This is a genomic window from Kitasatospora sp. NBC_01250 (genome assembly GCF_036226465.1).
GTDB lineage: Bacteria > Actinomycetota > Actinomycetes > Streptomycetales > Streptomycetaceae > Kitasatospora.
Genome location: NZ_CP108476.1, coordinates 8527238 through 8640133, shown reverse-complemented (window position 1 = coordinate 8640133; position 112896 = coordinate 8527238). Strand labels below are relative to the sequence as shown.

The 112896-nt window shown below is 73.5% G+C and carries 95 protein-coding genes, 1 tRNA gene and 7 pseudogenes (1 of these 103 running past the window's edge); 45 read left to right on the top strand and 58 right to left on the bottom strand.

Going from position 1 to position 112896, the window contains the following annotated elements; translation table 11 throughout:
• From OG500_RS36480 to OG500_RS36465, 4 genes are all read right to left on the bottom strand, one after another.
• A protein-coding gene (locus tag OG500_RS36480) for a class I SAM-dependent methyltransferase (protein ID WP_329586789.1) crosses the window boundary here: on the bottom strand, positions 1–622 show its 5' portion. It extends 23 nt beyond the left edge of the window; only the first 622 of its 645 coding nucleotides appear in the window; the start codon lies at positions 620–622; the stop codon falls past the left edge of the window.
• A gap of 37 nt (positions 623–659) precedes the next feature.
• Positions 660–1373 carry a hypothetical protein gene (locus tag OG500_RS36475; RefSeq protein ID WP_327071172.1) on the bottom strand — a complete coding sequence of 238 codons (714 nt, stop codon included), beginning with the start codon at positions 1371–1373 and terminating at the stop codon, positions 660–662.
• Positions 1374–1464: 91 nt separating this feature from the next.
• The gene (locus tag OG500_RS36470; RefSeq protein ID WP_327071171.1) at positions 1465–1845 is read right to left on the bottom strand and encodes a hypothetical protein; all 381 of its coding nucleotides are present in this window, start codon (positions 1843–1845) and stop codon (positions 1465–1467) included.
• A 1-nt stretch (position 1846) separates the two neighbouring features.
• Positions 1847–4222, bottom strand: coding sequence for a glycoside hydrolase domain-containing protein (locus OG500_RS36465; protein WP_327071170.1), 2376 nt, complete (start codon positions 4220–4222; stop codon positions 1847–1849).
• A 322-nt stretch (positions 4223–4544) separates the two neighbouring features.
• Between OG500_RS36465 and OG500_RS36460 the strand changes: the two genes are divergently transcribed.
• A complete protein-coding gene (locus OG500_RS36460) occupies positions 4545–4997 on the top strand; it encodes a hypothetical protein (protein ID WP_327071169.1) in 453 nt (150 codons plus the stop codon).
• A 144-nt stretch (positions 4998–5141) separates the two neighbouring features.
• Here OG500_RS36460 and OG500_RS36455 read toward each other — a convergent pair whose 3' ends face one another.
• Both OG500_RS36455 and OG500_RS36450 read right to left on the bottom strand, forming a co-directional pair.
• A complete protein-coding gene (locus tag OG500_RS36455; protein ID WP_327071168.1) occupies positions 5142–5759 on the bottom strand; it encodes a TMEM175 family protein in 618 nt (205 codons plus the stop codon).
• A 123-nt stretch (positions 5760–5882) separates the two neighbouring features.
• Positions 5883–6101, bottom strand: coding sequence for a hypothetical protein (locus tag OG500_RS36450; protein ID WP_327071167.1), 219 nt, complete (start codon positions 6099–6101; stop codon positions 5883–5885).
• Positions 6102–6519: 418 nt separating this feature from the next.
• On the opposite strand from OG500_RS36450, the gene OG500_RS36445 reads away from it, so the two are divergent.
• Positions 6520–8196: an FAD-dependent oxidoreductase gene (locus OG500_RS36445; protein ID WP_329586784.1), complete on the top strand. Its 1677-nt coding sequence runs from the start codon at positions 6520–6522 to the stop codon at positions 8194–8196.
• Positions 8193–9656 carry an ATP-binding protein gene (locus OG500_RS36440; RefSeq protein ID WP_329586780.1) on the top strand — a complete coding sequence of 488 codons (1464 nt, stop codon included), beginning with the start codon at positions 8193–8195 and terminating at the stop codon, positions 9654–9656. Before OG500_RS36445 ends, OG500_RS36440 begins: the two co-directional genes overlap by 4 nt.
• Positions 9657–9729: 73 nt before the next feature.
• On the opposite strand, the gene OG500_RS36435 is transcribed toward OG500_RS36440, so the two are convergent.
• The 3 genes and pseudogenes from OG500_RS36435 to OG500_RS36425 form a co-directional block, all read right to left on the bottom strand.
• Positions 9730–9972: a hypothetical protein gene (locus OG500_RS36435; RefSeq protein WP_329586777.1), complete on the bottom strand. Its 243-nt coding sequence runs from the start codon at positions 9970–9972 to the stop codon at positions 9730–9732.
• 119 nt (positions 9973–10091) lie between these two features.
• A pseudogene (locus OG500_RS36430) lies at positions 10092–11605 on the bottom strand (aldehyde dehydrogenase).
• 71 nt (positions 11606–11676) lie between these two features.
• Positions 11677–12261 (bottom strand): flavodoxin family protein, encoded by a 585-nt coding sequence (locus tag OG500_RS36425; RefSeq protein WP_329586774.1) that lies wholly within the window; start codon positions 12259–12261, stop codon positions 11677–11679.
• Positions 12262–12546: 285 nt separating this feature from the next.
• Between OG500_RS36425 and OG500_RS36420 the strand changes: the two genes are divergently transcribed.
• The 5 genes and pseudogenes from OG500_RS36420 (at position 12547) to OG500_RS36400 (ending at position 17231) form a co-directional block, all read left to right on the top strand.
• On the top strand, positions 12547–13251 hold the full coding sequence (locus tag OG500_RS36420) for a TetR/AcrR family transcriptional regulator (protein ID WP_329586771.1): 705 nt from the start codon (positions 12547–12549) through the stop codon (positions 13249–13251).
• A 778-nt stretch (positions 13252–14029) separates the two neighbouring features.
• On the top strand, positions 14030–15085 hold the full coding sequence (locus OG500_RS36415) for an NAD-dependent epimerase/dehydratase family protein (RefSeq protein WP_327071154.1): 1056 nt from the start codon (positions 14030–14032) through the stop codon (positions 15083–15085).
• A 134-nt stretch (positions 15086–15219) separates the two neighbouring features.
• Positions 15220–15933: pseudogene (locus OG500_RS36410) on the top strand (glycosyltransferase family 2 protein); the annotation flags it as partial.
• On the top strand, positions 15913–16563 hold the full coding sequence (locus OG500_RS36405; RefSeq protein WP_442789389.1) for a TIGR04282 family arsenosugar biosynthesis glycosyltransferase: 651 nt from the start codon (positions 15913–15915) through the stop codon (positions 16561–16563). The pseudogene OG500_RS36410 and the gene OG500_RS36405, both read left to right, overlap by 21 nt.
• Positions 16560–17231, top strand: coding sequence for a class I SAM-dependent methyltransferase (locus OG500_RS36400; protein WP_327071153.1), 672 nt, complete (start codon positions 16560–16562; stop codon positions 17229–17231). Before OG500_RS36405 ends, OG500_RS36400 begins: the two co-directional genes overlap by 4 nt.
• A 15-nt stretch (positions 17232–17246) precedes the next feature.
• Here the strand turns inward: OG500_RS36400 and OG500_RS36395 are convergent, their stop codons facing one another.
• The gene (locus OG500_RS36395) at positions 17247–18707 is read right to left on the bottom strand and encodes a hypothetical protein (RefSeq protein WP_327071152.1); all 1461 of its coding nucleotides are present in this window, start codon (positions 18705–18707) and stop codon (positions 17247–17249) included.
• Between the two features lie 209 nt (positions 18708–18916).
• Positions 18917–19798: an S-methyl-5'-thioadenosine phosphorylase gene (locus OG500_RS36390; RefSeq protein ID WP_327071804.1), complete on the bottom strand. Its 882-nt coding sequence runs from the start codon at positions 19796–19798 to the stop codon at positions 18917–18919.
• A 184-nt stretch (positions 19799–19982) separates the two neighbouring features.
• Here OG500_RS36390 and OG500_RS36385 point away from each other — a divergent pair, with 184 nt between their 5' ends.
• Positions 19983–21488 (top strand): molybdopterin-dependent oxidoreductase, encoded by a 1506-nt coding sequence (locus OG500_RS36385; protein ID WP_327071151.1) that lies wholly within the window; start codon positions 19983–19985, stop codon positions 21486–21488.
• A gap of 32 nt (positions 21489–21520) precedes the next feature.
• A complete protein-coding gene (locus OG500_RS36380; RefSeq protein WP_327071150.1) occupies positions 21521–22018 on the top strand; it encodes a hypothetical protein in 498 nt (165 codons plus the stop codon).
• Between the two features lie 265 nt (positions 22019–22283).
• Here the strand turns inward: OG500_RS36380 and OG500_RS36375 are convergent, their stop codons facing one another.
• The 3 genes from OG500_RS36375 to OG500_RS36365 form a co-directional block, all read right to left on the bottom strand.
• Complete coding sequence (locus tag OG500_RS36375; protein WP_327071149.1) at positions 22284–23042, bottom strand: AraC family transcriptional regulator; 759 nt, start codon at positions 23040–23042, stop codon at positions 22284–22286.
• A gap of 311 nt (positions 23043–23353) precedes the next feature.
• Positions 23354–24319, bottom strand: coding sequence for an SMP-30/gluconolactonase/LRE family protein (locus tag OG500_RS36370; RefSeq protein WP_329586765.1), 966 nt, complete (start codon positions 24317–24319; stop codon positions 23354–23356).
• A gap of 189 nt (positions 24320–24508) precedes the next feature.
• Positions 24509–25408, bottom strand: a complete 900-nt coding sequence (locus OG500_RS36365) for a helix-turn-helix domain-containing protein (protein WP_329586760.1) — start codon at positions 25406–25408, stop codon at positions 24509–24511.
• Between the two features lie 143 nt (positions 25409–25551).
• Here OG500_RS36365 and OG500_RS36360 point away from each other — a divergent pair, with 143 nt between their 5' ends.
• Positions 25552–26052 (top strand): SRPBCC family protein, encoded by a 501-nt coding sequence (locus OG500_RS36360; protein ID WP_329586757.1) that lies wholly within the window; start codon positions 25552–25554, stop codon positions 26050–26052.
• Between the two features lie 50 nt (positions 26053–26102).
• Here OG500_RS36360 and OG500_RS36355 read toward each other — a convergent pair whose 3' ends face one another.
• Together OG500_RS36355 and OG500_RS36350 are read right to left on the bottom strand one after the other, a co-directional pair.
• Entirely contained in the window at positions 26103–26825 is a 723-nt protein-coding gene (locus OG500_RS36355) for a flavodoxin family protein (protein WP_327071145.1), read from the bottom strand.
• 122 nt (positions 26826–26947) lie between these two features.
• Positions 26948–27862: a LysR family transcriptional regulator gene (locus tag OG500_RS36350; protein ID WP_329586752.1), complete on the bottom strand. Its 915-nt coding sequence runs from the start codon at positions 27860–27862 to the stop codon at positions 26948–26950.
• A 68-nt stretch (positions 27863–27930) separates the two neighbouring features.
• Here OG500_RS36350 and OG500_RS36345 point away from each other — a divergent pair, with 68 nt between their 5' ends.
• The 4 genes from OG500_RS36345 to OG500_RS36330 all read left to right on the top strand — a co-directional run bounded on the left by OG500_RS36345 (position 27931) and on the right by OG500_RS36330 (position 30823).
• The gene (locus OG500_RS36345; protein WP_442907111.1) at positions 27931–28650 is read left to right on the top strand and encodes a CTP synthase C-terminal region-related (seleno)protein; all 720 of its coding nucleotides are present in this window, start codon (positions 27931–27933) and stop codon (positions 28648–28650) included.
• Positions 28647–28844, top strand: coding sequence for a hypothetical protein (locus tag OG500_RS36340; protein ID WP_327071142.1), 198 nt, complete (start codon positions 28647–28649; stop codon positions 28842–28844). The genes OG500_RS36345 and OG500_RS36340 overlap by 4 nt, the downstream gene beginning before the upstream one ends.
• A 117-nt stretch (positions 28845–28961) precedes the next feature.
• Positions 28962–29810, top strand: a complete 849-nt coding sequence (locus OG500_RS36335) for a phytanoyl-CoA dioxygenase family protein (RefSeq protein WP_329586747.1) — start codon at positions 28962–28964, stop codon at positions 29808–29810.
• Positions 29807–30823 (top strand): AraC family transcriptional regulator, encoded by a 1017-nt coding sequence (locus OG500_RS36330; RefSeq protein WP_329586745.1) that lies wholly within the window; start codon positions 29807–29809, stop codon positions 30821–30823. The genes OG500_RS36335 and OG500_RS36330 overlap by 4 nt, the downstream gene beginning before the upstream one ends.
• 300 nt (positions 30824–31123) lie before the next feature.
• On the opposite strand, the pseudogene OG500_RS36325 reads toward OG500_RS36330, so the two are convergent.
• Positions 31124–31366, bottom strand: a pseudogene (locus tag OG500_RS36325) (MmyB family transcriptional regulator); the annotation flags it as partial.
• A 67-nt stretch (positions 31367–31433) separates the two neighbouring features.
• Between OG500_RS36325 and OG500_RS36320 the strand changes: the two are divergent.
• Positions 31434–31886: pseudogene (locus OG500_RS36320) on the top strand (ester cyclase); the annotation flags it as partial.
• Here the strand turns inward: OG500_RS36320 and OG500_RS36315 are convergent.
• The 8 genes from OG500_RS36315 to OG500_RS36280 form a co-directional block, all read right to left on the bottom strand.
• Positions 31887–32924, bottom strand: coding sequence for an SDR family oxidoreductase (locus tag OG500_RS36315; protein ID WP_329586743.1), 1038 nt, complete (start codon positions 32922–32924; stop codon positions 31887–31889).
• A gap of 107 nt (positions 32925–33031) precedes the next feature.
• Positions 33032–34279, bottom strand: coding sequence for a beta-ketoacyl-[acyl-carrier-protein] synthase family protein (locus OG500_RS36310; protein WP_329586740.1), 1248 nt, complete (start codon positions 34277–34279; stop codon positions 33032–33034).
• On the bottom strand, positions 34276–34530 hold the full coding sequence (locus tag OG500_RS36305; RefSeq protein ID WP_327071137.1) for an acyl carrier protein: 255 nt from the start codon (positions 34528–34530) through the stop codon (positions 34276–34278). Before OG500_RS36305 ends, OG500_RS36310 begins: the two co-directional genes overlap by 4 nt.
• 48 nt (positions 34531–34578) lie before the next feature.
• Positions 34579–35850: an aspartate aminotransferase family protein gene (locus tag OG500_RS36300; protein WP_329586737.1), complete on the bottom strand. Its 1272-nt coding sequence runs from the start codon at positions 35848–35850 to the stop codon at positions 34579–34581.
• Entirely contained in the window at positions 35847–36359 is a 513-nt protein-coding gene (locus OG500_RS36295) for a type II toxin-antitoxin system RatA family toxin (RefSeq protein ID WP_329586735.1), read from the bottom strand. The genes OG500_RS36300 and OG500_RS36295 overlap by 4 nt, the downstream gene beginning before the upstream one ends.
• Complete coding sequence (locus OG500_RS36290) at positions 36346–37587, bottom strand: GNAT family N-acetyltransferase (RefSeq protein WP_329586732.1); 1242 nt, start codon at positions 37585–37587, stop codon at positions 36346–36348. Before OG500_RS36290 ends, OG500_RS36295 begins: the two co-directional genes overlap by 14 nt.
• 4 nt (positions 37588–37591) lie before the next feature.
• Positions 37592–38722: an acyl-CoA dehydrogenase family protein gene (locus OG500_RS36285; protein ID WP_327071133.1), complete on the bottom strand. Its 1131-nt coding sequence runs from the start codon at positions 38720–38722 to the stop codon at positions 37592–37594.
• A gap of 112 nt (positions 38723–38834) precedes the next feature.
• Entirely contained in the window at positions 38835–40097 is a 1263-nt protein-coding gene (locus OG500_RS36280) for a cytochrome P450 (protein ID WP_329586724.1), read from the bottom strand.
• 392 nt (positions 40098–40489) lie between these two features.
• Here OG500_RS36280 and OG500_RS36275 point away from each other — a divergent pair.
• Positions 40490–40563: transfer RNA gene (locus OG500_RS36275), tRNA-Met, on the top strand.
• 70 nt (positions 40564–40633) lie between these two features.
• On the opposite strand, the gene OG500_RS36270 is transcribed toward OG500_RS36275, so the two are convergent.
• The 4 genes from OG500_RS36270 to OG500_RS36255 all read right to left on the bottom strand — a co-directional run bounded on the left by OG500_RS36270 (position 40634) and on the right by OG500_RS36255 (position 44898).
• On the bottom strand, positions 40634–40954 hold the full coding sequence (locus OG500_RS36270; RefSeq protein ID WP_329586721.1) for a hypothetical protein: 321 nt from the start codon (positions 40952–40954) through the stop codon (positions 40634–40636).
• A gap of 89 nt (positions 40955–41043) precedes the next feature.
• The gene (locus OG500_RS36265) at positions 41044–42675 is read right to left on the bottom strand and encodes a phosphodiester glycosidase family protein (protein WP_329586718.1); all 1632 of its coding nucleotides are present in this window, start codon (positions 42673–42675) and stop codon (positions 41044–41046) included.
• Positions 42676–42938: 263 nt separating this feature from the next.
• Positions 42939–43604 (bottom strand): hypothetical protein, encoded by a 666-nt coding sequence (locus OG500_RS36260; protein WP_329586715.1) that lies wholly within the window; start codon positions 43602–43604, stop codon positions 42939–42941.
• A complete protein-coding gene (locus OG500_RS36255) occupies positions 43591–44898 on the bottom strand; it encodes a 2-isopropylmalate synthase (protein WP_329586712.1) in 1308 nt (435 codons plus the stop codon). Before OG500_RS36255 ends, OG500_RS36260 begins: the two co-directional genes overlap by 14 nt.
• 406 nt (positions 44899–45304) lie before the next feature.
• Here OG500_RS36255 and OG500_RS36250 point away from each other — a divergent pair, with 406 nt between their 5' ends.
• The 4 genes from OG500_RS36250 to OG500_RS36235 all read left to right on the top strand — a co-directional run bounded on the left by OG500_RS36250 (position 45305) and on the right by OG500_RS36235 (position 51841).
• Positions 45305–46612, top strand: a complete 1308-nt coding sequence (locus OG500_RS36250) for a hypothetical protein (protein WP_329586709.1) — start codon at positions 45305–45307, stop codon at positions 46610–46612.
• A gap of 371 nt (positions 46613–46983) precedes the next feature.
• A complete protein-coding gene (locus tag OG500_RS36245) occupies positions 46984–49356 on the top strand; it encodes a SpoIIE family protein phosphatase (protein ID WP_329586706.1) in 2373 nt (790 codons plus the stop codon).
• A 168-nt stretch (positions 49357–49524) separates the two neighbouring features.
• Entirely contained in the window at positions 49525–50457 is a 933-nt protein-coding gene (locus OG500_RS36240; RefSeq protein WP_329586703.1) for a LysR family transcriptional regulator, read from the top strand.
• A 172-nt stretch (positions 50458–50629) separates the two neighbouring features.
• A complete protein-coding gene (locus tag OG500_RS36235) occupies positions 50630–51841 on the top strand; it encodes a sensor histidine kinase (RefSeq protein WP_329586700.1) in 1212 nt (403 codons plus the stop codon).
• 192 nt (positions 51842–52033) lie between these two features.
• On the opposite strand, the pseudogene OG500_RS36230 reads toward OG500_RS36235, so the two are convergent.
• From OG500_RS36230 to OG500_RS36195, 8 genes and pseudogenes are all read right to left on the bottom strand, one after another.
• Positions 52034–52798, bottom strand: a pseudogene (locus tag OG500_RS36230) (biotin carboxylase N-terminal domain-containing protein); the annotation flags it as partial.
• Between the two features lie 170 nt (positions 52799–52968).
• Complete coding sequence (locus OG500_RS36225; protein ID WP_329586697.1) at positions 52969–53712, bottom strand: GntR family transcriptional regulator; 744 nt, start codon at positions 53710–53712, stop codon at positions 52969–52971.
• Positions 53713–53770: 58 nt separating this feature from the next.
• Entirely contained in the window at positions 53771–55042 is a 1272-nt protein-coding gene (locus OG500_RS36220; RefSeq protein ID WP_329586694.1) for an amidohydrolase family protein, read from the bottom strand.
• Positions 55043–55231: 189 nt separating this feature from the next.
• Complete coding sequence (locus tag OG500_RS36215; protein WP_329586691.1) at positions 55232–56587, bottom strand: D-alanyl-D-alanine carboxypeptidase family protein; 1356 nt, start codon at positions 56585–56587, stop codon at positions 55232–55234.
• 307 nt (positions 56588–56894) lie between these two features.
• On the bottom strand, positions 56895–58277 hold the full coding sequence (locus OG500_RS36210; RefSeq protein WP_329586688.1) for an LCP family glycopolymer transferase: 1383 nt from the start codon (positions 58275–58277) through the stop codon (positions 56895–56897).
• A 120-nt stretch (positions 58278–58397) separates the two neighbouring features.
• Positions 58398–59408, bottom strand: coding sequence for an SDR family NAD(P)-dependent oxidoreductase (locus OG500_RS36205; RefSeq protein ID WP_329586685.1), 1011 nt, complete (start codon positions 59406–59408; stop codon positions 58398–58400).
• Between the two features lie 35 nt (positions 59409–59443).
• Complete coding sequence (locus OG500_RS36200; RefSeq protein ID WP_329586682.1) at positions 59444–60643, bottom strand: UDP-N-acetylglucosamine--N-acetylmuramyl-(pentapeptide) pyrophosphoryl-undecaprenol N-acetylglucosamine transferase; 1200 nt, start codon at positions 60641–60643, stop codon at positions 59444–59446.
• A 547-nt stretch (positions 60644–61190) separates the two neighbouring features.
• A pseudogene (locus tag OG500_RS36195) lies at positions 61191–61436 on the bottom strand (GMC oxidoreductase); the annotation flags it as partial.
• Between the two features lie 538 nt (positions 61437–61974).
• Between OG500_RS36195 and OG500_RS36190 the strand changes: the two are divergent.
• The gene (locus OG500_RS36190) at positions 61975–63051 is read left to right on the top strand and encodes an IPT/TIG domain-containing protein (RefSeq protein ID WP_329586677.1); all 1077 of its coding nucleotides are present in this window, start codon (positions 61975–61977) and stop codon (positions 63049–63051) included.
• 201 nt (positions 63052–63252) lie between these two features.
• Here the strand turns inward: OG500_RS36190 and OG500_RS36185 are convergent, their stop codons facing one another.
• Positions 63253–64437 (bottom strand): M20 metallopeptidase family protein, encoded by a 1185-nt coding sequence (locus tag OG500_RS36185; protein ID WP_329586674.1) that lies wholly within the window; start codon positions 64435–64437, stop codon positions 63253–63255.
• Positions 64438–64587: 150 nt separating this feature from the next.
• Between OG500_RS36185 and OG500_RS36180 the strand changes: the two genes are divergently transcribed.
• Complete coding sequence (locus tag OG500_RS36180; RefSeq protein ID WP_327071088.1) at positions 64588–65634, top strand: Lrp/AsnC family transcriptional regulator; 1047 nt, start codon at positions 64588–64590, stop codon at positions 65632–65634.
• 286 nt (positions 65635–65920) lie between these two features.
• Here OG500_RS36180 and OG500_RS36175 read toward each other — a convergent pair whose 3' ends face one another.
• Positions 65921–67201 carry an urea ABC transporter substrate-binding protein gene (locus OG500_RS36175; protein ID WP_329586671.1) on the bottom strand — a complete coding sequence of 427 codons (1281 nt, stop codon included), beginning with the start codon at positions 67199–67201 and terminating at the stop codon, positions 65921–65923.
• A gap of 103 nt (positions 67202–67304) precedes the next feature.
• A complete protein-coding gene (locus OG500_RS36170) occupies positions 67305–68147 on the bottom strand; it encodes a bestrophin-like domain (RefSeq protein ID WP_327071086.1) in 843 nt (280 codons plus the stop codon).
• A gap of 437 nt (positions 68148–68584) precedes the next feature.
• Here OG500_RS36170 and OG500_RS36160 point away from each other — a divergent pair, with 437 nt between their 5' ends.
• On the top strand, positions 68585–69085 hold the full coding sequence (locus OG500_RS36160; protein WP_329586667.1) for a universal stress protein: 501 nt from the start codon (positions 68585–68587) through the stop codon (positions 69083–69085).
• A gap of 1 nt (position 69086) precedes the next feature.
• Here the strand turns inward: OG500_RS36160 and OG500_RS36155 are convergent, their stop codons facing one another.
• The 5 genes from OG500_RS36155 to OG500_RS36135 form a co-directional block, all read right to left on the bottom strand.
• A complete protein-coding gene (locus OG500_RS36155; RefSeq protein WP_329586664.1) occupies positions 69087–71282 on the bottom strand; it encodes an FUSC family protein in 2196 nt (731 codons plus the stop codon).
• A 253-nt stretch (positions 71283–71535) separates the two neighbouring features.
• Entirely contained in the window at positions 71536–72009 is a 474-nt protein-coding gene (locus OG500_RS36150; protein WP_329586661.1) for a TIGR00725 family protein, read from the bottom strand.
• A 9-nt stretch (positions 72010–72018) separates the two neighbouring features.
• Positions 72019–73491, bottom strand: a complete 1473-nt coding sequence (gene zwf / locus OG500_RS36145) for a glucose-6-phosphate dehydrogenase (RefSeq protein WP_329586659.1) — start codon at positions 73489–73491, stop codon at positions 72019–72021.
• Positions 73488–74642 carry a glycerophosphodiester phosphodiesterase family protein gene (locus OG500_RS36140; RefSeq protein ID WP_329586656.1) on the bottom strand — a complete coding sequence of 385 codons (1155 nt, stop codon included), beginning with the start codon at positions 74640–74642 and terminating at the stop codon, positions 73488–73490. The genes zwf and OG500_RS36140 overlap by 4 nt, the downstream gene beginning before the upstream one ends.
• Positions 74626–75192 (bottom strand): universal stress protein, encoded by a 567-nt coding sequence (locus OG500_RS36135; protein ID WP_327071080.1) that lies wholly within the window; start codon positions 75190–75192, stop codon positions 74626–74628. Before OG500_RS36135 ends, OG500_RS36140 begins: the two co-directional genes overlap by 17 nt.
• 313 nt (positions 75193–75505) lie before the next feature.
• Here OG500_RS36135 and OG500_RS36130 point away from each other — a divergent pair, with 313 nt between their 5' ends.
• From OG500_RS36130 to OG500_RS36120, 3 genes are all read left to right on the top strand, one after another.
• Entirely contained in the window at positions 75506–76282 is a 777-nt protein-coding gene (locus tag OG500_RS36130) for an MgtC/SapB family protein (protein WP_327071079.1), read from the top strand.
• Between the two features lie 255 nt (positions 76283–76537).
• Complete coding sequence (locus tag OG500_RS36125) at positions 76538–77674, top strand: PP2C family protein-serine/threonine phosphatase (RefSeq protein ID WP_329586651.1); 1137 nt, start codon at positions 76538–76540, stop codon at positions 77672–77674.
• A 6-nt stretch (positions 77675–77680) separates the two neighbouring features.
• A complete protein-coding gene (locus tag OG500_RS36120) occupies positions 77681–78598 on the top strand; it encodes a dihydrodipicolinate synthase family protein (RefSeq protein WP_327071077.1) in 918 nt (305 codons plus the stop codon).
• Positions 78599–78634: 36 nt separating this feature from the next.
• On the opposite strand, the gene OG500_RS36115 is transcribed toward OG500_RS36120, so the two are convergent.
• Complete coding sequence (locus OG500_RS36115) at positions 78635–79090, bottom strand: universal stress protein (RefSeq protein WP_327071076.1); 456 nt, start codon at positions 79088–79090, stop codon at positions 78635–78637.
• Between the two features lie 209 nt (positions 79091–79299).
• Between OG500_RS36115 and OG500_RS36110 the strand changes: the two genes are divergently transcribed.
• The 3 genes from OG500_RS36110 to OG500_RS36100 are packed head-to-tail and all read left to right on the top strand — an operon-like array spanning position 79300 to position 82482.
• Positions 79300–80340, top strand: a complete 1041-nt coding sequence (locus OG500_RS36110) for an NAD(P)-dependent alcohol dehydrogenase (protein WP_327071075.1) — start codon at positions 79300–79302, stop codon at positions 80338–80340.
• Between the two features lie 55 nt (positions 80341–80395).
• Positions 80396–81085, top strand: coding sequence for a response regulator transcription factor (locus tag OG500_RS36105; protein ID WP_327071074.1), 690 nt, complete (start codon positions 80396–80398; stop codon positions 81083–81085).
• Positions 81082–82482: a sensor histidine kinase gene (locus OG500_RS36100; protein WP_327071073.1), complete on the top strand. Its 1401-nt coding sequence runs from the start codon at positions 81082–81084 to the stop codon at positions 82480–82482. Before OG500_RS36105 ends, OG500_RS36100 begins: the two co-directional genes overlap by 4 nt.
• Positions 82483–82517: 35 nt before the next feature.
• Here OG500_RS36100 and OG500_RS36095 read toward each other — a convergent pair whose 3' ends face one another.
• Positions 82518–83168, bottom strand: a complete 651-nt coding sequence (locus tag OG500_RS36095) for a histidine phosphatase family protein (protein WP_327071072.1) — start codon at positions 83166–83168, stop codon at positions 82518–82520.
• 175 nt (positions 83169–83343) lie between these two features.
• Between OG500_RS36095 and OG500_RS36090 the strand changes: the two genes are divergently transcribed.
• On the top strand, positions 83344–84357 hold the full coding sequence (locus tag OG500_RS36090; RefSeq protein WP_327071071.1) for a GNAT family N-acetyltransferase: 1014 nt from the start codon (positions 83344–83346) through the stop codon (positions 84355–84357).
• A gap of 122 nt (positions 84358–84479) precedes the next feature.
• A complete protein-coding gene (locus OG500_RS36085; protein WP_327071070.1) occupies positions 84480–85106 on the top strand; it encodes a TetR/AcrR family transcriptional regulator in 627 nt (208 codons plus the stop codon).
• A 7-nt stretch (positions 85107–85113) separates the two neighbouring features.
• Here OG500_RS36085 and OG500_RS36080 read toward each other — a convergent pair whose 3' ends face one another.
• Both OG500_RS36080 and OG500_RS36075 read right to left on the bottom strand, forming a co-directional pair.
• Complete coding sequence (locus tag OG500_RS36080) at positions 85114–86658, bottom strand: MFS transporter (protein WP_327071069.1); 1545 nt, start codon at positions 86656–86658, stop codon at positions 85114–85116.
• An 11-nt stretch (positions 86659–86669) separates the two neighbouring features.
• The gene (locus OG500_RS36075; RefSeq protein WP_329586643.1) at positions 86670–87476 is read right to left on the bottom strand and encodes a YoaK family protein; all 807 of its coding nucleotides are present in this window, start codon (positions 87474–87476) and stop codon (positions 86670–86672) included.
• Between the two features lie 327 nt (positions 87477–87803).
• On the opposite strand from OG500_RS36075, the gene OG500_RS36070 reads away from it, so the two are divergent.
• Complete coding sequence (locus tag OG500_RS36070; RefSeq protein ID WP_329586640.1) at positions 87804–88265, top strand: hypothetical protein; 462 nt, start codon at positions 87804–87806, stop codon at positions 88263–88265.
• 198 nt (positions 88266–88463) lie between these two features.
• Positions 88464–90599, top strand: coding sequence for an FUSC family protein (locus tag OG500_RS36065; RefSeq protein WP_329586637.1), 2136 nt, complete (start codon positions 88464–88466; stop codon positions 90597–90599).
• Between the two features lie 82 nt (positions 90600–90681).
• Here the strand turns inward: OG500_RS36065 and OG500_RS36060 are convergent, their stop codons facing one another.
• Both OG500_RS36060 and OG500_RS36055 read right to left on the bottom strand, forming a co-directional pair.
• Positions 90682–92235: an MFS transporter gene (locus OG500_RS36060; RefSeq protein WP_329586634.1), complete on the bottom strand. Its 1554-nt coding sequence runs from the start codon at positions 92233–92235 to the stop codon at positions 90682–90684.
• A 33-nt stretch (positions 92236–92268) separates the two neighbouring features.
• Positions 92269–93351, bottom strand: a complete 1083-nt coding sequence (locus OG500_RS36055; protein ID WP_329586632.1) for a trypsin-like serine peptidase — start codon at positions 93349–93351, stop codon at positions 92269–92271.
• A 269-nt stretch (positions 93352–93620) separates the two neighbouring features.
• Between OG500_RS36055 and OG500_RS36050 the strand changes: the two genes are divergently transcribed.
• Positions 93621–94400, top strand: coding sequence for a hypothetical protein (locus OG500_RS36050; protein WP_327071063.1), 780 nt, complete (start codon positions 93621–93623; stop codon positions 94398–94400).
• A 56-nt stretch (positions 94401–94456) separates the two neighbouring features.
• Here the strand turns inward: OG500_RS36050 and OG500_RS36045 are convergent, their stop codons facing one another.
• The gene (locus OG500_RS36045; RefSeq protein WP_329586626.1) at positions 94457–95920 is read right to left on the bottom strand and encodes an MFS transporter; all 1464 of its coding nucleotides are present in this window, start codon (positions 95918–95920) and stop codon (positions 94457–94459) included.
• A gap of 390 nt (positions 95921–96310) precedes the next feature.
• Here OG500_RS36045 and OG500_RS36040 point away from each other — a divergent pair, with 390 nt between their 5' ends.
• The 3 genes from OG500_RS36040 (at position 96311) to OG500_RS36030 (ending at position 101034) form a co-directional block, all read left to right on the top strand.
• Positions 96311–97564, top strand: coding sequence for an MFS transporter (locus tag OG500_RS36040; protein ID WP_329586623.1), 1254 nt, complete (start codon positions 96311–96313; stop codon positions 97562–97564).
• A 308-nt stretch (positions 97565–97872) separates the two neighbouring features.
• Complete coding sequence (locus OG500_RS36035; RefSeq protein WP_442907163.1) at positions 97873–99321, top strand: MFS transporter; 1449 nt, start codon at positions 97873–97875, stop codon at positions 99319–99321.
• 51 nt (positions 99322–99372) lie between these two features.
• A complete protein-coding gene (locus OG500_RS36030) occupies positions 99373–101034 on the top strand; it encodes a SpoIIE family protein phosphatase (RefSeq protein WP_329586617.1) in 1662 nt (553 codons plus the stop codon).
• Here OG500_RS36030 and OG500_RS36025 read toward each other — a convergent pair.
• Positions 101024–101467 carry a PPOX class F420-dependent oxidoreductase gene (locus OG500_RS36025; protein ID WP_442907110.1) on the bottom strand — a complete coding sequence of 148 codons (444 nt, stop codon included), beginning with the start codon at positions 101465–101467 and terminating at the stop codon, positions 101024–101026. The two genes, OG500_RS36030 and OG500_RS36025, sit on opposite strands and share 11 nt — an antisense overlap.
• A 236-nt stretch (positions 101468–101703) precedes the next feature.
• Here OG500_RS36025 and OG500_RS36020 point away from each other — a divergent pair, with 236 nt between their 5' ends.
• On the top strand, positions 101704–102168 hold the full coding sequence (locus OG500_RS36020; protein ID WP_327071058.1) for an SPW repeat protein: 465 nt from the start codon (positions 101704–101706) through the stop codon (positions 102166–102168).
• 265 nt (positions 102169–102433) lie between these two features.
• Here the strand turns inward: OG500_RS36020 and OG500_RS36015 are convergent, their stop codons facing one another.
• The 4 genes from OG500_RS36015 to OG500_RS36000 all read right to left on the bottom strand — a co-directional run bounded on the left by OG500_RS36015 (position 102434) and on the right by OG500_RS36000 (position 105821).
• Entirely contained in the window at positions 102434–102898 is a 465-nt protein-coding gene (locus OG500_RS36015; RefSeq protein ID WP_329586614.1) for a universal stress protein, read from the bottom strand.
• Positions 102888–103358 (bottom strand): universal stress protein, encoded by a 471-nt coding sequence (locus OG500_RS36010; RefSeq protein ID WP_327071056.1) that lies wholly within the window; start codon positions 103356–103358, stop codon positions 102888–102890. Before OG500_RS36010 ends, OG500_RS36015 begins: the two co-directional genes overlap by 11 nt.
• Before the next feature lie 318 nt (positions 103359–103676).
• On the bottom strand, positions 103677–105188 hold the full coding sequence (locus OG500_RS36005) for an MFS transporter (protein WP_329586611.1): 1512 nt from the start codon (positions 105186–105188) through the stop codon (positions 103677–103679).
• Positions 105189–105221: 33 nt separating this feature from the next.
• Complete coding sequence (locus tag OG500_RS36000) at positions 105222–105821, bottom strand: TetR/AcrR family transcriptional regulator (protein ID WP_327071054.1); 600 nt, start codon at positions 105819–105821, stop codon at positions 105222–105224.
• A gap of 236 nt (positions 105822–106057) precedes the next feature.
• Here OG500_RS36000 and OG500_RS35995 point away from each other — a divergent pair, with 236 nt between their 5' ends.
• The 6 genes and pseudogenes from OG500_RS35995 to OG500_RS35970 form a co-directional block, all read left to right on the top strand.
• Positions 106058–106624 carry a universal stress protein gene (locus OG500_RS35995; protein ID WP_327071053.1) on the top strand — a complete coding sequence of 189 codons (567 nt, stop codon included), beginning with the start codon at positions 106058–106060 and terminating at the stop codon, positions 106622–106624.
• A gap of 57 nt (positions 106625–106681) precedes the next feature.
• Positions 106682–107173 (top strand): universal stress protein, encoded by a 492-nt coding sequence (locus tag OG500_RS35990; protein ID WP_327071052.1) that lies wholly within the window; start codon positions 106682–106684, stop codon positions 107171–107173.
• Positions 107174–107302: 129 nt separating this feature from the next.
• Positions 107303–107731, top strand: coding sequence for a nuclear transport factor 2 family protein (locus OG500_RS35985; protein WP_327071051.1), 429 nt, complete (start codon positions 107303–107305; stop codon positions 107729–107731).
• A 183-nt stretch (positions 107732–107914) separates the two neighbouring features.
• Positions 107915–109993: a SpoIIE family protein phosphatase gene (locus OG500_RS35980; RefSeq protein ID WP_329586605.1), complete on the top strand. Its 2079-nt coding sequence runs from the start codon at positions 107915–107917 to the stop codon at positions 109991–109993.
• A gap of 63 nt (positions 109994–110056) precedes the next feature.
• On the top strand, positions 110057–110704 hold the full coding sequence (locus tag OG500_RS35975) for a response regulator transcription factor (protein WP_327071049.1): 648 nt from the start codon (positions 110057–110059) through the stop codon (positions 110702–110704).
• A gap of 76 nt (positions 110705–110780) precedes the next feature.
• Positions 110781–112070, top strand: a pseudogene (locus OG500_RS35970) (glycoside hydrolase family 10 protein); the annotation flags it as partial.
• Between the two features lie 371 nt (positions 112071–112441).
• On the opposite strand, the gene OG500_RS35965 reads toward OG500_RS35970, so the two are convergent.
• Positions 112442–112852, bottom strand: coding sequence for a VOC family protein (locus OG500_RS35965; RefSeq protein WP_329586599.1), 411 nt, complete (start codon positions 112850–112852; stop codon positions 112442–112444).
• Positions 112853–112896 lie beyond the last annotated feature (44 nt).

Below are 112896 nucleotides of genomic sequence, written 5' to 3'. Positions count from 1 at the left end.
GGTAGCCACGCCGGGTGGGCGCCTCCTGCGGGTGGTTCGTCCGCTCGATCGTCGCCTCCACCGTGAAGCCGGCGTCCGCCAGCCGGCCCGCGACCGTCGCGATCTCCAGGTGGCGGAAGTCCACGTCGACCTCGTGCCCCCACCACTGGGCCAAGTGGCGTGTCCCGGTGCCGAGATGGAACGCGACCAGGAGCAGGCCGCCGGGCCGCAGCACGCGCCGCATCTCCTCGAACGCCCCGTGCAGCTCGGACGGTTCGAGGTGGATGACCGAGTACAGCGCCACGGCCGCCGCGAACTCGCCGTCCTCGGCGGGCAGCCGCAGCAGGTCGCCCACCCGGAACTCCGCCGCGGGGTGTTCCCGGCGGGCGATCTCCACCATCGCCGGTGACAGGTCGATCCCCACCGGCCTGGCGCCGTGCCCGGCGAGCCAGCCGGCCACGTGTCCGGGCCCGCAGCCCAGGTCGGCCACCGGCCCGCGGCCGTCGGTCTGCTCCACGAGCGAGGCGAGCAGCGCCCGGTCGAGCGGCTTGTGCGCGAGCTCGTCGCCGATCCGCTCCCAGTACTCCGCGGCCACGGTGTCGTAGCTGCGGCGCACCCTGGCGTGATCATCGTCTCCGATCATCGGCCCAGCATCACACGGCAGGAGAATTCACCTGGCTTCACGCGGCCTTCTGCTCTCCCTCCAGGGTGCGCGAGGCGGCGAGGCGGGGGCGGGCCAGCGGGTCGACCGGGGTGCCGGCGCCCTGGTCGGGGGTCTGCTGCCAGCCGCGGATCTTCGCCGCCACCTTGGTCAGGCGGGAGTCACCCGGCGGGACGTCGATCTGGAAGTGGCCCTCCTTGGGCTGCTCCTGGTCGTCCCCGCCCCAGCGGACCACGCCCTCGCAGTCGGCGAGGATGTCGCGCAGGACCAGCACCTGCGGAGCGAACAGATTGCCCGCCGAGCCGACCGGGTAGAGGTCGGGGCGGATCGCGAAGGCCGTGCCCGAGCGGTAGTTGGACTCGTACGGCGCCAGGTCGCCGGTGGCGGTGGTGTGGCCGTGCAGGTCGCCCCGGTTCAGGGTGTCGATCTCGTAGTTGAAGCGGCGGGCGACGTGCAGCAGCACGGTCTCCACCTCGCCGCCGCGCAGCGCGACCACGGCGTCGCTGCCCTCTATCCGGCTCTCGGCGACAGCGGACCCGGCGCCCAGCACCGGCCAGCCGTTCGCCGTGGTGGCGGTGGCACCCGTGGTGGCGGTGGCACCCGCGTCAGCCGCGGCGCTCGGCGCGGCCTGCGCCCGGCCCGCCGGGCCGGCCACCACGACCGCCAGGCCGGCCGTCGCACCACCGATCACGGTCAGCAGACTCCGGCGGGATATCAGCGTGTTCTCGCTCATCGAGCAAGTCCCCCTCTTCTGGCTCAGCTTCTTCGGTCTTCGACGGCGGTCTTCACCGGCCGTCTTCAGCGGTCGTCTTCGGCGGCCGTCTTCAGCGGGCGGTGCCAGCGGCGGCCGTGTCAGCGGCGGAGCCGGCCGGAGCCGTCGCACCGGCCCGGCGGTGCGCCACCTGCGCGAGCACCAGCAGCACGACCATGGCGACCAGGCAGCCGACGACCACCGGATTGACGTAGCCGGGCACCAGCTCGGTCGCGCTCCCGTCGCGCCACCGGCACTGGTGGCTCAGCGGCACCCAGCCCTGGAACTCCGGGCGGCCGGCCGGCTCCCCCGGTCCGCAGTAGGACGTCCGGCCGCGCAGGTCCAGGACGTGGCCCGACCACAGCCCGTGCAGGTAGGTGGCGACGGCGGCCAGCGGCGCGAGCACCGCACCGATCACGTAGTACCGCGCCGACCGTGCCTGACGCCTGACCACCTCAGCCCGCCGAATTCGCGCGCAGCATCCGGGCCTTGGCGTTCTCGTCGCCCACCCGCTGCAGCAGCATGTCGGCGAAGCCCTGGCAGAACTCGTCGAGCTTGCCGTCGGGCAGCATGGACGGCGTCAGGGTCGGAAAGCCGCCGGTGCTCTCGATCAGGTAGGTCCGGCCGGCGTCGATCACCGCGTCGTCGCTGCTGGTGAGCGCCTCCCGGGCGATGGCCTTGGCGCCGCCCGCCGAGCCGAAGCGCCCCTCGAAGAACCGCTTGAAGCGCGAAAGGTAGCCGCCACCGAGGTAGTTGAACCGCATCTCCTCGACGATGGTGCCGTTCTGCAGCATCCGCATGGCGATGTTGTAGGAGTCGGCGTCCTCGATCAGGTCGCGCAGCTTGAAGGTGCCGTTGCCGTCGAGCTTGGCGAGCTTCTCCCGGCAGTAGGTCAGGCCGGAGGAGTAGCTGTCGCTGTCGCGGCGCCACTCGCCGTAGAAGGTCATCCAGTCACCGGCCCAGCCGGCCACGTCGCCGCGCTTGACGGCGGTTCCGCCCGCCGCCCCGCGCAGGTACTCGCCGTTGATGGAGGCCGCCAGGTGGGAGACCTTGAGGTCGATCCCGTAGAACGGGTCGCGCAACTGGCGGATCATCTGCACGCCGGACTTGTCGACGTAGTCGACGAAGTCCCAGTCCAGGTCGCCGATCAGCAGCTGCCACTGGGTGTTCTGGTACTCCTCGTGGCGCATGAACTCCAGCACCAGCGTGTTGGGGCTGCGCTTGCCGCCGCCCGCCGCGTACGCGGTCGCCAGCGCGTAGAGCTTCTCGACGTACTCGATGAAGGCGTCGACGGGCGCGACCGGGTTGTTGACCGAGCCGACGGCCGGGTCGCTGCCGGTCTTGTAGACGTCGTTGTCGATCTCGACGGCGCCGCCGCCGGAGCCCACGGTCAGCGTCCGGATCTGGTTGAAGGACCAGTTCTCCGGCAGCGCGAAGCCCATGTTCCCGGAGAACCCGGTGGACATGCCGGAGACGAACGACCAACGCGCGTACGTGGACTTGGTCACCTGCGTGCAGACGTTGCGCGATCCGTAGACGCCGTGGACGTAGCGCTTGCCCTGGGAGGCCAGACCGGCCACCACCCCGCGGAAGTACGGAATGATGTTGTTGTCGATGTCGGTCTGGGTGGCGTCGTAGTCGACCCCGAAGTAGATCACGGTGCCGATGTCGAAGCCGTAGCCGAAGGCCGCGGCGTGCGCGTTGAGCGCGTCGTCGAAGCCCTGGGGGTAGTTGAAGTACTTGACCTCGCCGCCGTAGTACTGCGAGATCGGGAAGACCCGCAGCCCGTTGCGGAAGATGGTGTCCAACTCACCGGGCTGGATCCGCTTGTTGAGCTTGCCACCGGGCTTCTCGTCCAGGTAGCGCCCGACGAAGCGGTAGCCGGCCGCCCTCAGGGTCTGCGCGCGGGCGTCGGTGATGGTGGTGATGCAGTCGCAGCCGGCCCCGGGGCGGGTCGGATCGCCGGTGGAGACCAGCAGCTGGCACCAGGTCGCGAAGTCCGCGCTCCCGGTCTCCGGCAGCTCCGAGAACTTCTGGAAGCTCTTCACCGCGCTGGTCAGTTCGGCGCCGAAGCTGCCGGTGAACCCACCGTAGAAGCCGCCCTGGGAGAGCCGGACCCGGTTGAAGACCATGGCGGCGCTGAAGATGTTGACGAAGATACCGCTGGCACCCTCCGCGAGCGTGTGCGCCTTGAGCCCGGCCTGGGTGCCGGGCCCGAAGGCACCGGTCGCCTGGTCGTCGGTCATCCCCAACTCGTACTGGATCGCGAGGTAGAGGGCCTTCTGCACGTCGCGCGAGAAGATGCCGTCGCAGGGTATGACGAAGAAGTTCTTCCGGCTGGCGACGTAACGCCCGTTCAGCCACTGCTGGATGGAGCGGACCGGGTCCGTCCCGCCGGCCACCACCACGTAGGCGTCCATGGTCAGCAGCGCCTTCATCACCTTGGACGACACCGTGCCCCGGAGCTGGTCACCGAGGCCGGCGTTGCTCATCAGCGAGGTGACGGCGAACTGCGTCGGCAGCCCGAAGTTGCCGTTGATGCCGCCGGGTTCGTAGCCCTTGCAGTAGCAGGCGCACTGGACGATCCGGACCAGGTTCTTGTTCGACTCGTCCAGCTTGATGCCGCCGCGCTCGTCCAGCTTCCCGATCGTGGTGGGCCCGAAGCTGCTCGACAGCGAGGCGATGCCCAACTCGTACTGGAGCGCGCGGGTGAGCGCGAACATGGTCGACCAACCGGTCTTCCCGTCCTCCGGCGTCGCCACGTACCCGGCCACGCCCGCATAGGTGGCATTGACCCACTTCTGGGCCTCAAGGACCTTGGCATCCGCCATCAGTACGCCTCCCCGTGTTGCTGTTCCGCCCGGCTTCCGGCAGCGGCCCAGCGCCTGTGGGCGGCACCCCCGCCCCGAACCGCTCGAACAGTACCCCAGAGGTCATCAGCAGCAAAAACTTTGACAAAGCATTGGCAAATTGCCACCCCACCCTCGCTGCCCGACTCGTAGGCTGCACAGCCCGCACGTACAGAAAGCGTCAAGATCGACGGCAGCGGAAACCCGGTGAGCCGGACGGCCGTCACCATCATGGAGATCACTGATCCGGCATCAGGAGCTCCGGCGGCACCCGCCCGACCGGCCATCACCTGGGGGAACGTCCATGGCACAGCTGCTCGTCGAAGAGAACTTCCAGCACCTGGACGGCCAGGACGTGGAGTTGCTGATCGAGGCCCTCGCCGAGCTCGGCCTCACCGCGGAGCCCACCCAGCCCCGCACCGCGACCCGAGGCGACGACTGGGCGCTCATCCTGCACTGGCTCAGGGACGACACCGAGCCGATCACCGGCGATGCCGTGGCAGCGGCGCTGGTCACCAGCGTCGCCCGGGAGCTGTGCCAGGCGCACGCGGCCGGGCCCGGCGGCACCAGCGTGCGGGGCCGCACCCTGCCGGTCCGCATCGACATCCGCGGGCGCTCGGGGGAACTGCTCAAGTCCCTCGCCATGCCGGGCGCCCAGGCGAAGCCGACGGCCGCCCGGTGGTGGCGCGGCCAGCACCCGACGACCACCGACGGCGCGGCACGCCGCCCGGCCTCTCCACTGCCGTCCACCCCGTGACGGCCGGCTCGCTTCAGCCGGCCCCTCGCCTCAGGCCGGTTCCAGCCTCAGCGGTCCCGAACCGCCGACCAGGGGGCCGCCGGGCGGGCACACCGTCAACGCCGTCCCTTCACGGGCCGCCCCGCAGCGCTGCCCGAACGCCGCTCACCGACGTCCACGGGCAGCTTCACGCCGTCCGAGCACCATCCTGACGGGGAGCAGGGACACCCAGGTCCAGATCGCCGCCGAAGGCGAGGCAAAGGCGATCGGCACCGTCGCACCGAAGACCACGATGTTCGTCCCCAGGTCCATGACGATCTTCCGGCCCACCCGCTCGTCCGAGGGACGGGCTCGCTCCGGACCGCGCCGGATCGACAGGAGCAGCGCGAGTTGCAGCAGGTCGATGACGATGATGGTGCCCGCGTAGACGACGACGGCCAGGGACTGCGAGGCGTACTCGGACAGCATCGTGGTGGGAAAGGGAAGCAGCGCGATGACGCCCAGCCCGGCAAGCGCGAGCCGCATGGACAGCGTGCCCAGTGGCCCGGCGAGCTGGAGGATCCGGCGGTGGTCGCGCCAGACGCCGGCGAGGATGGCGAAGCTCAGCCCGTAGGCGCCGATGTTCGGCAGCAGCCCGTGCACCATCCGGCGGAAGGCGACCGCCTCCAGCCCGGGAGTCACGTGGATGTCGAGCACCAGCAGCGTCATGGCGATGGCGAAGATGCCGTCCGACAGAGTGGCCAGCCGCTCCAAGCCGCCCTCGTCCGCTTCGCCACTGTTCACGACCGACAGGATGACCGATGACTGCGGCGACGACCTTCATTAGGCCCATAGCGGGCACGCCGGGCAGTACCCGATGACACGAGGCCCGGGTGCCAGGGGCGCCGACGCGGTTCGGCCGCCTGCTCAGCGCCTCGCCGAGGAGGTGTAGTCCGCACGCAGTGCGACCAGCGCGCGAAGCAAGTCGTCGGTGCGCAGCAGGGCGCGCCCGTCCGGCGCGTGGATGTCCCACAGGACGCTCCCCAGGGGGACCGCCCTGCCCAGCGGCAGGGGGCGGGTGATGTCGGTGACGTCGCTGACCGCGACATGGTCGCCGGTGGCCACGATGGCGTAGGTGCGGCCCATGCACTTGACGCGCAGGACTGGTCCGGGGGCGCTGCGCCCGCCGTCAGCGGCCGGTGGGACGGAATTCGGGGAGGCTTCACCGGTCAGGCAGGTCAGGGAATCAGGCATGACCTGTCGCTCTAGGCAATCGTTCAGAAACACACCGTTAACTGTGACACAGTCGCACCCTCGCTCAAAACGCCCCGCGGTGCTGAGGAGCAAGGAGCAGAGCCGCACAGGGGGCGCAGCCGACCGCACACGCGCCCCGGGCGCGGACGTCGATGCGCTGCGGGCCTCCGCGCGACTGAACAGCGCGCCGATCTGGCCGCGGCGACGTCGTCACTGCAGCACCGGCCGGTGGTGGGCCGGAGCACGGCTCGGCGAGCACACTGGAAGGGCTGTTCCCCCTGGAGCCGGCGACAGTCCTGGATGGTGGGCCATGCCTGAGGTCACTGATGCGGCGCGGACCGTGCTGATGACCGTGGACGACGATCCCGCGGTGTCCCGTGCGGTTGCCCGGGACCTGCGCCGTCGCTACGGGAGCGACCACCGGGTGGTCCGCGCGGAGTCCGGTGCGTCGGCCCTGGAGGCGCTGCGCGAGCTGAAGCTGCGGGGCACGCCGGTGGCGGTGATCCTGGCGGACTACCGGATGCCCCGGATGAACGGCATCGAGTTCCTCGAAGAGGCGCTCGATCTCTATCCGGGGGCCAGACGGGTGCTGCTGACCGCCTACGCCGACACCGATGCCGCGATCGACGCGATCAACGTCGTCGACCTCGACCACTACCTGCTCAAGCCGTGGGAGCCGCCCGAGGAGAAGCTGTACCCGGTGGTGGACGACCTGCTGGAGTCGTGGCGGGCCACCGACGGCGTGGCCGTGGACACCACGAAGGTCGTCGGGCACCGCTGGTCGGCCCGGTCCTCGCAGATCCGCGAGTTCCTGGCCCGCAACCAGGTGCCGTACCGGTGGTACTCCAGCGAGGAGCCGGAGGGCATCCGCCTGCTGGCCGCCGCAGGGCTGGACCCGCGGCGGCTGCCGCTCGTGGTGCCACCGGACGGCGCGGTGCTCGTCGAGCCCGAGGAACGCGACCTGGCCGCCCACGTCGGGCTGTCGACCACCCCGGCGGCGGACTTCTACGACCTCGTCATCGTCGGCGGCGGCCCCGCCGGGCTCGGCTCGGCCGTCTACGGGGCCTCGGAGGGCCTGCGCACCGTCCTGGTGGAACGGGAGGCGACCGGGGGCCAGGCGGGCCAGAGCTCGCGCATCGAGAACTACCTGGGCTTCCCCGACGGGGTCTCCGGCGCGCAGCTCACCGGCCGGGCGCGCCGCCAGGCCACGAAGTTCGGCGCGGAGCTGCTCACGGCGTGCAAGGTCACCGGGCTGGAGGTGAACGGGGCGGCCCGCACGCTGCGCTTCGCCGACGGCTCCGCCGTCTCGGCCCAGGCCGTGATCCTGGCGACGGGCGTGTCGTACCGGCAGTTGGACGTGCCGGGAGTCGCCGAGCTGACCGGGCGCGGGGTCTACTACGGCTCGGCGCTGACCGAGGCGGCCGCCTGCCAGGGGCAGGAGGTGTTCATCGTGGGCGGGGCGAACTCCGCCGGCCAGGCCGCGATGTTCCTCGCCCGCCACGCCCGGAAGGTCACCCTGCTGGTGCGGGCGCCGGAGCTGGCCGCCTCGATGTCCTTCTACCTGCTCCAGCGGGTCGAGAACGCCCCCAACATCTGCGTGCGCACGGACACGGTCGTCGAGGCGGCCCACGGCGGGGAGCACCTGGAAGGGCTGACCCTGCGCAACCGGGTGACCGGGCGCTCCGAGGCCGTCGACGCCCAGTGGATGTACGTCTTCATCGGCGCGGAGCCGCTGACCGACTGGCTGGACGGCACGCTGCTCAGGGACCCGCACGGCTTCGTGCTGACCGGCCCCGATCTGCGCGCCGACGGGCGCCCGCCGGCCGGCTGGGTGCTCGACCGGCCCCCTTATCACCTGGAGACCAGCGTGCCGGGGGTGTTCGCGGCCGGAGACGTGCGCGCGGAGTCCGCCAAACGGGTCGCCTCCGCGGTCGGCGAGGGCGCCATGGCAGTCATGCTCGCGCACCGGTACCTGGAGCAGTCATGACCGGTGCCCGCCCGCCGGGCTGCGACGAGCAGGAGCTCCGGTCGCTCTTCCTGTTCGAGAAGCTGACGTCCGAGCAACTCGCCCAGCTGTGCCGGGACGGCCATGTGGAGTGCTTCGGCCCGGGCCCCGTGTACCGGGAGGGCGATCCGGCCGAGAACTTCTACGTGCTGTTCCACGGCACCGTGGTGCTCTCGCGCCAGGTCGGCGGCCAGGACGTGGACGTCAGCCGCACCTCCGCGCCCGGGGTGTACGCCGGGGCCTTCCAGGCGTACCTGGGCGACCAGGTGCCCCAGGTGTACAACAACTCGCTGCGGGTCACCGAGCAGTCCCGGTTCTTCGTGCTGCCCGCGGAGGCCTTCGCGCAGATCATGCACGACTGGTTCCCGATGGCCGTCCACCTGCTCGAGGGCCTGTTCTTCGGATTCAAGACCACCCAGGAGGCGGTTGGGCAGCGGGAACGGCTGCTGGCCCTCGGGACGGTGACGGCCGGACTCACCCACGAGCTCAACAACCCCGCGGCCGCCGCCGTGCGCGCCACCTCCGCGCTGCGCGAGCGCATCGCCAGCGCACGCCGGGAGTTCGCCGCCCTCACCGCCGAGCCGGGCCGGGGCGCGGACCTGGCGCAGCTGAGCGGCCTTCAGGAGCTGACCGTCGGCCGGATGCGGCAGGCCCCGCAGCTCAGCCCGCTCCAGGCCACCGACCGGGAGGACGAGGTCGGGGACTGGCTGGAGGAGTACGAGGTCGCCGACGGCTGGGAGCTCGCACCGGTCCTCGTCCAGGCCGGTCTGGGCACCGACTGGCTGGACCCGATCGCGGCTGCGCTGCCCGCCGAGGTGCTCGGCAGCGCACTGAACTGGCTGACCTGCACGGTCGAGGCCGAACTGCTGCTCAACGAGATCGAGGACGCGACCCACCGCGTCTCCGCACTGGTCGGTGCGGCCAAGCAGTACACCCAGCTGGACCGGGCCCCGTACCAGAGCACGGATGTCCACGAGCTGCTGGACAGCACGCTGTTGCTGCTCGCGGCGAAGATCGGCCCGGACATCACGGTCGTGCGCGAGTACGACCGCACGCTGCCCCGTGTCCCCGGCTACCCCGCCGAGCTCAACCAGGTCTGGACGAACCTCATCGACAACGCCGCCTGGGCCATGCACCACGCCGGAGCCGGCGGCGGCACCCTCACCGTCCGGACCGCACGGGACGGGGAGCAGGTGCTGGTCGAGTTCCGCGACACCGGCCCCGGCGTGCCCGCCGATGTGCAGAGCCGGGTCTTCGACCCGTTCTTCACCACCAAACCCGTCGGCGAGGGCACCGGCCTGGGCCTGGACGTCTCCTGGCGCATCGTCGTCAACCGGCACGGCGGCGACCTGCGCCTCGACTCCGCGCCGGGCGACACCCGCTTCCAGGTCCGCCTCCCGATCCACCCCGCGACGGCCGACGCCCCGCCGGAGCGTGCATGACTCGATCGGGTCGCTCTCCAGGACGGGGCCGATCTCGTCGGGCATGACCACACGTGCCGCCGGGCGGAGCCGGCTACTCGGAGCGGACACCGCGGATCACCACCAGCTCTTCGTGTCGGACGCCGGGAGCGACGAGCCCGCGCTCCTCGAACCAGTCGGCGCGCGCCGACACGAGGGGGCCGAACGGGATCCGCCGCCGGACGGCCACCTCGGTGCGGAGCCCGGCCTGCCGCACGGCCTGACAGCTCTCCTCGATTCCGCACCGGGAGGAGTGCACCAGCAACAGGACGCCGCCCGGCGCCAGTTGGGCACGCACGCACGCGCCCGCCCTCCTTTCCCACCGCTGCCGGCCCGGTGCCATGGGGTGTCCTTCAGGAGCGGAGTTCACCGTTGGTCTGCTGCGGCCGACAAGAGATTGCCGGTCACCTGGAGTTGTCAGCCGGTCCTCGTACCGGCGGGGGCGTGGGCCCATTCGGTGATGGGGTAGCGCGGTGCCTGCGGGCCTTCGATGGTGATCCACTGGAGTTCGGTGAATTCCTCCAGTCCGGCCCGTCCGCCGGACTTGCCGTAGCCGCTGTTCTTCACCCCGCCGAAGGGGATCTGCGGTTCGTCGTCGAGGGTGGTTCCGTTGATGTGGCACATGCCTGTGTTGATGCGCTTGGCCAGGTCGAGGGCGAGGGGGATGTCGCGGGTGAAGACGGCCGAAGTGAGGCCGTAGTCATTGTCGTTGGCTACGCGCAGGGCCTCTTCGGGGCCGTCGACGGTGACGAGGGTGACCAAGGGGCCGAAGGACTCCTCGCGGTAGACGCGCATGCCCGGCGCGACGTCGGCCAGCACGGTCGGGGCGAAGCACGGGCCCTCGCCCTCTCCTCCGGCCAGCAGGCGTGCGCCTGCTGCGACGGCGTCCAGGACCAGGTCGGTCAGGCGGGAGACGGTGTGCCGGCCGACGACCGGGCCGAGCACGGTCTGCGGGTCACGGGATCGCCGCAGGTGACGGTGCGGGCCAGGGCGGCAAGACGCCGGGTGAACTCGTCCGCGATGGCGCGGTCGACGATGACGCGTTCGGTGGACAGGCAGCCCTGGCCCGAGTTGGCGAACGCGCCGAAGCCCACTGCGCTGACCGCGTGGTCGAGGTCGGCGTCGGCGAGGACGATGACCGGCGCCTTGCCGCCGAGTTCGAGGATCGCCGGCTTCAGGTGCGAGGCGGCCTTCTCACCGATGATGCGGCCGACTCGGGTGGACCCGGTGAAGTGGACGCGCCGTACGGCCGGGTGGGCGATGAGCGCGTCGACGACGTCGGGGGCGTCCTCGGGGGCGTTGGTGACCAGGTTGAGCACACCGTCAGGCAGTCCGGCCTCGGTGAAGCACTCGGCAACCAGGCCGTGGGTGCGCGGTGTCTGCTCCGACGCCTTCATCACGACGGTGTTGCCCAGGGTCAGTGCCGCCGGGATCGAGGCGCCCACCAGCAGCGCCGGGGCGTTCCAGGGAATGATGCTCGCGACCACGCCGACCGGTTTGCGGATCGCGATCGAGGTGCGCCCCGCGGTCTCGGAGGGGATGACCTGGCCGGTCAGCCCTTCGTGGGCGGCGCTCGCCGCGTATCGGACCTTCTCGGCGAGGACCTTGACGTTGTAGGCGCCCCAGGCGGCGGGGCCGCCCATCTCGGCGGTGATCGCCCCGGTCAGTTCCTGGGCCCGCGCTTCCAGCTTCTCGGCTGCTGCCCACAGGATGTGGCGCCGCTCGCTCGGTGCCAGCGCCGCCCAGGCGCCGAAGGCCTGCTCGGCTGCGTCGGCGGCGCGCACGACGTCCGCGGCACGGGCGGCGGCGGCGCGGGAGGCCACATTGCCGGTGAACGGGTCGTGCGCCGCGTAGGTCCGGCCGTCCGCTGCCTGCTGCCAGGTGCCGCCGATCAGCAGCCACTGGACGGGGGTCTCGGTGGTGGGGTTCATGTGTTCTCCCGTCCCGCTCGCCCCGCCCGCGGGGGGGCGGGGCGAGCGGTGGTGGTGTGCCGATGGCGAGGTCACCGCCGGGCGGCCAGGCCGTCGCGGTGGATGCGGGTCTGCTCGGCGACGCGGCGGCCGAGGTGGCGGGCGGTGCTCAGGTCGGCGTCGTGCACGGCGGCGGTGTCGTTGAAGCTCTGCGCGCCGGCGCCGAGGTAGAAGCCGAGCCGGTTGTCGTCCTCGGGGCTGGAGGTCGTGGTGTTCCAGCCCGGCAGCAGGCCCAGGCTCACCCAGAGCATCCCGTGCTGGGCGGCCAGCAGCGAGAGGTACTGCAGAGTGTGCATCTTGTCGCCGCTCATGGAGCCGGAGTTGGTGAATCCGGCGGCGAGCTTGTCGCTCCAGGTGCGGGTCATCCATCGCTTGCTGGTGGCTTCGGCGAAGGCGTGGAAGGCTCCGGAGGCGGTTCCCATGTAGGTGGGTGAGCCGAAGATGATGGCGTCGGCGCCGTCCAGCACCTCCCAGTCGGCGTCGCCGAGGGAGGCGACGTCCACGCGGTGGACCTGCGTCCCGGAAACGGAGTGCGCGCCGTCGGCTACGGCCGCGGCGATCTGCGCCGTGTGGCCGTAGCCGGAGCACGAGGCGATGGTGACCGAGATGTCGGACATGACTGTTTCCTCTCATGGCGCCGGCGAGCGCCGGCGCGGCGTCTTCGAATCCCGACCAGGTCACGCCGACAGTCCGCTCGGGGCGGCGAAGGGTGGGGGGAGGGGCTCGTTCGGCACGCGTGCGGGATGGGGCACACGTGCCGGAACGGGAGGCCCCGTGGGCCCCCGTGTCGGCGTGGACCGGTACAGGTGCGGCAGTTGATCGACGATCACCTTGATCAGTGATCCGGCATTTAGCGTAACACCGTTAGCGCAGCGATACGCAAGAAGGCGTATCGTTGTTCCATGGATGAGGAGAAGCGCGCCGCCAGGTACCGGGTTCTGCAGGTCGCGGCCGAGTTGCTGGAGCAAGGGGGCAGCGAGGCGGTTTCCACGCGGGCGCTCGCCACTGCCGCAGGGATCACGGCGCCGGCCCTGTACCGGATGTTCGGGGACAAGGACGGTCTGCTCGTCGAGCTGGCCGCCCACGGATTCGAGATGTACCTGGCCGAGAAACACGAGGCGCTCTCCCGGTCCGAGGACCCGGTGGCCGATCTCCACCGGGGCTGGGACCTGCACGTCGACTTCGGTCTGCGGCACCCCGCCTTCTACCTGCTCATGTACGGAACGGCCAGCCCCGGCCACAAGCCCCCGGCCGCCGACGAGGCCCACGCCCTACTGGTCAGCCTGCTGGACCGGGCCGCCGCCGACGGGCGCCTCCGGGTGCCGGTGGAGGAGGCAACGCAGGTGGTCCACGCCGCGACAACCGGCGCCACCCTGGCGCTGATCGGCGAGCAGGCGCCACAGCGGAACCTGTCGGCCTCGACACGATTGCGGAACATCGTCATCGGGTCCATCACCACCGACCCGCCCGTCGCGACCGGCACGGACCTGGCATCCCGAGCGCTTGCGCTCGATGCCGCACTCACGCTCGAAGACGGCGCCGCGCCCCCCTTGCGTGCTACCGAGACGGCGCTGCTGCGCGACTGGCTGCGCCGCCTCGCCGAGTAGACGACCGTGCCAGGCAGCCGGCCCGGCCGCCCCGGACCGCCCTGCGCCGGTCCGAGTACCTCATGCGAGCCGACTGTCCAGCGGGCGGTCAGTGGTGCGAGTCGGCCGCAGGCCTTCCGAACGGGCGCCCGCAGCCGAGCTCGGCACGCGGGACTCCGGGCGCGGTGGATCGGGTTTCGGCCGGAGCGTGTCCGATTCGCTGTTGTCTGCCGCACCGAGACATCCCCGCGCTGCTGGAAGCCGGTGCCGGCCGGCTCGACCTGATGGCCTTCGACCTCTTCGCCTCGCCCTCGTCACCGAACCTGGGCCACCAGGCCAGCCTGTACGGCAACCCGGACATGAAGCCCTTCTACCTCACCGGCGTGAACCAGTAGGAGCCCCGGCCCTGCCATTGCCGTGACCCCGGCCCCAAGCTCCGCTCGCGGGCCGGGGGTTCGGCTCCCACCGACCAGGCACGACCGCGGGCGGGCAGCGCCCGGGAGGCCCCAACTCTCGTGCGCCCCATGGGACACGGCGCGATGCTCCGCACACGGGTGAAGGTCACGTGTGCGGAGCAAGTAATCGGTCTGAGCAGGAATGAGGCCAGGAGGCTGATGAGCTGATGACGTTGACTGTCGAAGAGTTGCGGCAGCGGATCAAGGAGAGTGCGGGCAGTACGTTCCAGGACGGGTGCGGAGATCGGCGCCGTGGACTCGTTTCGGGGCCGGACGGATTACAGGAGGCTGACGTCGCACCGCAGCGCACCGGTGACCGGGGCGGGCGGCGATAGCGTCGCCGTATGGAGATTCTGGTCACCGGCGGTGCCGGGTTCATCGGTTCGGCCGTGGTGCGCGAGTTGGTCGCGGCCGGGCACGGGGTGCGGGTGCTGGATGCGCTGCTGCCTGCGGTGCACCCGTCGGGGCGGTTGCCGGACCTGCCCGAGGGGTGCTCGGCGGTGCGGGGGGACGTGCGCGATGCCGAAGTGGTGGCAGGGGCGCTGGCGGGGGTGGACGCGGTCTGCCACCAGGCCGCGATGGTCGGTCTGGGGCTGGACCTCGACGACGCGCCCGCATACGTCGGCTGCAACGAGCTGGGGACGGCCGTCCTGCTCGCCGGGATGGCCCGGGCGGGTGTGCGGCGGCTGGTGCTGGCCGGTTCGATGGTGGTGTACGGCGAAGGCCGGTACCACTGCCCGGAGCACGGCGACGTCGCCCCCGGACCGCGCCGCCCCGCCGACCTGGCCGCGGGGCGGTTCGAGCCGCCGTGCCCGCGCTGCGGCACCGCGCTGCGGCCCGGGCTGGTGGACGAGGAGGCACCGGGCGATCCCCGGAACGTGTACGCCGTGACGAAGCTGGCCCAGGAACACCTGGCAGCCGCCTGGGCCCGGGCGTGCCAGGGAACAGTCCTGACGCTCCGCTACCACAACGTCTACGGGCCGGGGATGCCACGCGACACCCCGTACGCCGGGGTCGCCTCGCTGTTCCGCTCGGCGCTGGCCCGGGGCGAAGCCCCCCGGGTGTTCGAAGACGGTTGCCAGCGGCGTGACTTCGTCCATGTGACGGACGTGGCCGCGGCCAACCTGGCGGCGCTGGTGGAGGTGGGCGGGCGGGCGCCGGGCAGCATCAGGGCGTACAACGTCGGCAGCGGCAGCGTCCACACGGTGGGCGAGATGGCCGAGGCCCTGGCTGCCGCCCATGGCGGCCCGGCTCCGGTGGTCACGGGCGAGTACCGGCTGGGCGACGTCCGGCACATCACCGCCGACTCGGGTCGGCTGCGTGCCGAACTCGGCTGGCGGCCACGGGTGTCGTTCGAGGAGGGCATGGCCGAGTTCGCCGGCGCACCGCTGCGGTGCTGAGCCGGCGAGCAGCCGAACGGGGTGGGGCGCTGAACGGGTGGCGGCCGAACGGCGCATCCCGGGCCGGTGGCCACCGCGACGTCCCACTTCCGTAAGGCGTCGCTGCGGCCACGGGGACCCCTGCCGCCCTTAGCGTGGTCGACGTGATCTCTCCCCCCTCACTCTCCGTCGATGTCGTGCTGCCGTGCCTTGACGAGGCCACGGCCCTGCCCTGGGTCCTGGGGCGGATCCCGCCCGGCTGGCGGGCGATCGTCGTGGACAACGGCTCCCGGGACGGCTCGGCCGACCTGGCCCGCTCGCTGGGCGCGACCGTCGTCGAGGAGCCCCGGCGCGGCTTCGGCGCCGCCTGCCACGCGGGTCTGCTCGCGGCGAGGGCCGAACTGGTCTGCTTCCTCGACTGTGACGGCTCGCTGGATCCCGCCCAGCTCCCGCGCGTCACCGATCCTGTGGCCGCCGGTACGGCCGACCTGGTGCTCGCCCGCCGACGGCCCGTCAGCGCCCGGGCCTGGCCAGTGCACGCGCGGCTGGCCAACGCCGTGCTGGCCCGCCGACTGCGGGCCAGGACCGGGGCGCCGCTGCACGACCTCGGCCCGATGCGCGCGGCGCGCCGCGAGCGCCTGCTGGCACTCGGGCTGGGCGACCGGCGCTCGGGATATCCGCTGGAGATGGTGCTCGCCGCCGCTGCGGCCGGGATGCGGATCGCCGAGACGTCCGTCGACTACCTGCCGCGCTCGGGACGTTCCAAGGTCACCGGCACCCTGCGTGGCACCCGGCAGGCGGTGCGCGACATGCGCGCCGTGCTCGCCGCTCCCCCGCCCACCCTGCTGGTGATCGCCAAGGCGCCGGTGCCCGGGCGGGTGAAGACCCGGCTGACCCCGCCCTGCACACCCGAGCAGGCCGCCGCCCTGGCCGAGGCCGCCCTCGTGGACACCCTGCACACACTCGCCACCGTCCCCGCCGGGCAGCGGCTGCTGGTCCTGGACGGCGAGCCGGGGAACTGGCTGCCGCCCGGGTGGCGGGTGGTCCCGCAGACCACCGGCGGACTGGACCGGAGACTCGCGGCTGCCTTCGCGCACGCCGCCCGCTCGGCCCCCACCGCACCCGCGCTGCTGGTCGGCATGGACACCCCGCAACTGACCGCGCCGATGCTGGCCGAGCCCCTCTCCCCGGCCGCCCGGGCCGGGGCCGACGCCTGGTACGGCCCCGCGACGGACGGCGGCTTCTGGGCCCTCGGACTGGCCCGGCCCACCGCGGAGTTGGCCCGGCACCTGCTGGTGGACCTGCCGATGTCCACCGCAGGCACCGGTCCCGCCCTGCTCGGCCGGCTCGCCGACGCCGGTCTGGCGGTCGTCCGGCTGCCCGAGCTCACCGACGTCGACACCCCGCCCGACGCGCACCAGGTCGCGGCGGCCGCACCGGACAGCCGCTTCGCCGACTGCCTGCGCTCACTCGCTCTCGCGCCGGAGGCGGCGGGGTGACGGCCACCGCTGCGTGGGTCGACGACCCGTTCGTCGAGGCCGTTGTCACCGGGCGGGGCCCGCTGTGGCTGCGCCGCGCCGACGGCGGCCGGATCCACCTCGACATCGAGCGCTGGTGCGGGCCGGCCGCGGGCGCGGACCACAGCCTGCTGCGGCGCTGCGCCCGCCTGGCCGCACCGGTCCTGGACCTGGGCTGCGGCCCCGGGCGCCTGGTGGCCGCACTGCTCGCGCTCGGCGTACCGGCCCTCGGCGTCGACCTCACCGGTGCCGCGGTGGAGCGCACCCGGGGGCTCGGTGCCGCGGCGATCTGCCGTTCGGTCTTCGACCGGCTGCCCGCCGAGGGCCGTTGGGGCGCCGCGCTGCTGGCCGACGGGAACCTGGGGATCGGCGGCGACCCGGACGCGCTGCTGCGGCGCGGCGCCGAGCTGATCGCCCCGGGCGGGCTGCTGCTGGTCGAGGTGGAGCCCCGGGAGATCGACGAGCGCGTCGAGGTCCGGGTCGAGGGGCCGGACGGGCGGGTCGGTCCGCCGTTCGCCTGGGCGCGGCTGGGTGCGGACGCCGCGGCCCGGCGTGCCCGGCCGGCCGGACTCGCCGAGGCCGAGCGGTGGACCTCGCACGGCCGGTGTTTCGTCGCCCTGCGGAAGAGGACGCCGGCCCGGCCGAGGTGACGACCAGTCAGGAGCTCAGCGGGTCACGGGCAGCGCGGCATCCCCTGCCGCGCCTGCCCCAGCCGTGGTCGCGTCGGCGTCACCGCGTGTCGCCACCGGCGCGAACCGCCGCCGCAGCAGCGCGCCGATCAGCACGCAGAGCAGGGCGGCACCGTAGGCGGCCTGCTGCACCGGCAGGGCCCCCTCTGCCAGATAGAGCACCTGGCCGGCGGCGGGCACCGCCAACCACTCCCAGCGTCCGTCGAGCGCGACCAGGGCCACCACGAGCAGCCCGTACCAGGGGTAGTTCGGCGCCACCAGCAGCAACGCCGAACCGGTCACCAGCAGCGCGCCGCTCCACGGGCGGGCCGGGTCGCCGCGCCGCAGCACCCCGAGGGCCACGGCGGCCAGGAGCAGGAACGCCGCTCCTGGTGCCAGGGAGTCGGGCAGCACCAGCCGCAGCAGGCCGAACCGCTCGATGTGGCCCTCGTCGTAGCCTTCCTCGCGCAGATAGCCCGGCAGGTAGCCCAGTACCCCGGTCCCGGAGGCGGCCAGGTAGGGCAGGTAGGAGACGGCGAAGGCGCCGAACGCCGCCGCCAGGACGACCAGGTCCCGCCGGGCCGGCCGGCGGGCCAGCACGCCGGACAACGCACCGGGCAGCGCCAGAGCCGGAAGCAGCTTGGTGGCGATGGCCCCGCCGAGCAGTGCGCCGCCGGCCCCGGCCCGCCGCCACCCCGGCCTGCGCCACCCGTCGCGGGGCCGGTCCGGCGCGCGCCGCTCCCCTTGGCGCCACGCGGCGCAGCCCAGGCCCGCGGCCATCAGCAGCGCGCCGAGGGTGTCGATGTGCGCGTCGTTGACCGACCACACGCTCACCCCCGGGCACCAGCCCCACAGCGCGGCCCGCCGGTCCCCGCCGCCGACCAGCAGCAGCACCGCCGTGGTGGCCACCGCCAGCAGGGCACCGGCCGCCTGCACCCCGCGGACGCCGCCGCCGAAGGGGTGCACGCCGAGGAACCACGCCTCCGCGACGGGCGGGTAGATGGTGTGCACGGCGGGCCGGTTGATCCGGGTGCAGTCGCCGGCCGCCGTCCTTCGCTCGTCCCACCCGGTGCAGCTGCCGGTCACCGGGAACAGTCCCGGATCCCGCAGCCGGGCGAGGACCGGAGCATCCGGCGCGTACGCGTACGGAGAGACACCGGCCGCCTGCACCCGGCCGTCCCAGACGTAGCGGTAGGCGTCATCACTGGTGCGCGGCGGCGCCAGCAGGCCCACCGCGGCGACGGCCGCGCTGCCCGCAAGCACCAGCGGCACGACGTGCCGGCCCGGCACCCGCCGCAGCACCAGCACGCTGATCGCGAACAGGGCGGCGTCCAGGGCGTACCAGGCGTACAGCGGGCTGCGGTCGGCGAGCGTGCCACCTCCCGCGACGGTCGCCGCCAAGGCGGCGACCAGGGCGGCGAGCGCGAGCAGGCAGGTCAGGACGCTACGGGTCGGCATCCGCCCACCCTGCCACCGGATCGGAGCCACCGACCGGATCAACAGGGCGACGTTCGAATTCCGTAAGGGGGCCCGCCGGCAGCGGGCCTGCGGACCCCCGGGCGGTCCGGGCCGGAGCCGTCAGCGCAACGGCGGTGACGGCCGGCTGCCCGGCCCCGTCCCGCGGGCCGAGCGGGAGCACGGGAACCCGGGCCCGGCGCCGCGTCGGCTCACCTCGCGCCGGACCCGGGCCGGGCCTCCGGTACGCCCGGCAGCCCGGTGGCGAGCCCGTCCAGAGCATGCGAGCAGACGCAGTCGCGGACGGCCGGCAGCCCCTCCAGGGCTTTGAACAGGACGCCGCGCAGCCGGTCGACGTTGCGGGCGAACTCCCGCAGCACCTCGGTGTGCGTGACGCCCTCGCCGCTCTCCACCCCGGCGTCCAGGTCGGTGACCAGCGCCAGCGAGGTGTAGCAGAGGCCCAGTTCGCGGGCGAGCACCGCCTCCGGGTGGCCGGTCATGCCGACCACCGACCAGCCGTTGGCCGTGAACCAGCGCGACTCCGCCCGGGTCGAGAAGCGCGGGCCCTCGATCACCACCAGGGTCCCGCCGTCCACCGGCTGCCAGTCGGCCGAGCGGGCGGCCTCGGCCACCGCCCGGCGCCCGGCCGGGCAGTACGGATCCGCCATCGACACGTGGACCACCTCCGGGACCGAACCGTCCGCCAGCGGCAGGCCGTCGTAGTAGGTCTGAGGCCGCCCCGAAGTCCGGTCGACGAACTGGTCGGGGACCACCAGCGTGCCGGGTCCGTACTCCGGCCGCAGCCCGCCGACCGCACACGGCGCCACCACCTGGCGCACCCCCAGCGCGTGCAGCGCCCAGAGGTTGGCCCGGTAGTTGATCCGATGCGGCGGCAGCCGGTGTCCCCGCCCGTGCCGGGGCAGGAACGCCACCTCGCGCCCCGCCAGCCGGCCCAGGAAGAGCGAATCGCTGGGCGGACCGTACGGCGTGTCGACCACCACCTCGCTGACCTCGTCCATCAGCGCGTACAACCCGGAGCCGCCGATCACCCCGACCTCCGCCTGTGCGTCCACGCCGTCCACCACCTGATTCATCGTCATGTCCTGACCCATTCGCCGGAGATGTCCCCTCACAGCTTAGGAGCGGCACACCCTTCGCCGGCGGTGGTCGACCTTACGATTCCCGAACGTCCACGCCCTGCCTACCGTCCTCCGCCTCCTGTCGCGTCCTATCGTCGTGCCGACGTGGCCGCCCCTGTGCACGAACGAAGGACGCCCCATGGATACCGATGACGGCGACGCCCGCCGACCGACCCCCCGCGACCTGCCGCAGCCCGCGCCGCAACCGGGACCGGAGCGGGAGCCCGCCGGCACTCCCGGGCTCGATGCTCACCAGGGCCGCGGCGGGGCGACCGCAGCAGACGGGCCGGCCGACGGCCGCCCCGGGCCCGCCGAGCCCACCCTCCCGAAGGAGAGCACGAGGACCGGGCGGCTTCGGACGGCGCTCGCCGCGGGCCCGCCGCCCGGCCCCGCGCGACCGGAGTTCTGGCGCAGTCCGCTGCGCGGGCCGTGGCTGACCGCGGTCCTCGGCCTGGTCCTGCTGGTCGGCATCACGGTGATGTTCGTGACCGGACTGCTCTCCTACGCCGCCTACAACCCGGACCTCGCGGCGGTCAACGACCAGACTCCGGACAAGGGCTGGCTGGGCTTCTACCTCTTCGCCTGGCCGACCGGCCCCAGCTGGCTCTACCGGCTCAACCAGGGTGTGCACGTCACCCTCGGCGTGGTGCTCGTCCCGGTGCTGCTGGCCAAGCTCTGGTCCGTCATCCCCAAGCTCTTCTCCTGGCCACCGGTCCGTTCACCCGCCCAGGGGCTGGAGCGGCTCTCGCTGCTGCTCCTGGTCGGCGGCGCGCTCTTCGAGTTCATCACCGGCCTGCTCAACATCCAGCTGCACTACATCTTCCCCGGATCCTTCTACACCCTGCACTTCTACGGCGCCTGGGTCTTCATCGGCGCCTTCGTCGTCCACGTCACCTTCCGCCTCGGACGGATGACCCGCGCCCTGCGCAGCCGCCGCCTGCGCACCGAACTGCGCACCCCCACCGCCGCCACCGTGCCCGAACCCCTCGACGACACCGGCCTGGTCTCCCCCCGACCGGCGAAGGCCACCCTCTCCCGGCGCGGCGCTCTGGGCATGGTCGGCGCGGGCTCCCTGGCACTCTTCGTGGTGACGGCCGGTCAGAGCATCGGCGGCGCGCTGCGCAGGACGGCCCTGCTCGCTCCACACGGGCAGAACCCGGGCACCGGGCCGAACGGCTTCCAGATCAACAAGACGGCCGCCTCGGTCGGCATCCGGTCTGCCGACATCGGCCCCGGCTGGCGCCTGACCGTCCGCGCACCCGGGCAGGAGCGCATCCTGACGCTGGACCAGGTGAGGCAGTTGCCGCAGAGCACCGCCGCCCTGCCGATCGCCTGCGTGGAAGGCTGGTCCACGCCCGACCAGCACTGGAGTGGCGTGCGCCTGAGCGACTTGGCGGCCCTGGTCGGACTGCACGACGACCTGCCCGAGGTCTTCGTCGAGTCCGTGGAGCGCGGCGGGTCCTTCAGCTCGACCGTCCTGCGCGACAACCAGGTCCGTCACCCGCACTCCCTGCTGGCCCTGCGCGTCAACGGCGCCGACCTCTCGCCCGACCACGGCTACCCGGCCCGGATCATCGTCCCCGCCAACCCCGGCGTCCACAACACCAAGTGGGTCACCCGCCTCACCTTCGGAGCCGACTCGTGACACGCCGCCGACCCTCCGACTCTCCGCCCCGCGTGCGGCCGAGCCGCGACGGCTCGCACCGCCGATACGGAGCCTCCCCCCTGCACCTGCTCCTCGTGCTCTGCTCCTTCGCCCTGGCCGGCTACGCCGGGATCCGGCTCCTGAAGGGCGAACCGGTCAAGGTCGCCCTGTGGTTCGTCGGCGCAGCCCTCGCCCACGACCTCCTGCTGCTTCCGCTCTACGCCTTCACCGACCGCGCCGTCCAAGCCCTCGCCAACCGCCTCGGCCGCCCTGGACGGCACTCGGGACTCCCGCAGGTCAACTACGTCCGCGTACCGGCGTTCCTCGCGCTGCTCCTGCTCGCCGTCTGGTACCCGCTCGTCCTGCGCCGCGTCCCCGATTACCACAACACCACCGGCCTCGATCCGGGCCCGTTCCTCGGGCACTGGCTCCTGATCACCGCCGTGCTGTTCGCGCTCTCGGCCCTGTGTCTGCTCATCGCGACGATCCGGCGCCGACCACCGGCACCGCGCCCCGTCAAGGCTTCCTGACCGCATACCACTGCTCGGTTCAGCGGGTGGGAAAGCCTTCGAGGAGGCCGTCCGGTCGACTGGGAGCCGCTCGCGAACGTCAGGCCGCTGGTCCGCGTCGCGGTGCCTTCCGACCTCGGCGCTTCAAGGTGACTGGCCTGTCCGTGCGGCTGACCGACGGTCCGCACGTCCGCCGGTGGCAGTCACGCTCTCGGCCGCGAGCGCGCCGCTGTCGCCGAACACACCCGCACCCTCGCCGCCGAACCCGCTGTCCGGTGAAGGGCCCTCAGGCGCCCGCGAGGTAGCGCTGCGGCGAGGTGCCGACGGTGCGGCGGAACGCCGCGAGGAAGGCGCTGGGTGTGGCGTAGCCGACCGCACGGGCGACCCTGGCGACGGGGTGCCCCTCGGCCAGCATCGGCAGCGCCGCCCGCAACCGCAGCTGGGTGCGCCAGTGGTCGAACGTCATGCCGGTGTCCTGGACGAAGATCCTGCTCAGCGTGCGACGACTGGTGCCGGTGGCGCGGGCGAAGCCGTCCAGGGTACGGGAGTCGGCGGGATCGGCGAGCAGGATCGCGGCCACCGCCCGGGCCCGGTCGTCGGTCGGGTCGGGCACCCGGATCGGGGTGCTGGGCAGCGGGTGGAGCAGGTCGAAAACGACCGCCTCGGCGCGTCGGCGGGCAGCCTCGGTCAGGTCCGACCGGCCGAGGTGCCGCAGGAGTTGGGCGAGCAGGTCGTCGACGGCCACCGCGACCGGTGCGTCCCACGTCAACGGGCAGTCGGCCGGCTCCAGATAGAGGCTGTGGAACACCGCGTCGCGGGTGGCCCCCGTGCGGTGCGGTACCCCGCTGGGTATCCAGAGCGCGCGTGTCGGTGGCAGCACCCAGGAGTCCTCGCCCACCTTCACCCCCAGCACGCCCTGCGCCGCCCAGGCGAGTTGGTGCCGCGAGTGCCGGTGCTCGTCGAGCCAGCGGGCGGTGGGAAGCGCGGAGGAGTTGACGACGATGGCGCCGACCGCCGGCGAGTCGCGCAAGGGAGAGAGCACCATGGTCGTCCTCGACGCGGCGACGCTCAACGCCCGCCTGGAACGGGCCGGCTTCGAGCGGGTCGAGTCGGATCACCAGCCCGGCGTCCGGATCACCTTCCTGGGCCACCGCCCGGCCTGAACCGGCGTCGGCTTCCCCGAACACCCCCGAACGTGCCGCCCCGCAACCGTCGAGGGCGCCACCGCACTCCCGCGCTGATGCCGACCGGCAGCGCGGCACCAGCGGATCCACTGACAACACCGTCTTCCGGAGGAACACCTTCGAGGGCCCGGGGCGGTGTGCTCCGCCCCGGGCCGGTGGCCGTACCCGGGTGCTACTCGTCGAGGTGGGCGAGGAGCAGGTTGGGGTCCTTGGCGGTGACGTAGGCGGCGCTCAGCACGTAGACGGTGTCGCCGCGCAGGGCGATGGAGGTGGGGTTCTGCAGGCCGTCGGCCGGGGTCAGCACGATGGAGTGGCTGCCGTCGCCCTGGACGAGCGCGACCTCGCTGGGGCCGTTGAGGGCGGCCAGCAGCTGGTCGCCGTGGCCGGTGAAGGCGAAGTCGTCGATCCCCGGCAGCCCAGTGGCCTCGGTGCGGACCTCGCCGGCCTGTCCGCCGGGCAGGATGGGGATGCGCAGCACGGTGCCCTTGTCGAGGTTGGTGGCCCAGAGCGCGCCGTTGTGGATCTTCAGGCCGTTGGCACCGAGGAATCCTGTGGAGGCCAGTTCGGGGGCGGTGGACCAGGCGGTGGGGGTGCCGCCGGCGGTGGGCACGCTCCAGATGGTGCCGAGTACGGAGTCGGTGGCGTAGAGGGTGCGGGTGTGCGGGTCCAGTGCCAGGCCGTTGGGCAGGCCGTCGGCGGGCAGTGCGGCGATCCGCTGCGGCTGGCCGCCGGGGCGCAGGCGCCACACGCCGGTCAGGTCGGCGGTGCCGGTGGCGTAGAGGAAGTACAGCGTCCCGTCGTGCGCACGGACGAGGCCGACGGTCAGCGGGAAGCCCAGGGCGGGGGTGTGGACACCCCCGTCGGCGGGCACGGGCAGGGTGGCCAGGATCCGGATGGCGCCGGTGCGGGAGACCTCGGCGATCTGGCGGCCCTCGGCGAAGGTGACGTACGCGGCGCCGCCCGGTGCCAGGGCGATGTTCTCCGGTGTCTGCCCCTTGGCCAGGTCGAAGTGCACGGCGATCCGTGCGCCGCTCAGCGGCGCGCAGGCGGCCGACGCCGACGTCGGAGTGAGTGTGGCGGCAGCAGCCGCGACGACAACGGCCGCCGACAGAGCGGACGTGGAAAGCTTCTTGAACATGGTTCCTTCACTGTTTTCGGGCATGCGCCAGCAACGCGCCGACGCACGGGTCGGGAAAGCCTGGATTCTGCTCGGGGGTCATGCGACCCCGGGGCTGTTCGCGGCACCGGCCGGTCGTCGGCCGAAGCCTGAGCAGGACACAGCTGCTCGCAGGTGCCGGCCGAGCGCCCGGTGACGTTCTGTGTGAGGTCAGGCGGCGTCGACCGGCGAACCCGTCCGCGCCGGATCGGCCGCGACGGTGCTCCCGGTGACGGCCTGGGCGAGCAGGGCCAGCGCGGCCCGCGAGGACGAGCCGGCCTCCGTAGTGGCGACCACGACGCTTGGACCCGGTCCATGACTGAGCGTCTGCTGGATCACGCTCAGCGAGCCGACCAGCGGGTGCCGCATCTCGTAGCCGGCGACGGTGCACGCCGTGACCCGGTGGTCGGCCCACATCGAGGCGAACTCGGCGCTCTTCGCGCTCAGTTCACCCAGCAGCGCGTGCAGCGCCGTGTCCTGCGGATACTGCGCCGCCACCAGGCGCAGACTCCCCACCACCGCCCTGGCCTTGCTCGGCCAGTCCGCGTACAGCTCGCGGGTGTGGCGGTCGAGGAAGACCAGCCGGGCCATGTTGGGACGCTGCGCCGAGGTGTCCGGGGCGCCGGGGTCCAGGTGCCCGGCGAACAGCGCGTGGCCCAGGCGGTTCCACGCCAGCACGTCGCTGCGCCGGCCGAGCACGATGGCGGGGACGTCGGCCAGCACGTCCAGCAACTGGCCCGCCGCCTGCGTCACCCGCTCCGGCGCGGGCCGCCGACCCCGAGTGCGGGGCCGGTCCACCCGGACCAGGTCGTGCAGGTACCGCCGCTCGGACTCGTCCAGCCGCAGAGCGCCGGCGATGGCCTCCAGCACCTCGGGCGAGGCGCTCAACGACTGCCCCTGCTCCAGCCGCGTGTAGTAGGAGGCACTCACCCCCGCCAGCAACGCCAACTCCTCACGCCGGAGCCCCGGCACACGCCGACGCTCCCCGTAGGTGGGCACCCCGACATCCTCGGGACGCACCTGGGAGCGCCGCGCCTGCAAGAACTCCCCGAGCTGCGATTTTCCGGTCATGGATCGAGTATGGGTCGGCTCGGCGGACGTAACCTGCCCCAGCTGTGGATAGGCACCAGCCGGTCTGGCTCCCCGGCAGGGCTGGTGGTGTCGTGGGGGTCGCCGAGATCCGGCACCACCCCGCACACACCCAGGAGGTCGCCTTGAGCGCCGCCATCAGTGAACACGATCTCTTCGCGGCTCTGGACGCGTCAGGCTTCGCCTTCACCAGACGCGCATGGGTCGATGCCGGACCCGCCCGGGTCTACGACCTGGTCAGTGACGTCTCCGCGATCGGCCGCTGGAGCCCCGACGCGACCGATGTCACGTTCGACCAGGGCGCCGGGCCCCGGGTCGGCGCCTGGTTCAGCGGACGCAACCACAGGGACGGCAGGCAATGGACCACCCGCTCCCAGGTCGTACGAGCCGACCCGGGCGACGCCTTCGCCTTCGTGGTCGGCGGCGCCGAAGACGGCATCGTGCAGTGGAGCTGGACCTTCCACCCCCAGGGACGCGGAACCCTCGTCGAGCAGTCCTGGCAACTCCTGCGCCTCGACCCCGTGCTGGGCACCACCCGCGGCGACCTCGACGCACTGCGCGACCACATGGCGAACAGCGTCGAAGCCACCCTGATCTCCCTCGCCCAATGGATCGCCGAAGAGTGAGGTTCCGGGTACGGCCTCGGCGAGGGTGCCAGGCGCGAGCGACCGACGGCTCAGCGGTGCTCGGGGTTCTCGAAGTCGAAGCGGCAGCCGGCGTCCCACTCGGAGCGCTGGTTGCCGTGGGCGGGGATGCCGCCGGCGTCCTTGAGGAGTCGGGCCAGGTGGAGGAGGTTCCAGGTCATGAAGGTGGTGTTGCGGTTGGTGAAGTCGTTCTGCGGGCCGCCGGAGCCCTGGTCGAGGTAGGACGGACCGGGGCCGGCCTCGCCGATCCAGCCCGCGTCCGCCTGCGGCGGGATGGTGTAGCCGAGGTGCTGGAGGCTGTAGAGGACGTTCATCGCGCAGTGCTTCACGCCGTCCTCGTTGCCGGTGATCAGGCAGCCGCCGACGCGACCGTAATAGGCGTACTGGCCGGCCTCGTTGAGCAGCGAGGAGCAGGAGTAGAGGCGCTCGACGACCCGCTTCATGACGGAGGAGTTGTCACCCAGCCAGATCGGGCCCGCCAGGATCAGGATGTCGGCGGCCATCACCTGGCTGTAGAGCACCGGCCACTCGTCGCTCTGCCAGCCGTGCTCGGTCATGTCGGGCCAGATGCCGGTGGCGATGTCGTGGTCGACGGCCCGCAGGACGTCGACCGGGACGCCCTGGCGCTCCAGGATGCCGCGGCTGACGTCGATCAGGCCCTGCGTGTGGCTGCGCTCGGGCGAGCGCTTGAGCGTGCAGTTGATGATCAGGGCGCGCAGGTCGGTGTAGCTGGTCGTGCTCTCGGTGTCCGGCATTCGGCTGCGTTCCGTCCTCGGCGGCGGGCATGGGTTCGCCTCCACTCCACCAGCCGGGGCGCGGCGGCGCAGGCCGGGCTGGGCCGGATGCGCGCTGCGGGGAGCGCAGTTCGGCCGTGCGGTCAGCCCCGCCCGGCGTCGCCCTCCCCCGGCTGACGGTCGGTGAGGAGGTCGGCCAGCCGCCGGGCGGTGTCGGTGGGGAGGGTGGGGTGGATGAGCTCCGTGCGGTGGACCAGGCGGGGTGCGGCGACCGGGACGGCCGCGACGGCGGGCAGGGTGGCGGCCAGCGGGAGGGGCAGGGCAGTGAGGCCGTGGCCCGCGGCGGCCAGGGCCGCCAGGCCGTGCAGGTCGGTGCCGCGGTGGCGGATCCGGGGGCGGAAGCCGTCGGCGCGGCAGACGGCGCGCAGTTGGTCGAGCGGGATCGCGGTGTCGGGGGCGTCGATCCACTGGGCCTGGGTGAGGTCGGTCAGGCGCACCGAGCCGCGGTCGGCCAGGGGGTGGCTGCGGGGGAAGAGCACCGCCAGGGTCTCCTCGGCCACGCCCAGCGTGGTGGTGGAGCCCAGGTAGGGCAGCGGGAGCGGGTCGCTGGGGGCGGCGGCGCCGTCCAGCAGGCCGACGTCGGCACCGCCGGTGAGCACCTGCTCGATCACCGCCTCCCGGCCGAGCACCCGTACCTCCAGGTCCAACGGGTGCGTGGCGGTGTGCAGTCGGGCCAGGGCCTGCGCGACGGCGGGGCCGAGCGCGGCGGGCGTGTGGGCGAGGGTCAGCCGGGCGGGGCGGACGTCGTACACCCGCGCGACGTCGGCGCGGGCCGCGTCCAGGAGCAGCAGCAGGGCGGGGGCGTGTTCCATCAGCCTCGCGCCGGCCGGGGTGGGGGCCACCGGCCGGCGCTCGATCAGCCGGGTGCCCAGGTCGCTCTCCAGCGCGGCGATGTGCTGGGAGACGGCCGACTGGGTGTAGCCGAGCGCCGCCGCGGCGGTGGAGAAGGAGCGGTGTTCGAGGACCGCGACGAAGGTCCGCAGCTGATTCGGGTTCATGTGTATCAGCATCCCTTATCCGGAGTGCAGAAATCATCGTTGGACCTGATGCCCGACGGGCCGCCAGGATGGCTGCCATGAACCACACCGCACGTATCGCCCTCGTCGGGGACCGCTCCGACGCCGTCCGCTCGCACGCCCGCGTCCCCGGTCTGCTGGAGGCGCTGCGCGTCCGCGAGGGGCTGGACCTGGACGCCTACTGGATCCCCACCGAGGACGCCCACCAGGGACTCGACGGCTTCGACGCGATCTGGGTACTGCCCGGCAGCCCCTACCGCAGCGAGGAGGGCGCGCTGGCCGCGATCCGCACGGCCCGCGAGAACGGCATCCCGTTCCTGGGCACCTGCGGCGGCTTCCAGCACGCGCTGCTGGAGTTCGCCCGCAACGTCTGCGGCCTCGAGAGGTCCGGCCACGCCGAGAACGACCCGGCGACCGCCGACGAGGACGCCGTGATCGTCCCGCTGCCCTGCTCGCTCGTCGGCCACGAGGGCACCGTCCGGGTCGCCCCCGGCTCCCGGGTCGCCCGGCTGCTCGGCGCGGACCGGATTCAGGCGCGGTACCACTGCAACTACGGGGTCGGCCCGCACCACCTGGACGTGCTGCGCGCGCACGGTCTGGCCTTCCCCGGCAGCGACGAGTCCGGCGAGGTGCGGATCGCCGAACTGCCCAGCCACCCCTTCTTCCTGGCCACCCTCTTCCAGCCCGAGCTGCACGGGGACGGCACCCGGGCCCACCCGCTGATCACCGCGCTGGCCGTGGCCGCCGCCGACCACGCGGGCGCCCGATGAGCGCGCGTCCCGTGCTGGGCCTGGCCGGCGCCGCCGTCCGCGCCTGGCTGCGCGCCTGCACGGTGCCCGAGGCCCACGCCACGAGCCCGCTGGCCACCTTCCCGGAAGCAGCGCTCGGCGCCGCGCGGGCCGGCACCGCGCGGGCCGGCGCCGCGGGCGTCGGCACCCCGGGGTCCGCCACGTACCGGCCGTGACGCGGGGCCGACCACCGCCCGGGCAAGACCCGGGGCGAGGGCCGATGTCCGGAAAACCCACCGGGCCGTCCGCATCGCCCCTCGGCCCGGCCCCCGCCCCGCGCCTACCGTCGAGCTATGACCGAGCCCCTGAGCCCCGAAGACCTGGCCGCCTACCGCGAGAACGGCTTCCTGCTGGTCAGGAACCTGATCAGCAAGCAGGAGGCGCGAGCGCTGCGGGAGGAGTGCCACGCGCTCGCCGCCCGCCTCAGCTCCGACGCCGACCCGACCTGGGCGAGCGCGCGCACCGTCGCGGGCGCGTCCGTCGGCCGCACCACCCTCAAGCACGCCCACGACACCCAGTTCCACTCGGCCGCGTTCGCCCGCCTGCTGGTCGACCCCCGGTTCACCGACGTCGCGGCGGCGCTGCTCGGCGGGCCCAACGTCCAGCTGCACCACACGAAAATGTTCATCAAGCCGCCGGAGACCGGCTCGCCGTTCCCGCTGCACCAGGACCACCCCTTCTTCCCGCACGCCGGGCACTCCGTCGCCGCCGCGGTCTTCCACTTCGACGACGCGCCGGAGGAGAAGGGCTGCATCAGGGTCGTCCCCGGCAGCCACCGGGGCGGACCGCTGCCCCACGTCGAGGAGGGCAGCTGGCACCTGCCGCCGGACAGCTGGCCGCTCCAGGACGCCCGGCCCTGCCCGGCCGAAGCCGGCGACGTGCTGTTCTTCAGCTACCTCACCGTGCACGGTTCGGGGCTGAACACCTCGGACGAGGCCCGCACCACCTGGCTGGTACAGTTCCGCGATCCGGCGGACCGGCCCACCGCGGACGAGCACACCTGGTCCCTGGGCCAGGGCATGATCCTGCGCGGTATCGACCCCACCGCGCGCAGGACGGACGCGTACGCGACGGACGCGCACAGGGCGGACGCGCACAGGGCGGACGCGCGCAGGGCAGAGGGGACGGAGAAGCCGCAGTGACCGGACTGGCCCGGGCGGGTGCCGCCCTCCCCCTGCTGGGCGGTGTGCGGCTGGGCGTCACCCTGGCCGGACGACGGGTCGAGTTCGCCGACTGGGGGTTCTACCCGCCCGAGCCGTGGCGCAACTTCTGGCACAGCCACTCCTACTTCGAGCTCTGCTACGCCTACGCCGGGCACGGCACCTTCCGGACCGGCGGACAGCAGCACCCGGTGCGAAGCGGCGACCTGTTCGTGGCCCGCCCCGGCGACGTCCACGAGATCACCACCGACGCGCGCGACCCGCTCGGCATCGTCTTCTGGTCCTGGACGATGGTCCCCGAGCGAGCCACTCCCGAGCGAACCGCCCCCGAGCGCGGCCCGCGCGGCGCCGATCCCCACTCCCCCGACACGCTCGCCCTGCTGGACGCCTTCGCGACCGGCCCGCGCCGGATCGTCCCGGCCGGTGGGACCCCGCTCCCCCGGCTGCTGGTGACCCTCGCCGAGGAGGCCGCCGCCCCGGGCCCCGGCAGCGCCGAACTGCTGACCGCGCTCGGCTCGGCGCTGGTGCTGGGCTGCGCCCGCGCCCTCACCGACCGGCCCGCCGCCGTCCCCCGCCCGGCCCCCGCGCCCGGCGGGCGGGCGGCGGCGGCCGTGGCGCGGATGACGCGCTACCTCGACGACAACTTCGACCGCCCGGTCCGGGTGCGCGACGTCGCCGCCCAGGTCCACCTGAGCGAACGTCACGCGGCCCGGCTGTTCCACCAGGCGACGGGCCGCACGATCCTCGGCCACCTGACCCGCTACCGGCTCGGCGTCGCCGCGCAGCGGCTGGCCGATCCCACCCTGCGCCCGCTCTCCGTCGCAGCCATCGCCCGCTCCTGCGGCTACCCGGACGCCCGGCACTTCAGCACCGCCTTCCGGCGGCACTGGGGCGTGCTCCCGACCCAGGTGCGGGCCCAGGGCGGCACCAGGCAGCTGGTGCCGCGTCAGGTCGGGGCCATGACGGGGCCGAAGGCTGGGGAAGCCGCGCGCTGATCCGACAAGATCGCCCGGACAGGCCCTGGTACGGCAACGGTGGTCACTGTGACGGGGCTTCAGCTCTCGGACTGTGGCCCCGTCTCCTGTCGTGGCTGGTCCGGGCCTGGTGTTGGCGTCGGCGGTACCGTTGGGACCCGTGCAGGACGTGGTCGATGCTGCGGCGGGCGGGCCGTGTGAGACTGCTGATCAGTCGGCGGGAGGACGCCGGCGCGCAGGGTTCCTGCGCTGATCGTGACGACTGCGCTGACCGCGCCGGCCCTTCTGCCACGCCGAGAACTCGGCCCGAGCGCGGAGCCCTCACTGCCGGACGGGGCACTCCTGCTGCCGGGCATCGACGGCCGGCCGCGGCTGAGTGCGGGCGAGGTCGGCAAGCCGGCGCAGGCGGTCGGCGCTGACCGGCCCCGGTTCGGCGCTCACCGCCACGAGTTGCTGTTCACCCTCGCCGGACAGCCGCAGGGTCTCGTAGTCCACCGTCAGATCGCCCACCACGGGGTGGTGGTAGCGGATCCGGCCGTGTCCGGGTTCAGCCACCTCGTAGCGAGGCCACCAGTGCGGAACTCAGGGCTGCGGCTGGACAGATCGGCCACGAGCCGGTCACTGGCCGCAGTTCGACCTGCACGGCCCCGGCGGCGTCCGGGCCTGGGTCGTCAATTTCCGCCGCGCATTCCCCGACGTGGACGACCGGGTCGTCGAGCAGGTCAGCGAGGGGGACGTCGTGTTCACACGGGTCCGGGTCACGGGCACCCAGCTCGGTCCGTGGCTCGGCACACCACCGAGCGGCCGCCGCGCCGACTTCACCGCGCTGGGAATCGACCGGTTCCGTGGTGACAGAGTCATCGAACGCACAGCCCTGTTCGATGTGACCGACGTGATGCGACAGCTCGGGCACGAGTCCCTCCCCATCCTTCCCTCGGCCCGGCAGTCGGTCACGGTCACCGACCTCGACACCCGACACCAGGGCGAGCCGACACGAGGAGCCAAGCATCTCCGCTGCGAACGCCTCCGAGCCCCGCCGGTTTCCGAGACCGCGCCCGTGCCCGAGGACCCGCCGCGCCCCTGATCAGCCGGGGCCCGCCAGCAGGGTCCACGGCTCGGGGCGGGCCAGCGCGAGACGGGGTTTGCGGGCGGCCCAGTAGCGGACGGAGGCGGCCAGCACCTGGGCCGGGTCGCTGACCGGGCGGGTGGGTTCGAAGGGGCGGGTCATGCTGGTGTAGCTCTGGAACATGGCCAGCAGCTTGACGGCCTGGCTCTGGAAGGGCGAGAGGTACTGGTCGGCCAGTGGGAGGAAGAAGCGGTTCCAGGTGTCGCCGGAGACCAGCGGCGGGCGCTCGATGGGGGCCGCGCCCTGGGCGGTGCGGCACTCGTTGAGGGTGGCGCAGATGACGTCGAGCATCGCGTCCAGGGTCAGGCTCGCGTGGCCGGCGGCGACCACCTCGGTGCGCGGGTGCTGCGGGGGCGGGCCGAGGACGGCGGCGGCGATCACCTCGGCGACCTCGTCCACGGGGCTGATCTCGGCGTAGCCCGCCGGATCGCCGACCACCACGGCGGCCAGCCCGGAGACCAGCGCCTGGAAGATCGTGTAGGGGCCGGAGAACCGGGCGATCTCGCCGCTGCCGCGCCGGCCGACCACCAGCGGCGGGCGGACGAGGGTCAGCGGGCCGGGGTGCTCCTCCCGGGCGATCTGCTCGCACCGCGCCTTGGACCACTCGTAGCCGTTGCGGTAGCCCTCGAACTCGGCGCCGCGCAGGTCCTCGGGGTTGCGCACGCCGCCGACGTAGGCCGTCGAGACGTGGACCAGGTGGGTGTCCCGGCCGGCCAGGGCGAGGACGGCCCGCAGCGGGTCGATGTTCGCGGCGATCGCCTCGGGCCGGGTGAGCGTCCAGCGGGTGCTGGCCGCCGCGTGCACGATCACGTCCCAGTGGCCGCCGAGCGCGGCGGGCGGCGGCTCCTCGCCGATCCGCCAGCGCACCAGCGGGTCGTCCGCCGGGCGCCGGGCCACCCGGACGAGGGTGTGCTCATGGTCGTGGGCGGCGGCGTGCAACCGGTGCACGAGTTCGGTACCGATCACTCCGGTGGCGCCGGTGAGGAGGACTCGCATGGCTTGGCCTGTTCGTCGTCAGGGTCGGGTGGTCGGGATCGAGGGATCGTGGGCGTCGGGGCCGGGGTGGTCGGGGGCGGGGTCGGGGCCGCCGCAAGCGGCGGGCCTCAGGGCGCGGGCGCGAGCACCAGGCAGGCGTTCTGGCCGCCGAACCCGAAGGAGTTGGAGAGCACATGGGCCGGCGCGACGCCGCGCGGAGTCCCGCCGACCAGGTCGACCAGGTCGGCCTCCGGGCTGGCGGTGAGGTTGGCGACCGGCGGCACCAGGCCGCGCGCGGCGCAGCGCAGCGCGAGTGCGGCCTCCAACGCGCCCGAGCCGCCGATCAGATGGCCGGTGACGCCCTTGACGGCGGTGACCGGCGGCGACTGGCCGGCGAAGCAGCGGTGGATCGCCCGCGCCTCGGCCCGGTCGTTGAGCACCGTCGAGGTGCCGTGCGCGTTGACGTGGCCGATGTCCGTCGGGGAGAGCCCGGCGTCGGCGATGGCCAGGCGCATGCAGCGGGCGGCCACCTCGCCCTCCTCGTGCGGGGCGACGATGTGGTAGGCGTCGCAGTTCTCGGCGTACCCGGCGATCTCGCCGTGGATCACGGCGCCGCGCGCCCGCGCCGCGTCCCAGCGTTCGAGGACCAGGACGGTCGCGCCCTCCGCCATCACGAACCCGTCGCGGTCCGCGTCGAAGGGACGGCTGGCCTGCGCGGGGTCGCCGTTCCTGGTGGACATCGCCCGCATCCGGGCGAAGGCGCCCATCACGACGGTGCTGACCGCCGAGTCGACCCCGCCGGCCACCGCCACGTCGAGTTCGCCGTAGCGGATCTTCCGCGCCGCCTCGCCGAGCGCGGTGGTGCCGCTGGCGCAGGCGCTGGCATAGGTGGTGCAGGCGCCCTGGAAGCCGTAGCGCAGGGCCAGTCGGCAGGCGGGCGAGTTGGCCATGGTGCGGGGCACCGTGTGCACCGGCATGTCCCTGGGCCGGTCCGCGTGGCTGATGGTGACGGCCTCCATGCTGGGCAGGCCGCCGATACCGGTGCCGATCTGGACGCCCACCCGGTCGGCCGGCTGGTCGGCGGGCAGCCCGGCCTCGGTGACGGCGTCGGTCGCCGCGCAGAGCAGCAGCTGGGTGGTCCGGTCGATCTGCCGTGACTCGCGCCGGGTCAGGTAGGCGTCGAGGTCGAACGGCGGTACCAGGCAGGCGAAGTGCACCGGCAGGTCGTGCTCGACCAGCCGTTCGACCCGGGCTGCGGTGGACCTGGCGGCCAGCACCGAGGCGAACGCGGTGTCCAGGTCGTTGCCGGCCGGGGACTTCACACCGATGCCGGTGACGGCGACCCGGTGACCGCCGGAGGGGTGGCGGCCGCTCACTGCGGGACCGCCAGCCGGTGCTGCAGCAGATCGATGGCGTGACCGACGTTCTGAGCTGCCGTCAGGTCCTGCAGTTCGATCCGAACCTTCAGGGTGCGTTCCAACCGGGCCCCGATCTCCATGAGTTCCAGGCTGTCGATCCCGTAGTCGTCCAGCAGGCTGGTCCGCTCGTGCACCTCGTCGGGCTCGGTGCCGAGCACGTCCGAGATCACCGTTCTGACCGTCAGGGCCAGTTCCTCGCGAGTGGGCAATGTGGTCGTTCCTTCCGCCGCGTCGTGCGGCAGTTGCGCCCGGTGGCGTCAACCGGCGCTGGTCACCGGCACGGTGCGCTCGGCCACCGCGATCGCGGCGTCGAGGATGCCGGCCGCCTGAGCGACGTCGGCCGGGGTACTGACCAGTGGGGGCAGCAGGCGCACGGTGGTCGGGCTGCTCAGGCAGGGCGAGACCAGCAGCCCCGCGCCCGCCAGCTCGACCACCACCGAGCCGGCGGCCTGCGGCGAGCAGAAGTCGATCCCGCGCAGCAGCCCGCGTCCGCGCACCTCGCGCACCACCGCGGGATACCGTTCGCGCAGGCGCTCCAGCTCCTCGTCCAGCGCTGCGGACAACATCCGCCCGTGCTCGGCCAGTTCCTCGATCACGGGCAGCACGGCGGGGAGCACCGCGCAGGCCAGCGGGTGGCCCCCGAAGGTGGCGGAGTGCAGGAAGGGATCGGCGGCCAGCGGGGCGTACATGCGTTCCGAGCAGAGCAGCGCCGACAGCGGCAGCACACCGCCGCCCAGCGGCTTGCCGAACAGCACCGCGTCCACCGGCAGGCCGTCGGCGAGGGCCACCGAGCGCTCCCCGCACCGGCGCAGTCCGCACTGGATCTCGTCGGCGATCACGAAGCTGCCGTGCCGGGCGGCGTCCTCGCACCACTGGCGCAGCACGCCGGTGGCCAGCGGGACGGCGCCGTTCTCGCCCTGCACCGGTTCGAGGACGACGGCGGCGACCTCGCCGCCGGCCACCTCGCGCAGCACCGCTGCCGGGTCGTCGGCGTCGACGTGGACCACGTCCGCCCGGCAGCCGAGCAGGCCGGCCCGGTAGAGCGGATGGTGGGTCAGCGCGAGTGCGCCGAGCGACTTGCCGTGGAAGCCGCCGCGGACCGCCACCACCCGTCCGCGCCCGGTGGCCAGCCGGGCGAGCTTGACCGCGACCTCCACCACGTCGGCGCCGTTGAGTCCGAAGTAGACCTTGGGCAGCGCGTCGCCCAGGTAGGCCGAGAGGCAGGCGGCGGCCTCGGCCGCGACCGGGTTGGCCAGGCTGCGGGTGGAGGTCGGCATCGCGTCGAGCTGCCGGCGCACCGCCGCGACGGCCGCCGGGTGGCGGTGCCCGAGCAGGGTGACCGCGTAGGAGCCGAAGTCGAGCACGGTGCGGCCGTCGGAGAGCGTCACCCGGCAGCCCTCGGCGTGCTCCTCCACCGCGCCGCGCCCGGCGAAGTTCCCGGTCAGCGCGAGCTTCGGGGACAGGTGGCGGCGCAGCCGGTCGAAGGCCTCGGCGGCGCGGGCCTGGCCGGTCCGCGGGGCGCCGCTCACCGCAGCGCCTCCGAACCGGACAGCGGCCGAGCCGTGGCCTCCTGGACGGACGGATCACCTGCCGGCGGCCCGCCGAGCAGCCGCTGCTCCAGGGCCGCGAGCATCTGCGCCGCGTTCTCCCGCAGTGCGTCCGCCGCCACCGGGTTGAGCATCTGCGCCAGAAGCGGGATGCCGATGTCGAAGTCCACGTGCAGCGAGACGGTGCTGCCGCCGGGCGGCGCGGGCCGCACCGCCCAGTGTCCGGCGAACTCCCCCAGGTCGCCGCTGAGCTGCTCGAAGTCGAAGCGGCGCGCCTGGTGGTCGATCAGCTCGGTCTCGGTCCAGCACAGCACCGATCCCTTGAGCCGCACCGACCAGGCGGTGGTCCGGTGGCTCTCGTCGGGCTGGTCGACGATCTCGACCGAGTCGACGCTCTCCATGCACTCCGGGTAGCCCAGCACGTCCACCACCGCCGCCCAGGCCTGCTCGGGTGGCACGGCGATGCGCAGATCCACTTCAACGCGTGGCATGACGCGACCTTTCCTCGTGGCGTTCGTCTTCCGGGGCCGGCCCGGGGGCGACCGGGGCAGCAGCAGGGGCAGGGGCGTTCGGGCCGAGCGCCTCGGCGAGCGCCGCGCCCAGTGCCCGGGGCAGCAGTCGCCGCAGCACCGCGCGCGGCAGCGGGCGGACGTGGGTCATCGCGTACCACTGCTCGACCAGCTCGCAGCCCAGTTCGAGCTTGGGCTGGTAGGCGGTCTGGGCGAAGCGGATGTGCCGGCAGCCGGCCGCGATCGCCAGGCGGATCGCCGCGTAGTGCACGTTGTGGTAGAGCCGCGCCTCGTGGGCGAGCCGGTAGTCCAGGCCGATCCGGGCGCCGGTGGCCCCCGAGCCCGCGAAGAGGCAGAGCAGGAAGGCGACCGGCCGCTCCCCCTCGAAGCAGACCACCAGGCGGCGGCGCAGCCCCTCCCCGCCCTGCACGGCGGCCCAGAACGCGGTGTCGAGCAGGTCGAGCGTCTGGTCGGCGCGGTCCATCACCTGCCGGTAGAGGCAGTGGAGTTGCGGCAGCAGGTGGCCGAACTCGTCGAGCACCTCGATCCGCAGCTCGGTCCGGGCCTCGAACTTGCGGATCTTGCTGCGGGCGTTGCGCCGCGGCTTGGCCGGCAGTGCGGCCAGGTACTCCTCGAACGAGCCCTGGGCGAGGCGCAGTTCGGTGTCGGGCAGGCTCGGCACGAGGAAGAAGTCGGCGGCTCGCAGCGCGGTGCGCAGCGGGTCCAGGTCCGCCGGGGCGAAGTCCTTGAACACCACCGTGCCCAGCCGCTCGCGCCGCGCGAAGTCGAGCACCGCCGCCACCAGCTTCCGGGCGGCCTCCTCGCCGAGCTCTCCCGGGGCCAGCACGTGCCCCTGGCCCAGCAGGTTGCCGCAGAAGAGCATCGGCACCCGCAGCAGCCGGGGCGCCAGCCTGCGCACCGGGGCGAGCAGTCGCCGCTCGCGCGGCCCGACGACCCGGTCCAGCCGCAGGTCACGGAACAGGCAGAGCGGCAGGACGGCTGTCAGCACACCGTCCTGACGGAGTGTCAGGTAGGCGTAGCCGCTGGGCCCGACGCTGCTGCACTCCAGCGCGGTGAAGACGCCGCGGGCCCACATCGGGTCGTCGGCGGGGGCCAGCCGCTCCCAGTCCCCGGGCGGCAACTCATCGATGCTGTGCAGCAGTTCGATGTGGCAGCCCGGCTCTTCGGCGGTACTCCTGGTCGGCTGCACCGGCTCAGCCGATCCGCAACGGATGACCGTCCAGGAAGTCCCGCAACGGGCGGGCCATCCGGCTGCGGGCGGGCGGGTGGAAGGTCAGTCCGACGGCGGCCGAAGCCAGGTACGAGCCGTCCGGGGAGCCGATGAACGCCATGCCGCCCAGCGCCGCCAGGCAGGTCCTGGTGGTACGCGCGATCGCGTCCTGCGCCGCGTAGCGGGCGGTCAGCGCCTGGACCAGCAGGGCGTCGTTCCACTCCTCGTCCGCCATCGCGCGGGCGACGGCTTCGACCGCGAGCATCGCTGCCTCGATCGCGACCAGATAGGGGGTCGGATCGTCCTGCGTGCCACCCGGGCGCAGCAGGGTCCGCTCCACCAGCGCGCTGGCCACCCCCAGGTAGCCGGCCGTCAGCAGCACCTCGAACCAGAGGAAGCCCGCGACGTTCAGCGCATCCGGCACGGCGTCGGCGGTGACCTCGGTGGGCACCACCATCTGCGGGTCCAACTCGACGTCGGTGAGCACGACTTCGTCGCTCTCGGCACCCGCCAGGATCGGCGTGCCCCAGAACGGGCGCACCGTGATGCCCGGGGTGCCGGCGGGGACCAGGGCGACGCCGAGCCGGTCCACGCCGTCCTCGCCGCGCAGCACGACCGAGCAGGTCAGCAGGTCCATCGACCGGGAGAGGCTGCACGGCATCTTGCTGCCGTTCAGCACGATCACCTCGCCGCGCCGCTCGGCGGTGATGTGCGGGCTCAGGATGTTCTGGCCCGGGCGGCCCTCGGCGAACCCGGAGGCGACCAGCATCCGGTCCTTCGCGATGGCCTCCAGCAGCAGCCCTTCCAGGCCGTTGCCGTAGCGGGCGGCCTCGACCAGCCCGGCGATCGAGAAGTGGTGCATCGTGGTGGCCACCGCGAGCGAGGGGCAGCGGGCGCCCACCGCGCGCTGCACCCGGACGGCCTGCAGCGCGCTCGCCCCCGAGCCGGCGTTGTCCGTGGGCACCAGCAGTCCTGGTCCGCCGGCCTCCCGGAACGCCTGGATCGCCGGGCTCGGCGAGCTCTCCAGTTCGGCCAGCGAGTACCGCGCGAGGTCCTGGTCCAGGCCGGGCATGAGCGCTTCGAGTACGGCACGTTCGCGATGCAGGAAGTTCACGGGCACGTCCTTCGACGGGAGGGCGGTACAGCGGTGGCTCAGGATGCCGAACGGTGGCTCAGATGCCGAACGGTGGCTCAGGGGCCGGGCGCCGGCTCGGGCGCCCGGCGGCCTAGCCGGTGGCGGCCAGCGGCAGCACGTCGAACGAGCGCAGGGCGGCCGACTCGCGCCGCACCGGCGCGCCGGCCAGGGCGAGCGCGGGGAACCTCGCGAAGAGCCGCTCCAGCAGCACGGACCCCTCCAGCCGGGCCAGCCCCGCGCCGAGGCAGTAGTGCGCCCCCGCGCTGAAGCTGAGCACCCGGACGTCCGCACGCCGTACCAGGAACGCGTCCGGGTCCCGATAGCGCGCGGGGTCGCGGTTGGCCGCGCCGAGCACCGTGGTCACGCTGCCGCCCGCCGGGACCTTCGTACCGCCCAGCTCCATCGGGCGGGCGGCCAGCCGCTCGGTCATCAGCACCGGCCCGTCCCAGCGCAGCGACTCCTCGACCGCGCCGGGCAGCAGCGCGGGATCGGCGCGCAGCAGGGCCAGCTGGTCGGGGTGGGTCAGCAGGGCGAACACCGCCGTGCCGAGCAGGCCCACGGTGGTCTCGAAGCCGGCCACGAAGACCAGCAGCAGCAGGTCCACCAGCTCCTGCCCGCCGAGCGGCGGCTCGGCGGGATCCGGGTGGGCCTGCAGGCTGGAGGCCAGGTCCTCGCCCGGGCGGGCCCGCCGCTGCGCCAGCAGGTCGGCGAAGTACGCGCGCAGCTCCAGCACCGCCTGGTCGGCGCGCTGCCAGTCCGCCGCCGTGCGCACCGGCTCCAGCAGCCGTGCGGCCCCACGCCCCAGCCGGTGGAACCGCTCCTGGTCCGCCCGGGGGACGCCGATCACCTCGCCCACCACGGCGACCGCCAGCGGATAGCCCACCAAGGCCTGGAAGTCCGCCGCACCACCGTGCGCGGTGGCATCGGCGAACCGGTCGAGCAGGGCGTCGACGTGCCCGGCCACGGCCGCCGCCAGGGCCGCGACCCTTCTGGCGCTGAACGCCCGCTGCACCGGCCGGCGCAGCCGTTCGTGCCCGGGCCCGTTCGTGCCGAGGAGCGAGGAGTAGAAGAAATCCGCCGCCGGGTGCCCCGTCCAGTCCGGCCGCTCCCGCAGCAGCCAGTCCCGGTCGGGCACGATGAACCCGGGATCGCTCAGCGCGGCCTGGCAGTCGGCGAAGCGGGTCAGGAAACGGGTGTCCAGATTTCCCTGCCGCCAGTGGAAGACCGGAGCGATCTCGCGCAGCACCGCCAGCGACGCATACGGGCCGTGGCCGCTGTCCGGGGCGAGTGCCGCGGCCAGCGCGGCCTCGGCACTCGCCGGACCGTCCAGCAGACCGTTCACGGGGCTGTTCAATGCGCTCGCTCGCCTTCAACTGCGGCTGTGCACGACGAATTCACGGACATTGGTCGTTCACCAACGTCCGGAAATGGAGCCTACACCTGAGGCCGCAGAGCACACCAGGAAACATATGCTCGAAGAGAGAATCCGATGATATATTAGGAAGGCATTTCCGCATCATTCCTATGATCTCATCCGCGACTTTCCTGCACAGCCATCGAACGCATGCGCGGACCACTCGGAAATGCTGTCCGGGAATCCGATTCGCTCGCGCAATCGGGCGGCCGAGGTCCAGCCCCGGCCGCGGCTGAGGCGGGCCAACCGAGGCGGGCCAGGAGCGCCGCCGTGGCCGCGGGACCGGCGCGGTACGGAGCACCCTCCCGGATGCCGTAGAGTTGAGGAACCGACGCGGGGTGGAGCAGCTCGGTAGCTCGCTGGGCTCATAACCCAGAGGTCGCAGGTTCAAATCCTGTCCCCGCTACGAACGTGAGGGCCCGGCAGTCGCCGGGCCCTCACTGCGTTGCCGACCAGGCGACCAGGCGCCCCGGCTGCTACCGGGCGTCCGGCTCGAAGGTCCGCAGCAGCCGCCCGTCCCGGTCGTAGAGGGTCACCGTGCTGGGCAGTTGCTTCCCGGCGCTCTCGAAGTGCTCCCGGATCCGGGCGATCACCCCGGGGAGGGTGGCGTCGAGGCCGGCCGGCACCGGTGTGGCGGGCTGCCAGTGCATCGTCAGTTCCCAGTGGCGGCCTCTGCCACTGCTGCGCGGTGCGGTGGGCTCGGCCTCCAGGGACAACTCGTCGAGCAGGTCGAGGATGAGGTTCATGTCGCCGCCGTCGATGTGCGCGAAGTTCTCTTCCACCAGGATCTCAGCCATGCCCGCTCCGTACCCTGATACCCGCAGGGACCAACCCTGAGGAGCCCAACCCCTGAAGAGCCCAACCCTGATGAGGCCGGCCCTCGGCGTCAGGCGCCCGTCGACGCAGCCGCCGGGACGACCACCACCGCGTCGCCCACCGGGCGCTCGCCGGTGGCGTCGGAGGGCCTGCTGACCAGGCCGCCTGCCACGGACATGGCCGAGGAGCCGCCGCCGTCGAGGTTCATGGCCGCGACCACGCCGAGCGACCGCAGGGCCTTGGCCTCCTCGTCCAGGCTCAGGCCCTGGCTGTAGCCGGGCTCGCGGCCGTCGGCCTCCAGCAGCACCAAGCGGCCCTGACCGTCCTTGCCGATCACCGTGCGCGGGTTGCGCCGGATGCCCCAGCCGTAGAAGTACGACGGGTCGCCCGGGTGCGCCACGCCGTCGGCGACCGGGTCGATGACCTCGTGGCCGCCTTCGAGCAGCTGCGGGCCGCCGTTGACCACCGAGTCGTGCGGGCCGAAGGTGACCGGGCGGCCGTGCTCGTCGGTCACCCGGGTCTGCAGGGTGACCTGCTGACCGACCTGCACGGCGCCGGCCAGCCAGCCGGCCTCGGTGCCGATCGACTGCAGCACCGAGTCGCCGGCCGGTACCGCCGCCCCGTCGCGGGCACCGAGGGAGACCACCCGGCCGCTCGCGTCGAGGACCGCCTGCTCGCCCGGTCCGGTCGGCGGGGCGGCACCGAACTCCGGGGTGAGCAGCACGGATTCGTTCGCGTTGGTGCAGGTGACGTCCATCAGCGGCTTGCCGGTGGGCTGCTCACCGGGGTGGCCGCAGTCCCGGATCAGTCCGGCGGGCCGGTTCAGCCCCTGAATGGTGTGCCGGGTGCCACCGGCCGAGACGCTCAGCCGCGTGGTCAGCTTGGCGAACTGCAGCTGCCTGCCGCCGTCGCGCAGGATGGCCGTGATGCGGCCGTCGGTGCTCTCGCGCAGCACCTTGCCGTTCTCCACCACCATGCCCGCCGACTCGCCGGGCGTTCCGTCGCTCGGGCTGATCACGAAGAAGCCGCCGTTCACCGCCGCCAGCGCGCCCGCGGCGGTGGCCAGTTGGCTGGTGGTGCGGCGCCCGGTCATGGTGCCGCCGTGGGATTCCGCGATCGTGCCCTTGAACTGCTCCGGGTCGATGACCAGTTCGTGCAGCACCCAGGGTCCGTCGGCCTGGGTGCTGTCCATCCCGGTGTTGAGGGTGGAGGTGGCGTAGCCGAGCTTCGCGAGGGTGCCCGCGAGCACCGTGGCCGAGGGCTGGTCGGCGAAGGCCCCGACCCGCACCACGTAGCCCTGCGGACCGCCCGCGAAGTCCTTGAAGGCCGGGCTGTCCTGCTCGCTGACGGTCGGGGCATAGCCGGCGGCGGTCAGCTTGGCGGCGATCGCCTCGGCGTTGGCCCGGCTGCCGAGCACCGACTGCGGGGTGTCGGGGTCCAGGGTGGGCGGCACCACACCGGTGGGGACCGCCACGTCGACCGTCCAGTGGTCGGCCGGCGAGACCCTCCCCCGCACGATGGTGGTCAGGCTCACCCCCGGGGCGATCCGCTGGACGCTGCGGGTCTCCGGCAGACCGGCGGCGCCCAGCGGCAGCCCCCGGTGGCCGGCGGCCCGCTCCGGCGCCGCGGCGACGGTGAACGGTGCGATCAACACCAGCAGACCGGCGAGTACGCCCTGGCGCCGCGACATACCTGTGGACATCGTTCTCCTCTGCCGGCCGGTCCGAGCGGGCTCGGGCCGGGCACTGGTGGTCCCGGGTGCACACCAGCCGTACCGGGCCGGGGTGCTGACGGCCCCGAGTATCGTCCATCCCGGCGAACGCCTCCTGACGGCCGGGCGTGGTCGAACCGTCGGCTGTGTGAGCAGCTGAGGTCACGTCAGGGGGTGCCGGCCGGCGGGCAGGGCACACCGGCCACGGGACGGTGCCGCACCCGGGCCGCCACCGTGAGGCTGATCAAAGCCGATCAGACGCGGCCGACCGACGTGCCGAGATGCTCCAGGTAGCGGGCAGGGTCCGGGCCGTGGGCGCGGTCCTGGGCTCCGGGCCGAACGTGGGTCAGCTGCCCGTCCGGGGCGATCCGCAGCATGGTGGTGGCGGCGTGCGGCGTGTCGGTGGAACGCAGGCGGTCGGCGTCGGTGATCGGGATGCCGGGGCCGAACATCGCCGCGGCCTGGGCGGCGGTGGCGGCCGGTGGCCGTCCGGTGCGGTTGGCGCTGCTGACGTACAGGCGGGGGTGGCGGGCCAGCAGCGGACTCAGGGGCTGCCAGCGGGCGCCGAAGAGGAGCAGGTGGCCGCCGCGCAGGGCCGCACCGGCCCAGTCGGGTGGCGCGGCGTCGGCTCGGACCGGCACGAGCAGCGTGACCAGCTCGTCGCGCAGCAGGGTGAGCGCGGTACGCAGGGCACCGGGTCGCAGTTGCAGGGCGGGCACCAGGTCGTGCCAGGCGGTGTCGTGGTGGGCCCACAGGGCGACTTCCTGGTCGGCGGGCCGTGCCTTGGCGCTGTTCACGGCCCGGGGTGTCGTGGCGGCGACGACGTAGGTCAGCGGGCTGGGGTTGGGCAGGATCACGGCCTGACCGGCGGTCAGCGCACGGTCGGCGGCGGCGGTGTCGAGCGGGTCAGGGGCGGGCATGGGTGTCCGTTCCGGAGGCGTGGGCGCTGGTCAGGCCGTCCAGGTAGGCGGCGAAGTCGCTGTCGGCGACGACGGCCCGGCCGAGCCGGTAGGCGCGGTCCTTGACCCAGGCCAGGGCGGTGCGGGTCTGGGCGGGGTCGAGGTGGTGGCCGAGCCGTTCGGCGACCGCGTGGAGCACCCGCGCGCTGGCCAGGTGGGTCAGGACCACCGTCGCCGGCAGGCCCAGGTGTTGCTCGGGGTCGTAGGGCTGGAAGGTCCGCGGGTGGGTGAAGGGGGTGCCGGTGGAGATGGTGGCGACCCCGGTGCCCACGATCGGGGTGGTGACGGTCAGCGGCACTCCCGTCTCGGCCGACACCATCCGTGCGATCCCGGGCAGCCGGGTCAGGTCCGGGGCCGTCCACCACGGCCGGCAGTCGGCTCCCAGGACCTGTGCGGCCTTGGCCGGGTCGTGGGCCAGCAGGAAGAGCACCTGCTCGGTGGCCACCATGCCGCTGCGCTCGGCCATGCCCAGCCAGGAACAGGCCGCCACCCGGACGCCGGTCTCCAGCGCGGCCAGCGTGTTGGCCAGCCCCAGGCCGAGGTCGTTGTGCAGGTGCGAGACCAGGACCGCGTCCGGGCCCGCGCCCGCCGCGACCCGCGTGAACAGCTCGCGCGTCCGGCCGGGCAGCAGGTCGCCGACCGTGTCGGCCAGCACGATCGTCCCGGCCCCCTGGGCCGTCATCGCCCCCGCGTACTCGGCCACCAGGGCGTGGTCGGCCCGCGGTGCGTCCACCAGGCAGACGTCCACCGCCACACCGTCCGCCAGGTCCACGGCCTCCTTGACCACCTGCAGCCCCTGCGCCAGCGCCGTACGGGCGCCGCAGTGGACCAGGGCCCGCGCGGTCGCCTCCGAAGCCGCCACGATCACCATCACCCGCGCGTGCGCCGCACCGCGCACCGCGCTCAGTGCCAGTCGCACGTCCGCCGTGGTGCCCCGGCAGATCGCGGCCGGGCTCACCGACTCCTGGGCCTCCAGCGCGACCTGACGGGTCGCCTCGAACTCCTGCGCGCAGACCGAGGGGAACCCGGCGGCGAACACCACGTGCCGCGGCCCGTCCGTCCCGAAGACCGCCCCCTGCTCCCGGGCCAGCCGCACCCGGAAGTCCGCGCTCATCAGGGTCTTGGCCTGCGCTCCGTCGCGCGCCGACTCCTCGAAGAACACCATGCGGCCGGCCCGCGCCGACTCCCGTACCGCGTCCATCCCCGAGCCCCCGCCCTCCGTGCGGCGGATGCCCACCGCGCAGCCGAAACGCATTCCTCCAGATCGTAGAAGGCGGGACGCACCGCCGGAGCGCCATCGGGGAATGTCGGTGCCGCAGATCCGCGCACACGTCGCCCGGCGTCGCCCCGGCGGCGGGTGACGCAGGAGCAGGGCGGCGGCCCCGTCACAGCGGATCCGAGTCGTCGGCGGACCCGAACCAGGACCCGAACCAGGACCCGAACCAGGACCCGGACCCGGACCCGGACCCGGACCACGATAGGCAACCGCTATCCGCACCGTGAATGTTTCTCCTTGCCCCGCCCGCACACCGTGGGATTCCCTTCCATCAGGCCCTTGGTCGCCCCATGCCGCATCCGCGCGCTCGTCGGCGACGCCCTCGCCCCCCATCGCCGGGGGCAAGCACCGCCCCGTCGGGCGGCCTCTCCCCGGAAGGATCCCCATGACGTCCCGCCTGCGTCTGCTGTCCGTGCCGCTCGCCCTCACCGTGGTGCTCGTCCCGGTCGCCTCCGCCACGGCCGCCTCCGACGGCTCGGCCGGCCACGTGCCCCCGGTGCTCCAGGTGACCGGACCGCCGGCCGACCCGGACACCGCGACCGTGCTGCGTCCCGGCGCCAACGGCGGCGTCACCCCGGCCCCGGTCGCGCACCTGCGGCTGGCGCGACTGGACGCGGACGGCTCGGCGCTGCTCGTCGGCGGCTCCCCGCCGGGCACGCCGCAGAGCGCCGAGCAGCTGCGCCCCGGCGATGTGATCGCCGGCCCCGCCACCGGTGCGACGCCGCACGGCGCGCTGGTGAAGGTGACCGCCGTCCACCCGGGCACGGACGGCTCGACCGCGGTGGACACCGTCCCGGCCACCCTGGTCGACGCGCTGGGCGACGCCAGCGCCGACCTCACCGTGCCGCTCACCGCCGCCGACCTCAAGGTCAGCCCTTCCTCGGCCGGCGGAAAGGTCAACACCGTGGCGGGGCAGGCCGGTTCGCCGGGCGTCAGCTTCGACGTCGACGTGCCGATGCCGCCGGGTGTCGAACCGACCCCGGGCCACGGCTCGGCGCTCCACGCCCAGCTGGACCTCCACCCGGAGCTGCTCTTCTCCTACCAGCGCGCCCACTGGTACGGCGTCGCCCCGTCGAAGGCCGAGATCGGCCTCGCCGGGGACTACAGCCACAGCGTCGAGGTGCACGCCCAGGGATCCGCGGCCTACGACACCGGGCACCAGCCCCTGCACATCCCCGCGGCCGAGGTGAACGTCGACAAGACCGTGTGGCTCGGACCGGTCCCCATCGTCCTCAACCTGAAGGTCGACTACTTCTACGACGTCTCCGCCGACGGGAAGATCACCGTCGACGCCGAGGAACACACCCAGGGCAGGCTGCAGGTCGGCGCCCGCTACGACGCGAACGGCGGCTGGAGCGCCCTGTCCGGCCCCGCCCCCACCAGCAGCGGCAGCTCCTCGCGGATCAGCGGCACCGCCACGGCCAAGGCGGGCATCGGCAGCCACACCGCCCTCGGTCTCTACGGGTCGGTGGGAGTCGCCGCCGACACCCAGCCCTACCTGAAGGCCACCGTCGGCGCACAGGGCGCAGGGAGTGCGCCGAACGCACAGGCGAACTGGGCGCTCTACGGCGGGCTCGACATCACCGGCTCCTTCTTCACCAAGCTGAAGATCTTCGGCACCACGGTCCTCGACAAGGACTGGCAGCTGCCACCCGTGTCCTGGGAGTGGAAGCTGGCCGAAGGGACCGCCTGACACGATCTCGAACCCTCGGTCTCCCAGCTTGCGCGGGCCCGGCCGTGGCGGAGTCCGCCGGCCGGTCCCCCGACCGGATGACGCGCGCATCCACCGCCGGGTGGAGGGGCGCGACCGGCGCCTCGGGTCGGGCGCACGCGGGCTGTCCGGCCGACGAGTCCGGGGCACGGACGTGGGGCGGCTGCTCCTCCGGCGGTTCGGCCGATCAGGTGAGCCGCGCGGGAGGCCGGCCGCGGCACGGTGGGGACAGTACGGAACCTCCTGTCCGGGCTTCGGCGGCTCCGTCACGCGCCCTTCCTCCGCGCGAGCAACGGTCGGTCCAGGCCATGGTCCGGGAACGACGGCGCGGCCCCCATGAACGGAGTCCCCCCATGACCAGCACGAGCAGCACGAGCACCACCGAAACCCACCCCGCCGCCCCCGAGCAGTCCCGGCCGGCCGCCGTCCTCGACGGCCGCGGCCTGGTCGCGCTCTGGACCCCGGCAGCGCACCGACTGCTCGGCTACACCGCCGAGGAGGTCGTCGACCGCCCCGTCGGCCGGCTGCTCCGCGCACCGCTGCCGGCGCCCGTACGGCGGGCCGTGGCCGAGGGGCACTCCTGGTACGGCCTGCTGTGGGCCCGGCACCGCGACGGCCATTCGATCGAGATCGGCGTCGAGGCCCACCCCTGCCGGACCGGGGACGACCGCTGGCGCTGGGTACTGCTCCTCGAACCCGCCGAGCGCCGGGTCGCCCGCCTGGTCGAACGCGCCTTCACGCAGTCCCCGATCGCCACCTCGCTCTACGACACGCAGGCCCGACTGGTCCGGGCCAACCCGCAGATCGTCGAACTGGCCGGGCAGGACGAGGCGGAGATGCTCGGCCGGCGGATCGACGAGATCCACCCCTTCCCCCCGTTCCTGGAGTTCGCCGAACTCCAGCGCCAGGCCCTGCGCACCGGCAGGCCCACGCACACCAGAATGGTCAGCCCCCCGCCCAGCGGCGGCCGGGAACGCGCCTGGGACGTCTTCATGACCCCGCTGATCGACGAGACCGGCACGGTGAGCGGAGTCAGCGCCTCAACCATCGACGTCTCCCTGGAACACCGGGCCCGGCAACGGCTGTTGCTCGCCACCAGCGCCTGCGACCGGATCGGCAGCACGCTGGACGCCACCCGCACCGCCCAGGAACTGGCCGACACCCTGGTCGGCCGGTTCGCCGACTTCGCCGCCATCGACCTGTACGAGAGCCTGCTGCGGCCCGGCCGACCGGCCGCCGACCAGGCCGACAGCACCCTGCTGCGCTGCGCGCAGGCGTCGGTCCTCGAAGGCTGCCCCGAAAGCCCGGTCCTGCCAGGCCAGTTGGCGCTCCACCCGCCGCTGCCTCCGTTCCTCGCCGCGTTGCGCGGCGCCGGGCCGTCACTGCACCAGCTCGGGCCGGCCGAGGCCGTCATCCTCTCCCCCACCCCGGGCAGTCCCCGGCCGCACTCCCTGCTGCTCGTGCCGGTCACCGCGCGCGGCGTGACCCTGGGCGTGGCCGCCATCCTGCGCCATCAGCGGCCGGAACCGTTCGACCAGGACGACCTGCTGCTCGCCGAGGAGATCGTCACCCGGGCCGGGACCTGCATCGACAACGCCCGCCGCTACGCCCACGAACGCGACATCTCGCTCGCCCTGCAGCGCACCCTGCTGCCGCACCACACCCCCGAACAGGACGCGCTCGACGTCGCCTTCCGCTACCTGCCCGCCCACAACGGACGCGACACCGGCGGCGTCTGGTTCGACGTCATCCCGCTGTCCGGCACCCGCGTCGCACTCGTCGCCGGAGACGTCACCGCACGCGGGATCAACGCCTCCGCCACCACCGGCCGGCTGCGCACCGCGGTGCGCGCCCTGGCCGATCTCGACCTGCCGCCCGACGAACTCCTCGCCCACCTCGACGACCTCGTCACCCAGCTCGACCGCGAGGAGCGCCGCCCGGCCCAGCGGGAGCCCGCGGACACCTCGGCCGGCATCGGCGCGACCTGCCTCTACGCCGTCTACGACCCGGTGGCCCGCCGCTGCACCCTGGCCAGCGCCGGACACCCCGCTCCGGCCCTGCGCCGCCCCGGCGCCCCGGCCGAATCCGTCCCGCTGTCCGCCGGACCGCCGCTGGGCACCGGCGCGATCACCTTCGAGACCACCGAGACCGAACTCCCCGAGGGCTCGGTGCTCGTCCTCCACAGCGGCTACCGCCGCACCCCGCCCGGCGCCGGAGCACAGACCGTGCGGCAGGCGCTGTCCATCGCCCAGGGCAGCCCGGACCAGACCTGCGACCAGGTGCTCCGAGCCCTGCGGTCCGAGGACGACGTCGCGGTGCTGACCGCCCGGACCCGCGGCATCGCCCCCTCCCGGGTGGCGACCTGGCAGCTCCCCGCCGACCCCGCAGTGGTGGCCGAGGCCCGCGCGAAGGTGGGCGCGCTGCTGACCGCGTGGGACCTCGCGGACCTGGCCTTCACCACCGAACTGGTCGTCACGGAACTCGTGACCAACGCCATCCGCTACGGCCGCACTCCCATCGAACTGCGCCTGGTCCACGGGCGCCGGCTCATCTGCGAGGTCTCCGACGCGGCAGCCGCCTCACCGCGCCTGCGCCGGGCCCATCCGGACGACGAGGGCGGGCGCGGCCTGTACCTGGTCGCCCAGCTCACCCAGCGCTGGGGCTCCCGCTTCACCGCCGACGGCAAGACCATCTGGACCGAACAGGACCTCGTGCCGCAGCTCTGACACCCGGACCGAGCGCACTCGGCCGCCACTCCGACACCCGGACCGAGCCCACCCGGCCGCCACTCCGACACCCGGACCAAGCCCACTCGGCCACAGCTCCGACACCCGGACCACGCCCACCCGGCCACCGCTCCGACACCCCGACCGAGCCATCAGGAGGCACCCGCCATGACCACCACACCGAACAGCGCCGGCCTGTCCCTGCGGCAGCTCGAATACCTGGTCACCACGGTCGGCGAAGGCCGGCTGAACCGGGCCGCCCGGCAGCTGCACGTGACCGAGCCGACCCTCTCCCAGCAGCTCAGGGCCCTGGAACGGGCAGTCGGCACACCGCTGCTGGTGCGCGGGGCCGACGGCGTGCGGCCGACCGCGGCCGGCGAGGCGTTCCTGCCGCACGCGCGCTGCGCCCTGCACAGCGCCGAACGCGCGCGGGCCGAGGCACGGGCCGTCCAGCAGGGCCGCGGCCGCACCGTCCGGCTGGCCGTCCTGCCCTCGCTCCTGCCCGGGCTGCTCACCGCGCTGGGCTCCTGGGCACGGGCCAGACCCGGCGTCGACCTCCTCGTGGAGACGCAGCCGACCGGCGAGCGGCTGCGCGAGCAGCTCACCGCCCGTGCCGTCGACCTGGCCCTCGCGCCCCGCCCGCCGGGCTGGAGCGGGGCGGTGTGGCCCGTGCACACCGAGGAACTCGTCCTGCTCTGCCCGGCGGACGACCCGCTGCGCGGCCGCCGCGTGCCACCGACGGACCTGCTCGACCGGCGCTGGATCTGCTACGGCGAAGAACCCTGGCAGCCGCTGCGGTCGACCGGGCGCACAGAGCGCTTCGGCGGCGACCGGGCCGCCTCGGTCCTGCGGGTCCCCTGCGCCCGGGCCGCCGTGGACCTCGCCGCGAGCGGGGCGGGACTCACGGCCATACCGGCGCACATCCTGCCCCCGGAGCTGCGCTCCCGGGTGATCCACACCGATCCGGTCACCCGCCGGGAGATCACCGTGTTCGCCGGCCCACAGGCACCGCCCGAAATCCTGGCGGACGGCGCCCTGCTGGCCGCCGACGCCGCCACGCGGCTGCCGCCCGACGACCCGCACAGCGGACCTGCCACCTGACCCGGGCAGGTGCGATCCGACAGCCATCCGGGCGAGACGCACCGCCGATGCCACCGGCCACCGGTCCGCGCCACGCCCGGGCCGCTACCGTGAGGCCGGTGCCGCGGCACCGGCCGGCTCCGGCGGCGGGCCGCCCCACGGTGCCCGTGCGAACCCGGCCGATTGGTGTGCGATGACGACCCGGTGGCGTGATCACCAGCTCAGCGGGATGGCCGAGCTGACCTACCGCTATGTCGCCTGGCTGCGGCTGCCCTTCCTGGTCCCGCTGCTGCTGGCCGGCTGGGACTGGCCCGGTCATGCGGTGAGCGTCTGGTTCTACGTCACCCTGGCGGCCTACGCCGCGTGGGCCGTGGTGCGACTGGTGACCGTCTACCGGCCGCCACCGGGCGGCCTGCGCGGCGCGGTGGGAGCCGCCGTCGTCGACGTCGTCGCGGCCGGCACGCTCTCGGCGCTCTCCGGCGGCCAGGCCTCCGCGGTGCGCTACGCCTACTACGTGCTGCCGATGGCCAGCGTGCTGTGGCAGCTGCCGCGGGTGACGGCCTGGCTCGGCGGGATCTGCGTCCTGGCCTACGCGGTGCTGGCGATCCCCACCCTGTCCAACGGCCCCTCCTCGGGCCGCTGGACGGTGGTCGTGGACGAGGCCTACCTGCTGTGGGACGTGCTGACCTGCGTCCTGGTCGCCGAACTGCTGCGCCGTCAGGCCGCCTCGGTCGGCCAACTGCTCGACACCCGCGAGTCGCTGCTGCGCGACGCGCTGGCGGCCGAGACCCGCGAACGCACCGAACTGGCCGACGCCCTGCACGACAGCGCCGTGCAGAACCTGCTGGCCTCGCTGCACGACCTGGAGGACGCCCAGGAAGCGTCGCCCTCCCCCGCGCTGGACCGGGTCGAGGCCGAAGTGCGGCGCACCGTCCAGGAGATCCGCGACGTCACCTTCGAACTGCACCCCCAGGTCCTGGCGTCCATCGGGCTCTCGGCGGCGCTGCGCAGCCTCGGCGAACGCTCCGCCCGCCGGGGCGGTTTCACCGTCCACTACGAGCTGACCCCGCGCGGGGAGGTCCCTGACCAGGCGCTGCTCTACTCCGCGGCCCGCGAACTGCTCAACAACACCGTCAAACACGCGGCCGCCGACAACGTCTGGCTCTCCCTCAGGCCCGAGAGCGGCGACACCGTGCTGACGGTGCGCGACGACGGCGCGGGCTTCGACCCGGCGATCATCCAGTCCCGCCTGCGCGACGGCCACATCGGCCTGGCCAGCCACTACATGCGGGTCGAAAGCGCGGGCGGCCGCTTCACCGTGGACAGCACCCCGGGCGGACCCACCACCATCGAGGTCCGCCTCCCGGCCCAGCCCTCGGGCTTGACCCCGGGACGAGGTGACTAGCCGAACGTCAGGGCAGGGCCCCCAAAGCTGGGAGCTGCTCAGGCCGTCACATGGTGCTCCTGACCACCTCAGGGGCCGGCAACGCCGGAGCGAACACCGCAGCTGACCACATCACGGTCATCGACGCGGCCCTCGCGCAGATTCCCGACGCCCACCGCCGCGGCACCCCGATCCTCATCCGCGCCGACAGTTTAGTCGGTCCCTGACGTGGGAGGGGAGGTCCGGTGCCGGGGCTTCCTCCAGGACCTTCTGGTGGCGGCGCTGCAGGGAGCAGTCGCGGTCGCCGAGCACGGCGATCCCGCCGGTGCCGTCGCCGAAGACCTGCACCTCGACGTGGCGGGCGCCGTCGACGTACCGCTCCAGGAAGACCCCACCGTCACCGAAGCTGCCCTGGGCCAGGCGGGCGACCTGGGTGAACGCCTCCCGCAGCTCCCGCGGTCCGGCACAGGCCCGCATGCCGATGCCGCCTCCGCCGCCGGTGGCCTTGAGCATGACCGGGTAGCCGATCGTCTCCGCCGTCCTCAGCGCCTGCGCGTCGTCGGCGAGCAGGCCGCTGCCGGGCAGCAGGGGAACTCCGGCCGCGAGCGCGGCGGCCCGGGCGCTGTGTTTGGCGCCGAAGACCTCCAGCTGGGCCGGGGCGGGGCCGACGAAGACCAGGCCGGCCGCCTCCACCGCGGAGGCGAAGGAGGCGCTCTCGGAGAGGAAGCCGTAGCCGGGGTGGATCGCTCCCGCGCCGGTGGCCAGGGCCGCTTCCAGGACCAGGCCGGCGCGCAGGTAGCTGTCGGCGGCGGGGGCCGGGCCGAGTCGTACGGCCTCGTCGGCCATGCGGACGTGCGGGGCGGTGCGGTCGGCGTCGGAGTACACCGCCACCGTGCGCAACCCCAGGGCGTGTGCGCTGCGCAGGATGCGGCAGGCGATCTCGCCGCGGTTGGCTACGAGCAAGGTGTCGAACACGATGGCGGCTCCTCCGCAGGGGGCGACAGGGCGGCGGTTGACGCGCCGCCGGTGTCTCGGGGTCAGACGGTGATCGGCTGTGCGGGCAGCGGGGTCAGCCGGTGGTCGGCTGTGCGGGCAGCACGTGGTCGCCGGCCTTGTCGGTGCTCAGGCACAGCGAGCAGACGGCCGCTTCATGGGTGGCACAGGCGGTCGGCGTGCACGGCCATCTGGGTCATGGCGCGCTGGGCGCGTTCCAGCACCACGGCCATCGAGTCGCCGACGTGGGCGTGCAGGGCCCGGTAGCCCTCGTCGAGGTGTCCGTCGCGGACGAGCTCCATGATCCCGATGTGCTCGGCAATGGTCGTCCCGACACGGTCGGGGGTGAGGAAGTCGTACATCCGCACCCGGCGGATGCGCTCGCCGACCGCCACCAGGGCGTCGGTGAGCGCGGGGTTGCCGGAGGCGCGGGAGAGTTCGGCGTGGAAGCGCTCGTCCTGCACGACGAACCGCGGGTCGGGCGCCGGGGGGCTCTCCCGCATCGCGTACCAGCGGTCCAACTCGGCCGCGATGACCGCCGGATCGTGCCGGACCGAGGGGTCCTCGATCGCCCGCGCGACGCCGCGCAGTTCCAGGGTGACCCGGAGCTCGTAGAAGTCCTTCAGCCGCGCGAGGTTGGGCACGGTGACGAAGAAGCCGCCGTCTGCCCGCTCGATCAGCCCGTCGGACACCAGCCGCGCCAGTGCCTCGCGCACCGGGGTGCGTGACACCCCGAACCGTGCCGCGAGCCGCACTTCGGCCAGCCTCTCGCGCACGCCGAACTCGCCGTCGAGCACGGCCGTGCGGAGTTTCGCGTAGACCGTCTCACGCAGTGAGGGCGCGGGCAGCACCCCCGCATCCGGCGCGGTGTCCGAAGGCGTATACAGCGTCGCATCCATGAACGGACACGCTAGGAACCGCTTGTTTCCCAAGAGCCCGAGCGGCGTGAACGGTTCGTTACCGGCACCTCACCCGCACCCCACGTGGACGCCGCGGCCCAGGCCCCCCGCCGCACGCGCCCGGTCGCCCGCCGCCGGCCGCCGGCCGAGCCCTGACGGAGTCGGCCTGGTGGCCGATGCGGTAGACGCAGCGCACGTCCCGCAGGGCGGTGAGGTCGTGCAGGGGGTTGCCACCGACGACCAGGAGGTCCGCGTCGGCCCCGGCCTTCAGACAGCCCTTGACGCCGGTCAGCGCGCAGGCCGCGGCGGCGACCGACGTGACGGCGGCCAGCGCCTGGGCCGGGGTCATGCCGATGGGACCCGCGAGATCGGTCACCGCGTACGGGAGGACGTCGTGGGGCTTGTAGCGGCAGATGCCCGCGTCGGTTCCCGCCGTGATCGCAACGCCCGCGCGGTGCAGTCGGGCCCAGGTGGGGCAGAGTCGGCGCAGACATTCGGTCAGCAGGGGAGAGAGCGGCTCGCCCGGCAGCCTCCCGACCGTGAGACTCACCGTCGCACCGCTGCCGATGACCCGTTCCACCAGGGGGGACGTGGGGCGGGGACCGTCCTCGGTGAAGAACGTCAGGTGTTCGAGGGTGTCGAACCCGGCGTCCAGCACCCGGGCGGTCGCTTCGGCGGAGTGCACGTGGGTGGCGGTCCTCATGCCGAGGCGGTGGGCCTCGTCGACCACGGCGCGCAGGTCCTCGGTCGGGTACTGGGGCAGGTGCATGAAGGTGCCAGGCGTCATGTGGCCGCCGCTGGCCATGACCTTGACCACCTCGCAGCCGCGCTCGTGGCGTTCCCGGACCGCGGCGACCAGCGCCTCGCGCCCCCAGGCCTCGCCGCCCAGGAAGTGGCAGTGGCCGCCCGGGCTGGTGATCGGCGGACCCGCCGCGACGATGTGGGGCTGCACGTACGGCCGGGCGGCGGCCTCCTCACGCAGTCTCAGCGCCAGATAGCCGCGGTCCCCCAGATCACGCACCGTCGTGATGCCCGCCGCCAGCGCCCGCGCGGCCGCCCGCCGCATCCCGGCCAGCACGGCGTCGTCGTCGCGCGCCGCGAGATGGTCGACCGGGGCGTCGCCGGCATCGAAGACGAGATGAACATGGGTGTCGATCAGCCCCGGCAGGATCCACGCGTCCGCGCCGTGGTCGATGACCTCGGCACCCTCCGGGGGCCGGGCACCGGTCGTGTCGACGGCCTTGATCCGGCCGTCCTCGACCAGCACCGTGCCGGGCCCCAGCGCCGTCGTTCCGTCGAACAGGCCACCGGCCCGCAGTGCCTTCAGCATCGGCCCGTCCCTTCGTCCGGCTCCGGGAAACGGGCCAGGGATGCGCCGCACGCCTCCCGGGCGATTGACCGTGCCATCCATCGAACCCGCCCACCCCGCAGGCGGCCCTCCCCCGATCGGCCGACCCGGCGCCTGAAGCGACCGTCGGCCGGACGGTTCGGCGGTCCGCGGCCGGGATCAGGGCCGGCGTCAGGCCCGTACGCGCGTCAGTCGTGCCGTGAAGGACGGTGCGGGAAGGTCTTTCACCAGGGCGATCGGTACGGTCGGGGCGTCCGGTCCGCTGCCCACCGTCACCGCACCGACCGTGGTGCCGGCTTTCGCTCCGTGTGGCGGGGGTGTGCCGTGGTCGCCGAGCGTGACGCCCAGCTGTTGGCCGGGAGTCCCGACCGCGTTGAGGTCCTCGGTCGCGGCGACCGGTGTCCGGCCGCCCAGCTTGTCGTCGATGTAGCCGACGACCTGGCCCTTCCTGATGACGGTGGCCGATGTCAGGGCGTTGCGGACAGCGTCGATGATCTTCTTGCTGTTGTCCTGGACCAGGACGAGGCTGTTGGAGCCGTAGGGATCGGCTCCTTGGACGTGCTGGTCCAGCATGGTGCCGAGGATCAGCCGGTCCTTCCCGGCCACCGTCTTGTAGGCCGCCCAGGAGAGGGTTCCGCCGGCCGCGGTGTTGGAGCCGGTCTTGATCCCCCGCACGCTCGAACCGGACAGGAGGAGACGGTCGTTGTTGTTGTTGATCCGCTGGGGAAGGCCCGGAATGTCGGCGTTGGGCATGGCGACGACCTGGCGGAAGGCATCGAACTTCATCACCGCCTCGGCCAGCTTCAACTGGTCGACCGCGGTGCTGACGGTTCCCTGGTCCAGGCCGCTCGGATCGGTGTAGGTCGTGTTCGCCAGTCCCAGCTCCCGCGCGGTGTCGTTCATCTTCGTGACGAAGGCCGTCTCGGAGTCGGAGGCGGTGTCCCAGCGCGCGAGCAGCCGGGCGACGTTGTTGCCCGAGGGGATCATCAGCATCCTGAGCATGTCCTGCTCGCTGAACTGCTGTCCCACCGTGAGTCCCTCGATGCGCGACTCGTCCTTCGCCGTGCCCTCCTGAACCGCCTTCGCGTCGACCGTGATCTGCCGCCCGCTGTCGTCCCTGTCCTTCAGGGGGTGGTCCCGCAGCACTATGTAGGCCGTCATGACCTTGGCCACGCTGGCGGTGGGAACGGGCTTCTGCTCGCCGAAGGCTCCGACGGTGCCCGACCCGGCGACGGTGACCGCGGCCTGCCCGTGCTCCGGCCACGGCGGGGAGAACGCGTCGCCCGGGAACGAGAACGACGACTGCGCGTCATCACCCACCAGGGCCAGGGCCGGGAGGGGCCGCAGCTCCTGGACGACCCAGAGAGCGGTACCCAGTGCCACCACCGGTGCCCCGTAGATCGCGGCCCTCCGCACCAGCCCGCGCCGTGCGGTCCGGCGCGGCGCGTTCGTGCAGCCGGGACTCCCGCTGTCCCTCGACACGGCAGGCTCCGACGAGCCGTGGGCGCCGAAAAGGTCGTTCGCCATGGTTGTCTGCTCCTCCTCAGTACCGGTGTGCGGAGTCGGATCGCTCGGGCGCGAGCACTCCACGGCGGCCCGGAGGCGTATCCATGGTGTGTCTTCTCTCCACTTCTGCAGGCCACCGGCACAGTGGTGCCCTTTTCAGGACATCTGGGTCTGTTCTTCCCTTATCGGGACGCAGCTCCACGCGAATCCGTTCCCGGCTGCCCCAGGTCCGCCCGTCCACACCGCCGATCCACCCACCCCCTGGTGCCCGGTCCGGCCATCGCGGGGCAGGAAACCCCCGGTCGCCGGACGGGAGGCCCAACGCCGATCAGGGCGCCGAGTCGGGCACATCCGGACTCTTCGCGAATGCCTCGGTGGGTGTCATGGGGATGCCGTCCAGGTTGGCGGTTCGGAAGGTGCTGACCTGGGCGCAGCCGCTGGAGTCGTCGGCAGTCGCGGGGTTGGCGCTGCTCAGCGCCGTCCGGGGGTCGACCGGTGCGGGCGCTGAGGGGGTGAAGGGTGCGGACGGTGGCACGGCGGAGGGCTCGGCGGTGGGGGTGGTCGCCGTGGAGGGGGCCTGGGTCGCGGCGGCGGAGTCGTCTCCGCTGCCGGTGGTCAGCGGCTGGTCGTTGATGATCGTGGTGAAGAGGTTCTTCGCGGCCGGGGAGACCAGGACGCGGTTGGGATTCGAGGGGTCGGGCTGGTTCTGCATGGTGGCGAAGGTGATCCGGTCCATGGGCACCTTGTTGAGGTCGTCCGCCAGGCCCACCAACTGCGTGATGCTCTTGAGGCCGTCATCGACCGTCAGCGCCTTGGTGGCGGCGTTCGCCAGCGAGAGGACGGCGGCCGGGTTGGTCATGGTCCCGGCGCTCTTGAGCTGGCGGACCATCGAGCCGAGGAACATGTGCTGGGCCACCGTGCGCTCCAGGTCGCCGCCGTCACCGAAGCCGTGGCGCGTGCGGACGAACTGCAGCGCGGACATGCCCTGGAGGGTGTGGGTGCCCTTCGTCAGCTTGAGGTGCGAGTCGGGATCGTAGACGTTGTCACTCACGCAGACGGGCACGCCGCCGATCGCGTCCGACATCTGCACGACGCCGGTGAAGTCGACCATCATGAAGTGGTCGATGGGTATGCCGGTCACCTGGTGCACGGCGGCCACCGCGCAGCCCGGCCCGTAGTCCAGGGTGCTGTTGATCTGCCCGAACCGCGCCTTCATCGAGGTCTTCTTCTGGCTGTCGGTGCAGGCCGGCAGGTCGGTCATGGTGTCGCGCGGGATGCTCAGCACCGTGGCGTTGCTGCGGTCCGCCGAGACGTGCAGCACCATCTGGACGTCGGCGTTGGCGCCGGGGCCGCAGTCGCCGCCGATCGCACAGTCGGCCGCGTTGTCACGGCTGTCGGAGCCGATCAGCAGGATGTTGATCGGGGTGCGGCCGAAGGCGTCGGGCTTCTCGTGTCCCGCGTCGCCCGAGGTGCCGGCGAAGAGCGGCGCGTGCTTGATGTTGCCGTTCAGCTTCTCGTAGAGGTAGCCGAAGGCCCCAGCGGTCACCAGGACCAGGCCGGCCGTGGTGCAGGCCAGGATCCGCAGGCCCCGGCGCCTGGGTTTCCTCCTGCTCCTGCGCGCCGCCGCCCGGCCACCGCCCGCCTCGGCGCTCTGCGTACCGCGGTGCACACGGTGCCTGCCGCCCGAGGCGCTCGCTGGTGTGTTCGTCATGCCCGCCCATCCTCGTTCGTCGACCGGTCCGGCCTGCACAGCGCGGTGGGCCGGACCGCTCGCCCACCGGCCGAGGGAGCGAGGTGCTGGTGATGGCACCCCGCTCCCCCTGGCGTCGGCTCAGACCTGGTAGCGGCCGGGGGCGAGCAGGTGCAGGTGCTCGGCGACCCAGTCCGAGGTCCGCTGCAGCCCCTCGGCCAGGTCGACCCGGGGCTGCCAGCCGGCCAGGCGGCGGGCCTTGGTGTTGTCGGAGAGCAGGCGTTCGACCTCGCTGCCGCCCGGGCGCAGGCGGCTGGGGTCGACGACGATCTCGGCGTCGCGTCCGGAGGCGGCGATCAGTGCCTTGGCGAGGTCGCCGATGGAGACCTCGCTGCCGGTGCCGAGGTTGACGACCTCGCCGAGGGTGCGGTCGGCGCGGGCGACGGCGAGGAAGCCCTCGGCGGTGTCGGTGGCGTAGGTGAAGTCCCGGGTGGGGGTGAGCGAGCCGAGTCGCACCTCGCGGGCGCCGGAGTGGAGTTGGGCCAGCACGGTGGGGATGACCGCGCGGGCGGACTGGCGCGGGCCGTAGGTGTTGAAGGGCCGGACCACCGAGACCGGCAGCTCGAAGGCGTGCCAGTAGGAGAGCGCCGCCATGTCCGCGCCGATCTTCGAGGCCGAGTAGGGCGACTGCGGCTGCAGCGGATGCTGCTCGCTGATCGGCACGGTGATCGCGCTGCCGTAGACCTCGCTGGTGGAGGTGTGGACCAGGCGGGCACCGTGGCGCAGGCAGGCGGCGGCGATGTTCTGGGTGCCGACCACGTTGGTCTGCACATACGCCTCGGGCGCCTGGTAGCTGTAGGGGATGCCGATGAGCGCGGCCAGGTGGAAGACGGTGTCACAGCCGTCCACCGCGTCCAGCACCCGCCCCGAGTCGCGGACGTCACCGGCAAACAGCTCCACCGGGCTGTCGGGGTCGGCCAGGTAGCGCGCCAGGTAGCCGCGCTCGGCGTACGGCTTGTAGTGCACCAGCGCCCGCACCCGGGCACCGCGCTCGACCAGCAGGTCGACCAGGGTGCTGCCGATGAAGCCCTCGGCACCGGTGACAAGCACCGTGCGCCCGCTCCAGTCGTGCGTGGTGATGGGGTTGTTCATGGGGAACTCCGTACTGTGCGGGTCGGGTTGGCGGTTCACTGGGACCAGGCGGAGGGCAGCCAGGAGGGGTGGCTGTCGGCGGGCACCACCGGGTAGGGCACAGGGGTCTGGCCGATGGTGCGCAGGACCTTGGCGGCGAGCAGGTCGGCTGCCTGGGCGTGGGTGCCGGGGTCGGCGGCGCGGCTCATGGTGAGCAGGCGGGTGGGGTCGGCGAGCAGTGGTTCGATGAGGGTGGCGAGTGCGTCGCCGGTGCAGGCGTGGTCGGGGAGGAGGAGGCCGGCGCCGGCGTCGGAGAGGACGCGGGCGTTGTGTGTCTGGTGGTCGTGGGGTGCGTGGGGGTAGGGCACCAGGACGGCGGGCAGGCCCACGCTTGCGAGTTCGGCGACGGTGGCGGAGCCGGCGCGGCAGATCATCAGGTCGGCGGCCGCGTAGGCGAGGTCCATCCGGTCCAGGTAGGGCACGGCGACGGCCACCGGACTGTCGGCCAGCCGACTCCGGACCTCGTCGAGCGTGGCCGGGCCGGTCTTGATCAGCAGGCGCAGGTCGCTGCGGTGGCGCCAGCGGGCGGCCAGTTCGACGGCGGCCTCGGTCAGGCGGGCGGCCCCCAAACTGCCGCCGTTGAAGACCACCAGCCGCACACCCTCGGGCACCCCGAACCACTGCCGGGCCTGGGCCCGCAGCGCGCCCCGGTCGAGCCCGGCCACCGCGCCCACCAGCGGCATGCCGACCGTCTCCGCCCGCACGCCGGCCGGCAGGTGCGCCCGGGTGCGGTCGAAGGCGAGGGCCACATTCGGAGTCAGCCAAGCCGCAAAGCGGTTCGCCCGCCCGGGCACCGCGTTCGACTCGTGGATCACGCTCGGCAGCCCCGCGAGCCGGGCCCCCACGATCACCGGCGCACTCGGATAACCGCCCATCCCGACCGCCACCTGCGCACCCTGCGCCCGCAGGATCTCCCGGCACTGCCGCCCCGAACTCAACAGCGCCGCAGGCAGCATGAACCGGCGCAGACCGAGCGACGCGTCGAACGGGATCATGTCCACCGTGTGCAACCGGTAGCCCGCCTCCGGGATCAGCCGGGTCTCCAGCCCGCGCTCGGTGCCCACGAACGAGATCACCGCTCTCGGATCGGCCCGCCGCAGCGCCTCGGCCAGGGCCAGGCCCGGATAGATGTGCCCACCGGTGCCACCGGCGCCGATCACCACCGACAGGGGTCGGTCCTCGCGCTCTGTCCTCATGCCCAGCAGCCTGCTGGGACGGTCTAAGAGACTTCTCAGAAGCGTTCAATCCCTGCAGCTGCCCAGTCCGGCGGGCTCTACCGGGCGGGCTACGTCGTCGGGCATCTCACCTGGACGCACGCCCGAATCGCCCAAGTACGGTCCAGTACGAGGACGACTCGGGCGCACGCCCAGCCGCCGGACAGGCCCTGGGCAAGACGGTGCACCACATGCCGGGCGTGCCCGTCGACCTTTGAGGTTGGGGACGGGGATCACGGCAGGTGATGGTCATCACCCGGGTCTGCATGATCGGCCCCATGGCTGGTCAGCTTGACTCTGCATCATCCGCGTCCGCACGCCGCACGCGTGGGGTGCTGTCACGTGATGGGGGCGTGGCGCACCGCACGTCCGGCGCGGTTCGGTGCCGTGGGCGCCGGTGATTCGCCCTGCGATCCTGGGGGTACTGGGTGTTCTTGACCTGCTCGCGCAGACCTCGCTCAGCAGGCTGTCAGCGGGCTGCGGGCCGCCGTCTGCCGGGAGGAGCACCCACCTCTCCGGAGCGCGTCCCTCACCCGGTGGTGGTGGTTTCCCGGATCAGGTCGGCGGCCTTCTCGGCGATCATGATGACGGGGGCGTTGGTGTTGCCCCACACCAGGGTCGGCATCACCGAGGCGTCCACCACGCGCAGTCCGGTGGTGCCGTGCACCCGCAGGTCGGGGTCGAGGACGGGGCCGATCGGGCAGCTGCCGACCGGATGGAAGGGGGTGTGCATGGCCCGTCGGGCGCGTGCCAGCAGGTCCTCGGTGCGGTCCGAGGTCAGCAAGGACACGGACGGCACCATCTACACCCAGAAGGACTCCGAGGCCCGGCCGGTGAGGCGCTGGACCGGTGCTTCGCCGCCCGTGGGTCAGGACGGTGTGTTCTGGTGTCGTCGATGACGACGTTGAGCCAGGCCGCCCGCTTGAGAGACGGCTCCTCTGTACGTATGAGCACGAATCCGGCCACGGGCGGGCCCCCTTGATCCTGGTCGACGAGTAGTCGCGCAGATCATATAGAGCTCCGATGAGGGCACCTGGCAGAGCTCCGCCGAGGCAGCAGGCACACTCCGCGCGGCTGGACCGGCCGCTGGCCACGACCGGTGGCGCTGTCACCGCCGCGGGAGGGCCGGGTCGATCGGCTGCTCGGCCCGGACGGGTGGGGCCGGAGCGCCTGAGGCGACGAGCGGGTCGGCCGGGATCAAGGGCGGCGCCTCAAAGCAGTCTTGATGGTCTGTCAATTTCCTTACAGGCCGTCGAACTGGCGTCCGGGTGCGATATAAGGAGGCTCCGTGAAAGCTTCGAGAGGGGAACCAGATGAAGCTCAAACTCGGCCTGGCCTGTTCGGCACTCGCCATGGCCGGCGCCCTGGCGGGCACCGTGCCGGCCGCCGCCGCTGCGCCGACGGCTCCCACTGCTCCCACTGCTCCCACTGCTCCCACTGCTCCCACTGCAAGCGTCGCTCCCGCCCAGGGGGCTGACGAGGCCGTCGCGGTCTACCCCGAGGTCATCCCGCGCTACGGCGAAGTGGACGTCCATTGGACGGCGGTGGGCACCGCGGACACCACCGGGCCCACCCAGATCACCCTCGACCTGCCGTCCTGGATGACCATCGGCATACCCATGATCACCGACGAACAGACCTTCACCTTCAGCTACAGCATCTCGCCCGACGGCCACCACCTCACCGCCCTGTACACCGGTACCCAGAAGCCCGGTCAGACCGAGTTCCTGCAGGCGCGCGTCTCCTCGGCCCTCACCATCCCGCCCGGCGTGATCACCGCGACCGTGTCCAACCCCGGCGACCGCAATCCGGCCAACAACGTGGCCACCGCGGGCATCGGCGGTGAGACCGCCCCGCCGCCGGTGATCCCCGCGGCGCCGCGCGCCGTCAGCTCGGACATCAGCACCGGCCCCGGGGTCGGCGGGTCCGTGGTGACGATCACGGGCACCTCGCTGGCGAACGGCATGGTGCTCTTCGGCGACACGCCGGCCACCAACGTCTCCTGCACCGAAACCAGTTGCACCGCAACCGCGCCCGGCGGCTGGGGCCTCGTCCCGGTCACGGTGGTCACGCCCGGCGGCACCGCGTACACCCCGTCGGCCTTCCTGTACACGGGCCCGCCGCCGCCCGCGCCCCCGGCCCCCGCGCTGACCGCCTTGGACGTCACGAGCGGGCCGACCGCCGGTGGCAACACGATCTACCTGGCGGGTAGCAATCTGGCCGGCGGCCTGGTCCTCGTCGGCGGCAGGCCGGCCGCCGATTCCTCCTGCGGTACCAACCTGTGCAGCGCCACGGCTCCGGCGGGTACCGGGACGGTCGACGTCCAGGTGCTCACGGCAGGCGGGCTCAGCCCGGCGGTGAGCGGGGACCAGTACACCTACACCGGCTGACCGGTCGGGCCGGGCGATCCGGCTGCTCGGCGCGGGGTGGCCCGGGACCGGGGGTCCGGTGTGAACCGGGCCTCTCCGGCGCGCGATCGCGCGATGATGCCACGGCCCTCACGTCCGTGATCCCCGAGCCGAAAACCCCCGTCATGACCTCCGAACTCGCCTGCGCCGATGGCGCGCTGGATCACGCCCTGGTGCAAGGATTCAGGCCGCGAGGCGGCGGGTGGCGAGTTCGGCGTAGAGCGCGGCGCCGTCCGGGAGCACCGCGTCGTCGAACTCCGCGTAGGGCGAGTGGTTGGCCGGCAGGTCCTCCGGGTCGACCCCCTTCGGGGCGGCGCCGACGTAGGCGAACGAGCCCGGAACGGCGTCGAGGATCCGGGAGAAGTCCTCAGCCGCTGTGGCGGGGTTCGGCAGCGTCCGGTAGCGCTCCTCACCGAAGACCTCCCGGACGGTGTCCGCCAGGAAGTCGGTCTCGGCCCCGTCGTTCACGGTCACCGGGTACCCGGGAACGTACTCGACCTCGGCCCGCAGGCCGTGGGCGGCCGCGATGGCCCGGACCAGCTCCACCGTGGTGTCGGCGACCTTGGACTCGGCCTCGGCGGAGTAGGTGCGCACGGTCGCCTCGAAGTAGGCGGTCTCGGGGATGATGTTGCGCTGGGTGCCGGCCTGGATCAGCCCGACGGTCACCACCACCGGGTCGAACACGTCGAACCGGCGGGTCACCATGGTCTGCAGCGCGGTGACCATCTCGCAGGCCGCGGGGATGGGGTCCTTGGCCCGGTGCGGCACCGAGCCGTGGCCGCCCGCACCGTGGACGGTGACCTTCAGCGAACCGGAAGCCGCGAGGATCGGCCCGCTCCGGGAGCTGAACTCCCCGTGCGGCATGGCCGACACCACGTGCAGGGCGTAGGCGGCGACGGGGTGTCGGCCGGCCGCGTCCAGCACGCCCTCGGCCAGCATGGCGCCGGCGCCGTCCCAACCCTCCTCGCCGGGCTGGAACATGAACACGACGTCGCCGTGCAGTTGCTCGCGCCGTGCGGCCAGCAGCTGTGCGGCGCCCGCGAGCATGGCGGTGTGCAGATCGTGTCCGCAGGCGTGCATGGCGCCGTTGGCGGCGGCGAACGGCACCGGCGCCTTTTCGACGACCGGCAGAGCGTCCATGTCGCCGCGCAGCAGCACCACCGGACCCGGCTTGCCGCCGCGCAGCACCGCGGTGACCGAGCTCAGCGACGCGCCCAGGCTCACCTCCAGCGGCAGGCCGTCGAGGGCCTGCAGCACCCGCTCCTGGGTGCGCGGCAGCACCAGTCCCAGCTCGGGGAAACGGTGCAGGTCGTGCCGGAGCCGGACCAGGTCCGGGGCCAGCGCGAGAGCGTCGTCGTACAAGGACACGGGTACCTCCATCGGACCCGCCCGGGGCGGGAACTTGTGCAGAGCGATCTTGATCCGTGATTCTGGATCTCGCGGCGGGAGTTTCCCGCGATTCCGCAGGATCACGCCAGAGGAAGGCCCTCCGATGAACGAATCCACCGGCACTCGACGGTGACCGGCACCGATGTGACCGTGGACGAGCTGGACCTCGCCCTGGTGAACGCGCTGCAGCTGCGGCCCCGGGCACCCTGGGCGCTGCTCGGCCAGACCCTCGGGATCAGCCCGGTCACCGCCGCCCGCCGCTGGCACCGGCTCTCGCAGGCCGGCATCGCCTGGGTGACCGCCTACGGTCTGCCGCACCCCGAGGACCCCGGGTGCGTCGCCTACCTCGACCTCGACTGCGCGCCCGACCGGCTCCGGCAGATCGCCGACGACCTGGCCGAGGACCCGCACGTGATGACCATCGAGCACCTCTCCCAGGGCTGCGACCTCGTCGTCACCGCGGCCTTCACCGACCTCGCGAGGCTCTCGCGCTACACCACCGGACGGCTCGGCCGCCTGCCCGGGGTCAACGCCGTCCGCGTCCACCTGGCGACCGGCTTCTACGCCGAGGGGATCCGCTGGCGACTGGACTCACTGGACCCCGCCCAGCGCGTGGAACTGCACGACGATCAGCAGGGCGGCACCGGGACCCCGTCCGGAGCACGAGCCGAAGTCCGCGCAGAAGACCGGGAGTTGCTCATCAGACTGGGCGTCGACGGCCGCCTCGACCAGGCGGAGCTGGCCGCCGCCACCGGGCTCAGCCCCTCCACGCTGCGCCGCCGCCTCCACCGGCTGGCCGCCTCCGACGCGATCCGCTTCCGCTGCGAGATCGCCGCCCGCGACGCCGGCCGACCGGTGCTGGCGACCTTCCGGGCCGACCTTCCCCCGGACCGGCTCGACGAGGTCGGCCCGCAGCTCGCCAGACTGCCCGAGATCCGGCTGTGCGTGTCCGTCACCGGCACGCACAACCTCATCCTCTCCGTCTGGCAGCGCTCCCTCGCCGACGTCCAGCGACTGGAAAGCGTCCTCGCCCGCAGGTTCCCCGACCTCCGGGTGGCCGAGCGCCGCGTCTCCCTGCGCACCGTGAAACGGATGGGCCGGATCCTCGACGCCGACGGCCGCGCGGTCCGCGCCGTCCCGATGGACATCTGGCGGGACCCGAACACGGTCTCCTGACGCGCTTTCAGATCAGCTGGTACGCAGGCGAGTTACCGAGTCCTCAGCCCAGCTCGGCCGGCTGGACCTCCTGCGGCGTTCCCTTCAGCACGGTGTCGGGACGGAATTCACCGGGTGCCGCACAACAGCGCTTGGTACTACCTCAATTCGTCTGCCAGAAACCATAGTTGATGACAGACTTTCGCATCGGCGAGAAATTTCCTATCTCCCAGGTGAGGAAAGTGAATTGCGGAAACATCCCCGGCCGTACATTCGAGCCCGATGCGTTCCCCGCCGACGAAAGGTGTCAGGCCCGGGCCCTGGAGGCGGTGTGCGAGCGCCGGCAGCTCGCACGGTTCGGCTTCGGCGGGGCCACCCAGGAGGGGGCCCGCGGCGTGTCGGGCGGTACCGGGCTGGACCAGCTGGCCCCCCAGCCGGCGTGCAGCTCGGCCAGCATCTCGTGCCACTCGCGCCGGGTGCGGTACGGCGAGTAGGGCATCGGCCGGATCAGGTTCTCCGAGGTCCAGACGACGTCGACCTGCCCGTCCGCGCGGATGCGGCCGATCCTGGCCTTGCGCCACAGGTGGAGGTTCTCCTCGTCGACGTAGAGGGTCCCCTCCGCGCCGGCCCTGCGCTGGCCGCGGATCGCCCGGCGCACGTCGGCGGGACGTGTACTGCCGCAGGCCCGGACCGCCTGGGCCCACAGGTGGACGAGGTTGTAGGCGGCGGCCATCGTGTCGCCGACGACGCGCTCCTGGCCGTACCTGGCCCGGAAGGACTCCACGAAGCGGGCGTTCTGCGGGGTGTCGATCGACTGGAAGTAGTTGAACGCGAGGTAGTCGCCGGCCATCTGCGCCCGGTCGAGATGCTGCAGCTCGCACTCCCCGATGACGAACGAGAGGGTCGGGGTGCTCGCGGGCCTGATCCCGGCGGCGCGCAGTTCGCGGAAGAAGGGCATGTTCGTGTCGCCGACGAGCGTGCTCAGGATGACCCCCGGCTTGGCGTCGGCGATGGCCCGCACCAGCGGGGCGACGTCGCTCTGGCCCAGCGGCACGTAGACCTCACCCGCCACGTGGCCGCCGAGCGCGGCGAGCAGGTCCTTGACCACGGCGTTGACCGAGCGCGGGTAGACGTAGTCGGAGCCGATCAGGTAGAAGTCCCGGCCGCGGTTGTCCAGGAACCAGCTGACGGCCGGGATGACGCACTGGTTGGCCGTCGAACCACCGTAGACGACGTGCTCGGAGGACTCGATGCCCTCGTAGAAGGTCGGATAGAGCAGGATCGCGTCATGCGCCTCGATGACCGGGATGACGCTGCGCCGGCTGGCGGAGGTGTAACAGCCGAAGACGGCGCAGACACCGTCGCCGGTGAACAGGCTCTCGGCCGCCTCGGCGAAGGCCAGCCCCTGCGAGCAGCCGTCGGCGATGACGGGCTCCAGGGTCCGGCCGAGGAGTCCGCCGCTCGCGTTGATCTCCTCGATGGCGAGCAGGGTGGCGTCCACGACCGGCAGTTCACTCAGCGCGACCGACCCGGTCAGGGAGTGCAGCACGCCGACGCGCGCGGGCTGCGGAGCGCGGTTGCGCCTCACGGCGGGCTCCCGGGCGCGTGCCGGCGTCTGCGGGTGTGGGCGGGGTCGGGGTCGGGGGCGGGGGTGTGGGCCGGGGCGGGGGCCTTGCGGAACCGGGACACGGTCAGTAGTCCTCCAGGTTCTGCAGGGACGCCAGGACCGTGCTGAACGCCGCGGGACTGACCTTGAGGTCACCGCTGAACGCGGCGTCGAGCTCGCCGATCAGGAAGAGCACCAGGGCGATCGTGCCCACGATGCTGATCATCACGAGGCGGTCGCGCGCCTGACCCGACAGGCCGAACGCCTGGGCCATGGCCACGATGATGACCGAGTCTGCGGCCATCAGCATCCACAACGCGGTCGGGATGCGCTTGGCGGCCAGCAGGAGCCGCTGGCGCCGGCAGTCGTCGAGGTTCGTCAGCAGGGCCATGGAATGGGCGTACAGCGGATCGCCGCGCTCCGGCTGGCCCATCAGTGTGTAGACCTCCCAGAGCTCGGCCAGCGCGGCGCCGGCCCGCTCGCTGGCACCCGCGTGCGCCAGCGCGGGCCACTCGTCGTGGATCACCAGACGCGCGTAGGTGCGCACCGCGCCCTGGACCTGACGGCGGATGCGCACCGGGAACCCCCGCGAGACGCGTTCCAGATCGGCCAGGGCGTTGGCCTCACGGGCCGTCACCGAGTCGGCATCGGACATCGACTGCCAGACCACCACGACGACGAAGGCGACCATCAGACCGAAGAGCGTGCCGACCAGCCCGAGGATCACGGCCATGAGGCCGTTGTCGTTGCTGGCCAGGCTCCTGGGGAAGAGCCAGTGCCCGAGCGGGACCATCAGATCCGCCAGCGCCACGATCCCGATGATCCGCAGCGCGGTGGCGAGCCAGACCGGCCGCGAGGCGGGCAGCAGCCACAGGGCCGCCAGGCAGCTGAGAGTCGTCGCCGCCTCGGCCGTCTGAAGCAGGTGCATCGTGACCGGTCCCGTCGTCCTGTCCGCTCGAAACCCCCTGACAGCGCCGCCTGCCAGGCTCGCACGCCCGCGCCCCGGCCGCCAGCCGTCCGGCAGTCCCACCGCCCTCCCGTCCCTGCAGGCCTTCGCAGCCCCCGGTCACACCCTCTACGGCAGCGACTGGCCCTTGGCCCCGGTCTCCACCGGTTCGTACTTCGCCACCGCCCTGGATGACCAGGTCCGGTTCCCGGCCAGGGGACGCCGGGCACGGACCTGTCCCGCACCAGAGCGAGGCCTTCCCCCTGCCAGGGGGCTGATCGGACGACAGACAGGCCCTGGCCGCAGCGAAACGCTGAAAGCAGTCGCCGTCTCCGTCAGGGGACGTGCGGGACTGTCCGTTCGCCGGGACTGTCCGTTCGCCGGGACCTTTTCGCTACCGGGAACAGGGGATGTCGATCATGATCAACCGTGTCGTTGTCGGAGTCGACGGTTCACCCGCCAGCGTGAGCGCGCTGCGGTACGGAGCCCAGGAGGCGGCGCTGTCCGGCGCGCCCCTGTGGCTGCTGCACGCCCTCCCGCCCGGGGGCGAGGCCGTGTACGTGCGGTGGCCCGCCTCGGTCGCGCTGTGCGAGGCCCGGGGCGACCTGGCCAGGGCCGAGCTGCGCGCCGCGCGTGACCAGGCTCTTGCCGGCTTCACGGACAGCCCCGAAATCGTCACCCGGGTCGTGCGCGGTCGTCCCGGTGCCGTCCTGGTGGCCGGTGCCGACCAGGAGGGTGACCTGCTGGTCCTGGGGTCCGACGCGCGCGGAGTGCTGCGCCGGGGCCTGTCCGGCTCCGTCCACCGGCACTGCCTGGTCCATGCCCGCTGCCCGGTCCTGATCACCTGCCTCCCCGAGAGTGCCGGCCGACGCCAGCGCCGTCCACGCCCGGGTGCGCCGAGCCGCACGCACCAGCAATGATCTACGCAGTCGTCGAACCGGTCACGGCCCGGCGGTACTGGGACAGGTCGTCCGCCACTCCCAGCAGCCAGGCCTCGACGGAGGCCAGGAACAGGTGGGTCTCCGTCACCTCCGGGAGCAGTTGCTCGGCGACCTCCAGGGGGTGCGACCCGCCCGGCAGGCACTCCGGTGTCCGCTCCCCCTGCGCGAGGTCCCCGGTGCCGAAGGCGTCCGCGGTCCGCAGGGCCATCGCCGCCACCCTCTCGGACAGGGCCGAGAGCGCCGCCACCGCGGCCGGGGGCAGCGGTGCGAGCCCCTCGCTCCGATGGCGGACCAGGAGGAAGTCACCGCCGTAGACGATGAAATGGCCGGCTGCCAGGGCCGCCTCCCAGCCGGAGGACGCCGTGTACTGGTGGGTGCGTTCCGACTGGTACTGCGCGGAGGACGCGTCGGCGAGCAGCATCGCGCGGCGCGCGGGGCGCAGCGGGTCCTCGTCCGTCGCCGGGCCGCTCACTTCGGTGACCACGGCTCGGCACGCCGTGGCACCGCGGGCGAGGAAGTCGCCGATGTCCCTGCGCAGCGCGCCGTAGCCGCCCTTGGGCCAGGCGAGCAGGCTGGCGACGCCTCCGACCACCCCGCCGATCAGGACGTCGGTGAGCCGGACCTCCGAGAGGTGCCAGTTGGGGGTGGAGAGCTGACTGAAGATCACGATGAAGGTCAGCGTGAACAGGCCCTGCATCCAGGCCGGGCCGCACACCAGCCCCAGCGTGAAGCCGACGAGCATCAGGACGGGGAGCAGCGCCGCGTAGAAGGCGGGCACGTCGCCGACCAGGAAGAGCATGAGCGCGGCGACCGCGGCTCCGGCGATCGTGCCGAGGAAGGCGGGGCGCAGGGCGGCGCGGGTGTCCGAGGCCGAGGTCCGCATCAGGCTGACGGTCGCCAGCAGCACCCAGAATCCGTGGGAGAGATCGAGCGCACCGACCAGCAGGCGGGCGGCGGCCAGCGCCACCGCGGTGCGCAGGGCGTTCTGCAGGTGGACCGAACGGGGCGTCAGGTGGACTCCCAGCCGGCGCCACCACAGCACGGGCGCGGGTGCGAACGCGTACCAGAACACCTGACGGTACGGTCGGCTCCGCTCCCCGGCCGGGGGCCGCACGCCGAGCGCGATCCGCGTGGCTTCCGTCGCCACCCAGGTGGCTGTGGCCACCTCCCGCACCATCGCGTGGCGCAGCAACCGGGTGGCCGGTGGCGGCGGCCGCTCACCGACGCGACTGGCGTCGAACACGCCGAGAGCCGCGTCGAGGCCGTCGACGCGCAGCGGGGCGGTACCCGTGCACAGCGCTTCGGCGTCAGCGCGCAGGGACGCCGCGACGCGATCCAGCAAGGCCGCCGCGGCCGGGGCGGCGGACTTCCCGTCGCGGCCGTCGAGCAGTCGGTCCAGCCGACCGCGGATGTGCCAGAGCGCCGCACACGCCTGGTTGAGCGCTCGGTCCCGGGCCGAGGGTGAGGTGGGGCGTTCGGTCGACGGCTGACGGACCGGCCGGGCCGCCTCGTACGCCCGTTCGGCCTGCACCTGCCGCTCGAGCGCCGCCGTGGCGGGCGTCGCCGGGCTGCGCAGGTCGTCGGCGAGGGCCCCGCTGTACGCGGCGACGGCGGCCACCGCGTCGGCCAGCACCACCCGGTAGGGCACCGGCGGCGGGCCGGGAAAGACCAGCCGTTCGGCGAGGCCGGCCAGCACGATCCCGATCGTGAGGCCGATGAGCCTGGAGCCCAGTGACCCCGGTGCGTACGGGGGAAAGCAGGGCAGCACGTAGAACAGCTGGAAGGCGATGGCCAGGCCGGCCGGCCGCGGTCCTCCCACCGTCAGGAAGGCGATGATGAAGCCCACCACGAACATGCCGATGGCCGCCGCCCAGGCATGCACCGCCAGCAGGGTGCCCATGGTGACCAGGACCCAGCCGGCGGGCAGCGCCAGCAGCAGGGTCCGGGCCCGCTGCGCCGCGCCACCGGGGATCCGGCAGAACAGGCTCAGGGGAAGCGCGCCGAAGATGGCGTAGAGGGCGATCACCGAGTCGCCGAGGCCGTACCGGCACGGGTAGAAGCCCGCGCACCCGGCGACGGTCACCCGCGCCGCCCGCCGCAGCGCCGCCGGTCCCTCCGGCTGTGCCCGCAGCCACCTGCCGGGTGCCCCGCCGCCGAGGAGCCGCCCGGCCGTCACCGCCGCCCTCCTGGCCGGGGCGCCCCGGGGCGCCCGCGCAGTCCGTCGGCCACTGGAACACCTCGTCCACTCCGCTGGTCCCCGGCGTGTGTCCCGGGCGGGGATCTGATTGACTGCCAGGTCCGTCCGGCAGGACCGGGCCTTGGTCCGGCCAGCCTGTCACATCGCGTTCCACGCCAGGCGGCCCCGCGCCGCGACCGGCCCCGACCGGCTACCAGCCGGCGTCAGGAGCAGGAGCCGGAGCACCGCCGTGTCAGCCCCGGCCTGCCAGGGCGAGCCGGACAGCAGCAGCCGGGCTGTCGGCCGCCACGGGGCCCGGGACGGCTTCGCCCCGCGCGTCGGTGACCCGCCAGCCGCCAAGAGTGACCACCGGCCCGATGCCTCGCCGCATGGCCATCGCCACCTCGGAGAGCGTCCCCCATGACCCGCCGACGACGATGACCGCATCCGCGGAGCCGACCAGGACGCTGTTGCGGGCCTGCCCCATGCCGGTGGCCACCCCGACGGTCAGGCCGGGCGAGGCCCCGGACCGGTCGGCCCCGGACAGGATGCCGACGACGGTTCCGCCCGCACCCGACGCACCCTGCGCCACCGCGGCCATGACCCCGCCGTAACCCCCGCAGAGGACGACCGCGCCCGCGCGCGCCAACAGGGCCCCGACCTCCCGGGCCGCCGCCTCCTCGGCCGCACTGCACTGCGCGGGACCGCAGACCGCCACCTGGACCACCGCTGCTCCCTACTCGTCGTCGGGCAGGTACCAGTGGTGCGGCGCGATGAGCCCGTCGATCGACCCGGGGCCCCAGGAGCCGGGCGCATACGGCTCCACGGGCCGTGGGCGGGCCAGGAGTTCGCCGGAGATCTCCCACAGGCGCTCGATCGAGTCCGAGCGGGTGAACAGCGACTGGTCGCCGAGCATCGCGTCCAGCAGGAGGCGTTCGTAGCCCTCCAGGCCGTGGCGGCGCCGGAAGGAGTCCGCGTAGCGGAAGGTCATCTCCGCGGTGCCGAGCCGCATCGCCGGTCCCGGTTCCTTGGTGAGGAAGCGGGCGCTGATCCAGCCGGGATCGTCGAAGTCGATCACCAGGGCGTTGCCGCGTTCCGCGCCGGGGCCGTCGTGCGCGTCGTCGGGGAACATCCGCCGCGGGGGCTTCTTGAAGTGCAGGGTGACGGTCTGGCGGCGCTTGGCCATCGACTTGCCGGAGCGCAGGAAGAACGGGACACCGGACCACCGCCAGTTGTCCACCTGCGCGCGCAGCGCGATGAACGTCTCGGTCTGCGACTGCGGATCCACTCCCGGCTCGGACCGGTAGCCGTCGTACTGCCCGCGCACCACAGCAGCGGGGTCGAGGGGTTCGAGGGCGTTGAAGACCTTGGCCTTCTCGTCGCGCAGGGGCTGCGCGCTGAGGGAGACGGGTGGCTCCATCGCCACGATGCCGAGCACCTGGAACAGGTGGGTGACGATCATGTCCCGGTAGGTGCCGGTCTCCTCGAAGAAGGCGGCGCGGCCCTCGATCCCGATCGTCTCGGGCACGTCGATCTCGACGTGGCTGATGTGCTCGCGGTTCCAGACGGGTTCGAACAGTCCGTTGGCGAAGCGCAGGGCGAGGATGTTGTCGACGGACTCCTTGCCCAGGAAGTGGTCGATGCGGAACACCTGGGACTCGTCGAAGACGGCGTGCACGGTCTCGTTGAGCGCGCGGGCCGAGGCGAGGTCAGTGCCGAACGGCTTCTCGATGATCACCCGGGTGTCGCGGGCCAGGCCGGTGTCGCCGAGCATGGCGATGACGGAGGTGAACGCGGCCGGTGGGACGGCCAGATGGCACAGCCGGCGCGGGCTGCCGCCGATGGCCTGCTCGGCGGCCCGGACCGCACCCAGCAGCGGCTGCGGATCCTCCGGGTCGGCGGCGCCGAAGCTCAAGCGGTCAGCGAAGGCCTGCCAGCTCGCGCCGGTGGGCTCGGCGAGGCCGAACTCCCGCACCGCGTCCTCGGCGTGCCGGCGGAACTCCTCATCGCTGAGCGCGTACTGGGCCGGTGCCGAGCCGACGATCCGGTAATCCTCGGGGAGCAGACCGGCCTTGGCGAGGTGGAACAGGCCCGGGAGCAGTTTGCGCCGGGCGAGGTCACCGGTCGCGCCGAACAGCACGATGACGTGCTGCTCGGGGCGGTCGGTGGTCATGGGGGCGGTCGGGGCCGCGGGCGTGGTGGTGGTCATGGAGTCTGCTTCTCTGCGTGTCCGCCGAACTCGCCGCGCATCGCGGAGAGGATCCTGTCCGTGAACTCGCCGGGGCCACAGAGGGCGGGAGCGCGACGGGTTCGCCGGGCCAGGGCACCTGCGGTCGGTCCGTCCACAGCACATGGTGCGGCCCTCCCGTCGTCCTCGTCGGCCGGGACACGACGCAGCGGTGTTCTTCCTCCGGATGGGCCATCCGACCCGCTTGAGGCGCCGACGGACTGTTCCGCGGCGAAGGGTGCCGAGGCGCGGCGGCCGGTGACGGCCAGCAGCGCGGCGGGGTGGTCGGTGAGCACGGCGTCGGCGCCCAGCCGGGCGGCCTCGCGGTAGTCGGACGCATTGTCGACCCCGAACACGACGACGGCGACGCCGGCGACGCGGTGGCAGCAGTCCACGGTCCGCCGGTCCCACAGCACCGCGTCGTGCACGGTGCCGCAGGCCCGGCCGAGCATGCAGTCCTCGGCCACGACCAGATCGCGGCGCAGCTCGAAGCCGACCCAGCGCCCGGGCACGGGTGACGGGGGGCAGTTGCCGGTGAGGCGGGCGGCCAGCAGCCGGCCCCTGGTGGTGTCGCGGTCCTCGAAAGTCATCGACCGGGGGTGCGCACGCCGGACGACTCGCAGGGCCGACGGCTCGGTGGAGTAGAACCGGATGCGCTCCCACCCGCGCGTCCCCCGGCGCGTCCGGTCGTCCAGGAGCCGGGTGATCGCGCGGACCAGCCGCACGGGCTGCGGGGATTTGAGGTCGAGGATCAGCGGAGTCTGCGCAGGCACGGCCGCCAGTGCCGCCGCGAGGGTCGGCAGCCGGGCCTTCCGGTGCGGAGCGCGGTAGGGGCGGCTGCCGTCCGCGGCGACGAAGGCGTGCCCGGCGTTGAGTGCGGTCAGCTCGGCGGCGGTGTGCTCACCGACCCGGCCGCAGCCGTCGGTGAGGGCGTGCAGTTCGGCCGGCCGGTAGAGCACCGGGACCCCGTCGCTGCTGACCTGGACGCTGAGCCACACCAGGTCGGCCGGCGCGGCCACCGCGGCCCGAACCGCCTCCAGGGTGTTCTCCGGCAGGTCGCCGCCCCCGGCGCGGTGGGCGATCACGAGCGGACGACGGCTGCGGTCGGCCCAGCGGTCAGGCTGCGGGTGCATGGCTGCCGCCTCCGGCCCTCCCCACCCCTCGGCCCCGGGCGTCGCCCGCCGGCCCGGGTGGCGCCAACTGGTCGACGCAGCCGCCCTGGACGGCGGAGTACCCGATGAGCACCGGGCACCGGGCGTGCTTGAGGCAGTACCGCCGGGCCGAGCGGCGGCGGAACCGGTGACCCGGGCGGTGGCCACCGACCCCCAGCACGAGGAGGTCGGTGTCGTGCCGCGAGCAGGCGACGAGGGCCGGGCCCGGCTGCCCCCGAAGGACCGCGGGCGAGAGCCGTAGGCCGTCCGGGACGTCCGCGAGGGCGGCATCGCAGGCGGCCGCGAGCCGCTTCTCGGCCGCCTTCTCGCAACGGCGGCACAGGGCGTCGAGGGCCGGGAAGGAGGTCGGCTTCGAGGGGCGCGGCGCGTCGCCGCCGGGCAGCTCCCAGACCAGCACCGGGCAGAGCTCGGCCTGGTGGCGCAGCGCCTCGTACGCGGCCCGCCGCAGTGCCAGCAGGCTTCCCGGGGAGCCGTCCACACCGACCACCACACGCTTCACGAGTACCGACATGCTCCGCTCCTCAGGGTGTCCTGCTGTCCGTGGTGCGGCCCCGCAGTCCGCTGCTGTCGCTGGCCGCGGGGCCGCCTTCCACGCTAGGAGCCGGGCCCGGGCGGACGGGTCGGTCGATCGGGCGACCCGGTGGTGGATCCCGGCCGACCGACCCGACCGGTGGCGCATCAGCATCCGTTTGGGTCACCCGGCCCTCCGGCACGGCCCCGCCCCGCTGCCAGGCTTGATCGCGTGCCGCCGGCCGGCGGCCCCGGGCCACCACGAGCCGCAGCGGGCGCCGCGTCCCTGCCGGCCGCAGGAAGGAGACGGACCGATGTCGGACTACCAGCTGGTGATCAACCTCGCCGTCGCCCTCCTGCTCGGGGCGCTGATCGGCATCGAACGCCAGTGGCGGGCCCGGGAGGCCGGGCTGCGCACCACCGCGCTGGTCGCCGCCGGTTCCGCGCTCTTCGTCCTGCTGAGCAAGTACGGCTTCGTCGACCTGGGCCACGTCCGGAGTCAGACCTACGACGGCTCGCGGGTCGCCGCCCAGATCGTCTCCGGCATCGGCTTCCTGGGGGCGGGCGTGATCATGCGCGGCGGCCGCCGGGTGCACGGCATCAACACCGCTGCGACGCTGTGGTGTTCGGCGGCGATCGGTGCGCTCAGTGGCGCCGGGATGTTCCTGCTGGCCGTGGCGGGCACCGCCGCCGTCCTGCTGACCCACGTGATGCTGCGCCCCGTCGCGCGCCGGCTCGACCGCAGCCCGACGGCCGGCGACGAACTGCCCGGCGCCTACCGCCTGTGGGCGTGCTGCCAGGAGGCGGACGCGCCGCACGTGCGCCGGTTGCTGATCCAACTCCTCGACCGCACCGACTTCGTGCTGCGCACGGTGCGAACCGACCCGGACGAATCCCACGGACAGGCCACCCCCCACGGGCAGGTGGTGGCCGCGGTCGTGACGGCCTCCGGACAGTCGGACGGACCGCTGGAGGCGGTCGTCGCCCGGCTGGGTACGGAGCCGGGCGTCGCCAGCTCCGGCTGGGCCCTGCTCGACGAGGACGGCCCGGCCGCCTGGGGCAGGGACAACGGATCCGGCTCCGAGACCTGACGGGGTTTACGCCATCCGGTGGTATCGCAGGGCCGAGCGGCCCGGACCGGGGCCGGCGCCTTCTACGCTGACCCGGTAGGCGGTGAAGAGCAGTCGTCAGGCCCGGTGGCACAGGACCCGTGCGTCCCTGGACCGTTCGGGGCGGACCGTGACCGAAGGTTGCCCAGCACATGAGGTTCGACGAAGGTCCTGACCCCGTCTCCATGAGACCGTCGAGAATGTCGAGAACGTCGAGAACGTGATGCCGCGGTGAGCATGCCCGATCCTTCGACGCACCCGCCCGCCGTGCCACCGCGCATCGGCGATGCGGCTGCCCTCGCCTGGCTGCTGGGGCTCAGCCTCCTCATCGTGACGCCCGATGTGCTGGCAGGCAGCTCCGTCCACCTCACGTCGATGATCATCGTGCTGTGCGCCCTGGCCGCCGGCCTGTGCTCGCTCCGCATGACCGTGGTCGCCGCGCTGCTGACCGTCACCGTCCGCCCGCTGCTCTACCTCGCCGAACCGCCCGCCTCCGTCGCGGACGGGGTGGTCAGCGCGGTGGTGACGGCGATGATCGCCGCGCTCTGCGTGGTCGGTGCCCGGCTGCGGATCCGCCGCGAGGGCGAGGTGTTCCGCGTGCGCTCCACCGCGGCCGCCCTCCAGCGCCAGATCCTCTCCCCCCTCCCGCTGAGCACAGCGCACGTGGAGGTCCACGGCCTGTACGAACCGGTCGAGGAGGACTCCTTCGTGGGTGGCGACATCTACGAGGCCATGGACACCCCGCACGGCACCCGGGTGCTGATCGGCGACGTGCGCGGCAAGGGGCTGGTCGCGATCGGTGCCGGTTTCGCCGTGCTCACCGCCTTCCGCGAGGCCGCCTGGCACCGCGCCACCCTCGACGAGGTGGTGGACGCCCTGGAGGTCGCGCTCCGACGGCACAACGACACGGCGGCCCGGGCCGGAGCGCCGGAGCGCTTCACGACCGCGCTGGTGCTGGCCTTCGACGGGTCGCCGACCGTGCGGATCGTGAACTGCGGACATATTCCTCCGTACCGGCTGCGCGGGGACGGGTGCGGACCGGTCCCGCTCGGCGCGGCCGGCGTCCCCCTCGGCCTGGCGGATCTCGTACCGGATCCCCGGCCGGTGGAGGAGTTCGAGCTGGGGCCGGAGGACCTGCTGCTGCTGTGCACCGACGGCGTCACCGAGGCCCGCGACCGGGCCGGCGAGTTCTACCCGCTGGAGGACCGCTTGCCGGCGTGGCAAGGACTCGGCCCGGCCGCAACGGCCGAGGCCCTGCGGCGTGAGCTGCACGCCTACGCCCCCGGCCGCGCCCGCGACGACGTGACGGCCCTGGTGCTCCGCCGGGTCGGCGCGACCGGGCCCGAGCCCGCGGCCGAGACCGAAAGGACGTAGGAAAGCGTGACGGATACTCCTCCCCTGCACGGCATCTTCCCGTACCTGCCCTCACCCGTGGACGAATGCGGCCGGGTGGACGAACAGGGCCTGCGGCACCTGATCGAGCACCTGATCGCCTCCGGGGTGCACGGACTGTCGCCGCTCGGATCGACCGGCGAGGTGATGTACCTGGACACCGCCCAGCGCGAGGAGATCGTACGCATCACGGTCGACGCGGCCGCGGGGCGCGTACCCGTCGTTCCCGGGGTCGCGGCACACGCGACGGCCGCCGCCGCGGAGCAGGCTCGCCGGCTGGCCGACCTCGGGGCGAACGGTGTCGTCGCGATCCGGCTCGACTACCTGCCGGTTCCCCACGCCGGGGTGACGTCCTTCTTCGCCGGGATCGCCGCCGCCACCGACCTGCCGGTCGTCCTGTACTCCAACCCCCGGCTCGGCGCGGGCCTGCCCCTGGAATGCCTGGTCGAACTGGCCCGGCACCCGACGGTGCAGTACCTCAAGGACGCGTCCGGCGACACCGGACACCTGCTGTCCGTGCAGAACGCGCTCGGGGACCGGATCAAGATCTTTGCCGCCTCCGCCCACATCCCCGCCCTCGTCCTCCAACTGGGCGGCGTCGGCTGGATGGCCGGGCCCGCGTGCGTGGCCCCGGTGGCCGCCGTGCTCCTCTACCGGCTGCACACCGAGCAGCGACCGCACGAAGCCATGCAGCTCCAGCGGGCCCTGTGGCCGCTGAACGAGCTGTTCGCCCAGTACGGCCTGGCCGCTTTCGTGAAGCTCGCCCTGCGGGACCAGGGATTCGATCTGGGCGACCCCGTCGCACCGCAGTCGCCGTGCCCACCGGAAGCCGCCCGGGCCTTCCGCCGTGCCATGCGGGCGGTGGACGAGACCGTGGCCCGGCTCACCGCCGGGACGGCCCCCTGACGCGGGGAGGGGCGATCACACCGGCCACCAGGACCGTCAGTGGTCCGAACCGAAGTCACGGATCACCACGACCGGGCAGCGCGCGTGCTGGACGCAGTGCTGACTCACCGAGCCCGCCAGCACGTTGACGAAGGCGTGGTGCTCCCGCCGGCCCAGGACCAGCAGGTCGGCGCCCGCCGACCACCCCAGCAGTTCCTCGGCGGCGTTGCCGAGCAGAACGGTCTGCCGGATCTCCACGGGCGGGTCGTCCCCGGCCACGTCGGCCACCGTGCGGGCCAGCGTGTGGCCGGTCTCCTCGCCGAGCCCGGACTCCGGCTTGGCCATCACGACCCCGTACATCGTCGGATAGACCCAGCAGGCCACGGCGTCGACCACCGCGCCGGTGGCCCGGGCCTGGCCGATCGCCCATTCCAGGGCCCGCCGGGAGGAGGGCGAACCGTCCACCCCGACCACGATCCGGCCCTCGACCGTGCTCTCGTTCACGCTGCCCATCACGCACCTCCTGGTGGCTGCCACCAGGAGGGTCCCGGCGGACACGCTCCACGCTAGGCAGCCGCGCCCCGGCCCAGGGCCCACCGACCGGTTGACCGGCGGGTGGAAAGCGCCCCAGGTGAGAGTGGGTCGGCTCGCTCCGACAATGGAGGTAGCCGTCGGCCGGACCAGGACGCCAAGCCGGACCAGGACATCAAGGAGGACCCACCATGACCACGGTTTCCGCCTACGCCGCACCCGCCGCCAAGGCACCGCTGGAGCGCACGACCATCGAGCGCCGTGCCGTCGGGGAGAGCGACGTACTGATCGACATCAAGTTCGTCGGCATCTGCCACTCCGACATCCACCAGGTCCGCGAGGGCTGGGGCGAGGCGCTCTTCCCGATGGTGCCCGGCCACGAGATCGCGGGCGTCGTGGCCGAGGCCGGGCCCGGCGTGACGAAGTTCAGGGTCGGCGACCGGGTGGGGGTCGGCTGCATGGTCGACTCCTGCCGCCGCTGCGACAGCTGCAAGGCCGGCCTGGAGCAGTACTGCGTCGAGGGCCCCGTCTGGACCTACAACGCCGTCGGCAAGGACGGGCAGCCCACCTACGGCGGCTACTCGCAGAAGGTCGTCGTCGACGAGAACTACGTCGTGCGCATCCCGCAGGGCCTGTCCCTGGACGTGGCGGCCCCGCTGCTGTGCGCGGGCATCACCACCTACTCACCGCTGCGGCACTGGAACGCCGGCCCCGGCAGGAAGGTCGCCGTCGTCGGCCTCGGCGGTCTGGGCCACGTGGCCGTGAAGATCGCGCACGCGCTCGGTGCCGAGGTCACCGTGCTCTCCCAGTCGCTGCGCAAGAAGGACGACGGTCTGCGGCTGGGCGCCGACCACTACCGCGCCACCAGCGACCCGAAGACCTTCGAGGAGCTCGCGGGCAGCCTCGACCTCATCCTGAACACCGTCTCCGCGCCGCTCGACTTCGCCGCCTACGCCTCGCTCCTGCGCCTGGACGGCACGATGGTCAACCTCGGTCTCCCGGAGGAGCCGGTGCAGATCGTGCTCCAGTCGCTGTTCGGCAACCGCCGCAGCATGAGCAGCTCGGGCATCGGCGGGATCGCCGAGACCCAGGAGATGCTGGACTTCTGCGCCGAGCACGGGGTGGCCGCCGAGATCGAGCTGATCCGCGCGGACGAGATCAACGACGCCTACGAGCGGGTGCTCGCCAGCGACGTCCGCTACCGGTTCGTCATCGACACGGCCACCATCTGACCCTGGGGCACCCCTCTAAGAGAGTTCTAAGAGCCCGGTTTGAGAGGGTTGTCCCATGAGCAGCGAGTGGAAGATCCTCGTCGTGGACGACGACCCGGAGGTCCGCGGCGCCGTCGAGGACGGCCTGGCCGTCGAGGGCTACGCGGTGCGGGGTGTCGCCGACGGCCTCGCGGCCCTCTCCGAGCTCAGCCGCTGGCAGCCCGATGCGATCGTGCTGGACATCCTGATGCCCGTCATGGACGGCCTCGCCGTCTGCCGGCAGTTGCGCGCGCTCGGCGACCGCACCCCGGTCCTGGTGCTCACCGCCCGGGACTCGGTCAGCGACCGGGTGGACGGCCTGGACGCCGGGGCGGACGACTACCTGGTCAAGCCCTTCGCGCTCGACGAACTGGCCGCACGCCTGCGCGCGCTGCTGCGCCGTGCCGTCCCCACCCCCTGTGACGACGACATGATCCGCGTGGGCGACCTGGTGGTCGACCCGGCCGGCCGCAGCGGGCGCCGCGGCGAGCGGCCGCTGGAGTTCTCCCGCACCGAGTTCGCCCTGCTGGAACTGCTGATGCTGCACCCGGGCCAGGTGCTGCCGCGCGAGACGATCGTGGAACGGGTCTGGGGCGTGGACTTCGGTCCGGACTCCAACTCGCTGGCCGTCTACATCGGCTACCTGCGCCGCAAGCTGGAGGCCGGCGGCGAGCCCCGGCTGGTGCACACCGTGCACGGCATCGGCTACCGGCTGGACGCGGCGTGAGGGCGCACGCCCGCTGGCGCCGCCGCCGGCCGCTGCGCACCCGGCTGGCGCTCGCCGGGTCGGCGGCGGTCGCGCTGGTGGCCGTCGGTGTGTCCTGGGCGGCCTTCACCATCGTCCGCTACGAGCTGCGCCACCAGCTCGACCTGCACCTCGTCCAGCAGGCCACCATGCTCCAGCAGCAGGACCGCAACCGTCCGCCGGGCGTCGTCTACGGCGAGTGCGGCTACCTGGCCGCCCCCGCCTGCACCCAGGTCGTCCCGGCCACCGCCGCCCTGGACCCGGCCCAGCCCTACCTGCTACCGGTCACCGCGGAGACCCGCCAGGTCGCGACCGGGCAGCGCCCGGCGTACTACACGGACATCCGGATCAGCGGGCACCCCGCCCGGATGTACACCGCCAGGTTCGGCAGCGCGCAGGCCGCCGTCCAGGTCGCGCTGCGCTCGGACGCGGTGGACCGCGGGGTGCAGCAGGCCGGGGAGCTGATGGCGGCCGTGGCCGGCGCCGGGGTGCTGCTGGCCGGACTGCTCGGCTACGTGCTGGCCCGCACCGGCCTCGCGCCGGTCGCCCGGCTGACCGCCACCGCCGAACGGATCGCGGCCACCCGGGACGCCGGGCTGCGGATCGAGCTGCCGCCGGGCCGGCACGAGGACGAGGTGACCAGGCTCGCGCGCAGCTTCAACACCATGCTCGGCGAGCTGGAGCAGTCGGTCACCGCCCAGCGCCGCCTGGTCGCCGACGCCTCGCACGAGCTGCGCACCCCGCTGACGGCGCTGCGCACCAACGCCGAACTGCTCGCCCGCACCGACCGGTTGACACCGGCGCAGCGGGACCGGGCGGCGGCCGGGCTGAACCGCCAGCTGCGCGAGGTCACCAGCATGGTGAACGACCTGATCGAGCTGGCCCGGGACGAGGAGCCGCAGCCGCTGCTGGAGCGGGTCCGGCCGGCCGCGCTGGTCGAGCACTGCGTGGCCGCGGCCCGCGACCACTGGCCCGCCGTCGCCTTCGACCTGGCCGTCGCACCGGACACCGTCGCGCTCACCCTGCCGGGCGTGCCGGCGCGGCTGGTCCGGCTCTTCTCCAACGTGCTGGACAACGCGGCCAAGTTCAGCCCGCCGGGCGGCCCGGTCGAGGTGACGCTGACCGCCTCGCCGCTGCAGCTGACCGTCCGGGACCACGGGCCGGGCATCGCGCCCGAGGACCTCCCCTACGTCTTCGACCGCTTCTACCGCGCCTCCGCCGCCCGGGCGCTGCCCGGCTCCGGCCTCGGACTGGCGATGGCCCGGCAGATCGCGCAGGCCCACGGCGCCGCGCTCACCGCCGAGTCGGCCCCGGGCGGCGGCGCGCTCTTCCGCCTGCGGTTCGGTCACGGTGCCACGGCCGAGGCGGCGGCGCCGTGACCCGGCCCCGGCGGACGCCCGCCGACGGCACGCGCTCACGCCTGCAGCACCGCGCCCGACGGGGCCTGCTGCGCGACCGCGCGGGTGGGCAGGTTCCAGCCGCGGATCACCGGGCGGCCGTGTTCGGTGCCGAGCCGGCACACCGCGGCGTTGTCGAGCGCGAAGTGCGCGCCGCGGGCGGCCGGGAGCTCCAGGTACCGCGCGGTCAGCACCCGCAGCAGGTGGCCGTGCGACACGAGCACCACGTCGCCGGAGTCCGACGCCTCGGCACCGCCGAGGAACGGCGCGATCCGTGCCAGCACCCGGTCACAGCGCTCGGCGACCTGCGCGAGGCTCTCGCCGGGGTGCTCCCGGTCGCCGGGGACCACGCCGTCGTGCCACAGGTCCCAGCCGGGCCGACGCCGCTGGATCTCGGCGGTGCTCACGCCCTCGTAGCCGCCGTAGTCCCACTCCCGCAGATCGGAGGTGGCCCGCAGGTCCGACAGGCCCGCCTGCACCGCCGTCTCGACCGCCCGCTGCAGCGGACTGACCAGGACGAGGGCCGGCCGGTAGGCGGCCAGCGCACCGCCCAGGGCCTGCGCCTGGGCCCGGCCGCAGTGGGTCAGCGCCACATCCGTGGTTCCGGTGTGCCGCCCGGCGCGGCTCCACTCGGTCTCGCCGTGGCGTATCAGCAGCAGATCACCCATGTCGGGACCTCTCCTCGGTCGTCCACCCGGTCGCGCGGTTCGCGACCGGGTACTCGACCACTCTCCCGCCGCGCCGAGGCTCCCCACCTCGGCCGATCGGCGGAAGCGGCGGACGACAGGCGGTCCGCCGACCGAAGATCGTCGGACCGTAACGACCCACGAAAGGACGGCAGCCATGGAGGAGCAGGACACCACGGGGGACCTGGCGGCCCGGCCGCTGGACAAGGACTCCGTCCCTGCCTGGCTGGAGCTGCAGCAGGCGGTCGAGCACGTCGACCGCAGCGGCTGGCATGCCGACGCCGAGGAGCTCGCCGAAGTCCTGGCGGACCCCAAGCTCGACCTGGAACAGGACAGCCTGGCGCTGTGGGACGGCGCACGGCTGGCCGCGTACGCCGTGCTGTACACCCCGCACGGCGCACTGGACGTCGCGCGCTTCGAGGGTGACGCAGCGGTGCACCCCGACTGGCGGCGGCGCGGCCTCGGGTCCCGGCTCGTCGCCTGGCTGGAGCAGCGTGCCCGGGCCCGGCACGCGGCGGACCCGGAGCTGTCCGCGCTGGGCGGCGAGCTGCTGCTCAACGGCAGGGCCGGGGACGAGGGGCTGCTGAAGCTGACCGAGAGGTGCGGCTTCACACCGTGCCGCTGGTGGTTCGAGATGAAGCAGCCGCTGGACGCGGACCGCCCCCCGGCTCCCCGCCCCGCTCCCGAGGGCACCCGGCTGGTCCCCTTCGAGGCGGCGTACGACGAGGCCACCCGGCTCGCGCACAACGACGCGTTCCGCGACCACTGGGACTTCGCTCCACTCGACCGGACCGACTGGCGCACCTGGGCCACCGGCGCCGGCTCGTTCCGGCCCGCGATGTCACGCCTCCTGCTCGCGGGCGAGAAGGCAGCGGGCACGGAGGAGGTGGCGGCATACCTCCTGGCGGAGGAGAGCCCGGCGAAGACGGCCGTCACCGGCAGCCGGGACTGCCACATCGGCTACCTCGGCACGCGCCGGGCCCACCGCGGCCGGGGCGCGGCACCGGCACTGCTGGCGGCGGCACTGCGCGCGGCGGGCGACGCCGGGTACGACACGGCCTCGCTGACCGTGGACACGGCCAACCCGTCGGGTGCGCTGGGCTTCTACCAGAAGTCCGGGTTCGTGGTGGACCGCGAGTTCGTCACCTATACCCGCCCGCTCGCGTCCTGACGGGGGCTCCGGTCCGCACCGGGCGGCACGGTCCGTGACCGGGGTGATCGTCGTCGCCCGATACGATGCCGCTACGGTCCGGCGCAGCCGCTGAGGACCGCGGCACAGAACAGGACCCCCGGATGAGCGACCATGACCAGCCCGCGTCGGCTCCCGGTGCACCGGGCGGGCGTTCGCGCGGCGCGGGCCACAGCCGCGAACTCCTGCTCCGGGCCGCCCTGGAGCTCTTCGCCGAGCGGGGATTCGACCACACCACCACGCGGGAGATCGGCGAACGGGCGGGCGTCGACGCGGCGCTGATCGCCCGCTACTTCGGCGGCAAGACGCAGCTCTACCTGGCCGCGTTGGAAGCCGAGTCGGGCGAGGGCGCGCCCGCGGGACTGCTCGACGAGGACCGGCTGCGCGCCCTGCTCGGCAGGTCGACCCGGCGCGGCCCCGGCCCCGTGGTCCGGGCCGCGCTGGTCGCGCACACCGACCCCGCGCTCCAGGACGCCGCCCACGCCCAGCTCTACGAGCGCCTGGTCGACCCGACCCGCCACCGCTTCGCCGAGGAGGGCGTGCCCGACCCGGAGCTGCGGGCCGAGCTGGCGGTGGCCGCCCTCGCCGGGATCCTGCTGGCCCGCCACACCGGCGCCCTCGGCACGCTCGCCACGGCCGAGCCGGAGAAGCTGTGCGGGCTGGTCGGCGAGCTGCTCGCAGCCGTCCATCCGGCACCGGCCCCACCGGACGGGCCCCGCTCGACGGAGTGAGCGGCGCTCAGAGCCGACCCCGGGCCCGGTGTCCGGCCTCGTCATCCGCCGCGGGGCCGCCCGCGGGGCCGTCCGTCTGCCCGTCCGCGGGCCCGGCCTCCGGCTGCGGGAGAGCGTCGGTGCGGCGCGAACTCCGCGCGGCCCAGCGGGTGGTGGCGAGCACACCGAGCACAAGGACGGCGACGCCGCAGCCGGTGACGACCCACCAGGCCGAGCAGCTGGCCTCGGCGAACACGGCCAGGCCGACGTGCGTCCGGTGGTGCAGTCCTGCCGACAGCAGGGCACCGGTGACCGCGATCCCCAGGGTCTGGCCGACCAGTCGGCTGGTCATCGCGATGCCCCCGGCGACTCCGGCCTGAGCGCGGGGCATCCCGGAGACGACCATGTGGGTGACGGGGGCGGCGAACATCCCGTAGCCGACACCGATGAGCAGGTATCCGGCCAGAACGAGCGGCCCGGCGGAGGATTCGGCGTGCAGGAGGGTGAAGACCAGGCCGCTGCCCGTGACCGCCGCCCCGGAGATCAGCAGGGGCAGCCGCGGCCCGTGGTTGCCGGTCAGCCGCCCCGCCAGCAGAGCGCACCCGGCGGTCGCGACGGCCATCGGCAGCATCCACAGCCCGGTCCGCAGGGCGCTGAACCCACGGGCGTCCTGGAGGTAGAGGGTGGCGAGGAAGAGGAACGCCGAGCAGGCGGCGGCAGCACCCAGGGCGATGACCACGGCCAGCGAGAACCGCACGCTGTGGAAGAACCGCAGGTCGATCAGCGGCTCGGCCGAGCGGCGTTCCCAGAGCGGCAGCACGGTCACCGAGGCAGCCGCCAGGGCGAGCGCCGCCAGGATCATCGGGTCGCCCCAACCCCGCTGCGGCGCCTCGATGATGGCGTAGCAGAGCGGTGCGAGCAGGGTGAGGACCAGCAGCTGGCCGACGGGGTCGATCCGGCGCGGCCGTGCCGCCTTCGACTCGGGCACGTAGCGGGTGGTGAGGACGAGGGCGCCCAGCGCGACCAGCAGGCTGAGCCAGAAGATCGACCGCCATCCGGTGCTCCCCACCAGCACCCCGCCCAGCAGCGGCCCGGCCACCAGCCCGATACCGGCGACGCCGCTCCACAGCCCGATGGCGCGGGCCCGTTCGCGCTCCCCGGTGAAGGTGTTGCTGATGATCGACAGCGAGACCGGAGCGAGCACCGCGCCGCCGATCGCCTGGAGCACCCGGAACACCACGAGCCACTCCAGCGAGGGCGCCAGCGCGCAGAGCGCCGAGCCGAGCCCGAAGAGCGACAGTCCGGCCTGGAAGGTGCGCCGGCGCCCGATCCGGTCTCCGGTGGACCCGGCGAGCAGCTGCAACGAGGCCAGCACCAGCCCGTAGGCGGTGAGGGTCCACTGCAGTCCCGCGACCGAGGTGTGCAGATCGCGCTGCACGGTCGGCAGGGCCACGTTCATCGCGGTGAAGTCCAGGACGACGATCAGCATGCTCATCGAGCAGGCGGCCAGCACCAGCCGGCGGCGGCGCCGGTCGGGCGCGGCCGCGGCGGTGCGCGGGGAACGGTCGGTCATGGCTTGCTCCTTCAGGCCCGTAGTGCGGACCCCGGCGACACCGGGGCCGGCCGGTTCGGGCCGGTGGTGGCCGGACCGCCCGGATGGACGCGCACGGCGAGGGTGATGGCGGCCAGGACTCCCACGACGGCCAGCAGGGACCAGGTCAGCCCCACGCTCGTCATCAGGAATCCGCCCGCGGTGGCGCCGACGCCCATCGCCAGCACGACGCCCAGTCGGCGCGCCGCCCGGGCCCGTCCGCTGCCCGCCAGCGGGGAGTCATGGACCAGGGCGATCAGCGCGCCGGTGAGGCCGACGGTGATCGGGAAGTCGGGCACGTCCAGCCGGCGCACGGTCGAACAGCGCGCACCCATCGCGAGCGCGAGCAGCGCGATCACCACGTAGCGGGTGCCGGCCGCGGTGAGCGGGGCGAACGCGGCCATGGCGGTGGCGGCGGCCACCAGGGCGACCTCGACGGCCATGGCGTGGAAGAACCAGTGCTGGCGCGCGCGTCGGGTGGCGAGCCGCGCGGTCCGGGCGGCCAGCACGATGCCCAGGGCGAAGCTGACGATGGCCAGCGCGGGGCCCGGGCCGGAGGGTCCGACGGTCTTGCCGAGCGCGAGGCCGAGGAAGATGACGTTGCCCGTCATCATGGCGATGAACACCCGTCCCAGGCCCAGGTAGCTGATGGCGTCCAGCATCCCGGTCACCGCGGTCAGCCCCACCAGGGCGGCGGGCAGCGGATCACACCCGTGCCCGCGCCGGTGCAGCCCCCTGACGGCGCACCGGAACGGGCCGGTGCGCCGGGGGCGGCTGCTGCTGGTCATCGGGTGGGACATCGGACTTCCTCGGATCGGCGGATGGCACGTCGATCTCCAGTAGACCGGGCTCCCATCGGCGCCCGGGTCCTGCGGTCGGCTGGTCACCCGGGGCCGTTCTCCATCACCCCACCTATCCCCCGACCGGCCGATCCCCGGCCGTCGGCGGCGGCGCGAGGCTGGGTGGCAGCGGCCCCGGAGCTGCCCTAGTGCCGCGTCAGGCAGCCTTTGCGCGACGGGGCGAAGGTTGCCTGACGCGGCACTCGCAGCGGCCCGGGTGCCCCCTCCCCCGCACGCACCGGTCCAGCCGGTCCGTGCTGCCGCCAGCGAGAAGGGATGTCGATTCCCATGCGTACCACCACCCTTGCGGCCTGCTCCGCGGTCGCCCTGGGCGGCGCTCTGGCCCTGACCCCCGCCGTGGCCTCGGCGAGCACGGCCAAAGCCGCGCCCAGCGGCGTGGCCACCGTCGCCGTCCAGCCGCGCACCGCCCACCCCGGACAGACCGTCACCGTGCTCGGCTCCTGCGCCAAAGGCCCCGGCGCCACGCTGAAGTCGCTCACCTCCAACGCCGGAAACGTGAAGATCACCGACCGCGATCCGCAGCACATCCGCGGCACCCTGCGCGTCGGCTTCGGCCCCAGCGACTACCACGTGGTCCTCGTCTGCACCAACAGCCAGGGCGGCACCCTGCTGCCCGTCACTCCCGCGCCCGCGCCGAAGCCCGCACCGCAGCAGCCCGGCCACCACCACCGTGGCGACTGCCACTTCGTCTTCCCGTACGGCGTGCACAGCTGGCACTGCAGCCGGTGACCGCCGAGCACCACCCTCACGACCGCTCGGACCGCTCGGCCCCGGTCGGGGTGCCCGGCGCCGGGTTGCGCCGCCCGCCGGGCCCGCTGACGATCACTGTGTGACCCGACCCGCAGCCGTCCACAGCAGCCGGCCGAAGCGCCCCTCGCCGAGATCGAAGCGGCCGGGCCGCGGCCTCCCGGAGGGGACCGGACGCCCGTGACCGGGCCGCTCGGGTGGCTGCTGCGCCAGCCGGAGGGCCCCTCGGCACTGCGCAGCGCGGTCTGGGTGACGGTGGCCGGGTGCACCGGCTTCTACGTCCTGACCTACGGCTTCGACCGGCCGGTCATGGGCCTGTACGCGATGTTCGGTGCGCTGCCGCTGGCCCTCTTCTCCCACCTGCCGGGCTCCGCCAGGGACCGCACCGGCCCCCAGCTCGCGGCCCTGCCGGCCGGGCTGGTCCTGGTCACCGCCGGGACCCTGCTCGCCGCCAGCACCTGGGCCGCGGCCCTTGGCCTGTTCGTGGTGAGCTTCGTGGTCTGCTTCCTGGGGGTCGGCGGCCCCCGCCCGGCGGGTCTGGCCCCCGCGCTGCAGCTCTACTACGTGCTGCCCTGCTTCCCGCCCTACGAGCCGCACACGCTCGGGCAGCGCCTGGCGGGCCTGACCATCGGCATCCTGCTGACCGTCCTCACCGACCGGCTGCTGTGGGCCGGCCCGCGGTCGGCCCCGTACCGGGTGCTGCTCGCCGAGGCGGTCGCCGCGCTGGCCGACTACTGCGAGGCGACCGTGGAGCTGCTGTCCGGCGACGCGTCCCCGGCCGGACACCAGGTGCGGGCGCAGGCGGTGGACCGGACCTTCACGGCGACCGGGATGTCCACGGTGCCCCAGGCCGAGCGCCCCACCTCGGTCTCGGTACGGGACCACGGCCTGCTGCAGACCCGGGCCGCCGCCCGGCACATCCGCTACCAGCTGGACGACCTGGCCGAGGACGCCCTGGAGCTGAACCCCGCGGCCGCGCACCTGCTGGGCCGTACCGCGGCCGGTCTGCGGCGGGCGGCGCAGGGGCTGCGCGCGGGCGTCCCGGAGCCGGCGGACGAGGACCTGCACACCGCCCTCAAGGCCTTCCACGCCGAACGGGTGGGCTCGCTCACCGGGGCCACACCCGTGCGCCTGCGCCAGGACGCGGTCACCCGGGTGGCGGCCGAGAGCGCGCTGGTGGCCGACGAGGCGGCCCGGATCGCGCTCGGTACCGCTCCCGGCGTCCGCCGGCACCGCCCCGACGGCCCGTTCGGCTACGCCGTACTCCCCTGGTACACCTTGTGGTGGCGGCGGCTGCGCCTGCACCTGACCCCGCACTCGGTCCTGCTGCAGAACGCGCTGCGCACCGCGCTGGCCCTGGGCGGCGCGCGGCTGATCGTCGGCCTGCTGGACGTGCCGCACGGCTTCTGGGTGCTGCTGGCAACGCTCAGCCTGATGCGCACCTCGGCCGCCGACACCCGGGCCGCGCTGGTGCCCGCGCTGATCGGGACGGCCGCCGGGGCCGTGCTGGCCACCCTGCTGCTGCTCGCCGTGGGCCAGAACACCGCCTTCTACGCGGCGGCGACACCCGTCGTCCTGCTGGTGGGCTTCACCGTGGGCACGGTGCTCGGCCCGGCCTGGATCCAGGGCGCGATGACGCTGCTCATCGTGCTGCTCTTCACCCAGATCCTGCCGCCCGACGTCCACCTGCCGGCGATCCGGTTCCTCGCGGTGCTGGGCGGCGGCGGCATCGGGGCGCTGGCCGGCCTGCTCGCCTGGCCGCGCGGCGCTCGGGGTCAACTCCGGGACACCATCTCGGACTTCACGGTCCAGGGAGCCCGCACGGCGCGGGCGGTGACCGCCCGGCTCTGCGCCGGCGGCGGCGCGGACGGGGACCCGCTGCGGGCGGGCCACCAGGCCATGGCGCTGGCCCAGGCCGTCTACGTCCAGTACCGCACCGAACGCCCCCGCTCCGCTGCCCCCGAGCCGCACTGGGAGAGCGCGATGATGCCCGGCTACCAGTCCCTCACGGGCGGCGAGCTGGTGCTCCTCGGCGCGAACGGCCGCTGCGGCCCGCTGCCGCCCGAGGCCGTCACGCACCTGACCGCCCTGGCCGACCGGACGGCGGCCGCGTGCCTGCGCGCCGCCGCGGTCCTGCGCGGGGAGGCGGAGCAGAGCGAGCCGGTGGCGACGCACGCCTACCCGGCCCAGACCTCCCCCGTCCTGCGCTGCGCCGTCCAGCAGGCCGCCGGCACACCGGCCCTGGACCTGCTGCTGATCGCCGACACCGAGGCCTGGCTCACCGCGGTCGCCCGCTCGGCCAGGCTGGGGCGCTGAACCGCCCGCCGAGGAGCGCGCGCGATCTCCGCCTCAGCCGGACTGGTCCTGCTCCCCCGGAGTCCTCGTCCCGGCGGCCCGGTCAGTGGCTGTTCTCGGTGGGGCGCAGGTCGGGTGGGATCAGGGTGCGGGCCAGGACCGCGGCGATCAGGGTCAGGGCGGCGGCGGTCAGGCAGGTGGTGACCAGGGCGTGGGTGTAGGCCGTGGCGATCACGGCCAGCAGGTCCTCGCGTGCGGTGCCGGTCAGCGCGTCCGCGGCGTGGACGGCTTCGCCCACCGAGTCGTGCACCGCCTGCTCGGTGGCGGCGTCCAGGTGCAGCAGCGGCAGGTTGTGGCGGTAGAGGGCGGTGGCGAGGCTGCCGAGGATGGCGACCCCCATGGCGGCGCCCAGTTCGTAGCAGGTCTCCTCGATGGCGGCGGCGCTGCCGACCTGGGCGACCGGGGTCGCGGCCATCAGGGTGACGGAGGCGACGGTGGTGGCCACGCCCACGCCGAGCCCGAGGACCGCCAGGGCGACGGCCATCAGCGGGTAGTCGACCTCGGTGAAGCGGCGGAAGATCCACGGCAGGACCAGGCCCACGGTCATCACGCCCAGGCCGCCGCCGAGCACCTGACGGATCGGGAAGCGGTGCATCAGGGTCGGAGCGGCCACCGAGGCGGCGATCAGCGCGAGCGGGGCGGGCAGCAGCCGTACCCCGGCCTCCAGCGGGTCGTAACCCTGCGTGTACTGGAACCACTGGGTGACCAGGAAGAGGACGGCGCCGATGGCGACCATGCCCAGGAAGATCGCGGTGGTGGCGATGCTGAACGAGCGGTCGGCGAAGAGCCGGACCTCCAGCAGCGGGTGGGCCAGCCTCAGCTGACGGCGCACGAAGACGGTCAGCGTGACGGCGGCGACTGCCAACAGGAGCCAGGGCACCCAGTCGGCCGGTCCGCTCTTGCCGAGCTGTTTGATGCCGCCGGCCAGGGCGAGCATCCCGACGATCGACTGGGCGACGCCCCACCAGTCCCAGGCTCCGGCGTGCGGGGCACGGGACTCGGGCAGGAGCCACGCGCCGAAGGCGATCACGAGCAGGGCGGTGGGGATGTTGAGGAGGAACGCGGCGTGCCAGCCGTAGTCCTGGACGAGCAGGCCGCCGATCACCGGACCGAGCGCCATGCCGCCGCCGAAGACCGCGGACCACACCGCGTAGGCGAAGGCGCGCTCGCGCGCGTCGGTGAACACCTCCCGCAGGATCGACAGGGTGGAGGGCATGATCGCCGCGCCGCCCACCCCCAGCAGGGCGCGGGCGGCGATGACGTGCCAGGCGGCGGTGGCGAAGACCGCCAGCAGCGAGGCGAGCGCGAAGACGGCGAAGCCGAGCAGCAGCAGGCGCTTGCGCCCCCAGCGGTCGCCGAGCGCCCCGGCGGTCACCAGCAGGCCGGAGAGGACCAGCGCGTAGACGTCGATGATCCACAGCTGCTCGACCGACCCCGGCTGGAGGTCGGCCACCAGCGAGGGGAACGCGACGTTGAGGATCGTGGTGTCCATCGCGATCAGCAGCAGGCTCCCCGACAGGATCGTCAGGACGATCCACCGGTGCGGATCGGGAGCCGTGTGCCGCGCCACGGACTGCGGGGCGGAGGAGGTGTCCACGCGTTCATCCCGTCCGTGCGTCGAAGGGCGCTGTCACTCCCCGGCGACCGGGGCGTCCTGGGCCTGGTTGTAGAGGTCCTGGATGCGGTCGCCGAAGTAGGGGGCGAGCTGGTAGTCGAGCTTGTCGAAGTTGCCGATGCCGATCGAGTTGACGATCCCGACCCCGGTCTCCTCGTCGAAACCGAGGAACCACGGGCTGCCCCAGACCTTGCCGACTGCTCCCGGGCAGTACAGCGCCTGCGGCAGGTGCGGGGCGGGCGGCGTGTTCGGGTCGTCGACCGAGCGGCCGCTGCAGTAGTAGAGCTCCTCGGGCTTCTGCGACCAGTAGCCGAAGAGGTAGACGTTCGGGTGCGGGTGGATCACCTGGTTGAACGCCACGCCCTGGCCGCCGACCGTGTCCACCAGCAGGCGGCCCGGCGGGATGCTGATCACGGTGGCCGCGCCGACGTCGTAGTTCTCGTCCGCGTCCCGGTGCCACTCGGGCAGCGCGAAGAGCTGGGTCGCCATCCACAGGCCGAAGGGCGCGCAGCCGTCGTGGTAGCCGGGTGCGAAGACCCAGCTGGTGATCGGGGAGTCGATCAGGTCGGTGCAGGAGCCCTTGGTGAGCACGACGCTCCTGTTGTGGCTCTGCACCGCGACGCCGTCGCACGCCACCGCACCGATGACGGCGGGTGAGGTGAGGAAGACGGTGCCCACGGTCTGGTTCACCAGCCCGTGCCCGTGCCACGGGCTGCCGCCGTCCGGGAAGTCCCGCCGCCCGCTCGACGTGGCGGCCGGGCCGGTCACCGGCGCAGCGGCCGGGACGGCGGGCTGCACCACCGTCGGCTCGCCCCGCCGCACTGCCCGCTCGGCCGCACCCGCCGACCGGAGCCGCGGCGAACGGGGCTCGGCGCTGAGGTGCCGTGCGCTGCGCATCCGCTCGGGGGTCCAGAAGTCCGCCACCTGCCGCGGGTCCTGGTGCAGGGCGGCCACCCGCACCTCACCCGGGACAGCGGAGGCGACGGTGGACGGGGCGGGAACGGCTGCCCGGGCGCCCGCTGACAACGACAGGACGGCAGCGGCCAGCAGCGCCAGCTGCAGGCCGACGGCTCGACAGGCCCGTGTGTGAGATCGCATGACCATAAAGTCGGCGCCCCGCGCGCCGACCCTGATAGCCCGATGGGAGTCAACCAGCCTCCCTGGTCGGCAGCGGGGTCCGCTCCGCCGGACGTCTCCACCGATCGGCGGCCCGCGTTCCACCGGCCGGTCCACCGATCGGTGGATATGGCCGGCCCGCCGCCGGTTCCAGAGTGAACAGCACCGCGCATCCGCCGCTCAGAACGAGGAGCGGCACCCGGCGCAACCCCCACCCCTGCTGAAGCCTGGGGTATCCACGGAGGTATCCGATGACGAACAAGCCGATCAGGTTCGGCGCGCGGATGGTCGCCCTGGGCGTGGCCGCCACCGCGGCCATGTCCCTCGCCACGCTGCCCGCCGCCGCCGACAGCGGGCCCACCATCGACAAGCTGATGGCCGACTGCGCCAGCGGCACCGGAAAGTGCACCTTCAACGACCCGGTCGTCGACAGCGCCTACCTCGGCAACTACCGCCAGGTCTCCGACACCCTCTACAACTGCAGCACCTCGCCCGCCACGCAGGGGCTGGGCTGGTCCGACAGCGTCGGCTCCTCCGACTCCCTGGACGTGTCCGTCACCGTCGGCGGCAAGATCGCGGGCATCGTCGAGGCGAGCGTGACGGCCAAGTACGGGCACACCTGGACCACGTCCCACACCGACAGCGGCTCGCTGGGCACGACCGTCCAGCCGGGCGAGGTGGGCTGGATCTCGCGCGCGCAGGTCATGCAGCAGGTCTCGGGCAAGTGGCAGACCCACTACGACGACCCGCACTGGGGCCACTACTACTGGTTCTGGAAGGACACGATCACCAGCCCTGCCCCGAACGGCACCGACGGCGTCAGCAACGCCGTCGTCGTCAAGAGCCGCCCGATGACCGCCGCCGAGAAGGCCTCCTGCACCGCCTCGAACGGCGGGCTGACCCACGGCCCCAACCTGCACCAGGACGAGCCCTCCGGCCACACCGGAGCGCCCGGCCCGCACGACACCACCCCGCAGCCGGGCGACGCTCCGGTCGCGACACCGCCCGCCGAGAATTCCACCAAGCAGTAGCAGGATGCGGCTCGCGCCCGGTGCAGCGTCAACCGCTGCACCGGGCGCGGCGCGGCTCACCGGTGCTTCAGCTCGGCACCGGTGGGTCGGGGGGTGGACGGCGCGGGCCCTGCCGCAGTGGCCTCGCCGGTGCCGCCGCGGCGGGGCAGCACGACGGTCACCACGATGGCCACCACGAACACCGCACAGCCCAGCAGGGCGGCAAGGGTGTAGCCGGCGTCGGAGGGCAGCGCGTGCCCGGCGGCGGTGTGGGCCTGGAGCACCACGGCGCTCAGCGCGCTGCCGATCGCGTAACCGACGTAGCGCAGCACCTGGTTGAAGCTGATGGCACTGCCGGTCTCGTGCGCGGGAACCGAGTTGACGATCAGTCCGGGCATCACGGCGAAGGTGCAGCCGACGCCGAGTCCGGCGATGCCCATCGCGAGGAACAGCTCCCACAGGCCGGTGCGCGCGAAGCCGAAGGCCGCCAGCGACGCGAGGGAGACCACACAGCCGACGGGCAGCACGAACCGCGTGGAGGTGTGCCGGGCCAGGACCGGTGCCAGCTTGCTGGCCGCGACGCTGGTGATCGAGAAGGGCAGCAGGATCAGGCCCGTGATGGTCACCGAGGCGCCGAAGCCGTAGCCTGCGCCGGTCGGTGTCTGCGCGAAGCGGGTGACCAGCGACATCAGCAGGTACATACCGGCTCCTGCGATCAGGCCGGTCACGTTGGCGGTCAGGACCGTGCGGTTGCGCAGTGTGCGCAGGTCGACCAGCGGGTGGGCGCAGCGCAGCTCGTGCGTGCTCCACAGGGCCAGCAGAGCCACCGCGACCGCCAGCAGCCCGAGCAGGCGGGCCGATCCCCAGCCCCAGGACTGCCCCTCGCTGAGGGCCAGCAGCAGCGCGCCCAGGGCCGCGCCCAGGAGCAGCGCGCCCAGGCCGTCCAGCCGCCGCGGGGGCAGGTGCCCGGAAGGCGGCAGGACGATCGCGGCGGCGACCAGCGCGACGGCGCTGATGAGGGCGCCGAACCAGAACCCGCCGTGGATGCCGAAGAGTTGGGTGATCAGGCCGGTCAGCGGGTAGCCGAGGCCGACCCCGGCGACCGTGGTGATCGAGAGCATCGCCACGGCGGGGCGTGAGCGCTCCGCGGGCAGGCTGTCCCGTGCGGTGGCGATGGCCAGCGGGACCAGGGCCAGTCCGGCGCCCTGCAGCGCACGCCCCACCAGGAGGAAGGCGAAGCCGAGCGGGAGGGCCGCCAGCAGGCTGCCGACCAGCACGACCGCGGCCGATCCCAGCATCGCCGCACGGCGCCGGGGCCCGTCGCCCAGCCGTCCGACGGTGGGTGTGGCGACCGCTCCGACCAGCATGACGATGGTCAGCGACCACTGGGCATCGGCCAGTGAGACGTGGTCCGCCTGGGCGATGCGCGGGACCAGCGGTGCGCCCAGGCTGCTGATCACGGCGACCACCATGCCCAGGAACACCAGCACGGGCACCAGCGCCCGCTGGCGCGGCGTGGCGTGGGTGAGACGGGTTTCCATGACGCTCCTCCTCTGTCATCAAATGATGTCAGCAGATGATGACATCAACTGATGACGCAAGTGTAGTGCAGCCCGGCGCCGCCTGGACACCCGCTGGACGGCTGCCCGGGACCAGGGCCGAGCGTCCTGGCGGGCCCTCCCCCGATCGGTGGATGCGAGGATCAGCCGCCCACCGGGCCGTTCCGGCGATCCGCGCGCGGCGCCGCGCTGCCAGGCTTGACCGAAGTGCCGCCGGTGCGCTGCCCGTTGCGGGCACCCGACGTGCGCCGTCCGGCCTTGCGCCCGATTCGGCCGCCTTCGCGTCCGGCACCCCGCTGGGGTTCCGCCGGCCCGGTGTGCGCGTGATCCACCCAGCCCCACCGCCCCCCAGCCCGCGTCCGGAGTGCTGCCGTGTTCCGCCCCTACCGCGACCTGTTCACCCGTCCCGGCGCCAAGCCGCTGGTCGCCGCCGGCCTGATCGCCCGGGCACCGCGCGCGATGACCGGCATCGCGATCCTCGCCATGGTCACCCAGCGCACCGGCGACTACGCCTTGGCCAGCGCCGAGTGCGCCACCTACTCCCTCGCCTGCGCCGTGCTGGCGCCGCTGGTCTCCCGACAGGCCGACCGGCACGGACAGCGCCGGGCCGCCCGGCCCGCCCTCGCCCTCGCCCTGACCGCCCTCGCCGTCCTGGCCGGGTGCAACTGGTCGGGCGCACCGGCCTGGACGGCCTTCCCCTGCGTGGCCGTGGCCGGCACGATGCCGGATGTCGCCGGGATGATCCGGTCCCGCTGGACCGCGCTGTACCGCGGCGACCCGAGACTGCACACCGCCTTCTCCGTCGAGTCGGTCTCCGACGAACTCACCTTCATCGCCGGCCCGATCTGCGCCCTGACCCTCGCCACGCTCGTCTTCCCCGAAGCGGGCCTGCTCTGCGCGATGCTCTTCGCCCTGGTCGGCGTCTGGGCCGTCACCGCCCAGCGCCGCACCGAGCCCGAGCCGGTGGCCCGGCCCACGGCGGCGGGGCGGACGGGTTCGGTGGCCCGCAACCACGGCCTGCAGGTGCTGGTGCTGTCCTTCATCGCCTTCGGGAGCATCTTCAGCGCGACCGAGGTGATCACGGTGGCCTTCGCCACCGAACGCGGGCACCCGGCCGCGGCCTCCTACGCGCTGGCCTGCTACGGCATCACCAGCTGCCTGGCCGGACTGGTGGTGGGCGCCCTGCACCCCCGGTCCGCGCTGCCGGTGCGGCTGCTGACGGGCTTCGCGGTGCTCACCCTGAGCACGGTGCCGCTGGTCTTCGTGCACAGCCTGCTCACCCTGGCGGCCGTGCTGCTGCTGACCGGAGCGTGCATCTCGCCCACCATGATCACGGCGAACCTGCTGGTGCAGCGGCTGGTGCCGGCCGCCCGGCGCAACGAGGGGCTCACCCTGCTGCTCTCCGGCCTGAGCATCGGCCTGGCCGCCGGCTCGGTGGTCGGCGGCTGGGCCGTGGTCCACCTGGGGGCCGCCCACGCCTTCGTGGTCCCGGTCGGCTGCGCCCTCTGCGCGCTGCTGACGGTGCTGGCCGGCCAGCGCACCCTGCGCCGCCACCAGCGGGCGGAGGACGAGCCGCTGCAGCCGGCCCGCGCACCCCAGCCCGAGCAGCGCGTCACCGGAGGCTGACCGCGCCCCGATCCCGGCCGACGCCCGCTCCGGCGCGCACCGGCCCTCCCCCGATCGGTGGACCGCCGCTCCCCCCGCTCCGGCCACCGCCGGTGGGACCGGGAAGGCCCCGGCGGCTGCCTACGGTCGACGGAGGAGCGGTACGGGGACAGCCGAAACGAAGGAGCGCAGCACGGATGACGACCTCCCCGAAGCTCTACGGTGGCCCCTCCCGCCTCACGCCCGAGCCGCGCCGGGAGCAGCCCGGCGCCACACTCGCCACCACCCGCGGCCGGCTGATCCTCCTGATCAGCTCCCTGGCCGTGCTGATGGTCGGCCTGGACAGCACGGCGCTGAACATCGCGCTGCCCGCCCTGGAGCGGCACCTGCACGCCTCGGTGTGCGGTCTGCAGTGGGTGGTCGACAGCTACAACCTGGTCGTCGCCTCGCTGATGCTGCTCGCCAGCTCCACCGGCGACCGGGTCGGGCGGCGCCGCACCTTCCGGGCCGGGCTGCTGCTCTTCGGGCTGGGGTCGGCGCTGTGCGGCCTGGCGCCGGGCACCGGGAGCCTGATCGGGTTCCGCGTGGTGCAGGCGCTGGGCGGCGCGATGCTGGCCCCGGTCTCACTGTCGGTCATCACCCACACCTTCACCGACCGGGCCGAGCGCAGCCGGGCGATCGGCGCGTGGAGCTGCGCCTTCGGCCTGGGCCTGGCGCTGGGCCCGCTGGCGGGCGGGGTGCTGGTGGCGGGCGGCGGCTGGCGCTCGGTGTTCTGGATCAACGTGCCGATCGTGCTCGCCCTGCTGCTGCTCACCCGCCGCTTCCTGCCGGAGTCCCGCTCGGCGGCCACCCGCCGGGCCGATCTGCCCGGGCAGGCCCTGGTGATCGCCCTGCTCGGCACGCTGACCTACGCCGTCATCGAGGCCCCGCACCGTGGTTGGGGCTCAGCGCCGATCTCCTGCTGCCTGGCGGTGGCAGCCCTCGCGCTGGCCGGGCTGATCTGCTGGGAGCGCCGGCGGCGCGATCCGCTGATCGAACTGCGGTTCTTCCGCAGCGCGCCGTTCAGCGGTTCGGTGATCGTCTCGCTGGCCGGTTTCGCGGCGCTGGGCGGCTTCCTCTTCATCACCACGCTCTACCTGCAGGACGTGCGCGGGCTCTCCGCGCTGCCCGCCGGCCTGTGGATGCTGCCGATGCCGGTGATGACCGTGGTCTTCGCCCCGATCGCGGGGCGGCTGGTGGCCCGGCGCGGACCGCGGCTGCCGATGGTGCTGGCAGGCGCGGCCATCGCGGTCAGCGGGCTGCTGTTCGCGGCCTGCCACGTCGAGTCGTCCGTGGTGCTGCTGCTGGTGGCCTTCGGGCTGTTCGGGGCCGGGATCGGCCTGGTCGACGTCCCGGCGACCGGCCTGGCGGTGGACGGCATGCCGCGGACGCAGGCCGGAGTGGCCTCGGCGATCACCATGGTCAGCTGCCGGGTCGGGGTCGCGCTGGGCGTGGCGGTGATCGGCGCGGTGCTCTCCGCCGGGCTGCACGGCTCGCCGCAGGCCGCGAGCACGGCCGGTTTCCTGGCCGCGTCCCGGGCCGCCTGGTGGGTCGTCACCGGCTGCGGAGTCGTCGTCTGCGGGCTGGGCGCGCTGGTGACCGGCCGCTGGGCCCGGCAGACCGCACGCACGGCAGCCGAGCGGCTGGCCACCGCCGTGCCACAGCCGCAGGCTCCCGCTTCGGCCGAACGCCCTCCCACCGGCGGGTCGGCCGATCGGCGGACACCACCGCCGGTGTGACGGCGCCACGATCGGCACAGCCGACACCGATACGAGGGAGGCGACACCACCATGGACCAGCCGCACGGCGCGTTCGCCGACACCCGGACCGATCCGGCGGGCGAGCAGCAGTGGCAGCTGCGGCTCGCGCTGGACATCGCCGGGCTGGCCGCCTGGAGCGTCGATCTGGAGACCGGGGAGGAGCGCTGGTTCGCCGGATCCGACGAGCTGTTCGGCATGCGGCTCGGCCCGAGCCCGACCGGACAGCGGATCCTGGCGGCACTGGCGCCCGAGTACCGGCAGCCCGTCCTCGACGACTTCACCCGGGCCTGCGCGGAGGGCCGCGGCTTCACCCACCGCTACCGCATGCGCGACAGCTCCGGGCGCGAGCGCTGGATGCAGAGCAAGGCGCAGGTCCACTGGATCGGCGATCCGCCGCGCCGCTCGCTGGTCGGGGTCACCCGGGACATCACCGCGATCGTGAAGTCGCGCGGCGAACTCGAGGAGCGCGCCGAGACCGAGGCCGAACGCGCCACCGCGGTCCAGGAACTGGCCGGCGCGCTGCTGGCCGCCACCACGGTCGACGAGGTCGCCCGCGCCATCACCGACCGCTTCTTCCAGGGTGTGGACGCGATCGGCGCGGTGGTCCTGGTCCCCGAGCACGGCAGGCTGCGGACGCTGGCGAGCGCGGGCGCCGGGGTGGCGGCCGGGCGGGTGATGGAGGGCCTGCCGGTGACCGCGGCGGTCCCGGCCGCGCGCGTCATCCAGGAGAACCGGGCCTACTACGTCCGCTCCCACCAGGAGTTCCGGGCGCTCAGCGGCGGCGATCCGCACCAGTTGCTCTCCCTCACCGCCGCCCGCTCCTGGGCGATGCTCCCGCTCTCCCGGGGCGACCGTGCACCCGGCGCGCTGATCCTCGGCTACGCGCGCCGCCATGCCTTCCCGGTCGAGGAGCGGACCCTGCTGCTCGCCCTGGCCAGGCTCACCGGACAGGCCCTGGAACGCTCCGCCCTGCTCCAGGCCCGGATCGAGCTGGCCGCCGCCGTCCAGCACGTCCTGCTGCCCGGACGCCTGCCGGAGGTCCCCGGGCTGCGCCTGGCGGCCCGGTACCTGCCCGCCCGCGCCGGGGTCACCGTCGGCGGCGACTGGTACGACGTCGTCGCGCTGCCCGACGGCCGCTGCGCCCTGAGCATCGGGGACGTCGAGGGCCACGACGTGGAGTCGGCCGCCACCATGGGCCAGGTGCGCACCGCGCTGCGCGCCTTCGCGCAGAACGGCGCCGCCCCCGGCCAGGTGCTCGCCGCCACCAACGCCCTGCTCCACTCGCTGGACAGCCCGCTGCTGACCACCTGCACCTACGCCGTGCTGGACCTGGCGCGCGGCGAGCTGACGGCCGCCACCGCCGGACACGTCCCCGGGGTGCTCGGCCTGACCGGCGGCGGAACCTGCCTGCTGGCCCCACCACCCGGACCGCCGCTGGGCGTCGCACCGGACGCCGCGTACCCCGACCAACGCTGGTCCCTGGCCGAGGTGGAGACCCTCACGCTGCTGACGGACGGCCTGCTGGAGGGCCCCGGCCTCAGCCTGGACGACGGCCTCGACCTGGTGCGCGCGGCCATCGCCAACACCGACGGCCGCGACCCCGAACACCTGGCGGACGCGCTGCTCACCGCCGCCGACGCCGTCGACCACCGCGACGACGCCGCCCTGCTGACGGTGCGCCTCACCCGCTGACGCTCCCCGGCGCCCCGGGCGGGAAGGGCTCCACGCCGACCACCCGGCGGACCTTCAACGGCTCCACCAGCACGGCGACGCGCTGCTCGCCGGGGACCGTCCACTCGTAGCGCGCAGCGCCCAGATAGGCCTGGGCCAGCTCGTCCAGGTTCCGGTCCGCCTGCGGGCCCTGCACGAAGCGGACCGCGCGGCCGTGGATCTGCACCCGGTCGTAGGGATCCGCCGGGTCCGCGTGCGACAGGCACACCCGGGGGTCCCGGCGCAGGTTGCGTTCCTTGATCCGGCCCACCGCCGTGTTGAACAGCAGCAGATCCCCCTCCAGGCCCACCCACATCGGACTCACCTGCGGGGATCCGTCGGCACTGACCGTGGCCACGTACCAGATGTTCGGCGCCCCGAGCCTCGCGCGCACGTCCTGCGACATCGTCACCATGCCACGGCATCTCCCCAGCACCGCACCCGTTCACGCCACCCCAAGGGGCGGCGAGCTGCCCGGGGTGCCCCTCCCCCGGTCGATCGCCCGATCGGCCGATCCGGGCCCCGGGTGCGGCGTCCTAGGGTCGGTCGTGGCGGTGGACATGCTGCAACCCGGGTCCGCCGCCGCGGGACGGTCCAGGACCGTCCGCTGGCCATCAACTCCGATGTACAGAACCGAAGGAGGCGAGTCGCATGGCCGACGTCTCACACCACACGAGTGACCTCTCCACCCACCCCGACGTGTCGGAGATGCGGGCCCGGTACGCGCGCATGCTGGACGGGCCGCAGGGAGTAGCCGTCGACGGACTGGTCTTCCTGACCGGCCTCTACCTGGCGATCTCGGCATGGGTGGTGCACTTCAACGCCACCAGCCCCGAGCTGACCGCCTGCAACCTGATCGTCGGCCTCGCGGTCGCGGCCCTCGGGGTCGGACTGAGCGTGGCACCGGCCCGGATGCGCGGCCTGACCTGGGCCACGGCCCTGGCCGGCCTCTGGCTGATCGTCTCCCCGTGGATCGCCACGGCGGGCCACCACGCCTCGGCCGGCATGATCTGGAGCAACGTGATCGTCGGCGCCCTGACCGGGGTGCTCGCCCTGATCGCGAACCGGATGGTGCGCGGCGCGGGTGAACGGCGCTCCGGCGGTGGCCGGGGTTGATCCGGCACCGTCGCCGGACAGGCCCCGGGGCCGGGCCGCCTGTAGCAGGCGGCCCGGCCCCGTCATGCCCTGGGCGGCGGGAGGGGATCAGTCCGTGCGCTGTCAGCCGAGTTCGAACCGCGCGGCGATCTGCTCGATCAGCGGCAGGTGCTCCTGCCACGAGGCACTGCCCATGCCGAGCACGAAGGCCGAACTGCGCGGCCTCATCCTCGGAATCCTCTGCGGCCGCGCAGTCATCGCCGAGCCGACACCGCCGAGCCGACCCTCAGCATCCCGGTCCGGGGACCACCACCACGGGGCAGCGGGCGTGGTTCAGGCAGTACCGGTCCACCGGCCCCGCCGAGGCACCGGCGAACGCCTGCCGGCCCCGACTGCCGCACAGGACCAGCAGGTCGGCGCCGTGCGCCCGGGCCAGCAGTTCCTCGGCGGCGTGGCCCAGCAGCACGCTCTGCCGGACCGCGACCGGCGGCCGGACCCCGGCCACCTCCGCGACGGCCCGGGCCAGTGTCCGCCCCGCCTCCCGGTCGCAGCGTGACTCCGGTCGCAGCGTGACCACCCCGTACATCGTCGGGTAGATCCAGCAGGTCACCGCCTCCAGGACGGCCCCGGTCAACCGGGCCTGGTCGAGCGCCCAGCGCAGGGCGCGGCGCGAGGTCGGCGAACCGTCCACGCCGACCACGATCCGGCGCTCCTCGGGCCGGTCCATGGTGCGTTCGCTCTCACTGGACATCGGCGTCGACCTCGGCGGGGTGGACCAGCAGGACCGGGCCGTGCGCGTGCTTGCGGCAGTAACGGCCGACCGAGTGCGGGTGCAGGAGCGACCGCACGCCGTGGCCGCCGTCCCCGAGCACCAGCAGGTCGGTGCTGTCGCAGGCGCAGTCGACCAGGACCGGGCCCGGGCTGCCCCGGACCACCTCCGGCTCGACCTCCAGGCCGTCGGTGCGCTCGCCGAGGGCCCGGGCGCAGGCCTCGGCCAGCGTGTTGCCGGCCGCCTCCAGCCAGATCCGCCGGTACTCCGGCGGCGAGGGCCAGCGCGCCTCGGCGGCCTCGCCGCCGGGCGGCACCAGCGCGAGCACCGGCCGCAGCGGCACGCCGTGCCGCTCGGCCTCCTCCGCCCCGAGGCGCAGGGCGGCCAGGCTGCCGGCCGATCCGTCGACTCCGACGACGACCTGTCGCACCGTGCTCGACATGACTGTCACCTTCCCTCTTCGCTCCGGTGTCCGCCGGGCGCGGGCAGGACAAGCCCTGGCGCCCACCTACGGGCACGGTCAACGCTAGTGCCGCATCAGGCAACCTTCGCCCCGTCGCGACGCCCGGCACGCCCTCTCGCCGCACCGGCCGAAAGCCCAAGTACGTCCAGTACGAGGACTTCCGGCCGGCACGCCGACAGCACGCACCGGACGCCGCTCCTTGACGGGCAAAGGCTGCCTGACGCGGCACTAGGAGGGCCGCGTCCTGCGCCTGGTCCGCCGACCGGTGGACCAGGCGGTGGAGGACTGCCGGGCCGGTCAGAAGTGCACCACCGGAGCCGCGTTCGCGTCCTCCACCACCCGCCCGCGGCGGTACAGCAGCGCGCTCGCCACCAGGCCGACCGCGAAGAACCCCGCCGACCACCAGTACGCGGTGGCGTAGCTCTCCAGGCCGGCCCGGGCCAGCACGGCCCGGTCCCGCGGGTCCCGGCCGGCCAGGTAGTGGTGGGCGGCGCTGGCGGCCAGTGTGTTGAGCAGCGCGGTGCCGATCGAACCGCCGATCTGCTGCATGGTGTTGACGGTGGCCGAGGCCACCCCGGCGTCGGCGGCGGCCACCCCGGAGACGGCCAGGTTCATGGCGGGCGCGATCACCAGGCCGATCCCGAGGCCCACCGCGATCAGCGGCGGCAGCAGGTGGGCCGGATAGTCGCTGTGCAGGCCCAGGCCGGTCAGCCACACCAGACCTGCCGCGGTGATGCCCATGCCCAGCGGGACCACGGGCTTGGGCCCGAACCGCGGGACGAGCACGCCGGTGGACAGGGTCGCGGTGACCATCAGGGCGCCGACCATGGGCAGGAAGGCCAGCCCGGTGCGAATCGGCGAGTAGCCCAGGGTGAGTTGCAGGTAGTAGGTCAGGAAGAGGAAGACCCCGAACATCCCGGCGCCGACGATGAGCACGGCGAGGAACGAGGCGCCGCGCGTGCGGTCCAGCAGGACGCGCAGCGGCAGCAGCGGGTGGGCGGCCCTGGTCTGCCACCAGGCGAACGCGGCCAGCAGCAGTGCTCCGCCCACCAGGAAGCCCCAGGTCGAGGGCGAATTCCAGCTGTGCGACTCGGCGTTGGAGAAGCCGTAGACCAGGTCGAAGAGTCCGACCGAGACCAGGACCATGCCGGGGACGTCGAGCCTGGCGCTGCGGTCGCGCGGTGTGCGCTGCAGCAGGAGCAGACCCCCGACGAAGGCGACGGCGGCGAAGCCCAGGTTCACGTACAGGGTCCAGCGCCAGCTCAGGTGCTCGGTGAGGACGCCGCCGAGCAGCAGGCCGATCGCCCCGCCCGCGCCGGCGATGGCGCCGAACACGCCGAAGGCCTTGGCGCGTTCCTTGCCGTCGGTGAAGGTCACGGTCAGCAGCGAGAGGGCCGCCGGGGCCAGCAGGGCGCCGAAGAGGCCCTGCAACGCGCGTGCGCCGACCAGGAGTTCGAAACTGCCGGCCGCGCCGCCGAGCGCGGAGGCCCCGGCGAATCCGAGCAGGCCGACCAGGAAGGTGGCCCGGCGGCCGAACAGGTCGGCGATCCGCCCGCCGAGCAGCAGCAGGCTGCCGAAGGCCAGTGCGTAGCCGGTGACCACCCACTGCCGGTTGCCGTCGGAGAAACCCAGGTCACGCTGGGCGGCGGGCAGGGCTATGTTCACGATGGTGGCGTCCAGGATCACCATCAGCTGGGCGGTGCTGATCACGGCCAGCGTCCACCAGCGGCGCCGCGCCCCGCCACTGCTGGGCGCCGGCCCGGGCGGGCCGGCGGTCTCGGCGGGGGCGGGTGCGGTTGTGCGGGTCACGGTCGAAAGCTCCAGGGTGGGTGAAACGTGGTGTCAGGAGTGCAGGAGCGCGGGCAGCAGCGCGGTCTCCACATAGCTGGTCAGGTAGTCGGCGTCGGCGAAGGCGTCCTCGAACAGCGGACGGGACAGCAGCACGGCGAAGAGCATCTGCGGCAGGAAGGCCAACGCCCCCGGCAGCGCAGGCAGTTCACCCCGGTGCACGGCCCGCTCGACGAGCGCGTGCAGCCGTCCGATCTCCGGCCCGACCAGCCGCTCGCGCAGGGCCTCGGCCAGGCCGCGATCGGCCAGCGCGGCGTGTGACAGCGCGGTCATCAACGCGGTGTTCTCCTGCGCACTGTCGGCCAGCTGCCGCACGAGCGCCAGCAGGTCGCCCTTGAGCGTGCCGGTGTCGATGATCTCCAGGTCGACCGGCCGGGTCTCCTGCAGGGCCGCGGCGACCAGCTGCGGCTTTCCCTGCCAGACCTTGTAGAGCGTGGCCTTGCTGCACCGTCCGCGCAGGGCGACGGCATCCATGGTCATCGCCTCGTAGCCGACCTCGCGCAGCACCTCCAGGGCGGCGGACAGCAGGTCCGCCTCCCGCGCGGGCGTGACCCGCGCACGGCGTACCGGCGGCTTGACGTCCTCGTCCTGCATGCCTGCCTCCAAATAGAACAGAACCGTTCCGTACTTAAACTAGGCCCTCCGACATAAAAAACGCAACCGTTCTATAACGCGGGCGGCCACGACTCCCCTGGTGGATCGGCCGATCGACGGACAGACCCCGACCGGCGCGGCTCCTACGGTGGTGAGTGACCCTGCGGACGACGAGAAGTCCCGGGGCCCGTCGATGTCAGACCGTCGATGACAGACCTCAAGGTTGGGAGAGCACGATGTCGGTACTGGTCAAGCGCGTGGTGGTCGGGGTGGACGGCTCCGAGGGCAGCCTGGCCGCATTGAAGCAGGCCGCCTACGAGGCGATCCGCCACCGTGCCGTGCTCTGCCCCGTCCTCGCCTGGGAGGTGCCGGGCGGCGAGGTGCTCCCCTCCTCGCAGCCGACCCCCTTCCCGGCCTTCCAGGATGTGTGCCGGCGCTCGGAGCGGCAGGCCGAGGAGCGTCTGGCCGAGGCCTGCGACAGCGTCCTGGCCCAGATCCCGGAGAGCCTGGAGCTCTGCCCCCGGGTGCTGCGGGCCCAGCCCGGGCCGGCCCTGGTCGCCTGCTCGCGCAAGCGCACCGACATGCTCGTGGTGGGCGTCGGCGGACACGGCCGCGGCTACCACCTGCGCCACCGCTCGGTGCGCCGGCACTGCCTCAAGCACGCCGGCTGCCCGGTGCTGGTGGTCTCCCCCGGGCAGCACCCCGAGCCGGCCGCCGGGCCGGCCACCTCGGAGCCGCGCGCCGGCCGGATCGCGACACGTACCTCCGTCCGCGAGCTGCCGGTGCCGATGAAGCTGCGGTAGGTCCGGGCCCGGACCCGGCGCGCGAAGACGTCCGACCGAACGGAAGGCAGGAGAGCCATGAGCAGCACCATCACCCGCGTCGTCGTGGGAGTCGACGGATCGGAGAGCTGCCTGCCCGCGCTGCGGCAGGCCGCCGAGGAGGCCCGTCGCCACCGGGCCGAGCTGCAGCCGGTCATCCTCTACTCCTCCGCCCAGGGCGACTACATCGACCTGCGCTGGCCGCCGGAGGGCCCGATGGCCAGGCAACTGCACGACAAGGCCTACGGGAAGCTGATGGCCTCCTGCGAGCGCGCGCTCGGCGGCCTGCCGGAGGACGTGTACTGCACACCCACCGCCGCGCTCGGACCGCCCGGACCGCTGCTGGTCAGCGCGGCCCGCGGCGAGGACGTGCTGCTGGTGCTGGGCAGTTGCCCGCACGGACCGGTGCACCGGCTGCTGAAGGGCTCGGTGAGCGGCTACTGCGTGCGGCACTGCACCGGCCCGGTCCTGCTCGTCCCGCCCGAGGACCCGCCGAGGGAACGGCCGCCGGAGCAGCACGCACCGGCCTGAGGCCCACCGGCGGACCTGGCCCGTGCTCCGACCGGGAAGTCATGATCCGGAAACCCGATGGTCCCGCCCGCTGAAGCGTGGCATCCTGCCTCGATACGACGTGATCAACTATCTTGCGGGGTGGACTCCATGAGTGCGAAGGATCCGAAGGTCGACGCGATTGAGCGGTTCTTCACCGCCTACGCTGCCGGTGACGCCGAGAGCATGAGCGCCGTGCTGGCCGAGGACATCGAGTGGACGATCCCGGGCCGCCATCCGCTCTCGGGCACGAAGCGAGGAATCGCAGAGGTGCGCAGCTTCTTCGACCAGCTCGGCAAGGCGGGCTTCAAGGCCGAGCCGATCTTCTTCGGCACGAATGACGAATACGTGGTCGACATTCACCGTGGTTGGACGACCGAGGGTGTTGGCAAGGTGGACACCACGTGGGCCCTGGTCTGGCACTTCCGTGCCGACGGCAAGGTCGACCGCGTCGTCAACCTGAGCGGCGATCAGCACCAGATGGACGCTTTCATCTGGGACAACTTCACCCTCGCCCCGCTTCCGGACCGGCTGGCCTGACGGACTCTCCCCCCGCGGTGCTGGCCAGGACCTCGGACGTCCCCCGGATGGCGGTACCGTCCCTCCTTCGGCCCGAGCCGCGGCGCGACCCTGTGCCAGCCTGGCGACAGGAGACCGCCGAACCGCCGACCGCCGGCGGAGAACCGAGAGCGCCCACCCCGACTCCCGCCTCGAGAGGCAGCCATGAGCCGGACGCCGGAAGAGCCAGCCCCCGCCCACGGCACCGCCGCGCAGCCGGGCGAGGAGCCGCCCGGCCGGGTACGGGCGGTACCGGCGGCGCTGGCAGGGCTGGCCTTCGAGTCCGCCCCGACCGGCCTCGCGGTGCTCGACGCGGCCGGACACGAGCTCGCCGCCAACCACCGGTGGGCCGCGCTGCTCGGGCCGGGCCCCGACACCCCGGGCGGCTTCGCGTGGACCGAGCGCCTGCCCGCCGCCGTGCGGGAGGCGGCGCAGGAGATCGTGGAGCGCGCCCGGTCCCGAGGCCCGGGCGCCGTGGCCGGGCGACTGCTGGCCGTGCCGACCGGGACCGCCGCCGAACGGACGCTGCTGCTCAACGTCCGCGCCACCGCCGTACCCGGGCTCTGCGTGGCCGAGGTGGGCGAGGCGACCGAGGAGGTCGCCGAGCGGCGGGTGCAGCTGCGCCTGGCGCTGGACATCGCCTCGATGGCCGCCTGGAGCGTCGACCTGGCCACCGGTGAGGACCGCTGGTTCGCCGGCTCCGACGAGCTCTTCGGCCTGCAGGAGCAGCGCTCCCTCATCCGCGACCAGCTGCTGGCGGCCTTCGCGCCCGAGCGGCAGAACACCATCGCCCCCACCTTCGCCCGGGCGGCGCTGGACGGGGACGGCGTCTTCGGGACCAGGTTCGCGATGACGGACGACGCCGGGCGCCGGCGCTGGATGCGGGTCGACGCCCGGGTCCACCAGCTGGGCCGGCCGCCGCACCGCTGGCTGGTCGGCGTCACCCGGGACATCACCGACGAGATGACCCGCCGCGGTGCCCTGGAGGAGCGGGTGGAGGCCGAGGCGGAGCGCTCGGCGCAGATCGAGGAGGTGGCCACCGCGTTGTTGTCGGCCTCCACCGCGGGCGACGTCGCCTCGGCCGTCACCGACCGCTTCCACCAGGGGCTCGGCGCGATCGGCGCCCTGGTGCTGGTCCCGGAGAACGGGCTGCTGCGGCCCCTGGCCACCTCCGGCGCCGGCGCCCGCGCGGGCGAGGCGATGGACGGGCTCCCGGTGGCAGCCGCTGTGCCGGCCTCCCGGGTGATCCGGGAGGGCGTGCCGTACTTCGTCCGCTCGCACGAGGAGTTCCGGGCGCTGAGCGAGGGCGACCCGTACGACCTGCTGGCCGTCACCGCCGCCCGGTCCTGGGCGATGCTGCCGCTGCGCCGCGGCGAGCGGCTGCCCGGCGCGCTGGTCCTGGGCTACGCCGAACAGCGCAGCTTCCCGCCCGAGGAGCGCACCCTGCTGCTCGCGCTGGCCGGACTGACCGGCCAGGCGCTGGAGCGCTCGGCCCTGGTGCAGCAGCGGATCGACCTCGCCCAGGCCGTGCAGCACGTGCTGATGCCCGAGGCGCTGCCGCGCCTGCCCGGGCTGCGGCTGGCCGCGCGCTACACGCCCGCCAGCGACGGCATCGCGGTCGGCGGCGACTGGTACGACGCCTTCCTGCTGCCCGACGGCCGCTACGGCCTGAGCATCGGCGACGTCGAGGGCCACGACGTGCAGGCGGCGGCGACCATGGGCCCGGTCCGCACCGCACTGCGCGCCTACGCCCAGACCGAGACGAGCCCGGGGCGGGTCCTCGCGGCCACCAACGAGCTGCTCTGCGCCCTGGGCGGCAGCTACTTCGCCACCTGCACCTACCTGGTGATCGACCCCGCCAGCAACGCGCTCAGCGCGGCCACCGCGGGCCACGTGCCGGGCATCCTCGGTCTCAAGGACGGCGCCACCCGCCTGCTCGCCCCACCGCCGGGGCCGCCGCTGGGCGTCCTGCCGAAGGCCGACTACCCCACCGTGCGGCACTCGCTCGCCCCGGTGTGCTGCCTGGTGCTGCTCACCGACGGGCTGGTCGAAGGACCGCAGATCGACCTGGACGCGGGCCTGGCGCTGGCCTGCGAGGCGGTCGGCGCGCACCGGCACAGCGACCCCGAGGTGCTGGCGGCGGCGCTGCTGCGCGCCTCGCGGCTGACCGGGCACCTCGACGACGCCAGCCTGCTGGCCGCCCGCTGGGACGCACCGGGCGCCCGCGACCGGCAAGCGGGGTGACCGTGAACCTGCCTATCGTGAGGGACGGGGCCGGTCCGGCACGAGGTGGAAGGCGGTGTGAGGGTGTCCACTCCCCCTGCGCAGGTGACGGTGGTGGTGGCCGACGACCACCCGGTGTACCGCGAGGGCATCGCCCGCGGCCTGCAACTGAGCGGCCGGATCAGCGTCCTGGCCGAGGTCGGCGACGGGCGGGCCGCGCTGGAGGCGATCCGTGAACTCGGCCCGGACGTGGCCCTGATCGACTATCGGATCCCCGAACTCGACGGCATCGCCGTCATCCACGCGGTGGTCCGCGACAAACTCCCCACCCGCACCCTGCTGTTGTCGGCCACCACCGACAGCGCCGTGGTGTTCCGGGCGCTGGAGGAGGGTGCCAGCGGCTACCTGGCCAAGGACGCCAAGCGCTCCGAGATCGTCGAGGCCGTGCTCAAGGTGGCCCGCGGCAAGCAGGTGGTGGCCGAGGAGCTGACCGGCGGCCTGGTCGACGAGATCCGCATCCGCGCCGACCGCGAGACCGTGGTGCTCACCGAACGCGAACGCCAGGTGCTGCGCGGCTTCGCCCAGGGACAGAGCATCCCGCAGCTCGCCGCCGAGCTGTACCTGGGCGCGAGCACGGTCAAGACACACACCCAGCGGCTCTACGAGAAGCTCGGCGTCAGCGACCGGGCCGCCGCGGTGGCGGAGGCGATGCGGCGCGGCCTGCTGGAGTGATCCGGGGCCGGTCGGTCACCGGATCGACCGGCCCGGCCGCGCGCGTCCCCACCTCCCACCGCCGGCAAGGACACCCATGAGCAGGCTCTCCCGGTCCGCCCACCCCGGCCGCCGGGCGGTGCTGGCCGGGGTGGCCGGGCTGGGAGCGGCGCTCCTCACGCCCGGCACCGCCACCGGCACCACCTGCGCAGCCGCTGCGAGCCGTCCTGCAGGAGGCCTCGGGCAGCCGCCCGCCACCGCCGGTGCCGTGAAGCGTCAGCTGCGCGGGCTGTGGATCTCGTCCCTGGACAACATCGACTGGCCGCGGCACCGCGGGCTGGGCGCGGAGCAGTTGCGGGCCGACTTCGTCGCCCTGCTCGACGAGGCGCGCGCGATCGGGTTCAACACGGTGTTCGTGCAGGTCCGGCCGACCGCGGACGCGCTGTGGCCGTCACCGTTCGAGCCGTGGTCGCAGTGGCTGACGGGCACCCAGGGCCAGGACCCGGGCTGGGACCCGCTGGCTTTCATGGTCCGGGCCACCCACGAGCGCGGGCTGCTGTTCCACGCGTGGTTCAACCCGTTCCGGGTGGCGATCCAACCGGATGCGGCCAAGCTGGTCCCCGACCACCCCGCCCGCCGCAACCCCGACTGGGCGGTCGTCTACAACGGCGAGATCTACTACAACCCCGGCATCCCCGCCGTCCGGGAGTTCGTCCAGCGGGCGATCATGGACGCCGTGGTCCGCTACGACATCGACGGCGTCCACTTCGACGACTACTTCTACCCTTACCCCGGCCGGCACGACTTCCCCGACGCCGCCGCCTTCGCCGCCCACGGGAAGGGCTTCGCCAAGCGGGCCGCCTGGCGCCGCAACAACATCGACCTGATGGTGCGGCAGACCCGCGACCTGGTGCGGGCCGCCCGCCCCGAGGCGGTCTACGGCGTCAGCCCCTTCGGCGTCTGGCGCAACAGGACGTCCGACCCGGCCGGCTCCGCCACCGACGCCCTGCAGAGCTACGACCAGCAGTACTGCGACACCCGCGGCTGGGTGCGCAAGGGCTGGGTCGACTACATCGCGCCCCAGCTCTACTGGTACCTCGGCTTCACCCCCGCTGACTACGCGGTGCTCGCCCCCTGGTGGGCCGAGCAGACCGCAGGCACCGACATCCAGCTGTGGATCGGCCAGTCCGCCTCCCGCCCCGGCGCACCCGAGCGCCCCGCCCCCTGGCAGGATCCCGCCGAACTCTCCCGCCACCTCGCCCTCAACGCCACCCTGCCCGCCATCGGCGGCGACATCTTCTTCAGCGCCCGCAGCGTCCAGCTCGACCGCATCGGCGCCATCCGCAGGCTGGCCGCCGACCACTGGCAGCGCCCGGCCCTGAGCCCGCTGCTCCCCCGCCTCGCGCACGCCGCCCCGCCCGGGCCGCCGCTGCTGTGGCCTGCGGCCGGCCCGCCCGCGCTGCGGATCTCCCCGTGCCCGGCCACCGGGCGAGGCTCCCCGCCGTTCCAGTACGCGCTGTACCGCTACGACCGCCACCCCGGGGCCGCCCCGCCCGCCGACCCGGCCCGCCTGACCGCCCTGCTGCCCGCCCTCGGCACCGACCACCACCGGCCACCACCCGGCACGCCGAGCGCCTGGTACGCGGCCACCGCCGTCGACCGCGCCGGCCGCGAGGGCCCGCCCGGCGCTCCCGTGTGGCTGCCGTCCTCCTGAGAGCGGACCGCCCCCGGACCGCGCCCCGGGCCGTCGCGCGGCCCTCACCCGGGCAGGTTCAGCTGCCAGGAGACCCCGAAGCGGTCGTTGACCCAGCCGAACCTGGCGCTGAAGCCGTAGGACCCCAGCGGCATCAGCTCCGTACCCCGCTCGGCGAGCGCCGCGTGCAGCCGGTCGATCTCGGCCTCGTCCTCGCACTGCACGTAGAGCGAGACCGCGGGGGTGAAGCCGAACTCGTGGCGCACCGGACTGTCGATGCAGATGAACCGCTGCCCGGCGAGCGAGAACGCCGCCTGGTACACCTTGCCCGCCGGGCCGGGCCCGTCGGCGCCGTAGCGGGTGAGGCTGATGATCTCGGCGTCGTCGAAGAGCGAGGTGTAGAGGGTCATCGCCTCCTCGGCACAGCCCTCGAACATCAGGAACGTGGTGATCTTCTGTGGCGTCACGATCGCCATGCCACGTGCTCCTTCACTCGCCCGGCCGCCGCACCCGGCCATGC

What these genes read in the sequence shown, in the direction of transcription:
- OG500_RS36475 (WP_327071172.1), bottom strand. Translation starts at nt 1,373, where the DNA reads ATGAGCGAGAACACGCTGATATCCCGCCGGAGTCTGCTGACCGTGATC.
- OG500_RS36465 (WP_327071170.1), bottom strand. Translation starts at nt 4,222, where the DNA reads ATGGCGGATGCCAAGGTCCTTGAGGCCCAGAAGTGGGTCAATGCCACC.
- OG500_RS36460 (WP_327071169.1), top strand. Translation starts at nt 4,545, where the DNA reads ATGGCACAGCTGCTCGTCGAAGAGAACTTCCAGCACCTGGACGGCCAG.
- OG500_RS36450 (WP_327071167.1), bottom strand. Translation starts at nt 6,101, where the DNA reads ATGGGCCGCACCTACGCCATCGTGGCCACCGGCGACCATGTCGCGGTC.
- OG500_RS36445 (WP_329586784.1), top strand. Translation starts at nt 6,520, where the DNA reads ATGCCTGAGGTCACTGATGCGGCGCGGACCGTGCTGATGACCGTGGAC.
- OG500_RS36440 (WP_329586780.1), top strand. Translation starts at nt 8,193, where the DNA reads ATGACCGGTGCCCGCCCGCCGGGCTGCGACGAGCAGGAGCTCCGGTCG.
- OG500_RS36425 (WP_329586774.1), bottom strand. Translation starts at nt 12,261, where the DNA reads ATGTCCGACATCTCGGTCACCATCGCCTCGTGCTCCGGCTACGGCCAC.
- OG500_RS36420 (WP_329586771.1), top strand. Translation starts at nt 12,547, where the DNA reads ATGGATGAGGAGAAGCGCGCCGCCAGGTACCGGGTTCTGCAGGTCGCG.
- OG500_RS36415 (WP_327071154.1), top strand. Translation starts at nt 14,030, where the DNA reads ATGGAGATTCTGGTCACCGGCGGTGCCGGGTTCATCGGTTCGGCCGTG.
- OG500_RS36395 (WP_327071152.1), bottom strand. Translation starts at nt 18,707, where the DNA reads ATGCCGACCCGTAGCGTCCTGACCTGCCTGCTCGCGCTCGCCGCCCTG.
- OG500_RS36390 (WP_327071804.1), bottom strand. Translation starts at nt 19,798, where the DNA reads ATGAATCAGGTGGTGGACGGCGTGGACGCACAGGCGGAGGTCGGGGTG.
- OG500_RS36385 (WP_327071151.1), top strand. Translation starts at nt 19,983, where the DNA reads ATGGATACCGATGACGGCGACGCCCGCCGACCGACCCCCCGCGACCTG.
- OG500_RS36375 (WP_327071149.1), bottom strand. Translation starts at nt 23,042, where the DNA reads ATGGTGCTCTCTCCCTTGCGCGACTCGCCGGCGGTCGGCGCCATCGTC.
- OG500_RS36370 (WP_329586765.1), bottom strand. Translation starts at nt 24,319, where the DNA reads ATGTTCAAGAAGCTTTCCACGTCCGCTCTGTCGGCGGCCGTTGTCGTC.
- OG500_RS36365 (WP_329586760.1), bottom strand. Translation starts at nt 25,408, where the DNA reads ATGACCGGAAAATCGCAGCTCGGGGAGTTCTTGCAGGCGCGGCGCTCC.
- OG500_RS36355 (WP_327071145.1), bottom strand. Translation starts at nt 26,825, where the DNA reads ATGCCGGACACCGAGAGCACGACCAGCTACACCGACCTGCGCGCCCTG.
- OG500_RS36350 (WP_329586752.1), bottom strand. Translation starts at nt 27,862, where the DNA reads ATGAACCCGAATCAGCTGCGGACCTTCGTCGCGGTCCTCGAACACCGC.
- OG500_RS36345 (WP_442907111.1), top strand. Translation starts at nt 27,931, where the DNA reads ATGGCTGCCATGAACCACACCGCACGTATCGCCCTCGTCGGGGACCGC.
- OG500_RS36340 (WP_327071142.1), top strand. Translation starts at nt 28,647, where the DNA reads ATGAGCGCGCGTCCCGTGCTGGGCCTGGCCGGCGCCGCCGTCCGCGCC.
- OG500_RS36335 (WP_329586747.1), top strand. Translation starts at nt 28,962, where the DNA reads ATGACCGAGCCCCTGAGCCCCGAAGACCTGGCCGCCTACCGCGAGAAC.
- OG500_RS36315 (WP_329586743.1), bottom strand. Translation starts at nt 32,924, where the DNA reads ATGCGAGTCCTCCTCACCGGCGCCACCGGAGTGATCGGTACCGAACTC.
- OG500_RS36295 (WP_329586735.1), bottom strand. Translation starts at nt 36,359, where the DNA reads ATGCCACGCGTTGAAGTGGATCTGCGCATCGCCGTGCCACCCGAGCAG.
- OG500_RS36270 (WP_329586721.1), bottom strand. Translation starts at nt 40,954, where the DNA reads ATGGCTGAGATCCTGGTGGAAGAGAACTTCGCGCACATCGACGGCGGC.
- OG500_RS36265 (WP_329586718.1), bottom strand. Translation starts at nt 42,675, where the DNA reads ATGTCCACAGGTATGTCGCGGCGCCAGGGCGTACTCGCCGGTCTGCTG.
- OG500_RS36260 (WP_329586715.1), bottom strand. Translation starts at nt 43,604, where the DNA reads ATGCCCGCCCCTGACCCGCTCGACACCGCCGCCGCCGACCGTGCGCTG.
- OG500_RS36255 (WP_329586712.1), bottom strand. Translation starts at nt 44,898, where the DNA reads ATGCGTTTCGGCTGCGCGGTGGGCATCCGCCGCACGGAGGGCGGGGGC.
- OG500_RS36250 (WP_329586709.1), top strand. Translation starts at nt 45,305, where the DNA reads ATGACGTCCCGCCTGCGTCTGCTGTCCGTGCCGCTCGCCCTCACCGTG.
- OG500_RS36245 (WP_329586706.1), top strand. Translation starts at nt 46,984, where the DNA reads ATGACCAGCACGAGCAGCACGAGCACCACCGAAACCCACCCCGCCGCC.
- OG500_RS36240 (WP_329586703.1), top strand. Translation starts at nt 49,525, where the DNA reads ATGACCACCACACCGAACAGCGCCGGCCTGTCCCTGCGGCAGCTCGAA.
- OG500_RS36235 (WP_329586700.1), top strand. Translation starts at nt 50,630, where the DNA reads ATGACGACCCGGTGGCGTGATCACCAGCTCAGCGGGATGGCCGAGCTG.
- OG500_RS36225 (WP_329586697.1), bottom strand. Translation starts at nt 53,712, where the DNA reads ATGGATGCGACGCTGTATACGCCTTCGGACACCGCGCCGGATGCGGGG.
- OG500_RS36220 (WP_329586694.1), bottom strand. Translation starts at nt 55,042, where the DNA reads ATGCTGAAGGCACTGCGGGCCGGTGGCCTGTTCGACGGAACGACGGCG.
- OG500_RS36215 (WP_329586691.1), bottom strand. Translation starts at nt 56,587, where the DNA reads ATGGCGAACGACCTTTTCGGCGCCCACGGCTCGTCGGAGCCTGCCGTG.
- OG500_RS36210 (WP_329586688.1), bottom strand. Translation starts at nt 58,277, where the DNA reads ATGACGAACACACCAGCGAGCGCCTCGGGCGGCAGGCACCGTGTGCAC.
- OG500_RS36205 (WP_329586685.1), bottom strand. Translation starts at nt 59,408, where the DNA reads ATGAACAACCCCATCACCACGCACGACTGGAGCGGGCGCACGGTGCTT.
- OG500_RS36200 (WP_329586682.1), bottom strand. Translation starts at nt 60,643, where the DNA reads ATGAGGACAGAGCGCGAGGACCGACCCCTGTCGGTGGTGATCGGCGCC.
- OG500_RS36190 (WP_329586677.1), top strand. Translation starts at nt 61,975, where the DNA reads ATGAAGCTCAAACTCGGCCTGGCCTGTTCGGCACTCGCCATGGCCGGC.
- OG500_RS36170 (WP_327071086.1), bottom strand. Translation starts at nt 68,147, where the DNA reads ATGCACCTGCTTCAGACGGCCGAGGCGGCGACGACTCTCAGCTGCCTG.
- OG500_RS36160 (WP_329586667.1), top strand. Translation starts at nt 68,585, where the DNA reads ATGATCAACCGTGTCGTTGTCGGAGTCGACGGTTCACCCGCCAGCGTG.
- zwf (WP_329586659.1), bottom strand. Translation starts at nt 73,491, where the DNA reads ATGACCACCACCACGCCCGCGGCCCCGACCGCCCCCATGACCACCGAC.
- OG500_RS36140 (WP_329586656.1), bottom strand. Translation starts at nt 74,642, where the DNA reads ATGCACCCGCAGCCTGACCGCTGGGCCGACCGCAGCCGTCGTCCGCTC.
- OG500_RS36135 (WP_327071080.1), bottom strand. Translation starts at nt 75,192, where the DNA reads ATGTCGGTACTCGTGAAGCGTGTGGTGGTCGGTGTGGACGGCTCCCCG.
- OG500_RS36130 (WP_327071079.1), top strand. Translation starts at nt 75,506, where the DNA reads ATGTCGGACTACCAGCTGGTGATCAACCTCGCCGTCGCCCTCCTGCTC.
- OG500_RS36125 (WP_329586651.1), top strand. Translation starts at nt 76,538, where the DNA reads ATGCCCGATCCTTCGACGCACCCGCCCGCCGTGCCACCGCGCATCGGC.
- OG500_RS36115 (WP_327071076.1), bottom strand. Translation starts at nt 79,090, where the DNA reads ATGGGCAGCGTGAACGAGAGCACGGTCGAGGGCCGGATCGTGGTCGGG.
- OG500_RS36110 (WP_327071075.1), top strand. Translation starts at nt 79,300, where the DNA reads ATGACCACGGTTTCCGCCTACGCCGCACCCGCCGCCAAGGCACCGCTG.
- OG500_RS36105 (WP_327071074.1), top strand. Translation starts at nt 80,396, where the DNA reads ATGAGCAGCGAGTGGAAGATCCTCGTCGTGGACGACGACCCGGAGGTC.
- OG500_RS36095 (WP_327071072.1), bottom strand. Translation starts at nt 83,168, where the DNA reads ATGGGTGATCTGCTGCTGATACGCCACGGCGAGACCGAGTGGAGCCGC.
- OG500_RS36090 (WP_327071071.1), top strand. Translation starts at nt 83,344, where the DNA reads ATGGAGGAGCAGGACACCACGGGGGACCTGGCGGCCCGGCCGCTGGAC.
- OG500_RS36085 (WP_327071070.1), top strand. Translation starts at nt 84,480, where the DNA reads ATGAGCGACCATGACCAGCCCGCGTCGGCTCCCGGTGCACCGGGCGGG.
- OG500_RS36080 (WP_327071069.1), bottom strand. Translation starts at nt 86,658, where the DNA reads ATGACCGACCGTTCCCCGCGCACCGCCGCGGCCGCGCCCGACCGGCGC.
- OG500_RS36075 (WP_329586643.1), bottom strand. Translation starts at nt 87,476, where the DNA reads ATGTCCCACCCGATGACCAGCAGCAGCCGCCCCCGGCGCACCGGCCCG.
- OG500_RS36070 (WP_329586640.1), top strand. Translation starts at nt 87,804, where the DNA reads ATGCGTACCACCACCCTTGCGGCCTGCTCCGCGGTCGCCCTGGGCGGC.
- OG500_RS36055 (WP_329586632.1), bottom strand. Translation starts at nt 93,351, where the DNA reads ATGCGATCTCACACACGGGCCTGTCGAGCCGTCGGCCTGCAGCTGGCG.
- OG500_RS36050 (WP_327071063.1), top strand. Translation starts at nt 93,621, where the DNA reads ATGACGAACAAGCCGATCAGGTTCGGCGCGCGGATGGTCGCCCTGGGC.
- OG500_RS36045 (WP_329586626.1), bottom strand. Translation starts at nt 95,920, where the DNA reads ATGGAAACCCGTCTCACCCACGCCACGCCGCGCCAGCGGGCGCTGGTG.
- OG500_RS36035 (WP_442907163.1), top strand. Translation starts at nt 97,873, where the DNA reads ATGGTCGGCCTGGACAGCACGGCGCTGAACATCGCGCTGCCCGCCCTG.
- OG500_RS36030 (WP_329586617.1), top strand. Translation starts at nt 99,373, where the DNA reads ATGGACCAGCCGCACGGCGCGTTCGCCGACACCCGGACCGATCCGGCG.
- OG500_RS36025 (WP_442907110.1), bottom strand. Translation starts at nt 101,467, where the DNA reads ATGGTGACGATGTCGCAGGACGTGCGCGCGAGGCTCGGGGCGCCGAAC.
- OG500_RS36020 (WP_327071058.1), top strand. Translation starts at nt 101,704, where the DNA reads ATGGCCGACGTCTCACACCACACGAGTGACCTCTCCACCCACCCCGAC.
- OG500_RS36015 (WP_329586614.1), bottom strand. Translation starts at nt 102,898, where the DNA reads ATGTCCAGTGAGAGCGAACGCACCATGGACCGGCCCGAGGAGCGCCGG.
- OG500_RS36010 (WP_327071056.1), bottom strand. Translation starts at nt 103,358, where the DNA reads ATGTCGAGCACGGTGCGACAGGTCGTCGTCGGAGTCGACGGATCGGCC.
- OG500_RS36000 (WP_327071054.1), bottom strand. Translation starts at nt 105,821, where the DNA reads ATGCAGGACGAGGACGTCAAGCCGCCGGTACGCCGTGCGCGGGTCACG.
- OG500_RS35995 (WP_327071053.1), top strand. Translation starts at nt 106,058, where the DNA reads ATGTCGGTACTGGTCAAGCGCGTGGTGGTCGGGGTGGACGGCTCCGAG.
- OG500_RS35990 (WP_327071052.1), top strand. Translation starts at nt 106,682, where the DNA reads ATGAGCAGCACCATCACCCGCGTCGTCGTGGGAGTCGACGGATCGGAG.
- OG500_RS35985 (WP_327071051.1), top strand. Translation starts at nt 107,303, where the DNA reads ATGAGTGCGAAGGATCCGAAGGTCGACGCGATTGAGCGGTTCTTCACC.
- OG500_RS35980 (WP_329586605.1), top strand. Translation starts at nt 107,915, where the DNA reads ATGAGCCGGACGCCGGAAGAGCCAGCCCCCGCCCACGGCACCGCCGCG.
- OG500_RS35965 (WP_329586599.1), bottom strand. Translation starts at nt 112,852, where the DNA reads ATGGCGATCGTGACGCCACAGAAGATCACCACGTTCCTGATGTTCGAG.